The organism is Halobacillus sp. KGW1, from assembly GCF_001592845.1.
Taxonomy (GTDB): Bacteria; Bacillota; Bacilli; order Bacillales; family Halobacillaceae; genus Halobacillus.
This window is the reverse complement of sequence record NZ_LSOC01000003.1, coordinates 399,956-509,202: the sequence shown is the minus strand read 5'-3', so window position 1 is coordinate 509,202 and position 109,247 is coordinate 399,956. Positions and strand designations below refer to the sequence as shown.

Sequence of the window (109,247 nt, the reverse complement as noted above, 5' to 3'; positions counted from 1 at the left end):
CGGCGATCCGGGCCAGGTCCTCCAGATTCACCGGCTCTGCGTAGTGAGTCTCCAAGTAGCTGCAGACCTGTTGGATCTCCTGCTTCGTCGCTTTATTGTCCGTATGCTCCCGGGTGGTCGTATAATCTTCGATCAGCTGCTGAAGGAGGAAATAAAACGTTTCTTCTTTTTCAAAATCCGCGATTTCATCCATGATCATCTGATGAAGGGTATGAAGCAGCTTGGCATGGCGGCTGCCATAAGATACAGGCGACGTGAAGGAAGGGAGGTAGTCCCTGCCTGTTATCTCTTCTGCCACCTTGCGCATGACGTCAGGCTCGATGTTCAGACAACGGTAATCGAGCGTTTCGTTGTCTACCGACTCACAGGCGTGATTATCCAGCGGATTGAAAAAGATCAGGTCGCCCGTACCGATGACATACTCTTTGTTCTTACAGGACAATCGCCTCTGCCCGCTTTCGATGAACCCGATCACGTAATAGTCGTGGAAGTGATTCGGGAATTTCTGCATGATTCCTTCGAAGCGGTATGCTTCTATCTGAAGGTCCGCATCATAGTGGACCGTTCGCTCTTCTTTCATGACACCCACCGTCCTTGCTTGTTCTGTTGGTCAGTTTATCACACCCAACCTCCAGGCTCTTGCAATATATTGACTGGAAAAACATACTAATATAAAAATGTATGCAGTCGAGACAATCAGAAAACGAAGGCTCACTATCCAACTTCTATACAGCTCCCAGCCTGTTCTGAATCTTTTCTTGAGCACGAGCACATTACCTGAGTCGTTTGTTTAGATTATTTACTAAATATTGGGTAGAATCATCCTACAGAACAAGTACGTCAACCAATGGTTTTAGGAGGAGTTACCTATGGATGCACCAATCGATGAACTCATAAAAAAGATGACCCTCGAAGAAAAGGCGGGCTTCTTGAGCGGCCTTGACTTCTGGAATTTAAAAGGACTTGAACGACTCAATATCCCGTCCGTGATGGTGACGGACGGTCCGCACGGTCTCCGGAAACAGGCGCAGGGAGCGGACCATCTGGGCCTGAACGCCAGCGTGCCGGCCACCTGTTTCCCGTCGGCAGCAGGACTTGCTAGTACGTGGGACCAGGATTTGATACGCCGCGTCGGCGAAGCGCTCGGGGAAGAGGCGAAGACGGAGGAGGTCGCCGTGCTGCTCGGGCCGGGGACGAATATCAAGCGGTCTCCGTTGTGCGGGCGAAATTTCGAATACTTTTCGGAAGACCCTTATTTGTCGTCGATGATGGCAGCGAGTCATATCGAAGGGGTGCAGAGCAAAGGAATCGGTACCTCCCTGAAGCACTTCGCTGCGAACAACCAGGAGCACCGGCGGATGTCGGTGGATGCGAGAGTCGATGAGCGGACGCTCCGTGAAATCTATCTGGCGAGCTTCGAGCATGCCGTGAAACAGGCGGCGCCTTGGACGGTGATGTGCTCTTATAACCAAGTAAACGGGGAGTACGCATCGGAAAGCTACCGGCTGCTGACAGAAATTCTCCGCAACGAGTGGGGCTGGGACGGCGTCGTCGTCTCCGACTGGGGCGCTGTCAACGAGCGCGTCGACGGACTTAATGCCGGTATGGATCTCGAGATGCCGGGGACGAACGGCATTCATGACAGGGAGATTGTCGAAGCGGTCAAGAAGGGCGATTTGACGGAAGCGACGATCGACACCGCGGTCGGCCGGGTCCTCGGGTTGATCCAGAAGGCGGTGAAGAATCAGCAGCAAACCTCTTATGATAAAGAAGCCCACCACCGGCTTGCCCGTGAAGCAGCAGCGGAAGGGATGGTCCTTTTGAAAAATGAAGGACGTATCCTTCCTCTAGATAAAAAAGCCTCGGTCGCGCTGATCGGCTCGTTCGTGAAGCAGCCGCGCATCCAGGGCGGTGGCAGCTCGCACATTAACCCGACGAGAGTCGATGATGTGGTGGAAGAAGTGAAGAAGACGACCGGCACCGACAGGGTCACCTATGCGGAAGGCTATCCGCTTGAGAACGATGCCATCGATGAAGCACGTATTGAAGAAGCGTGCACGACGGCAGCGGCCGCCGATGTCGCTGTCCTTTTCGCCGGGCTGCCGGACCGGTATGAATCGGAAGGGTATGACCGGAAGCACCTCGAGCTGCCGGAAAATCACCGTGCGTTGATCGAGCGGGTGGCGGCAGTGCAGCCGAACGTCATCGTCGTGCTCAGCAACGGGGCACCGGTGGAAATGCCGTGGCTTGACGAAGTTCCGGCGGTCCTTGAGGGCTATCTCGGCGGGCAGGCGTTCGGCGGCGCGGTCGCCGATCTGTTGTTCGGAGACAAGACTCCGAGTGGAAAGCTTGCCGAGACGTTCCCGGTCCGACTCGTCGATAATCCTTCTTATTTGAACTTCCCGGGGGAAGGGGATGTCGTCGAATATAAAGAAGGCCTCTTCGTCGGTTACCGGCACTATGATGCGAAACAAATCGAGCCGCTGTTTCCATTTGGTCATGGTCTCAGCTACAGCACGTTCGAATACAGCAGCCTCATGATCGATTCCCACGACATCGACGATACGGAAGAAGTGGAAGTGAGCGTCGATGTGATGAACACGGGATCAGTCGAAGCGAAAGAGACGGTCCAGCTGTACGTCCGCGATACAGAAAGCAGTGTGATCCGTCCGGAGAAAGAGCTGAAAGGCTTCGCCAAAGTAAGCCTCGAGCCGCAGGAAGTGAAGACGATCTCCTTCACCCTCGACCGGCGCTCGTTCGCTTACTACAACGTCGAGCTCGGCGACTGGCAGGTGGAGACGGGGGACTTCGATATCTTGATCGGCAAGTCGTCGAAGGACATCGTGCTCAAGGATACGATCCACGTCCGATCGACGACCGTGATTCCGATGGCGATCCACCGCAACACGCTCGTCGGTGATCTTTTGAAGAACCCGAAGACGGCCTCCGTCATGCAGGAATTCCTTGCTGAAAACAACCTGTTCGGCGGGATGGAAACAGAAGAAGGCGAGATGGATGCCATGATGGACGCGATGATGGCAAACCTGCCGCTGCGCGCACTGGTCAATTTCAGCATGGGCGCCTTTACAGAGAAACATCTGCAAGAGCTGATCGGCAGCCTTTCCCGGCGTATATAAGAAACGAGACCTGGACGAATGGCGTCCAGGTTCTTTTTTTTCTGCCAAGCGGACTATTTGCTTTATAATGGAAAAGTGGTACCATTAGTACCAGGTACTAAAAACTATGTGTGAGGTGGATGTAATGGGAAAGGCAAGAGTGACGGCGATTGGGACGTATGTGCCGGAGAAGAGGCTGACGAACCCAGATTTGGAGCAGATGGTCGATACGAGTGACGAGTGGATCGTCAAGAGGACCGGAATCAAGGAACGCCGGATCGGCCGTCAGGATGAGCAGACGAGTGATTTGTGCATCGCTGCGGTCGAGGATCTGATGCACCGGTATGACAAACAGGTGGAAGATGTGGATATGATTCTCGTCGCGACAAGTACGCCTGATTTTCCGTTTCCATCCGTCGCAAGCATCATTCAAAATAAATTAGGAATCAAAGCGTCTGGAGCGATGGACTTGAGCGCGGCATGTGCCGGATTCGTGTCCGCCCTGCATACGGCGCACGGCTTCGTCGCCTCCGGGCTTCATAAGAAAGTGTTGGTCATCGGAGCGGACAGCCTGTCGAAGATCACGGACTATACTGACCGCAATACGTGTGTACTGTTCGGTGACGGCGCAGGCGCTGTGCTGGTGGAAGCGGATGCGGCATCCGACAGCTTCCTCGGCGCGTATGTGGGCAGTGACGGAAGTGCGGCCCAGCACGTCTATCGTCTCGGGTTATCATCGAATGTGAACGACATCGAGCTTCAGGATACGCCGTATCTTGTTCAGAACGGCCGGGAAGTGTTCCGCTGGGTCGTCCGCAACATTCCGAAGACGATCACGACGCTGTTGGAGCGTGCGGAAATGCAGATGAAACAGGTCGACTGGTTCGTGCCGCACAGTGCGAATTTGCGTTTGATCGAGCCGATCAGCGAGAAGCTGGACTACTCGATGGATCAGACGCTGTACAGCCTGGAGAACTTCGGAAACACGTCGGCGGCATCCATTCCTTTGGCGTTCGATCTCGGTATTCGGGAAGGCAGAGTCCAGAACGGGGACCGCGTGCTTCTATACGGTTTCGGATCCGGCCTTGTCCATGCGGGCCAGCTTTTAGAGTGGAATCCGGACGAGCAGGTCAACGAACCGAAGCCGCTGTAAGTGTTCGTGTTTCCCTTTTCCTCATTCCGGATATATACCTTTAAGCAATGCAAAAAGGAGGATCTGGAAAGATGAAAACATTCGAACATGCGTTAAAGCATAAAGTCGGACTCGGAACGGCTCCGCTCGGGAACATGTTCCGCGAAGTGTCCGAGGAAGAAGCGAGAGAAACGATCCAAACCGCCTGGGATGAGGGTGTCCGTTATTTCGATACGGCACCGTTTTACGGCGCAGGCCTTGCGGAGATGCGTCTCGGCGAGGTGCTGTCCAAGTATGACCGCGACGATTATTTGATCAGTACGAAGGTCGGCCGGTACGTGCTGGAGGAAGAAGAAGAGGACAAGGAAGGCTTGTTCCAGTACGCCCGTAACAATAAAGTCGTGACCGATTACTCGGCTGATGCGACACGGCGCTCGATCGAACAGAGCCTCGATCGTCTGAAGACCGACCGCCTCGACTTCGTGTTCGTCCATGACGTCTCTCCGGATTTCCACGGCGACGACTGGATTGCGAAGTTCGAAGAGGCGCGGACCGGTGCGTTCCGTGTCTTGTCTGAGCTCCAGGAACAGGGCGTCATCCGCTCGTGGGGTCTCGGCGTGAACACGACCGAACCGATCGAGATTGCGATGGAGCTGAAGGAAAACAAGCCGGACTTATGTCTGTCTGCGACCCAGTACACGCTGCTGCAGCACGACCGCGCCCTCGAGCGCATGATGAAGACCGCGGAGGAAAACGGCGTCGGCATCGTCGTCGGTGGACCGTACAACTCCGGTGTGCTGCTCGGCGGCGATCACTTCAACTACGAGAAGGCGGGAGCCGACATCATCGGCCGCGTTAATCAGCTGAAGGAGATCGGCGACAAGCACGGCGTCCCGCTGAAAGCAGCTGCGCTCCAGTTCTCAACGGCGCACCCTGCTGTGAAGTCCGTCATTCCGGGCTCGACGCGTCCGGACCGGATCAAAGAGGATATCGCCATGATCCAGAAGGAGATCCCTCAAGCGTTCTGGGAAGAGCTCGTGGAGAAAGGCTTCGTTTCAGAAAAAGCACCGTTACCGAAATAAACAAAAAAGCCTGCCGAAGAATGTCCTTCGGCAGGCTTTTTTTGTATGGGGAGCCCGGCTCTCTGTTACTTCCTTCCCTTGGCAAGTCCGGCTGCTTGGAATGGGCCGAGCAGCGACAGCCGGGCGATGTAGACCGAGATCTCCTCCGGTGATTCCTTCGTTCCCGTTTCCAGCCACTCCTGGATCACCCCGAGGTGGGCGGATACGAGATAGGAGAGCAGGTAATCGTACGGTACCAGACGATCTTCCTCCTTCGCGGTCTGCAGCACCTCCCTGCCGACGTTCGTCTTCAAGTAGTCTTTGAACGCGAGCTGGAAGGAAACGTCGCCGTTCGGACCGAGGACCGCATGCATGAACGCTGCATTTTCCTTTATATAATCCAAGAGGGATACGATGAAGGGGAGTGGTTTATTCGTTGCGAGGAAATGCTTCATCTCCTGGACGTCCACTTTCTCCGCCACCGCTTCGATCTCCTCGAACACCTCTTTCTCACACTGCTCCAGGAGATCGAACTTATCCTGATAATGCAGGTAGAAGGTACCCCGGTTGATCGCCGCTCTCGTCGTAATGTCCCGTACGGAGACGGCATGGAACCCTTTTTCCCCGATAAGCTCAGCAAGTGCTTCCCGGATCAGCTTCTTCGTCCGGATGACGCGTCGGTCATGGGTCATTATCTTTGTCCCCCTTTTTTTCATATAATCGACACTACATTGGAAAACTGTTGATTATACGGCAGTTGTGCCTCGGATTGTTCATTGTAATCTACTTCCAGCTTATTATAATGGAGATAGAAGCTGTTTATCAACACAGTGTTCATTAATTCGCTTATCAAAAAGAGGAGGATGTCACGATGAAAGCTCAGGTACTAATTGTAGGTGCGGGTCCGACGGGCCTCGCGCTCGCTCATAGTCTCGTAAAGCTCGGAGTGCCCTTCCGGATCATTGATCAAAACAAAGGACCGGGGGAGGCTTCGCGGGCGCTCGTCATCCACGCCCGGGTCCTTGAACATTACGCGCAGCTCGGTCTTGCCGAGCAGATCGTCGAGCAGGGGCTCCCGATGTCATCCCTTCGATTCTGGGAAGGGAAAGAAGAGAAGGCAAAGCTGGAATTCCCGGATTTAGGAAAGGGAGTGAGCCCGTTCCCTTACGTTCTCAACCTTCCTCAGGATGAGCATGAAGAAATTCTGGTGAAGGAACTGCAGCGAGCCGGAGTGGAAGTGGAATGGGAGACATCGTTATCGGCCTTCACGGATCACGGGGACCGGATCGACGCCCGCCTTGAGAAAAAGGGGGAAGAGGAGAGGACGTCTGTTTCCTACCTGGTCGGATGTGACGGCGCTCACAGCACCGTCCGGAAGGGGCTCGGGTTGGGCTTTCCCGGCGGCACGTATGAACAGCTCTTCTTCGTTGCGGATGTGGAAGCGGATATCGATGTCGTCCCCGGCAGTATGAATATCTTCGTGGAAGACAATAAGCTGCTTCTGTTCATGCCTGTCCGGGAGGAAGGGGCGTACCGTGTAATCGGAATGGCGCCGCCCGAGTTGACCGGTGTGGAAGACCTTTCTTATGCCGATGTGAGCGGTTATGTGGAAGAGAAAGTCGGCATCACAGCGACTAACGTCAACTGGTTCTCCACCTACCGCGTCCACCACCGGGTCAGTGAGCAATTCCGGAAAGGGCGTGCCTTCATCGCCGGTGACGCCGGGCATATCCACAGCCCGGCAGGAGGCCAGGGGATGAATACAGGAATCGGCGATGCCGTCAATTTATCGTGGAAGCTTGCTGCTGTCCTGAAAGGCGAAGGAGACGACGCACTTCTCGATACGTACGAAACGGAGCGGATAGCCTTTGCGAGAAGACTGATCGCCTCAACGGATAAGGTGTTCCAGAACGTCGTCGGGGACAACAGGCGCGGCAGCTTCTTGCGGAACGTGTTCTTTCCGCATATGCTTCCCCTTCTGTTCGGCTTCTCCGGCATAAAGAAAAAAGCGTTCCGCATCGTTTCCCAGACAGAGATCAACTATAAACAAAGCAGCATCAGTCAAGGCACAGCCGGAAAGATCGAGGCAGGGGACAGGCTTCCCTGGATAGAGACAGCTGCCGGGGACAATTTCGCCCCGCTCGCATCCTTCGACTGGCAGATCCACATCTACGGCGAGGCGGAGCCGGCACTCTCCGCCTTTGCAGAGAAGCATGCCCTGCCGATTCATGCCTTCCCTTGGCAGGCGGGGATGGAGAAGAAGGGATGGAAGCAGGATGCGCTCTATCTGATCCGGCCGGACGGGTATGTCGCCCTCGCCCTTCCAGAACAGGAAGTCGCCGCTGTGGATTCCTATTTCAAGAAGCACAACATTTTTTCCGATAAACGAAACAGAACCACATAAAACAAGGTCCGTTTCTTGATGGCCTCTCAACTTATTAGCTCTTTTTTTAGATGAATCATAGCAGTAAATGTAAAAAGAATTTGACATTCTTACATTTACTGCTATGATAAGAAATGTAAAAAGAATTTTACATTTTAATGAGAGAGGGAGCTGGGAAATGGATTATGTTAAAATCGTGTATTCCGTCCTATTGTTAATCAGCGGAATTTTGATTTTCGTTGCACCAATGTTTCAAAGAGGTGATGAAAGAAGGAAGTTTATCCACACGAAAGCTCAATCCTATGCGTTCATCGTAGTTATAGGTGTGCTTATTTTAGAAGTGGCCCAGTCCCTTTACCTGACTATCGATGGGAATGCTTCTTATAATGGTAATGGGATTTCCCCCATAATGTTTCTAACCGTCATTTCCGTTATTTATTTAGTGACATTACTAATTTACAGAAAAAAATATGGTGATTAAATGCAAAATCACATTAGAGAATTAAGAAAATCGGTTAAGTTATCCCAGGAAGAACTGGCTAAACTCTGTAAAGTATCCAGACAAACGATCAATGCCATCGAAAATGATAAATACGACCCCACCTTGCAATTAGCGTTTGACATAGCCTCTGTATTGAACACCACAGTAGATAAGCTTTTCATCAGCAGTTCGAGCAGAAAGTGATAAATTTGACCTCCCATCGAGGTCTTTTTTTATGCACTCGTAGACAATTGAATTTCCTCGATCAGACGGAAAAAAAGTCCGGGATATGCTCCCGGACTTTTTCTTATTCCTGTTCCTTGATATATTCCTGAACGACCTCATACACATACTCCTGGTTCGATGCTGCCGTGTCCGGGTTGTACGCTCCGCCGTTCGTCTTATTGTTGGAAAGGATGCGGATGCCGAGGAACGGTACGTCATAGGCGCCGGCGATCTGTGCCGCTGCCGCCCCTTCCATCTCCTCGACAGAAGAGCCGAAGTTCTCGTGGAACCACTGGATGCGGTCGACTTCATTGTTCCAGACGTCGGCTGATCCGATCGTTCCTTCGACGACTTTGCCGTCTTCATACGTATCCTTCACGGCGTTCGCCGCTTTCAGAAGACCCTCGTCCCCTTCGAAATAGCGGACTTTCTCCGCGTCTTCATCCTCGCCCGCGCTTCCTTCGGAGGCAAGCAGGTCCATCGGAATCCACTCGGTCGGCTCGATGCCTTCTTCGTCTTCCAAATGGCCCGTTTTCAGAGAACCGAGGTTGACCGTTCGTTTCCCGAGGACGATATCAAAGACGTTCAACTCCGGATCGTGCCCGCCGGATGTCCCCTGGTTGATGATCGCGGCTGGATCGAACTTTTCAATGGCGATCGCCGTCGCTGCTGCGGTGTTTTCCATTCCTTTGCCTGTCTTCATGACGATGACGGGATAATCATCGACCGTTCCTTTATAAAATACGAAGCTGCCGGATGTTTCCTCTTCGACGTCCTTCAGACGAGCGGCGAATTCCTCCGCCTCGATCGGCATCGGTCCCTGGATGAGAATCGGCTGCTGCGGATCGGCTTCCTCCGCCTCTGCTTTCGTCGTGTCGGTTTGGGTGTTACAGCCGGCAAGCATGGATAATACGATAAGTAAAAGTGCGATTGTTCGGATTGTGGCTGTCTTCTTCATCTGTCTCTCTCCTTCGATGTTTGGTTTTCCATAAGGGCCGCGGCATAAAAAAAAGCGCCCGGGACCAGCAGATCAGCTGCTGTCTCAGACGCCAAGTCAAAAATGTACAATTGGATGGAAAAGCCGTTCCAATCAGGAAACCCGTGACATTCTCAACTCGTAGTCCGGTTCTTTCGATGGGAACCGGGTAGAGACGCTCAGACCATATCACTGAGAATATACGAGTACCTTATGGAATTGATTACGGTGTTCACTATACCAGATAGCTTTCCGTTCCACAACCGTAAAAAGCGAACATTTTCATTTATTAAAAAAATAAAGTTCGCTTTTCAGGTCAATATTTGCCGTATTCTGTCGCCGTCAGCGTCGTCGATCCGAAAATGGCGAGTGAAGGGTCCTGGTCGAGCTTACGGATCGTCAAATAATACGTGACGTTTCGCTCCCGGGGCTGCAGCGTATCGACATACAGGAGCGGGACCGGCTGGGCGAACCCTTCCCGGCCGCCGGCGATTTCGACCGCGTTGCTGTAGACGATGCTTGCGGGATCGAAATAGTTTTTGTAAAGGCTGACGACGATGCCGCACGCTTCTTCTGATGTATTGGTGACGGGGATGAGCCCGTTCAAGGAAACGGGGTTCCCGGTCGTCCCGGCATGGAGCGACACTTTCGAGATCGCCCGGTCTTCTTCGAACAGGATCGGCAGGCCGGAGAACGCCTGATTGTCGAAGTTGAACTGGACGAACCGTTTATGATGGACACTGTTCTTCTGGTTGAAGACAGGGTTGAAGTTCGGCAGGTAACTGCTCGAGACGGTTTTCTTATGGGAATGGTCTTTCATGGCTGTAGGCAGCTCCTTTCTTCATGGATTCCAAGAGTCCGCGAGAAGCCTCTTTATGCATGATATGTAAAAAGGCGGAATGTGGAATATGCGTGATGGAAAACGTGGGTGTTGGGTTGGAGAGGTCGGGCTCCGGGGAATGGGACGCTTTCCGCGGGGCGGCCGGTGAGCCTCCTCATCGCGTCGCTCTTCCAGGGTCTCACCTGTTCCGCTAATCCCGCCGGAGTCTGCCCATTCCCCTCCGCCCTATGCGGTAATTATATCCCCTCTGTTTTATGCTCCATCAACCGGCTGCAGCGGATGGAGAGAGAAATAAACATACCGAAAGGAGGACATGCTTCCCGTCTTCCCTACAGAGGCGCGTGTCATAACCCTGTTTCCTTGTGAATATAGTCCTTGAATAAGGGGAGAGCTTGGATACATAACGGCCGATCAGCAGAGGAGGGGGGCACATCGATGGCAACATGCACGCATTGCGGAAAGGCGCTCAAGGACGGGGAGAACTTTTGTACAGGATGTGGGAATAAGCGGGCCACGCGCGTTTCCGGGAAACGGAAGACGGCACCGCTTTCGAAGAAGCAGAAGCTGACGTTCCTGATCGGAGGAGCAGCGATCGTGCTGCTTGTCGCCGGGCATTTCATCGTGACACAGATGCTTGACCCGGTCACGAAGATCAAGGCGATGGACCGGGCGGTGACGGAGGAGGATGCGGAAGGTTTTCTTGATGAGCTTGAGGTGAAGAAGGACGCCTGGCTGAAGGAAGAGGAGTACCTGCGCTACATCAAGACGAGCGATTGGGAGACGATTCGTGAGCGGCTGACCGGAGCTGTCCACGCGGAGCAGGAATTCGATCGGATCGTGCGCGATGATTACGGCAATCCGTTTTTTATCGTGAAGAAGAAACCGTTCCTTTTCTATGACAGGTTCGAGTTCGAAGCGGTGCCGACGACGGTTCATGTGACGACAGAGCTCTCCGATACGTCCTTTGAGGTCGAGAACGAGACGTACGATTTCAAAGATCCGGTCGAGAGGGAGACGCTCGCGTCCGCCTATCCGGGGACGTATGAGATAAAAGGAAAAGCGGACGGTGATTACGGGGGTTGGAAGGAGACGTGGGTGCTCGATATTTTTTCCGGGGAGAACGGCTACGATTTCTATGCGGACTTCCTCTATTCCAACTACGGCATCGATACGAACAAGCCGGAAGCCGTCCTTTTCGTGAACGGAAAGAGTACGAAGAAGACGCTCGCCGAAGTCGGGGAGATCGGGCCGGTTCCTGAGGATGCGAAGCTTGAGCTGCACGCCGAATGGAAGAACGCAGACGGCAGGGTAGAGAAGTCCGAGGTCGTCCGTCCGGGAGACGTCTCGTTCGGTGCGCTCCCGTTCCTGTTCGGCATGGAGGAGGAAGATGCCTTCCTTGAGGAGGAACAAGCGCCGGTGGAAGCCGCGGCTCCCGGGGGCGGGGAAGAACAGGCGGCTGAATTCGTGGAAGCATTCCGGACGGCGTATGAAGAAGCGTTGAACACACGCGACTACAGCAGGATTGAACCTTTTTTGAAAGAGGGAAGCGTTGCAGCCTCTGATTTGAAAAGCTTCATGGCCGGGCTTGAAGAGGACGGCTCATCCTATGAGTTCCTCACGAATGAAGTGTCGGCGATCGATGCCCGGGATGAGAACACCTTTTTCCTGACGACAAGGGAGACGTTCGTCTTCCACGGAGCGGACGGTGCAAGCGTCGACTATGACCGGAAGAAGGAGTACCGGATCGTTCTTGTCGACGGCACGTTCGCGATCGAGGAAATCACCATCCGGGACACCGATAGAAACTGATTCTTTTCATGCGGCACCAGAGAACAACCAAATAGATGGAAAGGGATGATTCTATGTACTGTCAACAATGCGGCACGACAATCGAGGCCGATGCGAATTTCTGTGGAGGCTGCGGTCTGCCCGCTTCCAGCGTGGAAGGGGAGGCGGTCGTGCGCAGAGCCGCGCTTCCGGTTCCAGTCGGCGGTCCCTATACGAACCGGGCGGCCCGGACAGGGAGCTCGTTCGTCACCTTCGCCCGCGATGCGCTGAAAGGCCCGTGGCAGGCGAGCAGGGCGACAGGGGAAAACCAGCTCCTTGAAGGCGTCCTCACGCTCGTTGCGATCGCCCTTCTGATGCCTTTGTATTCCTACTTCGTCGCACGGGAAGCGGCCGGTGGGTTCGGAGGATTCGTCGAGGTCCCGTTCGGCGCCACCGTCCTGGAGCCGTTCCTCTACATGCTCTTGTTCCTCGCCGTCTACGCCGGTATCAATGTCGGCGTCGCCAAAATGATGCATAACGACGTCAGCTTCAAGAACGTCCTGGCCCGCTACGGTGCACTCGCCATCATCCCGGGCTGCGGTCTCGTTCTTGCCAACTTCCTGCAGCTGATCTCGCTGAACTTCGTCGGCGCTCTCGTCTATCTCGTCACACTCGTCGCGTTCCTGCTCGCAAGCGTCACTCTTGTTTTCTCCATCGATGCGGACAGGGAAACCGAAGGCGGCCTCGACAGTTTCTACGGACTGCTGATCACGAGCGTCGTCATGATGCTGTTCTTCTTCCTCGTCGGCATGAGCCTCGTCGACCGGATGGTGAACCAGATGCCGTTTTTGTGGTAAAAGCGCTACAGAAAAACCCAGGATATAAAAAGTCCAGGTGCAGAAATGGGAATTACTGCACCTGGACTTTTGCTGCTGACTGGATTTCCTCCTCCTGTTGAGTCAATGCCTGATTTTATGAGACCATTTCACTGGAACCGGCTTGGAGGTGACAGGAAATGGGCAATGGACGGAGACTTACTCTATCCATCCTCTTATCGATCGTATTAACGACTATTTTAGTAAATGCAGTAGAAAACACTACGATTCTATCCGCGGGAACAGCTGTCATTATCTTCTTCTCCCTGTGGGTATTCAACAGGAAAAGATGGAAGGGAAACAGCAGGAAATAAGAACGAAAACGCGCCATACCTTAAGTGGGGATTGGTGCGTTTCTTCCTTTATTACCATTTTTATGAAACTGATGGCCGTAGGTATTCGTACATATAAGAAGACACACAAACGGAGGTTTTTTCGATGTGGAAAAAAATGACCACCCTTGCTGTGGTACTGCTGCTGGCTGTCGGCTGTGCATCCGATCCGTCTGCAGGAGAAGATACAGAAGAGAAGCCGACGACGAAAGAAAAGGTGACAGAGATGCTGGAGAAAATGTTCTCCGGACCGGATGAAGCATTAACGAAGCTTTTTGATCAGAGTGATCACGAAGGCCTCGTGAACTATTACGAGGAGCAGTTTGGCGGATACATGACCGATGAGCGGATGGAAGATGCGATGAATACCAACTTGTTTACAAGCTTTCACCAAAAAGCTTATAGCAATGATGTAAAGATGGATATAAAGAAACTGGACGTGGAAGAGAGTGGGGATGCGGAAGGTGCGTATGATTTTGATATCCAGATCAACATCAGTAATGGGGAGACGGCAGGTATTAAGGGAAGAGTGAATACGGACGAAGAGGGGAATGTCACCCGGGTGCATTTCAGCGACGGCCAACCCCTGCTCCATGCCTTCGATAAACCGGAAGAAATAGAAGAAGGCCTTTACCAATACGATTCATCTATGGCGGAGGCCGTCGCAGGTGACGAAGCTTACCAGCCGATGTATCCGACGATCATGCCTTATGAAGTGGACGGCGTACAAGTCGATTCGGAGAGCAAACAGCAGGAAGAGAACCTGACCTTCACCTTTTATGGTGAAAAGGGAGAAAAGCTGGAACTGACAACCGTCAAGGACGGCGAAATTGCTTATGAAGAAACAGAGACGGAAGAAGCGATGGTCGGTGATCAGACGGCGCGTTATGCAGGTAAGGAAGGCGGAGAGCAGCGGCTGATCTGGACGAATGGATCGATTACGTATGAGTGGAAAGGCAAGGTTGAGGGGATGTCGAAGGAAGACATGATTAAGATGGCAGAGTCTTTCGAGTAATGAAGGAGCATCATCAGTAAAGGAGTCTTTTTAATGCGTGCAAAACTTGTTAAGTCTTCCATAGCTGCCGGCTTTCTTACCTTTGTGCTCTGCCTCGTCATTTTCTTCGCAGCAGACTCTCCCTCTCCCTATATAGGTGCCCTCGTTACAGGCTTTCTCATTTTTGAAATAGTCTTCTATCATTTCTTTGGCAGAGACAGGGAGAAGCAACGGTTGAGGTAAGGACAACTATATGTTTTTGGGGCTGGTATTTTATACGCTGGAGTGCATCGTCAATCAGTGTCGTACTTACCTGCTATTTATCCATGAAAAGTAAAAAAGTAACGCAGATCTTTGAAGGTTGAATGTGATGGAAAAAAAAGAAACAGGGAGGGGATCCGCCATCGAAAAAGAGAAGAATGGTCAAGCAATCTTATTAACGATCGGTTGGTTATCGGCTGTATTAGCTCTTGGTTTCTTACCGGTATTTCTCGGCCCCGTGGCGATCAGTATGGGGGTTGTCTTAAGAAGGGATTATGATGTCGGTAAACAAGGGAATGTCTTAATAGGAGCAGGAATTATTGGGATTAGTGCAGGCATGGTCATAGGCTTCTTAACCGCCTGATGAATGGTGGTAAAATCCTATCCCGAGCTTAATCTTCGCTTGATATGGGAATTAAATCCAATGGAGAGGGTATATGCCAAAGAAGATCCTTTGTCTACATCAGTCTAGCTTCTCTCTTGTTCGGGCCTGCGTTATTGGACTTCATGAACGGCTGAGGAGAACAGGGTAATCTATAAACGACCCCGAGGTGATTGGATGAGTTTTAAAAAGAACTTCGTTATCCAAACCATCTTATTACTGGTTTCGTACCTGATCCTGTTCCTGGTGGATACATTCGTTCATCCTGTCAAAGATAGTTTTTGGACAATCCTTACCTTCGTGTATATAGGTGAATTGATTTTTTATAAATTGGATTCCGGCTATCGGGATAATAAATAAAAGGATTAAACCACTCTCTATGCTTTCTGAAAAAGCGATAAATGAGGTGCGATTAATAAAGATTACCAGTCACATCGAGGTCGAACAAAATAAGAGAAGGATCTTTTTTCTGGAACAAAACAAAAAGCAGTACATGCTTCAAACGGCTTTTTCTAGCTGTTGGTTTTTAGGGGGAATTCGTATCAAAGGGAATAAAAATAGCAAAGACCAAGAAAGCATTTCATTCAAAGTGACAGCCTGGTGGTTTTCTATCCCGAGAATCATACGTATCAGTATTTTTCTGATAGCATTTCTTATCATGGCTGTCCTGTTGTGGTGAAAGGACAAGCGTTGAACGAAGAGAGCCGATCTGCACCAAAGCGGGCTCTCTTTTTATTCTTAAAAAAAGGAGCCGGCATATGGAAGCTATCTCTGTCGTACTCATGTCCATCGGTCTCATTCTGGCTCCTGTGGTCGGATTCTTCTATCCTGCGTGGAGACAAAGTCAGGGAAGGGATTTATCCGAACGGCAGGTGTACGGCATTCGGGCTTTAGGGATCGGGATTCTGCTGTTGATGTATATCCTGATTCAAATCATCCGACTGGTATCCAATTGAAGGCTCCAGCTTAGAGAGGTTCGTGACGAAGGGAATTGACGAAACGGCGGTATGTGGTAGAATGAAATCTATTACCAATCGAATAGTTTGAATTTTCTTATCGAGAGAGGCAGAGGGACTGACCCTGTGAAGCCTCGGCAACCGGCAGATGCATGCACGGTGCCAATTTCAGTGGAAGGCGAAAGTCATTCCGAAGATGAGAGGACAAGCAGCAGCCCGATACGGTTGTGCGAAACCCTTTTCTCTTAGTGAGTGAAGGGTTTTTTATTTTTTTCAAAAAAGGGGCTGGTGATCGCTTCAAGTGGTTCCATAAAAGGATGAAGAGGAGGATGGCGATGTTCATAGCGATGATGGTGTGGGTGGGAACGATGATTTTCTCCTTCCTGTTAGGCACCTTTCTCTGTTACAAAGTGGAGAAGTCAGGAGTGAAACGGTGGGGAGCTACAGGGAAACTGTTCAAGTATAAATGAAGTGGGGAAGGAAGTTGCTGACAAATGATATGGTATGTAGTCGTATTTAGTTTTTATGTGCTTTTTCTAGTATGGGCGAATATAAAAAGTTTGAAAAAAGCAGAGTCGATCGATGATTATACAACCGGAGGCCACAGGATGGGGCTGCTTCTTGGTATCGGTACCACGGCAGCGACATGGGTCAGTGTGGCGTCTGTCATCGGGGTCCCTGGTTATTTGTACAGCTCCGGTGTCGCAGCTGTCATCGGCTGGGTCGCGGGCTGGTGCTTCGGCGGTGCCTTGATCCCGATCGTCGCGTACAAAATTAGACGACCGGAAAAGCCGGCCAGGACGTTTCCGGAATTCATCCGGCATCGGTTCGAGCCGTTTGAGAACAAGAGTGCTCTGCAGGCGATTGTCGGCATTCTTATGTTTATCGGTTATTTGCTTCTCGTCAATATTCAGGTGACTGGTTTCGGTATTGTGTTTTCCAGTATTACAGGCATTGATTACAAACTCGCAATCTTCGGATTCTTATTATTTATTATCATTACCAGTGTAGGTGGATTTTGGTCGGTGGCAGCGACAGATACAGTGAACACGATCCTCATTACGATCGGCGTCCTGCTTGCGGGCGGTGTCGTATGGTCGTTAACGGGTGGAATCGGCAGTATCCTGGACACGCTTGCGACGACAACCGCTCCGACAAACGTCGGCGGACCGGACCTTGAAGAGGGTATCCTGCTTTCCCCGTTCGGGACCTTCGGTATCGGGGCCCTGCTGTCCATTTTCATTTCGAACTCTTTAGGGACGCCTTCTTCCCCGCACTGGGTCACAAGGATGCTGGCTCCTCAAAACGTGAAAGTGGCGATTTTGCAGGTCGTAGGTACGATCGTCGTGTTGATCTTCATCATGGGGCCGCTGATCGTCATCGGTCTAGGGGCGAAAGTGCTCGTACCCAGCATACCGGTCGGAAAGACGACCGATTATATCATTCCTTTGGTCATTCAGGAGTACACGCCGCCGATTATCGGTGCCATTACCCTGGTAGCTATTTGTGCAGCGGCTATATCAACGGCCAACTCTATGCTCCTGCACTGCGCTACGTCACTTTATTATGACGTGTACTTGAACATAGCTCCGAAGAAGATCAGTGAGAAGAAGTTCAAGAACTGGCTGCGCCTGAGTATATTCGGGATCGCCGCCGTGGCTGTTCTGTTAGCGATCAATCCACCGTGGTTTTTGGCGATGGGCTTTGTCTACGTGTACGGAGGATTCGGCGCCGCCTTCTTCCTCGTCGTATTCTTAGGTCTGTACTGGAAGCGGATGAACCGGGCTGGTGCTTATGCCGGTATCATTATCGGGTCTCTCGTTTATATCGCGGCGAAGGCCTTAGGATACGAGCTGCCTTTTGTCATCGCCGTTGCTGCATCCCTCATTGGTGTGATGATCGCGGTTTACTCGACGAAAAGGGCTCCTTTGGAAGCTTACGAGCCGTACTTTGAAGCGGAAATCAGTGATTCCACTCGTGAGGTGCTGTCGAATATCAGAGCGTCCTCGCAGGGGGAGTCCGAGGAGAAATCGCATAAGATAGGGTAGGTGGGGGATTTAACTGCCTGATCCGTGATTAGAGCTGCACCTTCCTTGTGGAGGTGCAGCTTTTTTAGTTTATTGAAGAAGCAGGTTTGCTGGGAGAGCGGGCTCCGGGAAATGGGACGCTTTCCACGGGGCGGCCGGTGAGCCTCCTCATCGCGTTGCTCTTCCGGGGTCTCCCCTGTTCCGCTAATCCCGCCGGAGTCTGCCCATTTCCCTCCGCCCTGTACTGAGATTGTCTTCCATAAAATAGATACAAGAGAAGCGAGAGCGTGTTCATAGAAAAAATTCCATACATATGTGCAATTCATTCCTTGTTCTTTTTTAACCTCTTAATTTTGTCGACAGCTTTTTTAGTTCATTGAAGAAGCAGTTTTGCTGGGAGAGCGGGCTCCGGGAAATGGGACGCTTTCCGTGGGGCGGTCGGTGAGCCTCCTCTTTTTATATCTAACTCTTTCTTGGAAGACTTCTTTTGAAAATAGTAGCAGCTTGTAAACAGTGATCTTTTCCTTTATAAGGAAAAACGGGTCCGTACATGGTATTGTAAATATAGAAAAGAGCAGGACACAATAGCATGGAGAAAGATACAGTAAGAGAGGGAGGGGGATTACATGGACGTTTTCGGAATGATGGGGTTCATTTTTGGGATCATGGGATTCATTTTCGGTCTGATTGCGTTTACGACAGGCGCGATCAGTACCAACAAAGTGAAAGAGCTGGAAGACAGAATCAGTGATTTAGAAAGAAAATCGTGAATAGAACGTGATGCAGGAATGATCACCGTCTCTAAGTATCGTGACATGCACTCCCTCTCTTTTGTGAAATAGAAGATTAGAAACCATGAGCTGCTTAAAACACTGGGATGGCGATGGGGAAGCAGCAGCACAAAACAGGAGCTGTACTCAAAAATATCCACTGTTTTTACAGTTTTTTTATACTTCACAAACCATTGAAAAAAGGTTATCGTATAAACCAGGTTTTATTCTATTACACATGAACTCGTTAAAATTCAGCAACAGGAGGAAGGAAGAGGGAGATGAAAAAAATACCATTGTTGTTAAGGATTGTTCTTGCGATCGCTCTAGGTATCGTGATAGGGCAATTTGCACCAGAAATCCTTATTGAAATTGCTGCAACATTTACAGGTTTATTCGGTAACTTTCTGAGCTTTGTCATCCCGTTAATCATTCTCGGTTTTATTGCTCCCGGCATCGCGTCCATGGGAAGAGGCGCAGGAAAGATGCTTGGTCTGACGACTGGATTAGCCTATGCCTCTACGGTCCTGGCAGGTACGGTGGCTTTTTTGACTGCTAAGAATCTGTACCCATCCTTTTTGCAAGGGCAAAGTGGAGAATCCTTTGCTAATCCGGAAGAATCGCTGGTGGAAGCACCTTTTTCCGTTGAAATGACTCCCATTATGGGCGTAATGGCCGCACTTATATTATCTTTCCTGTTAGGAGTAGGAATGACGGCTGTTAAAGGGGATTATTTATTACAAGTCATGAATGAATTCCGCTCCATTATCCAGAAAGTAATAAAGAACATCATCATCCCTCTATTGCCGTTTCATATATTCGGAATCTTCGCGAATATGACGTATGCAGGGCAAGTGGGTACAATCTTGAGTGTATTCGCGAAAGTGTTCTTGATGATCATATCGCTGCACTTGCTTTATCTTGTAGTCATGTATTGTATTGCAGGCAGTATGCATGGCAGGAATCCATTCCGCTTATTGAAAGTAATGACGCCTGCCTACTTTACAGCGCTTGGAACGCAGTCTTCTGCGGCTACGATTCCCGTCACATTAAAGCACGTGAAGAAAATCGGGGTACGGGAACGTGTAGCAGACTTTGCTGTGCCGTTACTTGCTAATGTCCATTTGGCAGGAAGTGCGATCACGATTACCAGCTGTGCCATGGCGGTTATGTATATGCAAGGACAAGCAACCACATTCGCAGACGTATTCCCGTTCATACTGATGGTAGGAATTACGATGATTGCCGCCCCGGGTGTACCTGGCGGAGCGGTCATGGCAGCCATCGGCCTTCTCGAATCGATGTTAGGATTTAATTCCACCATGGTCTCTTTAATTATTGCTCTCTACCTGGCTCAAGACAGCTTCGGTACCGCAACGAACGTTACGGGCGATGGAGCAATTACTGCCATTGCTGATAAGCTTATGAAAAAAGATAAACAAGAGGATGTTCCAGTACCCGGTCAGAACGTGGGATAAGAACATTCGCTTATAGTAAAAACCCGCTGCTTAGGCAGCGGGTTTTTTTGTTTGCTACATATTAGGAGAGCGTGCAGGTGCTTAACTTACTGCACATGTAATACATGATAAGACCCCCTGGGTTCAAGTTTTCACCTGAAAGGGGCGTTAGAAAAATGTTGCAGGGGAACTTCGTCTGCTTAAGGAACGAACCCAACGCTTTGGAGTAACATCTTTCCATTCCATTTTGTTTAGTAACTATTTTTTCTTTTTCTTTGCATAGAATTCAGCAGCCTTCTTACGGTTGCCGCACATTTCCATGCTGCACCAGCGTCGCTTCCCTGGTTTAGAGGTATCCACGAAGTAGAGACGGCATTCTTCATGCTCACAATTTCGTATCCGGCTGACAGAAGTTGTTTCCAGTGTGTGAAAAATAGATCGAATGATATGGTACAGGACATGATCTTTCACCGACATTCCTTCACACACCAATTTAAATGCTTCCTCAGCAGATGCAACGGTCAGACGGACGTTCAGCTCTTCCGACATCTTTTGTAACTGCTTGATTGTATCGAGGGATACTTCCTTATTTTGTTCCAGATCAGACAGGACGATTTGGCAAAGGCTTCGAAGCGAACGAAGCTCATGGATCAGCGCATGCAGGGTTTCTTTGTTTTCCAATGCGTCAAGATCAGACTGCCGCACGGCGTTGTTTTCCTTCAGCCATTGAAACGTAGCAGATCTATCGTCTAAGGTATCAATCTCTTGTTTATTGGCGTTGTAAGTAGTATTGACGAGGTTGATCCATGCAGGACCACCTAAAACAAATAGTGATTTATCCATCTCTTTCTCCTCCCCCCTTAAATATAACCGTTAAAAGATATGTTGACAAGTTATAAAAGGTGCCTTAATGTAAGTTTATAACCTTTAAAATTATTTTTAATAGGTTATAAAATGTTAGGAATGTAAAGTGTTGTCGTATTACAAGGATTGGATGGAGCATGGCTACTAAAAAACTTATGAGGTGATTACATGGAAGTGGCGTACAAAACAGTGAAAGTGAATGGCATATCGATTTTTTACCGGGAAGCGGGAAATAAAGAAAATCCAACGATTCTCTTGCTTCATGGTTTTCCTTCCTCTTCTCATATGTTCCGAAATTTAATTACAGAGCTGATGGAGGATTATCATATTGTGGCCCCTGACTATCCAGGGTTCGGAAACAGTGACCAGCCTGAATTGGAAGAGTTTGATTATACATTCGATACCATCGCTCTTTTGATCCATGAATTTGTAGAAGAATTAAACTTAGAGAAGTTCAGTATTTACGTTCATGATTATGGAGCTCCGGTAGGCTTCCGGTTGGCAGCCGACCATCCGGAACGAATTCAATCCATCATTACTCAAAATGGGAACGCTTATGAAGAAGGGCTCCTGCCTGCCTGGGACCCTGTCCGCACCTATTGGGGAAATCCGAGTGAGGAAAATAAGAATAACATCCGATTTCTTTTATCTGCGGAGTTTACGAAGTATCAATATACGAACGGAACGCGAAACCCCGAACGCATCAGTCCCGATGCTTGGAATATGGATCAATGGGCATTGGATCGTCCCGGCAATGACGACATCCAGCTTGCTTTGCAATACGACTACAGGAACAACCTTAAACAATATCCACGTTGGCAGGAATTCTTCAGGACGTATCAGCCTCCTACACTGGCTGTATGGGGGAAAAACGATATATTCTTTGGGCCGGAAGGGGCACTTGCTTTTCAAAGAGATCTCGAAGACTGTGAAGTACACCTTCTAAATACCGGGCACTTTCCATTAGAAGAAGATTTGCATACAAGTGCTTCTTTAATCAAACAGTTCCTGCACGACCGTTTAAAATAAGTGCTCCCAGCACGAGGAAAGCGGATCTCCGTATCATGCCGGAGATCCGCTTTCCTCTTTCCTTATCCTTTAATGAATGCCTGACTCATGTACTCTTTCAAATCTGTCGATGTTTTATTCAACTTCTCGATTTCGGTCATGAATGCCGTCACGAGCTTCGCTTCCTCTTGGGAAGATTCGGCGATATCGTGGAAATCCTCCTCCATCCGGCTGATCGCTCCTTTGATGTCATTCAGCGTTTCTTCTATTTTTTCTGTCGCCGTCTTCGAGTCGGCGGAAAGCTTGCGGACTTCATCGGCAACGACGCCGAATCCGGCGCCGACGCTTCCAACGCGGGCGGCTTCAATGGCGGCGTTCAGGCCGAGCAGGTTCGTCTGGTCACTGATGCTGCGGATTGTTGAGACGACGTCTGTCACGTTCCGCGAATACTGGGCTGTCTGTTTCGTGTTCTGTGAAATCTGCTCGGTCGTCGCGGACAGCTCCTCGGAGTGGGCGGCGATGTGCTGCACTTTGCCAAGCAGCGATTCAGAAATATCTTCCATCGAGGTGATGATGGAGGTGAACATATCCCGCTTCCGTGTACTGACAGCTGCATTGACGGCAGCGATCACCTGCCCGTTTTCTTTAATAGGAAAAGAAATGCTGTTGAAGGGAACCCCGAACTCTTCTTCTCCGACCTTCACGACGGTCGTGCCGTTCGGATCGACCATCTGAAAGTTCAAGTATCCGTCAGGCAGCGGATCACCCGGCTGGTGCTGGAAGTTCAGCTCTTCACTCGGGGAGTAGTAGAGGTACTTTTCGTGGTCGAATACGGTAAGCATCGTATCCTCCCGCAGGATTTCTTTTATGTATGGAATGGATGTGATGAATGCGTCAACTTTGTTCATGTGTAACTCCTTTATAGCTTCTTTTCCTTTAATATCGGCTGCGTCCGGTCAAAATGAAAGGGTTATGGCAGAAGGTTTTTATCCCTTTCGTCTATTCCGACAGCATGAAAAAGCAGCCCGGTACCGGGCTGCTTTGGTTGAGTTTATTTTGTATTCGTGAATCCACCGTCGATGCTGATGACTTCACCGTTGATGTACTGCGCTTTGGACGTCAGCAGGAAGGTCACTAATTCTGCGACTTCCTCCGGTGTACCAAGACGCTTCTGCGGAATACCGCCGGTGGCGTTTTCCTTCATTTTCGGATTGGCTTCGTAGAATTCTTTCACCATTTTCGTTTCTGTCGGACCTGGTGCAATGGCGTTGACCCGCAGCCCGTCCTTCGCATATTCCGCTACCATGCTCTTCGTCAACCCGACGATGCCGTGTTTCGTTGCGGAATACGTGACGACCGAATCCTGGCCGATGACACCGGCACTGGAGGATGTATTCACAATCGATCCGCCGCCGTTCTTCACCATGACTTCTGCTACGTAGCGGACACCATACAGCGCGCCAAGCAGGTTGATGCCGACGATTTTCTCGATCTCATCGACCGACGTATCCAAATAGTATTTCCCGCTTCCGGAAATACCGGCGTTATTGAAGAAATAATCGATCCCGCCGAAGTGCTCGACTGTCTGATCGACGTAATTTTTGACGTCTTCTTTTTTCGAAACGTCCGCCTTCACGAAGAGGGCGTCGACGCCTTTCGCTTTCAGCTCCTGAACCGTTTCCTCCCCAGCAGTGGCATCGACATCGACGATTGCTGCGTTTACGCCTTCTTCTGCAAGCAGCATAGCCGTTGCCTTACCGATTCCGCTGGCTCCACCTGTAATGATAGCTGTTTTACTCATGTTCATTCCTCCCTACCTCTTTATAATATTCCTCCTCAGCATGAAAATAAAAGAATCTGCCTGAGTCTTTCGGTTTGCGACGTAAGTAATGGTAATGGTGGATATATTTTCTTTTTCATCGTAGAAGGAATGATCATCCAAGAAATAGAAGAGGAAAGAGGGGGGATGGAAATGCACTACACATCTTTATTGGAAGAAGACTTACTGGACGCTGCCGAGTTATACTGCCGCGCCTTTACAGGGGAAGGTTTCTCGAACGAGGAGAAGGAATCCGCACTCCGGAACATACAAAAGCACACCACTTATGAAGGATATACAGGGATGAAAGCCACCGATCAGGACGGTCGTCTGGCAGGTTTCGCGTATGGTTATAAAAGTCTGCCGGGTCAATTTTATCGGGGGAAATTAGAAGAACAGATGACACAGGACCAAGCAGACTTCTGGTTGAACGACTGCTTTGAGTTCGTAGAGTTAGCCGTCGACCTCTCCTATAAGAGGAGGGGAGTCGGGAGTTCTTTACACGATAAATTGTTTGAGGTCGTACGGAATTCTACAGCCGTCCTGACTACATCCATCAGTAACATTTCGGCGGTAAGCCTGTATGAAAAGAAGAGGTGGAAAATCATTAAAGACCATGCACCGGTCATTTCATCTCGAAATCTTCAAGTCATTATGGGGAGGGAATCCCCCTCAAAAGCTATACACCAAGATAAACAGACGGCCGCTGTGCCGTCCGTTCACAAAGGAGGAGTCGCCGGACGATGGTAAAAAGAAAATCCTTAGCAGCTTTCCTTCTGCTGATGATCACGGTTCCCGTCTACAGCTTAATTTCTGAAGGTCCACTATCTACGTATGTTCGCTTTTTTGTCTACGCTTTATCCTTTGCCGTCTTATGCGGAACGCTTCTATCCATTGGTTTGGAGGCGTTGATTAAGAAACTGGGTTCCAACAGCTTCCCCCTGCGATTGATCCTGCATATCGGGACAGCGCTCCTATTAACCGCTGCATTCGTTACCAACAATTACATAACGATCGCCATGTATTTTGCCTTGCCTGTCGCTCTCGGTTATTTCGTCATCGATGAAGGATTGAGAGTCCGATCAAAGCGCCTTGGCTGATCGGGCAATGGGGAGGAGTAATGATGAAAGAGAACGATCGCTTCAAAGAAACGATTCAAACGGAAGAAGAATTGCGGGCCATCATCGGTATTCCCAGTGACTTAGTTAAAAACAAAGTATTGACCTATCTGGATCATCATTGTGCTGCGTTTATCTCCAAATCTCCATTCCTTGTTATATCCACTGCCGATGAATTCGGCTTCTGCGATGTTTCCCCGAGGGGAGATGAGGCCGGATTTGTACGGGTTCTGAATGAAAAGCAGCTTGTCATACCGGAGAGGCCCGGCAATAAACGTGTCGATTCGATGCGGAACATTCTGTCCAATCCAAGCGCAGGTCTTCTCTTTTTCATTCCCGGAATGGAAGAAACGTTAAGGGTGAATGGGAAAGCGACGTTAGTGACAGATGACGAGCTTCTGGAGAGCATGTCCCATAAAGGGAAAAAGCCGCTCCTCGGTATCGGGGTGGAGGTAGAAGAGTGCTTTGTTCATTGTGCGAAAGCTTTCCTGCGTTCGGGCTTGTGGAAGCCTGACTCCTGGCTGGACAAATCCCATCTGCCATCAGCTGCGGAAATGTTGTTTGACCATGCGAAGCTACCACGATCCAATGTGGATTCCATTCAAAAGAGATTAGAAGAAAGCTATACAAAGCGACTTTATTAGCCGCAACTTTTATTTCCAGGAGGCTTCTATGACGACCAACCTGTACCTCGTACGACATGCCCATTCAACCTACACACCAGACGAAAGGAATCGACCGTTATCAGAAAGAGGATACAAGGATGCAGAGAAAGTGACCGAGCTGTTAAGAAAAGAGAAAATCGATGCCGTCCTTTCCAGCCCCTATGCAAGAGCGGTTCAAACCGTGGAAGGAACGGCTGTTTCTCATGGGAAAGAGGTGCATCTCCTCGAGGATTTCAAAGAAAGGACGTTGACGGAAGGGAAAGCCCCTGACTTTGAAGCGGCAATCGAAAAAGTATGGGCGGACTCGGACTTCAGCTGGGAAGGCGGAGAGTCGAACAGGGACGCACAGCAACGAGGGATCAGAGGCATGAAAACCGTCTTAGCAGACTATGAAAACAAGAATGTCGTCATCGGGACGCACGGGAATATTATGGTGCTGATCATGAATTATTTTGACGAAGCGTATGGGTATTCGTTCTGGAAACAGCTTGCGATGCCTGATGTGTATAGACTCTCTTTTGAAGGGGAGTCGTTCATGGGGTGCCAAAGAATCTGAGTGGACCATATACAAAAGCAATCCTGCTTGCCTTTGGGCAGGTAATGGGATCGACGCTTGCCGGAAGGTTGGTCGATATGGAAGGATATCCGTTTTTGTTTATCTTATTCTCGCTTGTCGGTATGATCGCCCTCTTCGTTGTTCCTAAAAGCAAGTATTGAGTCGTCAAAGTAAAATGTTGGAACCTGGATGGATTTAAAACGTAAATATGGTATAGATCTAGAAAGGCGGGAGAAAACGTGGACTATGGATTGCTGTTGCTCGGAATCGTTCTTCTAGGGATTTCCTTTTTGGTCGGAGTAAAGAAACAGACGTGGCTGCTGGCGGGTTTTAACGAGAAGATGATACGGAATAAGTCGTTGTTAGGCACCGTTACGGGCCTTGGCTTTTTTCTGCCTTTAGGTTTGCTTGCGGTCTTCAACAGTGTGGTTCACTACGCCGGGGAAGGTACGGTCCTTATAGTCGCCATGCTCGTGCTGCTTACCATCGTATATGTGATCATCAATAGGAGAATGCTCGATTGACGCTTGAAAGGAGATGCCGGAACTCTATGGAGAGGTCCGGCATTTTTTATACCATCGTATTGGTGAGCTCCAAATATTCTTCAATTGCGTCTGCAACCGGTTTTATCGAAGCTTCCCAGAAGTGCTTGTCTGTAAGGTCCTGATGCAGGTGTGCAGCAGCCAGCTGTTCTACCGTCATCCTTCCGGTATCCCGCAGCAGAGCATCGTATCGTCGGGCAAATCCTTCCCCCTGTTGTTTGGAAAGGGTGTAGATGCCGTTACTGAATAAGTATCCGATCGTGTAGGGGATATTGTAAAATGGTTTTTCCGTACTATAGAACTGCGGAATGGTCATCCAGCGATATCGATCATGTTCGCCGACCGTGTCTCCATATAAGGCGGTTTCGGTTTTTTCCATGAGGGTGGATATTTCCTCGCTTCCGACGTAACCATTCTGTCTTTTCTTATAAAATTCCTTTTCGAATTCATACATGGAAGGAATCATCCCTAAATAGGTGGAACCGGCTACAATTTTCATTTCAAGGAGAGCCAGTTTTTCCTGGTCTGTGGTGGCTCTGGTTACAGCTGCATCCAATACTAGATTCTCCGAGAACGTAGATGCCGTCTCCGCGACGCTTGTCCCTTTTTGCCGGGCGAAGTAGGGAAGCTCATGGAGAATGGCGTTATGATAGGCGTGGCCGAGTTCGTGCGCAATGGTGACGACATCCTGATAGTGGCCTCGAAAGGAAAGAAAAATCCGGCTTTCCTTGGCCAGTGGCAGGGAGGTACAGAATCCACCATCCATTTTGTCGGCACGGTCTTCTGCTTCGATCCATCCTTCTTGGAAGGCCTTTTCCGCAAAAGCTCCCAGCTTTTCACTGAAAGCATGGAACTGCTGGACAATGATGTCTTTTGCTTCTGCATAAGAAATTTTCTGCTTGGATTGGAAACTGCTGGTCGGGATGTCGTACCATGTGAGTGTCTCTTTTCGGGCGAGTTGTGCTTTTCTTTCGAGGAAATCGCGAAGGAGGTGCTGGTTTTCTTTCACGACAGCAGTCATGGTGTCGACCGTTTCCTCGTTGATCCGGTTTTGCTCCAGCGCTTCTTTTAACACATTGTCCCACCCCCGTTCACGATAAACATCTAATCGGAAGCCGCTGATGTTGTTCAGGATAGAGGCGAACGTATCTGCATGCGAGGCACAGACGTGGTTATAGGACTGGATGATCGTTTTTCTTCGTTCTTCCTCGTCTGAAAACAGCACCTCACTAAACGCCTGCCCGATGGAAAAAGGCTCTGTCTTTCCGGCTGTTTCCACAGGGACCCTTAGTTTCGATAGTTGCTGCTCGTAATGGTCTTCCCACGCAGAAAACCCACTCACAGAAAGGCTTTGAATCGTTTTCTCTATTTCGTGGGGACGTTTGGCTTCTATCCTTTGTCTTCTTTCTTTTAAGTGAAAAAGATAGGTTCTCACCTCGGTGTTCTCCAATAATTCGTTCCACGCATGTTCAGACAGCGAAGCCAGTAATGAATCGAATTCCACCTCCATTTTCTCAAGATCAGCTTTCGTCTTCGCACTCTCGGCGATCATTTTCGTTACATGGTCATCCTGTGTATTTTCGGCGCGCAGGCATATAAGGAACTCCTCCACCTGGAACGATCCGCTCATCACGTACTGGATTTCATCAAATACCTGCACCAATGGCTCAGTGCTTACCTCTTCATATGGTTGTAGTTTATGTATATCATTGGTGATGTTTTCTATGGATTGTTGAAGCTCTGTCAGGAAGTTCATTAACTTTGGAGAGCGACTCCCACCTGGATAAAGAGAGTCTAAGTCCCATCTCATCGGTACGGTTTGCTTCATATGTTTGCTCCTTCTCTTGGATTTAAATCCTCTATTTCCAACTATACATCACCTAATAAATGGGTACAAAGGAAATGTTGACTTCCTCCTTGATGGCGTAAAATATGTTTGAAAATAGGAGGGATCGTATTAAAAAAGCCAATCGTATTCCTTTCTGTAAGCATGCTCCTGTGCATAGGATTATTCGTAATCAATCATTTCCCGGGAAACAAGGAACCGTGGTGGACGATTATGCTGCTAGGTGCCGCCCTCACTGAATTCCTCTCTGCTTACTTCCGTGAAAAGGAAAGAAAACAAGAGGAAAATGTAACCTGAATAATGTACGTATTCAGGGGATTTCTATATCAAGAAACTGATTTGGTAAAAAATTGATGTTTGATGATATGATGGAAAGAAGAAAAGCCAAGGAGTATGCACTGCTTTTTCCATCCGCGTCTGGTGAAGCATTCTATAAGAAAAAAGGAGGGGAAAGGATGAGTCGCTCGTTTATTGAACAGGTGCACTACGTCAGGATTCCAGTGAAGGATTTAAAGGCTTCCGCCCGGTGGTACACGGACGTGTTGGGGCTCGAGCTGGTGACTATAACGGAAGAACCGATGGCGATCATCAAAGTGGAGGATGGTCCGTTTCTACTTATCTTGGTGCCGACCAATGATGAAACGTTTGCTCATTTCACGATTAATAAGGAAGCGGCGTTCAGCATCGGGTTTACAAGTCGGAGGCTGGCTGAGCTTCATCAACACTTGACCGCTCACAACGTGAAGGTGGAGGAGATAAGGGAAGACAACGGCCATGCCTACTTCCACTTCTATGACCCGGACGGCAATAAACTGCAGGTACACTGGTAACTAAAGGAGGCAGGAAGATGACTGAAAATAAAGAACAAAGAACCTGTGAGAAGGGCCATCGGTACTATAAAAGCAGCGATTGTCCCACTTGCCCGATTTGTGAAAGCGAACGAAAACCGGAAACCGGATTTCTCTCCATCCTGGCAGCTCCCGCCAGAAGGGCTCTTGAAAACAATGGAATCACGTCTTTGGAGACGTTATCTGCTTACAGGGAAGAGGAAATCTTGAAATTTCACGGCCTGGGGCCGTCGTCGATACCGAAGCTGAAGGACGCTTTGAAAGAGAAAGGGTTAGCTTTTAAAGAGGAATGATTTCGGAAAGGAAAAGGTGATCGGTATGTCTGATTATGTCATGCACATGAGGAAGCTGATTGGAACAAGACCGTTAATCGTACCTGGGTCGACCGTGCTTGTATTCAACGATTCCGGAGAGCTTTTGCTGCAGCATCGTTCTGATACAGAGGAGTGGGGATTACCAGGCGGAGCCATGGAGCCGGGCGAAAGTTTGGAAGAGACCGCTGCGAGGGAGCTTTTTGAGGAAACGGGTCTGCGGGCGGAGGGATTCACGTTCATCGACCAACTGTCCGGGAAGGAATTTTATTTCAAATACCCGAACGGCGATGAAGTGTACAACGTGATCGGCATTTATGAAGCGCAGCATACATATGGGAAATTAACGATGGCCGATGGAGAGAGCATCGACCTGAGGTATTTTTCGATTGGGAATTTGCCTTCTGATGTCGATGAGAGGGCGAAGTTGGTGATCGATAACTATAGGCAGAGTAAGGATAAGCGATAAGGGATTCTGACATGTGTGAGGGGAGGATTCCATGAGAAAGTTAGGAAAATGGACGCTCATTGCGATGGCAGGTGCAGGAGTTATCGTCGGTTTCCTCATCGTTATTTTTATCGTCGATATGACTCCTGATGCAGGAAAAGAAGAGGAAGTGAAGGAGAAGGCAAGTGCGTATCTGGACGCTCATTTTTCCGGGCAGATGGAGATGTACGATACGTTGTACGACAACATGGGGAATTTCAACGGATTCGATTATGCTGCCAAGGTAAGGAATACAACGAACGGCGTCGACTTCACCGTCTATGAGGATGCTGCCAGTGGGGAAATGGTGGATACGTATGCCGTCAATTTTTTTGAAGATGAGCTCTCTGATTTGATTATGGAGGATGTGGAAAAACGGTTTACCGAGATCGAAATGGTAATAGTAAGCTATGCGGACCCGGCGGTGACGGATAAGTATATAGGGGAAACGGATCTGCCTGCTATTCAAGAGCTGGACGCAGCTCCTTCCGTGTCCATATGGGTCAATCGAGAGCGGAAACCTGTGGATGAGCGAAGCGTCGATGAGCTTTTGGATATTTTGAAGAATGATCTTAAGCTTCCTCATGCCCAAGTGATGGTCCAGTACCAGGCAGAGGAGGAAGAGGGAATACTTACAAAGGAATACTAGAGCTTCCCGGAAGTGGGCTCTGGATAACGTCCCATTTCCCCTGCCATCCTGTAAAAGAAATGGTCGTCTCTTTAAATACAGGAAGTCAATTATTCCACTTCACCCCAGTCAGGGTTCCAGACGACTTCCCATAAGTGCCCGTCCGGGTCCTGGAAGTGTCCGGAGTATCCACCCCAGAACGTATCGTGCGCCGGGTCGGTGATTGATGCACCAGCTTTTTCCGCCTTAGCCATCACTTCATCGACCTCGGCTTTACTGTTGACATTGTGACCGAGCGTGAACTCGGTCGGGCTCGGGCTGCCTGTTTTCACTTTCGTTTCATGAGCGATGCTTTCCCGGTTCCATAAAGCAAGCTTCAGACCAGGCTGCAAATCAAAGAACGCAACTGCTCCATACTCGAACTCTTCCCCGACAATTCCCTCCGTCGGAAAGCCGAGGCCGTCCCGGTAGAACTGCAGCGATTCCTCCAGGTTATCGACGCCGATCGTAATGACAGATACTCTTGGTTTCATGAAAGCCACCTCCTGCTTGATATGGAATCATTTTACCATTGAAATCGTTGGAAGGCAGATAAAAAAGCCAGAGCATACGCTCTGACTAAAGATTGGAGGGGGACTCGCCATGAAGGTTTGAATGCAGTCAAAGCACTTCATTTGGAGCCACCATCTGCATCCTTTCCATTCCGTTCCTTCCATAAACCCTCACTTACCCTTCAGTCCCAAAAAAAGCAGTACAAGCATACCAATAAAATTCAGAACCATCGCACCGAGCATGATCCATCCGGCCGTATCATAGGGGAAAAAGTTAAACATGCTGTTCTCCGATCTGCTTTTTATTATGTAGTATGCGCGGCGCCTGTGGTTCTATTCGTCCTTACTGGCAATGTTTCCGGTAAAGGTTCAGAAGGTGGTCCAATTCCTGCGAGATCTTGACGATGCTTGGATAGTCGGCGTGGCTGAGGTAGGCGTTGTACATGTTCCGTCTTTTCTTCTCGATGCGCTCTTTAAGTAAGATGCACGCGCTCATGGCTGTCCTCCTTTCATAGGTATACATAAAAAAGCCGGGAGAATTGCTCCCGACCAGAATGTGGTAATTAAATTTTAGCACATATCAATAGGTATATACATTGGCAAGCCTTGAATCTATGTCAGATAGCTATTCAATGAAAGGAAATGATTTACTCTCTGATTAGGATTAGACATTTCTTAGTTAAAGTAGATGAGAAATACTTACCATGAGAATAGCTTTGTGGATCGTTCCAAATATCTTCAAATAATTCTTTTATAATCTTTTCTACCCTGGAAGAGTCATCGATTCTGCTGGTAAGTAATCTGTATATGTATTGGATGTAGCAATCATAAATTTCGGTTAAAGAATCTTTGTCTTTGTTTTCAATTCTCTGGAGAAGGTCTTGTTCCAATCTCATTCAAGGGCTCCTTAGGTATATTGTATTAGTTCTGTAATACCCCTGAAATATATAAATAAACATCTTCAAATCGAAATATATGAAAACGTTTACTGTGACCGGTTAATCTACTGGAAAAATATAAGGGTGTGTAAGAGCTGTTTTAAGGGATGATATGTATTCCTGCTTTACAACTCCAATTTTATCCAATACAATAATGATTAATCAATCAATCATTAATAACTATGGAAAAAGGAGTGGACACTTATGGCGATGCAGAAGTCTGCAGAAAAGAGAGAACGGATCCTTCAAGCTGCGATCCAGATGTTCTCTATGAATGGGTACTCCAATGCGACGATCAAAGAGGTGGCAAAGGCTGCCGGGGTAAGCTTCGGTACGGTGTTTACTTATTTTGAAAACAAGGAGGAGCTTTTCCACGCTTCTGTTCTGGAGCCGTTGGAGGAAGTGAAGTCGGTGATGCTCGCTTCACCGGAACCGTCGGAAGAGCCGACCGTGCAGATCCGCGAACTGATCGAGCAGCACGTTAGTTTCTTCGCTCAGCAAACGGTCTATGTACGTCTGCTTCAGTATGTGATTGCCCAGCGGGAACGATTTCCTGATTTATTCATGGAGCTCGACCAATTTGCCGTTCAGCTGCGGAATGCGCTTCGTCCGTTGATCGTCAAAGGGCAGGAGCTTGGGGAGTTGATGGAGCTGGAGCCGGATGACGTCAGTGATACATACCTTGCCTACGTCAACGGTGTGCGCCTGACTTTCACGGAGACAGCGGACGACCGTAAGGCGTGGGATATGTTCACCCGTCATGCCTACCTGCTGTTCGGGCCGAGATCCTTATGAAAAGGGGAGAGGGCATGTCCTTTAATCAGCTGCACCCGAATGTGAAGATCAGGGTATTCACGCAATTCATCACCCAGTTCTCCAACATGATGGTGCTTCCTTTCTTAACGGTATATTTCGCTCAGAAGGTCGGCGAGACGGTGACGGGGCTGATGGTCGCAAGTCTTGTATTCTTCGGAATCGCCGGCGGCATCATCGGCGGCTTCTACTCAGACCGGGTCGGGCGCAAGCGCTTGATGGTTTGGGCAGAAATCGGCTCCGCTTTCACTTTTTTTATCATCGCCTGGCTGAATTCCCCGTGGTTGGACGCGCCGTATCTCACCTACAGCTTCTTTATTTTCGGGATGTTCTTCGGCGGGCTGATCGGTCCGGTCTCCCAAGCGATGGTGCTCGATGTGACCTCCAGTGAACACCGGCGCTATGTATTCACACTGTTGTACTGGGTCGGGAACATTTCCTCCGCGGTCACCGGCGTGATCGGGGCCGTCCTTTTTCAACAGTACTTGTTCCAGCTGTTTCTCGGCATAGCCGGTGTCTCGCTGCTCTCTGCCGTCATCACACAACTCTTCATCACAGAATCCTACATCAAACCTCACCAAGAGCTGCAACCTTCTGTACAAAAAGTCCAACCAACGATATGGAACAATTATAAAGTCGTCTTTCAGGACCGGGTATTCCTGATGCTCCTCTTTGCAGGGATCTGTATATACTCACTCGAGGAACAACTGACGAACTTCCTGGCGATCCACTTCGTCCAAACGATCGAAGCGCAGCCGCTGCTTTCCTTTTCTTCCATAAATGTTGAGGTCGACGGGTTCCTGATACTTGGAATCCTGCGTTCGGAAAACACGTTTCTCGTCGTCTTCGCTGCCGGTTTCCTTACGTGGCTCGTGAAAAAGTGGAGGAACAAAGCGGTACTGTTGGTAGGATTGATATCCTATACGATCGGCTACACCCTGTTTACCGTGGTGGATTCTCCGTGGCTCCTGATCGTACTGATGGCTGTCGTAACGTTCGGGGAGCTGTTATATATCCCCGTCAAACAGAGCATGCTTGCAGATCTGGCTCCGGATAATAAACGAAGCTCGTACTTAGCGGTTTTCCAGTTCACCGGCTACATCGCCATGCTCGTCGCCGCTCTCGGCGTCCTGTTAAGCGGCTTCGTGCCTGCCTGGTTAATGGGGATGAAATATCTGGTGCTCGGTGCCGTTGGGCTTGTCCTGTTTCTGCGTGTCGATACGCATCTCACTCGGACGGAGGAGAAGGAAGAAGCGAAGGCAGGTAATTTATAGCTTATATTGATTGATGAATCAATCAATAGTATCGGTGCGTACCGTCCGAATCGTGCACCGAATGTCGGGTACTCCGCATCCCGACCTGTTATTCTAAGTCTATAGGAGGTCATGCCAGTGGATAGGCTCAACGCTATGAACAACGCAATCCAATATATCGAGGAACACCTGACCGGGGAGATCGACATGAAGGAAGTGGCGGCAATAGCACAGTGTTCGGAATACCATTTCCGAAGAATGTTCCCCTTCCTTGCAGGCATCCCACTCTCGGAATATATCCGGCGCAGGCGGCTGACGCTTGCAGCCTTTGAGTTGAGGGAGGGCGGTGCCAAGGTCATCGACGTAGCTCTCCGCTACGGGTACGGCTCCCCCGACGCTTTTGCCAAGGCGTTTCAACACATGCACGGCATCCCACCGTCTGAAGGGAAGCGGGACGGAAAAGCCTTGAAAGCCTATCCGCCGATGTCCTTCCAGTTATCCATCAAAGGAGGAGTGGAAATGAACTACCGTATCGAAGAAAAAGAAGCATTCCGTATCATCGGTTTGAAAAAAAGGGTCCCCATTATTTTCAAAGGGGTCAACCCGGAAATCGCAGCCATGTGGGAAGCGTTGGACGAAGCATCGATCCGGGAGCTGAAGCAGCTGTCGAACATCGAACCATCCGGCATGCTCAGTGCATCGGCGAACTTTTCCGAAGGGAGGATGCAGGAGGAGGGAGAACTCGACCACTATATAGGGGTCGCGACCACCGAAGCGTGTCCCGATGCCTTCGCAAAGCTTGAGGTCGATGCCTCGACATGGGCGGTGTTCGAAGCCGCCGGTCCTTTTCCGGAAACGCTGCAGGATGTCTGGGGACGGATTTACTCGGAATGGTTCCCGGCATCGAACTATGAACAAAAGGAGGGGCCGGAAATTCTTTGGAATGAGTCGAAGGACGTGAGCGCTCCGACGTTCCGGAGCGAGATCTGGATCCCGGTTTTGAAGAAGTAAAAGAGCTGTTTCGGCAGCTCTTTTTTTCGTGCTTGGATTTAACCGGGGAGAAGGTCTCCATTTAATTTGCTATGAGAGAGGAAAAGAAACTTTATTTATAGAAATTGGCTTGTTAAGGAGTTAACTAATAATAAGAGAGGGAGTGATTAATTGGGAAGCTTAATTCTGTCCGGCGGCGGAAGCTATGAACAAAACCTCGACGTATATCAGTTTCTCGTAGATAAGGTGGATGCAGATAAACCCATCCTCTATATCCCTTTGGCTGGTGATGCAGAGTATCGATCCTATCAAAGGAGCTTCGATTATATTAAGAGTATCCTTATGCCATTAGGCGTAAAAGAATTCGTGATGTGGACAGACCTTGCCGATAAGAAACGGGAGGACTTAACCCGTTTTTCTGCGGTTTATTTCAGTGGAGGGAGAAGTGTAACCTTGCTGGAAGTATTAAAGAAGAGTGGATTCGATGAGGTTATAAGACAGTACTATGACGATGGAGGAATTATCTTTGGTCAAAGTGCCGGGGCCATCCTGTTCGGAAGTGATATTTCCCACACGACTAAACAGAGACAAACCAACCAATACAGGCCACTTCAGCTCCTGCATGGAACTAGGTTATGGTGTCATTATGTCAAAGAAGATGATGAATTCATTTACCATCATTTAAACAAAGAAAATATTCCTTTTATCGCACTTGCCGACGGAGGAGCCATACATGTTACGAAAAGAAGGATAGAAGTGATTGCGGAAGACGTTTATGAAATGAGAAACAACAGGGATGGAAGGTGTAAGAATCAGCTGCGACGCGGACAACCTCTGAAAAATTAAATTCGAAAGGGTGCCCCTCATTACTACTATGGAGATGCACGTCTGGAATCCGACGGCCTATAGACATGGGAGATATTTGGAGAAGGTGGAATGGGGGGAGACAAAAGATGGTCTTATCCTTACCTTTGAAAACGAAAAGGGTATGATGCACTTTCATTAGGATACGTATGACGAGGGAAATTTCGTTCTGTCCTTCCGAATTGCGGGGGAAGTGAAGATGGGTTCTTTTGTTGAACATGCTTCCAAAGCGCGGGCGGGTGATGTTGGAAAAGACGACAGGCCGTGGTACTTGTATAAATGCACGGATTCGGAATATCTTGAATGGTATGATGAACAGCCGGGGCCGGGGAGGGAAATCTATTCTATTCAACACCACGTCATAACGACTTCAGAAACGACGTTTGACATACGTTGCACGTATGAACCGCGTATCACCTACATAGAGAAAAAGGATAATCAGGAGAGCCGGCCATCATAAAGAGGAAACAGGCCGAGAGCAGTTGAAAGTTTCTATAGATCGGTTGATAAAAATAGCTGGTTTAAAGGAGGACGAATATTTGCCTAAGTGACCTGTTACTCCTCTTTTTTTCCTCTCAGTTTCCGAATCCGTGGAATAATGAAGGCCCAGGAAATAAACCCGCCTATCGCTAGACCTGTAACGTTCTCCCACCGTATCTCTCCGCCGACAAAGTACCCAAAGAGAACAGCAAATACAGCAAACGTGATGGCGGAAATCATCCCGTTTTTCATTCGCTCTTTCATGAAGCATCTCCCTTTCCGCTTGATATACCAATAGCGTGATGATGAAAGGTGTTTACATGTAAAGTTACTTCAGTATAACGAAATACAAGCACTTATTAAATAAATGGTTAGTGGAGCATGCAATTGGTCACAGGTCATGGCTGCGTTTTTTACAGCGGATGACCTGTGAACATCAATGAATGCCCAAATAAACAAGGGCGTCTTTAACGGAGGCCAGAGTAGGAACATCAGACAAATTTATCCCTAATTTTGTTGCCTCGATCGCCATCTCAGGCCGTAAGCCGGTAAGCACCGCCTGTACGCCGAGCAGAGATAAGACGTGGATGATTTTAAACAGGGAATCAATCACCACATCATCTAACCTGTACACCCCGGAGAAATCTATAATGAGGTATTTAAGAGCTTGATCCTTTACTTTTTCAGGGATGATTTCTAAGATCATTCCTGCTTTGTCCTCACATATGTTCCCTGTTAATGGAAGGATAGCAATATTACTCATGATAGGCACGATGGTTGCTGACAGCTCGTTTATTTCCTGAAGCATATCCTCCTGCTTTTTTTCGCTTTCTTTCCGGATGGTGATATCACGGATATAGGATTGAATGGCTTTATTATTTTCCCCAAGCATAACGGGATGGCAATATAATTCAACGGTCACCGTTGTTTTGTCCATTCGATAGATGGTCTCTTCAATGACAGCTGCTGGAGAATCGTAAGCCGATTGAATCCTCCGCTTGATTGCACCCTTGGACGACTCTTTAAATATATCTAACGGGCTTATCCCGATCACACTTTCTTTATCCGTCCGGAAGAATTCCTCCGCCGCCTTGTTTATATACAGGATTTTGTAGTCTGTATGAAGAATGATCGGGTCCAGAGAATACTCCATTACTTCCTGGTAATTTATGTCTTCTATACCTTTCAACATTTTCCCACCTCTATATCAGTAAAATATATGAATATATTTTCTAGCATAGCACACTGCAGGATACTAGATTTAGTGAAAGGTCCAGCAAGTGCAGTATATATCCAATCTATGGAAAAACAACTGTATTTCCTATATATTGGAGGAGATACCTTTTGCTCCTTTCATCAATGGAAAGAGTATAGGGAAATAGTAAGTATGACACCTGCATATGGTGCTTGTTTTCACCGCATCAGCATCAATAGTTTGCACTTAAGTAAAGGAGGAATGCCGTTAATGGATGGTAATTTTAGAAAAGTCCGAGGTACCCATCTTTATGTGGAGAGGTATGGTTCTGATGATAAGGTTCCGGTTCTTTATTTGCACGGCGGTCCTGGAGAAAGCTGTTTCGATTTTACGTACCATCAGAAGGCAAGGCTGTCCGATGATCTGCACATAATTGCCCTTGATCAGCGTGGGGTCTGTCGATCTGAAAAAATCAGGGAGGATGACCTCTTTGGTTTAACCGATATCATCGAGGATTGTGAAGCGTTGCGGTCTTCCTTTTACATAGAAAAATGGTCAGTCATTGGTCACTCGTTTGGAGGCTATTTGGCGCTTATGTATGCCCATCTATATCCGGATTCTATTGATAAACTGATATTTGAATGCCCGACCTTTGATTTTGCGCGTACATCACGATCTCTGCTTTGGAAAACAGCAGCAATTGCCCGGACTATCGGCGAGGAAAGCTTGGCACAAAGGTGTGTTTCTTTTTCTAAGAATGAGAGTTTGTCTCCAAGAGAACTGACAGAAGGGTATATGAAACTAAGCGATGAACTCGGAGAAGACAGGGTGAAAATCTATCAATTTTCGTTCGATCATCCGACGGATTATGGTTCAGCTTATTCAGAGGAAGATTGGGAAGAATTCTATGATAAGTCAGAAATTCACTATGATCGTCTTCTATCTGAAGGGGGAATCTTTCAAAGTCAGTTGCAGCATCTAAAATATGTGGAAAAGCCGATGCTGTTGATGACAGCCGAGCATGACGCGGCTGTCTGTGAGGAGCAGGTGGAGGCATTCAAAGAGACGGACGGAGATATTTATCATTTTGAAGAATGCGGACACACTCCACATCAGGAAAAGCCGGATTTATTCAGTGAGGTGGTGAAGGGATTTCTTATCCGTTAAAGAAATATAGCATAGTTTATTTGCTTAGGAAGGTGGGACGTCTTATTTGATTTAATACCTATCTTCCATGTGTTTACATTGTTTTTCCTGTCCGAAAAGCTTTGGGGAAAGGAAGATATTGGAGAGGGTCTTTTCAAAAGTGATAGAAGAACCATAAAGGAGGAATGGACGTGTATAAACATATCATTTGGGACTTTGACGGCACACTGTTCGATACGTATCCGTGGATGGCGCGGGCGTTCAAGGAAACGCTGGAAAGCCGGGGAATCGATGAGCCGGCAGAAACCATTGAAAGGCATATGCGGGTGTCGGCATCCACAGCCTACAAGCATTATGAACAGAAATATGGAATAGATGAAGATTTTCTGGCCGCCTACAACAAGAAGAGAAGCGAAGCCGAGATGGAACACTCTAAGCCGTATGAAGAGATCGAATCCGTCTGTACCTACATAGCTGCATCAGGCAGAAAGAATTACCTGTTTACCCATAAGGGCATCACGGCCGTCGAATTACTACAAAAGGCCGGGATAGCCGACTGCTTTACGGAATGCATCACTGCGGAACGAGGATTTGCCAGAAAGCCGAGCCCTGATGCGATCCATCATTTGATAGAGAAACATGGGATGAAGCCGGAACAGACGATCATGATCGGTGACAGGGACCTGGATCTTCTCTCGGGTAAACATGCGGGAATCAGCGCCTGCTACTTTTCGGAGAAGAAGGAAGAAAGCGACCATGCGGACTACACGCTCCATGACTATAAAGAGCTGTATTCCATTCTTTAAATTTCTTTTGTGAACCGATAAAGAGACCACCATACAAAAAGGACACAAATGCTCCTTTGTGTCCTTTTCCAGATTATTCAAGATTGGCATGCTTTCCATACATCTTATCGGAATCCAGTCCTTTTTTCTCCATAAAGCGAAGGATCAAGGCGTCATAGAACAGCAGCATCGTCTGCTCGAACAGCGTTCCCATCGGTTGGATAGAGCTGTGACTGCCGGCAGATTGGTCTTTCGTCATGCCTGGCAAGGGAATGACAATGTCGGCCATTTGTCCAATCGTCGATTCCGGAGAGATCGTGACCGCAGCCACTTTTCCTCCAGAATGTTTAGCTTTTTCTGCAATAGCGACAAGGGTTTTCGTTTCTCCAGATCCGGATCCGACGATCAACAAATCACCAGGTTCGAGATTGGCTGTTACCGTTTCTCCCACGACATAGGCATCGATTCCCATATGCATCATCCGCATGGCGAAGGATTTTCCCATGAAGCCGGATCGGCCTGCGCCTGTGACGAATACTTTCTTGGAAGCTGTAATTTGGTTCACAAGCTCCTCTGCTTTTGACTCAGGGATCTGATGGACCGTCTGAGACAGTTCTTCCATGATCTCCGCTAAGTAACCAGCCGTTTTCATTTCCTTCACCCTTGTTTCAGTAATGTCTGCATCTCGCGTGCGGTCGCCTGCTTGTCCTCTTTGCTTGTGATGCCGCCGCCGACGATGACGAGATCAGGGTTCTGCTTCACGACTTCCGGAAGTGTTTCCAGTTTTATTCCACCAGCAATGGCCGTTTTGGCATTTTTTACTACGCTTTTGATCGTGTGCAGGTCTTGGAAGGAGTCTTTTCCTTCTGCTTGCAGATCGTAGCCTGTGTGTACGCAGATATAATCGGCTCCAAGCTGATCCAACTCTTCCGCGCGGGCAGCGATATCTTTTACGGCAATCATATCGACAAGGATTTCTTTTCCTTGGTTTTTCGCTTCGGCCACCGCGCCTTTGATAGACTCGTCTTCCGCTGTTCCTAGAATGGTAATGATGTCTGCGCCCGCAGCCGATGCCTGGCTTACTTCATAGCCGGCAGCGTCCATGATTTTCAAGTCGGCCAGAACCGTCAAGTTCGGGAAGGCGGCTTTCATTTCTTTTACTGCTTTCAGTCCTTCGTTGATCACGACAGGGGTGCCGATTTCGACAACGTCGATGTATGCTTCCACCTCTTTGACTACTTCAATCGCTTCTGGAATATTGACGAGATCTAATGCTAATTGTAATTTCATGTATATTCTCTCCTTCTCTATGGTTCGAGTATCGTGTGCCGGATAAAGTGGAATGCTTTTATCGCGGGCATGTTCCATAGTATACTAAGGCCGTTCCAGAATAAAAAGTACGCACATTAATCGCATATAGTGATAAAAAGTATACTATTGGATGATAGAAGGGGTGGCGAGAGGGATGCCGAACTTAGGAGAGAAATCGTTTAACTGTGAAAAGGAATTGACCCTGTCTGTAATCGGGGGGAAATGGAAAATGCTGATCTTATGGCATTTAGGTAAGGAAGGCACGAAACGATTCGGAGAATTGAAGGCGCTCATGCCTGGAATCACGCAGCGGATGCTCGTCACACAACTGAGGGAGCTCGAAGCCCATTTGATCGTGCACCGGGAAGTCTACCCGGTCGTTCCCCCGAAAGTCGAGTACTCGCTGACGGAACATGGGGAAAGTCTCATGCCTATTTTGGATGCCATGTATGAATGGGGGAAGGATTACGTCGAGAACGTGTTGGAAAAGGAAGACTCATCCGCCATCTGACAGGACGCGTTTACGAGCGGATGCTAATCCTGTTTCCTGCCTTTTCTCCTAAAGAAAAAAACATCCAAATAAGTCACAAGTGTTGCCGGAATAAGAAGCGCCGGCTTTTCTGCAGCTTCGAAATCAAAAATCTGATCGAGCAGCAGCATCACCAGGTAAAGGTAGACAGGAATGCCGATGATCTTCAGCAGGACGACCGCAACTTTCATATATATCCCTCCATAAAGGTGTGTTCCTTTACGAGGGATGCTGTAAACGAAAAACGTGCCGGAGCAAGCAAGACTCCGGCACGTTTTTTGTATATCATTCTTGATTTAAGCGGGTATGGTTTTGACCACACTTCGTACATTGCGTCCACAGCGTCGTGACGATTTTCTCGGAAAATTCGTTAGGTACGACCTTGATGACTTTTTGTTCGTCATGGTGGCAATGGGTGCAGTGGTTCTTGATCAAGCTACCGACTTCGTATGTTTGCATAGGTTTGCCTCCTCTCTAAGATTCGTGAGGCAACAGCAGGAGCAACCAGTTTAATATATTTGTAGAAAAGTTTCAAGCAATGTATATAGTTACCATGAGGGTATATAAAAATATATTCATATAGCATAAAATGTAAGAAAAAGGGGAGGCGTTTAGATGGGGTTGGAAAGCAGGGAATTAAACAGAATCATCACGAACATAAGCAGCGATATCGATTTTTCCGGTGTCGTCCATGTGAAACAGGGAGAGGAAGTATTGGTGCACCGGGCCTTCGGCTGTGCGGACAGGTCGGAGGAACGGCGGAATGATATTCACACCCGCTTCGGGATCGCATCGGGGTGCAAGTTGTTCACCGCCATCGGCATCTGCATGTTGGTCGAGCAGGGAAAGATAGACTTCCACACGCCGCTGGCTGACTGTCTGGATATAGCTTTTCCTCACGTGGACCCGCAGATTACGATCTATCAGCTGTTGACCCACACGTCAGGCATGCCGGACTACTTCGACGAAGAGAAGATGAGCGATTACGAAGAACTGTGGAAGGACTATCCGGTGTACCGGATCGAATCGCTTCATGATTTCCTGCCGCTTTTTCAGGAGGAACAGATGAAATTCCCGCCCGGCGAACGGTTCCGTTACAATAATGCGGGCTATATCGTCCTTGGTCTTATCCTGGAGCAGCAAACAGGGCGCACCTTCACGGAATACATCGAAACAGAAATTTTCAAGCCTTGCGGTATGATGAATTCGGGCTACTTCTCGATGGACAGACTCCCCCGGAATACGGCGATCGGGTACATCGATGAGGAGGAAGCAGGGACGTGGCGGACCAATATTTACGCCCTTCCGAAACAGGGTGGATCGGACGGAGGTGCCTACACGACGGCCGCTGATATGATCAAGCTGTGGGAGGCACTGTTCCGTTATGAGCTGCTGGAGGGAGAGACGACGAACAAACTTCTTCATCCTCATCGAGCGGTGAACGAAGAGATTCATTACGGCTACGGAATCTGGATGAATAAGAAAGACGGAGATATCTACAAGTATCACGTGATGGGGTACGACCCGGGCGTCAGCTTCCGAGCGTCTGTCTATCCGGGGCTTGATGTCAAAGTGGTGGTGCCGTCCAATAAGGAGTCCGGCCCTTTGGAGATGACGAAGGGGTTGGAGGAAATACTATTCGCTGAGGAGATACGAAAATGACTACAGGAAACGTAACGATTGTGGAATGCAACGAAGAAAACTGGTATGCGTGCTGTACCTTGGAAGTGGCGGAGGAGCAGCGTGAGTTCATGGAGCCGAACGCCGTATCGATTGCCCAATCCAAGTTCGAACCTACGCTGAAACCTTATGCTGTTTATTTGGAAGAGGAGGTCGTCGGTTTCCTCATGTATAATTCGGTGCCGGAGGAATTGGACGGTTACTGGGTGTACCGTATCATGGTCGATAAAAAGTTCCAGGGGCGGGGAATCGGCAGGGCGGCAACGAGCTTGATGATTACCGAAATGGAGAAGTTACCGGGGGCCGGGAAGATCGTTGTCGGCTACCATCCGAAGAATACCGGAGCTCACAAGCTTTACGAGAGTCTGGGTTTTGTCGACAACGGAGATCGGTTCGGGAAAGAAATGGCCGTCATCCGGAAGATGCATTCGTAGGGAAAAGGGCGAACCGTCGCCCTTTTTTATTTTTTCTATTTCTATGAGGTATGATAAACTGATTTTCGAAAAAATGTACATAGTTTTAGGAAATAGAAAGGAGTGTTTCTTTTGAACGTTCCTATCAAGATCATGTTAGCTGGAATCGCGATTCTGTTAGTCGGCGTCTTGTTCCAAAACGAGCCCGGGCTTCGCTACGGTTTGTGGATCGGTGGGTTTGGTTTGGTTGTAACCATTATAGGTTTACTTACGCCGGAAGATCGGAAGTAGGACAACACCTTAATAAAGACGACTTTTACTGAATTCTCACATGGGACTTAAGAAAAACTTCGCAAAAAGACACCCAAATGAAAAGGGATAGTTACCTTGAAGGGCGGAGGTAAATGGGCAGACTCCTACGGGCTCACCGGCCGCCCTGTGGAAAGCGTCCCATTTACCGGAGTCCGCTCTCCACATAAGCATTTTTTTATTTTTAGCCTCTATTCTCAGAGGCTATTTTTTATAGGAGATAGAGAAGGAATCCCTGCTCTCTTCCAGAATAGATAAAGAGAAAAGAACTTCATCTGCAGAGGGGTTATGGGAATGAAATCTGAAAAAGAAAAGATGATCGCCGGTGAGTTTTATGATCCGACCGATAGAGAATTACTCGAAGGCAGGCGCCGGTCGAGACGGCTGGTCCGCAGGCTGAATGATATAGAAGAAGAGGACGAAGCGGCACGTGCCGAAGTGTTGAAGGAGCTTTTCGGTTCGACAGGAGAGCAGCTTTACGTGGAATCGACCTTCCGCTGTGATTACGGCTATAACATTCATGTCGGGGAAGACTTTTATGCCAACTTCGACTGTACGATACTGGACGGCGGGAAAGTGACGATCGGCGACCAGTGCATGTTTGCGCCCGGCGTTCACATTTATACTAATACCCATCCGACCGATGCCGGGGAGCGGACGTCCGGAATTGAATTCACGAAGCCGGTGACGATCGGGAACCGCGTCTGGATCGGAGGGCGGGCAGTCATCAATCCGGGCGTGACCATCGGTGATGATGCCGTGATCGCCTCTGGTGCGGTCGTTGTAAAAGATGTACCGGACAATGTCGTGGTCGGAGGAAATCCGGCCCGTATCATCAAAAAATTGGATTAGAAGGAAGGCGGCGAACGTGTCGCCTTTTTTGTATTATGGAAATGATTTGAAACGAAGAGGAAGAGAGAACGTACACAAGTAAGAGAGGTGGAAATGATGAAAGGATTGGAAGTATTGTTATTAATTCTGGCAGCCGCTGGAGTGTGTATCTACCTTTTTTATGAGGCGGACTTTCTTATTTACACAGCCTTAGTCTGCGGAATCGTCTATTCTATCCTTCGTTGGAAACGGACGCACAAGCAGAGGAAGGGGGAGGTTTTAGCGAGCCCGGATGTCAGGAACCATAGCTCTTTTCATTCTTATGATAGAGAGTTTTTCGATGACGACATTTCGAGTGAAGATGGGGACGACACTTAAGGTGCAGGGAGCCTAAAAGGGGGAGTGGGATGGAACAGAGGTCGATGGTTCATCTGAAAAAATTAGCCGAAGAGATTGGGTGCCGCCCGGTCGGAAGTGAAGCCAACCACGAAGCGGCGCAGTATATAGAGGAATGCTTCGCCGGCTGTGGTATGGAGGTAGAGGTTCAGACGTTTGAAGTGCCGGACTGGCAGCTCACGGATGCTTACATAGAGGTAGACGGGAGGAGATTGGAAGCAACGGGGAATAACTTTTCCGAGTCGTGTGCCGTTGCCGGGGAGGTCGTTCCTTTCTGCACGATGGATGAACTGGACGCATCTCCGGAACTCCACGGGAAAATCGCTTTTCTCTACGGGGAGCTTTCCAAGGAAAGCTACGTTCCAAAGGGCTTCTCCATCTATAACCCGGAACATCACCGCCGGACGATTCAATTACTTGAGGATAAAGAGCCTTCTGCCATCCTCTTCGTAAGTATGGAGAAAGGGCAGCGTGTTCCGATCGTCAACGATTGGGACTTCCGGATTCCGTCTCTCACGGTAACGCCGGAGACGGCTCTTTCCGTCAAGGGTACCGCAACGGTTGTGATCCAGTCGGAGAGAAGACAGGGGAAAACGTGCAATGTGATAGGTCGCAGGCAAGGAGCAGGTCCGGAAAAAATCATTCTTGCCGCCCACTATGACACCGTATTCGATACAGCCGGTGCCTTCGATAATGGATCGGGTGTCGCCGTCCTCCTCACGCTTGCAGAGGAAATCGTCAGGCGGACGGACTGGCGTACAGGATTTGAATGCATCGCCTTCAGCTCAGAAGAATACCTCGGCCTCGGAGACGATCACTACGTGAAGGAGCACGAAGCAGGTTTGAAGGATGCAATTGTCGCCATGAATTTTGACGGTATCGGTCAGTCGCTCGGCACGAATACGATGACGCTTATGGCCGGGTCAGAGGCATTGGAGAAAGCGTTGAAGCGTCGGAAGCACGCCCACCCTGCGGTGCAATGGCGGACCCCGTGGTATGAAAGCAATCATTACACCTTTTTCGCCCGCGCCGTCCCGAGTATCCCGTTCAGCTGCACCGGGGTTTCCGACCTGCTCCACTCGAAGGAGGACATAATCAGTTGGATCAGTCAGGAGAAGCTGCAGGAAGTCCAGTCGCTTGCTTTAGAGATCATCGAAGACCTGCAGGACAGGCAGGTGGAATGGGCGAAGAAGCAAGATTCATGAAGGAAGGGAGAGGAATGTATGGTTTATATCGTGGCAGTTTTCTCGCTTGCCTTTGTGTCGCTGCTTATTTTTGTTGCCTATAAATTATTTATAAAGAAAGAAACCATCCACAATTATTATACGCCGTTCGATCATATTACCGGCTTTGTCGTCCATGAATTCCAGGAAGAAAATTTGGAAGACGAAGAGGTGGAAGAAAGCGAGCAGGGGGATGGGAAGAGACCGGAGGAAAACGATTGATAGAAACGCCGGCTGCCGCATTCACACTTTACAAATGAGATATACAATGGACTGAACCCCTATATAAGCATGAGAAAAAGAGGCTGATCCCTGGATCAACCTCTTTTCTTTAAGACTTTTTCAAAAGAGCCTCGATATTCGTATTCAGCTTCACCAATTCCGTCTTAATTTCCGCCAATTCCTTCTTTACCCCTTCAAACGTGTCCGATGCAGCTCCGGTGATGTCACCGAAAATGCCGGACAGGTCCAAGTCGTCTGCAGCATCGTTTTTCAGCAGGTTGTTGAATAAAGCATCCTCTTTCGTCAGTTTGGATGCGAGATTCATCAAAGAATCCAGATTCAATTCTTGGGACGAATCTTTCTTCGCTTCTTTTGAATTGTTCTTATCGATTTGATCGAATTTACTCATAGGTATTTCCCCTTTCTCTAATAATGAAGGGGCTGTGGTTTTATCCATAGCCCCTTATGATTAGTTGATGGTTCGCAGGATCTCATTAATGCAGTTAATGACGATCTGGCGTTGCTCACTGGATCCTAGTAGAACGGCAACCAGAAGACCCAGCAAAAACAGGACAGCGATCAGTACCGCAACTAAGTTTCGTAAGAAGTTCATGATTTTCCCTCCTCCATTACTGGAATGTAGGAGACGTCTCTTACTTTAATAATCTATGAAAAAACCTCCTACCCGCTTGTACCATCGCCTTTGTTGATAGAAATGAGCCGTTTAGCTCAAGCCCGGGCAGCATAGTAGATTTCTGGCGGACACGTTTCTACTGAAACCGCTTCCGTTGTGGTATGATTTTAGCTGAGGTGATCGAATGCCAACGATAAAAGACGTTGCTAAGTTAGCGGGAGTAGGAATCGGAACTGCTTCGCGGGTAATCAATAAATCAGGATATGTAAGTGAAGAGACGACGAACAAAGTGCAGAAGGCGATTGAGAAATTAGGGTATGTGCCAAATGAAACCGCGCGAGCATTCGTAAAGCAGAACAATAAGCTGGTGGCCTTATTCCTGCCGTCTATTCACCATGCCTTCTTCTCGGAGCTTGCGTTCTATATCGAGGACGAGCTGGATAAGAGAGGGTATAAGCTGATGCTCTGTAATTCCGGCAGCCAGATGAAGAAGGAACTGGAATATATCCGTATGCTTAAACAAAACAAGGTGTCCGGAATCATCGGTATTTCTTATAATTCCATTGAGAACGATATCCACTCCTCGATGCCGATTGTTCTGGTGGACAGACATATCAAGGATATCCCTTATGTTTCCAGCGATAATTATGAGGGAGGAAAACTGGCCTGTCGGGAGTTGAAGGAAACAGGGTGCAGCAATCTTGCTTATATCGGGACGTTCTCTAAAGAATTATTGACGGAAGTGGAGCATCGAAAGAAGGGTTTTAAAGAAGCGGCGGAGGCTTATGGAATCCAGCATACGCTGTTCATTGAAGAAGACCCGATCAAGGATCAGACGGCTTTTCTGAACCGATTCCTGGATGAGTATGAAGAAGTAGACGGGGTGTTGGCAGAGAATGATCTGATGGCGCTTGAACTTGTCCAGCTGGCTTTGGATAGAAAGATAAACATTCCTGAGGACCTTTCCATTATCGGGTATGACGGGATTGAGATTTATTCCGCTTTACGGCCAAGGCTTTCGACAATCAGGCAGCCCGTGGAGAACATGGGGAGAAGTCTCGTTGATACCTTGATTAAAAGAATAAACGGAGGGACCGTAACACCAGTCAAGCATCCGGTCACGTTCATTAAAGGAGACACAACTCGATAAAAAAACAGGTTGACAAAAAAACATACTCCTATATAATTTGAACCAAAGGTGGAAACATTTCCACAACAAACGCTAAAGGGCCCGGCCCTTTTATTTTTATCGCTTGTGGAAGCGTTTTCTTTATAAGGAGGAGAAGAGATGAAGAAACAGTTGGCTTTATTGATGTTCCTTATGATTGGTTCCATTCTGGTGGCCTGTTCAGACGCAGAATCCAGTACAGGCGGGGATGGAGTGAAAGAGCTGGAAGTATGGGTGCATGTTCCGGAGGATGAACCGGAAGGGAAGAATTACGCAGAGAGAGCGAAGGAATTCGAAGAGTCGCATGAAGGCGTTAAAGTCAACGTGGAACACATCGTCAAGACAGGGGAAGGCAGTGGGTACAACGACCGGGTGAACGCGGCGATCACTGCCGGGGAACTGCCGGATGTCATCACTTTAGAGAGCGTGTACACAGCATCTTATGTAGATTCGGATCTTCTCTTACCTTTGAATGACTATTTAGACCAGTCCACCCTTGATTCGTACTTGGATACCGTCATTTCCGCCGGCAGCGTGGATGATAAGGTATATGCACTGCAATCCTTCGATCTGTCCGCACCGGTCTTTTACAACGTGGATCTATTCGAAGATGCTGGCATTGAAGTTCCGGCTGACGAGAACGGAAATTGGACGCTCGATGAGGCCTGGACCTATGATGAGTTTCTCGAGAACTCGAAAAAGTTGAAGGAGACAATGGACGAAGAGCCTGTCAACATGATCCCGGATAATTCCGGATGGCAGATGTATGCCCACTCTCCGATTATCTTTGCTAATGATGGACAGATCGTCGGGGAGAACGGCTTGGATACAGACGGATACTTGAACAGCGAGAACACGATGGAAGCCTTGACGTTCATGGATACACTCTTTAAAGAAGGCATTGTTTCACCGACCTTACGTGAGAATGCGTTTGCTCTGGAGAAGGCGGCCATCAGCTTTGAAGGGCCTTGGATGGTCGATGTGCTGAATAGTGAATACCCCGACTTGAATTGGTCGCTGATGCCTTATCCATACGGAAAAGAAGGCCATCAATCGGCTCCGCATGGCAGCTGGTACGTCGCTGGAACGAACAGTACGGAATATCCGGAACTGACAGCGGAGTTGGTTGCGCATATGACGAACAAAGACAGCGCGAAGACGATGGAAGCGGAAGCCGGATTGATCCCTGGGCACAAAGATCTGCTGGAAGCATCCGAAACGTACAGCGAGTATCCACGGAAACTGATGCTTGACCAACTGGTCCAAACGGAGCACCTCAAGCCTAAGTCACCTATCTTCCCGGTACTGGAAGATGCACTTGGTGATATCGTCGAAGGGATGGCTCTGGACAGTGGCTCTGTGGAAGATCTCGTAGCCGATGCAATGGAAAAAATCGATCGTGAAGCAGGCAGGTTCCAATAAATGTTGAAAAACGATGCAGAGAAGGCAGCGGGTGTACGGAATGGTCGTACACCCCCCGGCCTTACAAGGGGAATCCATATGAACAGCGTTCGAAGTCTTGTAAAAAGCAACAAATTTCTTTCTTTTTTATTCAGCAGCAGGTTTTTATTTCTGTTTCCTGCTTTACTGCTGATTAGTGTTTTTGTCATCTATCCGCTCATTCTTGCCATTGTTTATTCATTCACGGACTATTACCTTCTAAAACCCAATGATATCAATTTTGTCGGAATCGATAACTATATAGAAATGATGAAGGACAAATACGCGATTAAATCGTTTGTGAACACCGCAAAATATGTAGCCTTCATCGTGCCGATCCAGGTGGCCTTATCGTTGTTCCTCGCTATTCTTATTGCTAAGAAATCGAAGGCGAATACTCTGTTCCGGACGGCCTTCTTCTCGCCGTATATCTTATCCATCATCGTAGTTGCACTCCTGTGGAAAAACATCCTCGACCCGGAAGTGGGTATCATCAACGAATTTTTGACGCAGTTAGGATTCGGGAAACTGGGATTCTTCGCCGATCCGAATCTGGCGCTTCCTACCATATCCTTCATCATCGTTTGGCAGGGAATCAGTTTCCAGATGTTAATCATCATGGCTGCTTTGCAGGATGTGCCGTCCACCCTTTATGAGGCAGCGGATATAGAAGGAGCGAATGCATGGCAGAAGTTCTTATATGTGACCGTCCCGAGCATAAAGGGACAGCTTGTGTTCGTTCTGATTGTTGTCACGACGAATATTTTCAAAATTATTGTCGAGCCGCTCGTACTTACTAACGGCGGACCTCAAGGGAGCACGTCGAGCATTCTGTTGTACATGTTCGAGCAGGGAACGCGATATCGACAGATCGGGTATGCCAGTGCGATCACGGTCATATTCGCCATCCTGTTGATTATCATCGCTTTTGTTCAGAAGCGTTTAGTGAAGGAGGATTAAGGTTGAAGAAGTCCCGGGTATTGAGTTTGATCAAATGGTTAGTCCTGATCGCGTTCGCTGTTTTGTTCCTGTTTCCTACGATCTGGATGTTTGTAAGCAGTACGAAGACGGTTGCTGAAATATCGCGGGAAATGGGGACGATCAGCAGCTTCATTCCCAATTTCTCGAATTTCCAACATTGGTTTGACCCATACAAGGAATTATTTTCAAGGTTCCAATTCTCCCGTCATTTTATGAACAGCGTTTATTACACGTCCGTCATCGTATTCAGCAGCCTGCTCGTCAACTCTTTGGCCGGGTATGCGCTGGCGAAGCTCGATGTTCCTTACAAAAAAGTGATTAAAGGTACCTTGTTGATTTTGATCATCTTTCCTTTTCAGTCCGTGTTTATTCAGATATTCCTTATCATCAATGAGCTTAATTTGACGAATACGGTATGGGGATTGGCGCTTCCACATATAGGCGGAGCGTTTTATATCTATCTGTTTATGATATTCTTCCAGAAAATCCCGAAGGAATTGATAGAGTCCGCTTATATAGACGGTGCTTCCAACTGGAAGATATTCTGGAAGATTATCATTCCTATTTCCAAACCTGTGTATTTGACGGTCGGCATACTAATTTTCGTGGGATCATGGAATGACTACGTATGGCCGCTCATGATTTTCACCGAAGCGGATAAATATCCGTTAGCTGTTGCTGTGAACATCCTTAATGAAACGCAGCCGGTTTACCTGAATCAGGTCATGGCCGGGCTGACAATCACGACGATTCCTATTCTACTTATCTACATTTTCGGTCAGAAATATATCATGCCGCAGAATACATCGTCTGGAATCAAATGATGAGAGGTGGCTTATGGGGTTAATATATCATCTGCCCTTCGTGGAAGGGGAAGGGCACCAAACGAAAGAGAGTGTCCGTGGACATGTGCTGGATATCGACTATGTCTTCAAGGAAGCGAAGTACAAAAAAAGCCGTTCGCCCCGTTGGGTGAACGTTGGAGGATCGGCGTACGCGCTGGATTTTGACGGTTATTCGACGTTTATGAAGGATGAGCCCCTGGAAATAGAGGGGTCATTCACCATTTTTGTACAGATTGCCGCGAGATGTTTCGAGGCTTGTCATGGGAACGTGTCGACGACCATCATCGATCAGCTGGACCGGGCCGAATGCAGGGGGATGGCTCTTGGGTTGTTCCGTCATGGGGAGGTTCTGGTAGAGGTAGGAGATGGGGAACAAATCGTAAAGTTTCAGACTGAATCATCCATCAGGCTCTATCAACAAACATTCCTAGCAGCGGTTTACAACGAGACTGACCGAACGATCCGGCTTTACATCGACGGGGAAACAGCCGGCCTCAAGTCATGCGGCAGACCGGTTCGAACATCGGCTGTGCCTTTATCCATCGGTCGGAATAATACCCCTTTTCAAATCAGTGATACGTTCACCGGCGGAATGTTCGCCGGTTTAATCCGGGAACTCCAAATCTTTGATGAGGCATTATCCATGAAGGAAGTGGAGAAGGAATACCGGCGGACAGTAGATGAAGAGAGAATCACTCCTGATGATGTCGATCTGGATGAGCGACTGCTGCTTGATGATGTCCACCGGCCGCACTATCATGCCATTCCCCCGCAGCACTGGATGAATGAGCCGCATGCCCCGTTCTATTACAAAGGAATCTACCATTTGTTCTATCAGAAGAATGCGGGGGGACCTTACTTTTCCAATCTTCACTGGGGGCATTGGACGAGCGAGGATATGGTTTATTGGAAGAATGAACCGACGGCTTTGTTCCCTAAGAAGGAAGTGTCCCCGTCCGGGGTTTGGTCCGGATCGGCAGCCATTGGCCCTGACGGGGTGCCGCTTCTTTTCTACACCTTTGCTGACTTCAACGAGAAGTTTAATCAAGGAGTAGCGGTTGCGAGACCGAAAGACGTGACGGATACCTCCCTCGTTCAGTGGGAGATGGATGAAGAACGGGCCATCGTGCAGACGGAGAAACAGGGGATCGCCTCTGAATTCAGGGATCCCTTCGTCTGGAAGGATGATCGGGAGGAGCTGTGGTATCTGATTATCGGCGGAGGCATCGAGCATAAAGGGCCGACGACCTGGATTTATACATCCGCTGATTGTGAAAGTTGGAAATTCAAAGGCGAATTCTATACGGCTGACACAAGGGAACACCCATACCTTGGATCGAACGTGGAGCTTCCCGTACTTCTGCCACTGCATGACAGAGAAGGGAACAAGAAATATCTCTATCTATTCATGAGTTATTTCCGGGAAGCTTCCCCGTATCAAGCGGATACTTATTATTTCCTTGGTGATTTCGATAAAGAGAACCTCCGATTCATCCCGGACACGAAAGAACCGCAGCTGTTGGACTACGGCCGCTTCAAATTCAGTGGCCCGAGCGGTTTCGTCGATCCGGTGCACCAGCGGTCCATCGTATTCTCGATCCTGCAGGGAGACCGCACGGAAGAAGAAGAATATTCTGCCGGTTGGGCGCATAATGCCGGACTCCCTGTTGAAGTGTTTATGGAGAATGGCGCACTGAGGGTTAAACCGCTCGAGGAGCTTTCAAGATTAAGAGAAAAAATCTTGATCGAGGAAACGAATCAGCCGGTTGGGACTTTAAATGAAAAGCTGGCTTTTGTGAACCATAAGCAGTTGGAAATCATCGTAGAGTTTGAACCTGTCGACTCCCCTGTCGGTTTGGAAATAAAGAAAGACGAAAACAGGCAGGAATACACGACGCTTTGGTATGACAGGGAAAAAGCGTGGGTTTCGCTCGATCGAACGAAGAGCCGGCTCGGTGCAGTGGGGGATGTCCAAGGGGGACCGCTTCATTTGAACGAAGGTCTCCGTGTCCATCTTTATATCGATCATTCGACGATCGAATGCTATTTAAATAACAAAAGGATGCTTACAAGCAGAGCCTACCCTGTGGGAAGGGACAGTGACTACCTTTCCTTGATCGGCGGGGATGATCTCCGGGTGAAATCAATGAAAGTGTACCAGCTGAAATCTATATGGAATGACGAGGAGAATGGAGGGCTTTGCACATGACGATAGAGACGAATGCTGTAAACGGTACGTACAGACATCGGTATCATCTGATGCCGGAACGCGGTTGGATGAATGACCCCAATGGTTTCTCTTATTATAACGGGGAATACCACCTCTTCTATCAGCACTATCCTTTTGATACTGTATGGGGACCGATGCACTGGGGGCATGCCGTGAGTACGGATTTAATCAAGTGGCACCCTCGTGGGATCACGCTTGAGCCGGGAGAACCCTACGATAAGAACGGTGTCTTCTCGGGGTCCGGCCTTCAAGTCGGGGAGGAGCATTGGCTGTACTACACCGGGCATGTGGATACTCATATGGACCTGCTCTATGATTCTCGTTTAAGGAAGAACCCTGGATTGGAAGAGGTTGACATGGGGGCGCCTGTGATCCGGCAGGTCCAATGCCTGGCAAAGTCGAAGGACGGGTTCACGTATGAAAAATACGAACAGAATCCTGTCGTCGGAAGCAACCAGGTTCCCCGGGGAATGAGAGTGGAAGACTTCCGTGATCCGAAGGTCTGGATACGCAACGAGACTTTCTTTATGGTAGTTGGGGCTAGAAGTGAAGAGAATGTCGGTCATGTCCTTTTCTATACGTCTACGAATGGTATGGAATGGGAGTATTTGAATCATTACACGCTCGGCGAGTCCTATGGGACGGTATGGGAATGCCCGGATGTCTTTGAGCTGGACGGGAAGGATGTTTTGTTGTTTTCCCCGCAGGAAGTGGCCCGTGTCGGCAACCGTCACGAAAACAGGCATTCTACGATGGCACTTATCGGCTCTTTTGACGAGAATACGGGGGAATTTACGGTGGAACACGAGCAGGAGCTGGATCAGGGTTTTGACTTCTACGCCCCTCAATCCCTTTTAACGAAAGATGGAAGGCGGGTTATGGTGGCGTGGATGAATATGTGGGATATCGATTATCCCCTGCATGACCTCGGCCACGGATGGAATGGTTCCATGACTATACCAAGGGAACTATCCTTGCGTGACGGAAAAGTGATTCAGAAGCCATGCCGGTCGATTGCGACTTACCAAAAAAATAAGGTGGAATTCCGTGACATATCCATTGACGGTGTGTTGGATGATTCCAGACTCTATGGGAACTGTCAGCGGCTCGATCTGCGATTCTACATGAAAAACACCGGGAAAATGACGTGTGAGCTGTTCAAAGGAAAGCGGGAGAAGCTGATCGTGACCTTCGATAGACAGCGTAATGAAGTCATCCTCGACCGCAGGCATTCCGAGTACGTCATAGAAAGCTTCACGGCTGTTAATGATTATACGAGAAGTCAGTTCGTAGATTTATCCAAACCTGTAAAGGTGAGCTTCCTTTTGGATGTATCGTCTGTAGAAATCTTTATTAACGACGGGGAGCAGGTATTCACATCCTTGTTCTTCTCAAAAGAATTAGGAGAACAATTCGTCCTCGAATCAGACGGTGAAACGATCATCGAGCTTTTGGAAAAATGGGAGATCATATAGGGTTGTTGCTTAGGAGGAAGGTTGCGTTAAAGTGATCTCCTCCTTTCTTTTTCTCATCAATGTAAGCGTTATCAAAAGGAATTCCAGTGAAAATGACTTTGAAAAGGAGAGGACAAACGAATGCCCAAATGGAGAAGTTCCTGTGTCCTTGTGGCGGCTGTTATTCTCGTGGTCAGTCAAGTGGTTGCAGGTGTACCTGCGGAAGTGAAGGCGAATCCAAGTTCGATAACCAATCCTGGTTTTGAAACAGGGGACTTGGAAGGGTGGGAAGTTGTTAGCGGAACCGCATTCCATGATGCAGATGTTACGTCTGATTCGGATTACTGGGATAAACGTGCTTTCGAACAACGCAATTTCTGGCATATTTGGGGAGGGAGAGGTGACGATTCCAAGGTAGGGGTTATGCAGAGTGAAACATTCACTCTCGGTGGGGATGGTTCTGTCGATTTTCTGACCGGAGGGGATGAAGATATAGAGAATCTTTATGTTGCCTTGGTGAGGGAATCGGACGGTGAAGAGTTGATGAAAGCGACAGGGACGGGGGCGGATACATACACTCGTATGGAGTGGGATGCGTCGGAATATACCGGAACGGTCGTACGGATCAAAATCGTAGATAAAACAACAGATGGACATATCAATCTCGATGATGTGAATGTTCCGCCGACACCATCGTTACACGGGCATGTAGAACCTTCGATTTATAACCATGACTTTGAATATACCGCTCTTGTACCTTATCAAATAAGAGGGTGGGAAGTCGTGAGCGGAGACGCCTTTGGACCGGAGAGTCTTGTCCATGAAGAATATTGGCAGCAGGGCGATACGTTTCATCATAACGGAGATTATCATTTATGGAGCTTCAAGGATGGGGGCGATGACCTCGTCGGGGAGCTCCACTCTGAGACGTTTGTTGTGGATGCTTCCGGCGGAATGGATTTCTTAATCAGCGGGGGCGAAGATCGTGAGAAGTTGTATGTAGCTTTGGTAAGAGAGTCGGACGGCGAAGAGTTACTTAGGGAGACGGGGCGGGACACCGAAACGTATCAGCGGGTGTTTTGGGATACCTCTGCCTATGTCGGGGAGTCCGTTTATATTAAAGTCGTCGATGACGCAACGGGTTCATGGGGGCATATCAACGTCGACGATTTCCGTTTATCGGAATCAATATTCACAGAAGGCTTAATCGGCCATTGGGATTTTGACGAAGGAACAGGGAAGGTGACGACAGAACGCGTGACAGGAGAACAAAATTCTATTGATTACCATCTGAATGAAGGTGCTTTCCAGCCATCTCAAGATCCATTATGGAAAGAGGACGGCATATCGAACAGCGCCTTGTTGTTTGATGGATACTCGACATGGGTCACTCATCCACCTGATAACATACCAGCACCGACAGAAGCGCTCACGATTGAAGCGTGGGTGGCGCCCCGAAATTTTGAACACGGGGATGAAGGGAGATTGTCTGCGGTCGTCAATCAGCACAACCGGGAAAAGAAAGAGGGGTTTCTATTAGGTCACGGCCGTCACGGTACGTGGGGACTCCAGTTCGGTACAGGGTCTGATTGGCGTGAAGTCATGTCAGATACGCTTCTTCCTTTAAACGAATGGTCGCATGTCGCGGCTACTTACGACAGTTCCACCGGGGAGGCCGTTTTATATCTGAACGGAGACAAAGCAGCTTCCCGCAACTTTCCTGCTGGAGAAAAGATCAAGCCAAGCGTAAGAGACTTGATGATAGGAAAGAACAATGACGGGATGTGGCTGTACGGCTATCACATGAACATGTTCAGTGGTCTGATTGATGAAGTCAACCTTTACCATAAACCTTTGAGTGCAGAAGCTGTGAAGCAGTCCCACGACTCGTATGTAGAGGGGACAGGCGGCAATCTGCCTACTCCTGATACCATTATCGATAGAAGCGTATTAGCGGATGACCGCCATCGTCCCCAGTTTCACATGTCTCCCCCAAACCACTGGGGAAATGAGCCCGGGGGACCGATTTACTTCAACGGTCAATATCATGTCTTCTATCAAAGTAACCCACGAGGGCCGTTCTGGAACCACATTCGCTGGGGGCATTTGGTAAGCGATGATATGGTCCATTGGCGGGATGTCGATGATGCGGTTGTACCGGGAAGGCATGATGTGGACCCTGATGGTGCATGGGCCGGGGGGGCGGTTGTGGACGATACCGGCGTCCCTGTCCTGTTCTATACAGCAGGAGATGACAGGGATTCACCCAACCAAAGGATAAACATCGCAAGAAGCACGTTTCCGGAAGATGGGGATCTTGATTTGAACCGGTGGGAGAAGCATGGAGAGGTGATCTTGGATCAACAGGACGGAGAGGGAATTAAAGGGGAATTCCGGGACCCGTTCGTGTTCAAGGACGGAGACACATGGTATATGCTTGTTACCTCAGGGAAAGAAGACGCAGATGGAAACCAGATCGGAGGGACAGCACTCGTTTATTCAACAAAGGATTCAAGCTTTGAAAACTGGACGTATGAAGGAGATTTATTTGTAGGGGATTATGAGCAATATCCGAAGACAGGGAGAGTGTGGGAGCTTCCGATATTACTGCCTCTTGGCGATAGTGGGAAGCATATATTCCTGATAAATCCTGCCAAGACGTCGAGAGAGGAGTATCAGTCCAGGTACACCTATTACTGGATAGGGACATGGGATAAGGAAGCAGCCCGTTTTATTCCGGATAACGAAGAACCGGAACTGATGGATGTCGGAGATCACTTTACCGGTCCTGCCGGAATGGTCACTCCCGATGGAAGGACGGTCATTCACACCATTACTCAAGGACGCAGACCCGCAGATGATGATTATGCAGCAGGATATGCACACAATTACGGACTGCCGGTGGAAGTGTCTTATCGTTCAGATGGGAAATTAGGCATTGAACCGATTGAGGAATTGGATCAACTGAGAGGAGAGCAGCTGCTCGATATCAGCACCGACACTTCTTTCGAGGATGCCAACCAGCAGTTGGGCGAAGTGAGCGGTGATATGCTGGAAATCGAATTAGAACTGGACCCAGGATCGGCGAATGAAGCAGGGATCCATTTGCGACGATCGCCGGATGGGAAGGAAGAAACGACTGTCTATTATAAAGAAAGCAGTACAGAGCTGTGGGTCAACCGCACGAAGTCCAGTTTGGATCCGGATGTGGAAAAGTGGTACCAGGGCGGCAACGTCGATATCGGAACAGAACCAATCAAATTTCATATCTATGTCGACCGATCAGAAATCAATGCCTATTTAAACGGTCTGAAGAGCATAACGACAAGAGCTTATCCTACCCGGGAAGATGCCGTCGGTTTGAAGTTATGGGCGAACGATGCGCAGGAAACAGTCACCGTTAAATCGATGAAGGTATGGAAGATGACCTCTGCTTATACTAAAGTAGATGCTTCCGGTGTAAGCCTGAATCCTGAAGAGATGGAAATAGTGGAAGGGGACAGCGAACGTCTTACATCGATTGTTGCGCCCTTAGACGCAACGAATAAAGAGGTGACATGGTCTTCGAGCGACCCGTCTGTTGCGACGGTCGTCCAGGGAAGAGTGACGGCGCATGCCGCAGGAACAGCCGTCGTAACAGCGACAACAAGAGACGGGGGATTCGAGGCGGAAAGCACGGTCACTGTCACACCGGAACCGGCCCATGAGGAGCTAGTAAATCATGACTTCGAACAGCAGGACTTAACGGGATGGACGGTAACGGATGGAGATGCGTTTACAGAAATGGATGTAACTGCAGACAATGATTGGGGGTGGGGAGGTCCGTTTAATCAGAGTGGCGCCTATCATTTATATGGAGTACACACAGGGAATGACGGCCAAACAGGTACGATTCGTTCCCATACATTCACCCTTGGCGGGAATGGGAATATCGATTTTCTCGTATCCGGAGGGAACAACATTTACGATCTCTATGTTGCCTTAGTCAGAGAAGCGGACGGTGAAGAACTGATGAAGGTAAGCGGCGGGAATCAGGAAGGGTATTCTCGGATAAAATGGGATGCTTCAGACTATGTAGGAGAACAGGTGTATATAAAGGTAGTAGATCAGGCAACTGGAGGCTGGGGGCACATAAGTATTGATGATGTGAACGCTCCTGTTCAACCACAGTAACGGACTGCCTTCCGGTGCGTGCCATCAGGGCACCGCTGGAAGGTTTTTTAGGCCATGGCAGGGAAGGTTTGGTACGGCATAAAAGGGGGGTATCCCCTTTACATAGAAGCTTTGAGAATCCAAACCATAATGGAGGGTTTCGATGGGGGGAGATGGGAAGGAACATCGTCATCATTCTATTAGTGATCGGAGGCTGGGCCGCGGTCATTCTCCGTGATTTTCCCGGTGCAAAGGCGAAGGCAGGCGGGTCCAAAAGTCTTGTCATCTTGGCTGTCGTCTGTTCGGCATTACTTATATGGATCGGGATGAGCATATAACCATGAAAAAAACGGCCGGGGAAGCTCCCCGGCCGTTCGTTCTTTCCTTTATTAGAGAATATTATTCTTCTGTCATGATTTCCTGCAGTTCATCGAGCATCTGGTTGGCTGCAATGACGCCTCCGGCAGTGTTCCAGACGGCATCGCTCACTTTATGAGCGTTTCCTTCCTGGACTACATTGAGGTTCTTCCATAATGGATCGCTTGTCCATTCTTCTTCTGTGCTCAATGCTTCCGGGTCGTCCTGAGGTGCGTAAGTGAAGTAGAAGAGGATATCTCCATCCATTTTCGGAATGGCTTCTTTTCCTACTTCGATGGCAAGTTCACCCATTTTGTTACTTTCGTCGAACATCTCTGTCTGTGCTTCGGTACGTTTGAAGCCAAGCTCGTCAAGGATGACTCCGGAGAAGGAATCCTTGTAGTAGATCCGGGATGTTCCGGCCATGAAGCGTACGACGGAAACTTCCTGATCTGTCTTATCTCCAAGGGCTGTCTTCACTTCTTCGACGTGCGCGTCATAGTCAGCAAGTACTTCTTCGCCTTTGTCTTCAAGGCCGAGTGCCTCTGCGTAAAGCTTAAAGTTCTCCTTCCAGTCTCCGCGCAGCTGCTCGGAGAATACGGTCGGTGCAATAGCGCTCAGTTTGTCATAGACGGCTTCCTGACGCTGTTTGTTACCGATGATCAGATCCGGCTGCAGTTCCGCGATCTTTTCTACGTTCACTTCCTGCTCCAGACCGACGACCTCGACACCATCCATGTCTTCTTCGATATGCTTATACCAAGGATCACCAAGCCACGATTGGACGGCTCCGGTCGGTTGGACGCCGAGTGCCAGGACGGCTTCTGTTCCTTCGTTAGTCAGTACGACGACTTTCTTCGGCTTCTCCGGGATTTCCGTTTCTCCCATCGCGTGCTTCACCGTGTACGATTCCCCGCCGTCGCCACTGTTGGTGTCTTCTGCCTCTTTATCCGAGTCGCTTCCGCATGCGGTAATGAACAACAGCGCAAGAACGGATAAGAATACCCATAAACTCTTCTTATATGTACGCATAAGTCTCCTCCTAAGAATGATATTCATTATCATTTACCTAAGCTATATAGTAAAAAAAGATGATACGTTTGTCAATGGCGATATTGAAAATCATTTTCAATAATAAGAATGTTTGATACAATTTCAATGGTTGTATGGAAGTGGCGAACGCTTGCGGCTTCCGCTTTTTCTAACTTTGGTGTAGGGGAGATTCTCTTGATCCATTCCAATAGAGCAAAAACACTTGTATTTATCGGCAGTGTCCTGCTTATGCTTGTGTCGATGGGGGCAAGCATTGTGTACGGTTATGCCGACACGGGCTGGAACACGGCCTATCAGGCGTTCCTGGATTTCGATAATTCCAATGAACATATCATCATTCAGGATGTCCGACTTCCTCGGGCGCTGATTGCGACGGTCGTCGGGGCGGGGCTTGCCGTTTCCGGTGTCCTGCTTCAGGCGCTGACGAACAATCCGCTCGCATCTCCAAGCGTATTCGGGATCAATGCTGGAGCAGGGTTCTTTATCGTCGTCGCTTTTTCTTTCTTTTCCATCAATAATATCCAAGCCTTTACCTGGATCGCTTTCCTCGGGGCAGGCGTGACGGCGGCGATCGTCTACATACTCGGCTCTGCCGGGAGGGAAGGACTGACGCCGGTCAAACTGACGCTGGCCGGAGCGGCGATGGCGGCGTTCTTTTCTTCGATGACGCAGGGACTGCTGGTCGTGAATGAGGCAGCCTTTGATGAAGTGCTTTTCTGGTTGTCCGGATCGGTGCAGGGAAGGAAGCTGGAATCCTTGATCACGGTGCTTCCTTATATGACGGTTGGTTTCGTCCTGTGCATTTTCCTTGCCGGGAAGATCAATATCCTTGTCATGGGAGATGACGTAGCGAACGGGCTCGGGCTGAAAACGCCGCTTGTCCGGTTCTTCGGCATTGCTACGGTCGTGCTGTTATCCGGGGGTTCAGTCGCCATCGCAGGTCCGATCATTTTCGTAGGCGTCGTCGTGCCGCATATTACGAAGTACCTGGTCGGCAACGATTACCGCTGGATTCTTCCGTACAGTGCCGTTCTCGGCGCAATTCTTTTGCTGAACGCGGATATCGCAGCAAGGTACATCGTCATGCCGAGTGAGGTGCCTGTCGGTGTCATGACCGCGATGCTCGGCATTCCTTTCTTCATTTACATTGCGAGAAAAGGGAGGGAGGACGCATGAATAGATACAAAACGATCCGCTCGAAGAACGGGCGTATTTCCTTTCTTATTGATAAAAAAGCCTTGCGTATCAGCCTGATCCTGTTACTGACGGCAGCGATCGTATTCCTGATCAGTACCGGGGTCGGCGAGACGATGATCAATCCGATTGACGTTTTTCAAACATTGATCGGAAACGGTACCGCCTACCATGAATTGATCATCCAGTCGTTCCGCTTACCGAGGATCATCGTTTCCTTCCTCGTCGGTGCCTGTCTGGCTGTAGCGGGAGGCATCCTTCAGAGTCTCGTACGTAATCCGCTCGCATCACCGGACATCATCGGGATAACGGGGGGAGCGTCAGTGGCTGTCGTTGTCTTCCTGATGCTGTTCTCGGATCAGAACAATTCTTTGATGGTAAGTATTCACTGGATGCCGCTTGCGGCCTTCATCGGCGCGGTCATCACAGGCTTCAGCGTGTACTTCCTCGCAAGGAAAAAGACGACTTCGGCTTTAAGGCTGGTGTTGATCGGTATCGGAGTGTCGATGTTCATGAAGTCCTTGACGACGCTGTTCATGATCAAAGGACCGATCTATCAGGCGACTCAGGCGAACGTATGGATCACGGGTTCTGTGAGCGCCGCCAACTGGGACCAGGTGACGATCCTGCTTCCTGCTGCGGTCGTCCTGCTGCTGGTGACGGGAATGGTCACGAAGCAGCTCGACATCCTGGACTTAGGAGACGGCATTGCGACGGGAGTCGGAAGCAACGTCAAGTTGAGCCGTCTCTTGCTGCTGTTGTTGAGTATCGGGCTCACGGCTGTCGGGGTAGCCTTCGCCGGCGGCATCGGGTTCGTCGGTTTAATGGCCCCTCATATGGCACGGAGGCTTGTCGGTACGGGCTTTGCTCCGCTGCTTCCGGTTGCGGCACTGCTCGGGGGGATTCTCGTCATGCTCGCAGATTTCGCTGGAAAGACGCTGTTCCTTCCGTTGGAAGTGCCGGCCGGTGTATTTACAGCAGCCATCGGTGCCCCTTATTTCATTTTTCTTTTGTATAAAAGCAGGAATGCATAAAGGATGGCGCAGGAGCGGTTCTTCTCATAGGGAAGGACCGCTTTTTTTTTGAGTATAGCGGTAGGTGTTTTATGTTACGCTGGATATACAGGAACTATAGACAGTGGAAGGAGGGAATCTTATGCCTGAGCACAAAATTTATTCGATGAGCTTTGCGAAGGTTTATCCGGCTTACGTTGCCAAGGCGGAGAGAAAAGGGCGGACGAAAGAGGAAGTGGATGAAATCATCCGCTGGATCACCGGTTACACCCAGGAACAATTGCAGGGTGTCCTGGAAAATCAGACAGACTTCCGGACCTTTTTCGCGGAGGCTCCAGCGCTGCACCCGAACCGGACGTTGATCAAAGGCGTCATCTGCGGAGTGCGGGTGGAAGAGATCGAAGAACCGACGATGCGGGAAATCCGGTATATGGATAATCTGATCGACGAGCTGGCAAAGGGAAAAGCGATGGAGAAGATACTTCGGAAATAAGAGAAATCAAGCCCTGCATGTCGGCGTGTGCAGGGCTTGATTTTTAGGATATTTATAGTTGTTGGGCTGTCACGGGCTATATACTTGTTTTACAGCCTTTCGTTCTGTCCGTTCCTTTTCCGGCAGGGATCTTGTTTCCTGATGACTTTCCCTGAGAAGTTTGTGTAGGATATGAGCGCAATCGGTTGAAAGCTGGTGATGGTGAAGTTTACTGGAATCAGCGGAGTTGTGGTATCTGTCGTTCGCAGAGAGTTGACCATCGGCACAGGTGAATACCTGCCCAGCTGCGCGGTGATCGTATAGACGTGTTTTACGGCGGTGGTATCTGTGTCGATATATTGGAAGGTGGTCGTCGCAGCAGGCGGCAGTCCGTTGCTTGTAGACACGGGAGTGAGGTCGATCTGAGAGAGACTTATACTTTCCGTCGTGGAGGTGACGGCGCCGGGAACCCTTGCCCGGAACATAAGCGTCCGGAAATCCGTAGTCGTGAAGATCAGTTCTTCATCGCGGTACACGTTAAACGTGACAGGGGCTTCGACCATTACGTTTACCGTCGATTCCAGAGTCGTTAACGGCTCCGCTGTGATGGGGAGGTAGGCAGTGAGGACAGCCGCTCCACCCAATGTGATCAGCCAATTCGCGGTTGCGATCAGTTCTATCTGATCGCTCAAGCATAGACGCTCCAAGCTTACTGGAACCTGCAGGCCCGTTTCTACCCCTGTCGTCTGGAGCGGGATAAGCAGGGATGGTGGTGTTTCTTTGTGGTTGTAGGACTTGAGGAGCCCGTCGGATGCATACATAAGCATTCCTCCTTTCCGATAGAATGAAAGAGACAAAGGACGTCTCTTTTAACTAACATATGATGAAAGAGGAAAGTTGGCTGGGAGAAGGACATTAAAACGATAGATTCATAGTATGATCCTATACATAGAAAAAAAGAATAACGAGTGAGAAGGTGCCTGGATGGGAATGGAGAAAGTAGAAACAGCTTCTGAACACGTGTCGCAGGAACAGCGGAAAACGTTGTACCGCAAAGTATTGGTGGTCGTCAGTATATCGCAGATTCTCGGCGGCGCTGGCCTTGCAGCCGGAATTACCGTCGGTGCTCTGCTTGCTCAGCAGATGCTCGGCACCGATGCATACGCAGGGTTGCCGGCGGCGCTCTTTACATTGGGTTCGGCGGTCGCCGCGTGGGCGGTCGGAAGGTTATCCCAGCGGTACGGGCGAAGGACAGGGCTTGCGGCAGGTTTCGCTGTAGGAGGCCTCGGTTCAGCCGGGGTGGTGCTCGCTGCCATTTTCAACAGCGTCTTCCTTTTATTTGCGGCTTTATTCATCTACGGAGCAGGAACAGCAACGAACCTCCAAGCACGCTACGCAGGTACGGATTTAGCGGATCGGAAGCAGCGGGCGACCGCGGTCAGCATCACGATGGTGATGACGACATTCGGAGCGGTGGCTGGGCCGAATCTTGTCGGTGTCATGGGAAATGCGGCTCTGTCTATCGGTATCCCGGCACTCGCCGGGCCGTTTCTCTTATCGGGGGCGGCTTTCCTTTTGGCTGGTCTGTTTCTGTTCGTTATGCTGCGGCCGGATCCGCTGACGATGGCGAAGAAGCTGGCGGTTCAGGAGGAAGTTTGCAAAAGGGATGGAGCAGTAGCTGCAGCGGTTAACAAGCGCGGACTTGCGGTCGGAGCAGTGGTTATGGTGCTCACCCAGATGGTGATGGTTGCCATCATGACGATGACTCCTGTTCACATGGGGCATCACGGTCATGGACTCCGGGAGATCGGCATGGTCATTGGTTTCCATATTGGAGCGATGTATCTCCCGTCGCTTGTGACCGGTGTCCTCGTCGACAAATTCGGCCGTACCGCGATGAGCATTGCTTCGGGTGTGACACTGCTGCTCGCAGGACTGGTGGCAGCGCTCGCTCCGGATGATTCGGTTGTGCTCTTAATCGTTGCTTTATCGCTCCTTGGATTAGGCTGGAACTTCGGACTGATCAGCGGTACCGCCCAGATCATCGACTCGACGACGCCGTTCACACGTGCGAAAACACAGGGGACGCTTGATGTGTTCGTTGCGCTCGCAGGTGCTTCCGGCGGGGCCCTATCAGGAATGGTGGTCGCACACGCCGGATATGCTGCACTGTCCATCGGTGGTGGACTATTATCACTCGTTCTCCTGCCAGTGGTAATCTGGTCACGAAGGTAGTCCGGAAAGGAGGAGAAGATGTCAAGAGCGAAAAAGGTTAAGGATATCGTCCGTTTTCTCTATATTCTGGTCGTCATTGCGGTCAGTCCGTTCTTACATAAACATGTGCCGGTCGTGTTGTCGCTGGCACTAGTGTTCGCAGCTTATCCGATCTTGATGTACTTGACGGAAGCTGGAATGAAAGATAGAGGAAGGAGGGATGATGGATGAAGTACGTCATCGGCATGTTTGTGGTGATGGCCGCGATGGTTATCATCACGTTGACGAACGAGTACATTTTTCACGGGGATTATGGGGCAATTGCCAGCTGGGCAGTCGTCCTACTGTTTCTCTTAGGTGGAATATGCTTCGCCAATGCCAGGTATTATTTATCAGGAAAGTAAGCTGTCTTCTACAGAGAAATCCTTTTTTTTGCATAGGAAGAATGATAGGATAAGGAAATAGTTTATGGGATAAAAAGGAAGAAAAAAGAGGAGGAGATGTAGACATGGATAGGGAAAACATGTCAGAAGAAGAAAAGTGGGCAGAGATCGAGCGCCTGCAGGAAGAGGAAGACCGTCAGTCCGAAATTCTGAAGGAGCTGACGGGGAAGGGGCTTTACGAGGTTATGGTGGAGCCGGATGAGGATGGAGTCGTTTATATAGACAGCGAGGATCATGATCATCCCCTCGTTCACGATCTGTACGAGGAAGAACCTGATCGCGAGGCCATTGGCTTGTTTCATCCTTTAAACAATGGAAAGTCCATCTACCTTCCGGGAAAATAACGCCATTATTGAAACCGAAACCCACCCCGCACGTATAGATACCATAAGGTGGAAAGAGGGGATTCCGATGATAAAGACCGACTCCTGTCCGAAATGCGGCGGGCAGAAAGTGAAAGAGGGCGTCGTCCATTCCGCAGCCGGCGCTGTACATATGTTCCCGAAAGGAAATCCGCGGAGCACATCTTCGCCGGTCCTTTCACATTACTGTTCGAGCTGTGGTTACATATTGGAGTGGTATGTGGAGCATCCGGAACGGTTGGATTAAAGAAAAGCCTCTTTTAAAAGGAGGTTTTTTTGTTTGTTGAGGAAGTAGTTTTTGGGGGCTCCGGGAAATGGAACGCTTTCCACGGGGCGGCCGGAGCCTGTCCATTTCCCTCCGCCCTTTACGGAAAACTCCTTTCTATTATTAGGTATAAGCGGCTTTTAACCATCCGTTTCTAATGTGGAAATTTCTCTTTCGATGAGGGATAGGGACAATTCAAATGCATGGATACGCCTTTTGGCTAAGGTGATCTGTGCCTTGTAGCGGGCCGGATTTTCTTTCGCTTGCAACGTTTTTACTGTCTCTTTCAGCTTGTGGACCGTGGAATCGATCTGCCGTTTCGCTTCCACTAAATCAGAATGGTCGTACATAGGTAATCGTCTCCTTTTCTACAGGTGGATATCGAAGTATAGACGACAGTTGGAAGACTGTCAAAAAAGAAGGAGGACAGGTATGGAATCCTTTATGGTTTTTGGATTTTTAAATGTAATCTTCTATCTGGGTATCCTCGGATTCGCTATCTATTTCGTTGCGGCTATGCTGCATCGATCCAGAGAGAGAAACGAGTATTTGAAGGAGATTCTTGCGGAGTTGAGGAAGCAGAACGCCGATGAGGGTCGCTGAAGGAAAAGGAGGGTCATTCTGATGACCCTCCTTTTTTGTCTGTATGCTTGGCTTACAGCATTTAGGATTGGAGAAACTGGATCAGATCCCGCAGCATGTCCGGGTGCATTTCGTCCTTCCTGATACTTTCTTTATATTCTTTCTTTATGTTCAGAAGTGTATGATTGTCGGATCGTTTCCGGAGCAGATGGTTCATGTCTGGATAAACCTTCACTTCCGCGCCGGTATGAGAAGCGAATGCACGGGCGGATCCTTGCTTCACCTGGACGTCTTTTCCCCCTTCTATGGCGAGGGAACGGGCAGGCACGTAGGAAAGGTAGTCAGCTGTGTCGAAGGCTCTCATTTCCCTCACCCATTTGGCGTTGATTTTCGTTCCTTTGTATTGGATGACATCAGAAGGATCCGCCTCGATTTTCTCATAGAACTTACGGGTCTGCTTTTCAATTTTTTTGTTCACTTTAAGCATCCGGAAAAAGAACCCCTTCACGCCGGAAGCCTCGGCGATTTCCTGTCTAATCATCCGATTCTGATAATCAAGGAGCTCCTCTCCTTTATTAAAGGACCCGCACAGGAAGATGAACCGGTCTGCGCTTCTGTCTCTCATGACGGCCGGTCCGATAATCGCCCCTTCGCTGTGGCCGATCACCGTGACTTCCTCCACCTCGGAACGGCCTTTCAAAAATTCCAGCCAATCCCCGGCATCTTTGATAAAGTCCCATAAGCCTGCTGCCACATAACTGCCTTCGCTTTTTCCTACTCCCCGTTTGTCGTAGCGCAGCGTGATCAGCCCTGCTTCGTGTAAGCGGCCGGCTAATTCTTTATAGATATCCGCCTGCATCCAGCCGCCATTGCCGTCCCTGTCGACTTTCCCGGACCCGGGAATGAGGAGGACCGCTTTCTTGCTGTGCGGATCGGGCAGGGTAAGGGTCCCGTAAAGCTTTGTTCCTTCTCGCTCTATGACTGCTTCCTGTACTTTTGTCATCTGCCTTGCCTCCAATTAGAAAAATATAGGTATAAAGATAAGCTGCATGCTGATATGGGCCGTCATATGTGACCATACACTGAACCAGAAGCCGTACTTCCAGTAAAGATATCCGAAAAACAGACCGCCAATGCTGTTCAGGAGAAGCGCTCGAAAAACGACTGGAAGGCTGAGTTCCCCGAATAAGGCCGCGTTGGCCGGCAGGTGCGCGACAGCGAAGAGGATGCTGGTCAGGATGATCGCTGCCCAGTAATAGCTGTCGGGGACGGAACGCTGCTTGCGGACCTTCCCGACCAGATAGATAAACAGTGTCATACCGAAAAGTCGGAGCATCACTTCTTCCACGATCCCTCCATACAACACGCCGCCGGCAAGCCCGGCAAAAGAAGGGGTCGGGGAGTGGTCGGCAAGCCCAGGAATGATCTGCGGGAAAACCCATGCATCCCCTGCTTGAATGAGGAAGCCGGTCAACACACCGAACCACAGCGAAAGAAGAAGTCCCTTCTGTTTTTTCTCCTTCTTGATTAACGTTAAATCGGTACGCTTCTGTAAAATAAGGCCGATCCAGCTGAATAAAAGTGTCAGGACGGCAGCCTGTACGGTCAATACAACCGTGAACACGTCCCGGTCTGGAATAGGAAGCGCGGAGGTGGTGAAGGTTTCTATCGCGATGAAGTACCCCCCTGCTGCACCAAGGATGCTCAAAAGAAAGCTGATTATCCAGATTCTTTTCATTCCGTATCCTCCTGTTCCGGGAGAAAGATTTGATAGAGCTGGATTTTTCTCCCGTTGTTCTCCTTGCTCTTTTGATGGTACTTCTCGTAAATCTGTGCCAGTTCGCTTCGCATGTCGGAGAATTCTTCGTCGGTCAATTGCACGTCCAGCCGATTGAAGCCGAACGGGTCTTTTTCTATCGTGGGGTTGCTCTTGATATAGGCTTCGGTTTGATCCAGCAGCTGAAAGTAGAGAGTGGTGAACAATTGTATCTGCTCCTCTTCGCTCATCTGTGCGAAGTCGCCGGCATGGATCCGGGCTCCGTCCTTTTTTAAGGAATAGGTCTTTTCAACGGCACCGCGGATTTTCTTCTCTTCGATGACGTGGACCACGTTTTCTTTATCTAATACATGAAGGTGCCGGTACAGCGTTGCCTGCGGAATGTCCGGCAGAGCCTGGACGATGGCATAGCCTGTGGCGGGACCTCTCGACAGGTATTGGATGATCTTCATCCGCACCGGGTGCAGAATGGCATCGGCTTTTGATTTACTCATGAAATGTTCCTCCTCCATTATTATCATTTTTGATAACAATGAAAATATACGATAGATCCGGCGTGGAGTCAATAGATATATTCTGCAGATCGTTTCGGATTTACTCTTTTCGGCAGCCGCTTACGAAATGTTCTATGTTTGCCTTGTCTTAAATGTGGCAATGAACAGAAGGGAGAGATACAGTAGGATTTAATTAGAAGAGTCGGAGGTATGTAAACATGATTAAAGCACTTGTATTTGATGCATATGGAACGTTATTCGATGTCTATTCCGTTCGGAAAGCGTGCAACGACCTGTTTCCGGATAAAGGGGATGCGATCAGTCAAACGTGGCGGAGCAAGCAGCTGGAGTATTTTTTCCTGCGTCAGTTGTTCGAACGCTATAAGCCCTTTGATGAAATTACGCGCGATTCGTTGAGGTATGCCTGTAAGGAGAACGGCGTCACGCTGTCTAAAGAGGATGAGAGCCGTCTGATGGAAGCTTATCTTGAGCTTGCATTGTTCGAGGAAGTGGAAGAAGTCTTGAAGGATCTATCCGAAAAACAGCTCGTCGTCTTCTCGAATGGCTCCGAGAATATGATCGCTCCACTCGTCGATCAGTCCCGGATTCAGCCGTATATCGATTCGGTCATCAGTGCCGATGAGATCAAGCAGTACAAGCCGACTCCGGCTGCCTACAACCATGCGCTGGAAAGACTCGGCGTGTCGAGGGAGGAAGTGTTGTTCATGTCCTCGAACCCATGGGACATCCTCGGGGCGAAGAGCTTCGGTTTCCGGACGGCCTGGATCAACCGGAACGAGCTTCCGGAAGAAGAACTCGACATCCAGCCGGATTCCATTTACAGCGATTTATCCGGGATTAAGGAATGGACGGAATAACGGTGGACCGAAGCCTTTTGTTTCTACAAAAAAGGAAAAGCCTGAAGTAGCTTCTACAAGGGCGGCTCGACTATACAAACATGGGATAAGCTCCATAAGATGATAGAAGCATGAGGTAAAGGTGGGGAACAATATGCCGTGCATCATTTATGGCAACATCGAAATTGGAAGTTTGTGTGGCGGAGTGGTTAATTTCGGAGATTCTTTGTATATCTCTCCGATCTCGGTATCAGACAGTGAAAGTGACGAAGCGCCGGTCGCACCTGCCAATATTGGCCAGGCTGTGACGGACCCGAATATTACGTAATTTCTTCTATATGAAAAAAGGGAAGCCTGCCACGGCTTCCCTTTTTTAAAAGTCGTGCTTTTCTCCGTCTTTCGGTATAAGGAGGTGGGAATGAAATCCGCGTTCCTCTGCGAAATGCGCCAGCTCCTCCCTCGACAACATCCAATGGTTGACCGCTTCCATATGAACAGACAGGATCGTGGCATGAGGTGCAGCACGGTGCACCTCAAGAATATCTTCTTTTGACATGACGAGAGAGCCGCCTTGGTTGAACTGGTTGTCGCCGCCGTTGACGACGATGATGCCTGGTGCGTGCCGGTCGATTTCCTCCTGCACACCTTCATACCAGACCGTGTCTCCTGCGACATACAGGGTTTCTTCTGACGGGTGGCGGAAAACGACACCGCAGACTTCCCCGGTGAGCGTCAGGATGTCCCCTCTCCCGTGTTCTCCTTTTGTTTTGGCGAGTTCGATTCCCTGCCATTCGGTATGGGCTGTCAGGACTTCCACATGACGGAATCCGGATTCTTTCACAGTTTCTGCATCAGCATCGTTCTGGACAAACAGTTTCATGTCTTTCGGCAAAGCATCCTTCGCTGCGTCATCGAAATGGTCTAGGTGCAGATGGGTGAGGAGGACTGCGTCGACATCTTGAAGGATCGTCTCCACGGGTAACGGCAGGTCCACCAATGGATTCTGTTCCTCTTGTCTCGGCGAATCTGGAAACGGGGGATAAGCTCCTTTTTCTGCGAGCATCGGATCGATGAGGAACTTCTTCCCTGCATAGGTGACAAGAAGGGTGGCGTTGCGGATCAGTTGTATATTCATGAGAACATCTCCTTTATTTTAGGCTCAGGTCTATTCTATACTTAAGAAAAAAGGGGATACATAGACAGAATCAAGTCTTTCTCTGTTTTCACTTGATTTATGAAAGGATGGAAGCTGGATGCTCGACCAAACAGACTGGCAGATCATCAAAGAATTGACGAAGAACAGCAGAATCAAGATGAAGGAGCTTGGAGATAAGGTCCATTTGACCGGTCAGGCCGCCGCTTCCCGGGTCGCCAAGCTGGAGGATCAGGGCATCATCGAAGGCTATACGATTACCCTCAACCAGCAGAAGGTGGGCTGGACGATTCATGCCTTCCTTACAATCATCACCGAAAGCATTCATCACCGGCCGTATTTAGAGTTCGTTGACGCAAACAAGGAGTATGTTTCGAATCATTATAAAATCAGCGGAGACGGATGCTACATTCTCGAATGCCGGTTTCCGTCCTATGAAGAACTGGATGCGTTTCTCGTGGATTTAAATAAACAGGCGAACTATAAGCTTTCAATCGTCATTAACAAGCAGCCTGTATAAACATGGAGGTATGGGAATTGGAACAAAAGACACAAGCAAATGCGGGCTTTCAGAAGATAGAGGTGGAGGATGACCACCTGGGCGTTTCTTACCCCCTTTACCTTTTCTATCCTACAGAAACAGAGGAAAAAGAAGAGCACCTCGGCCCATACCAGATGTCTATTGCAAAAGGGGCTGATCCGCGTAAGGGAAGTTCTCCTCTAGTCGTCCTCTCTCACGGGACAGGAGGCACGCCGCTCGTATATCGGACGCTTGGCCGTTATCTCGCACGTCACGGCTTTTTCGTGGCGATGCCGGTGCACCCCTTTAATAATAAAGACGACAATCGGCTGGAGAACACACGGGAAAATCTGATAAGCCGGCCTATGCATATCACACAGACGATCGATCGGCTGCTTACGGACGATCAGCTCCGGGAGTATGTGGATGCCGGAGACATATCCATCATTGGACATTCAATGGGTGGATACACCGCCGTCGCCGCAGCGGGAGGCGTCCCGGCCACGCTTCCATGGGAGACGGACGACGGGAATCCGGAAACGATCGCAGTGGAGGTCGAGCGGAGGATCAGGAGAATGATTCTCCTCGCACCTGCCTTAGGCTGGTTCCGGTCCGCCGGTGCTCTTGATCGTGTGGACGTTCCGATTCTCGTGATGGCAGGTGAAAAGGATGATATCACGCCTTCGTTCCATGCCGATATCCTGCTTCAGGGAGTGCCGCACCCAGAACGGGTCGAGCATCAAGTCATCGAACAAGCCGGGCATTTTTCTTTTTTGAGCCCGTTTCCGGATGTCATCAAGCACCCCGATTTCCCGCCTTCCCAAGACCCGGAAGGATTTGACCGCGGGCAGTTCCAGATGCGGCTTCAGGAAGAGGTGCTGGAATTTCTACAGAAAAAAGGATGATCGGGAGCGTACCCGGTCATCCTTTTTTCGTGCTGAAGTTTATAATAGGCTTCCTGATTGTTCTTTTCGCTTTCAACGACGGAGCATCCGGCCATCATTAGAAGGAAAATGGCTATATAACTGATCGTTAGTTTCTTTAACATAAAAAGTTTTCCCCTCAGCTATTGTTTCCCTTTATTTGAATAGCCGCTATATGTCCAACTGCCATTCACCCAGTTTTTCTCAACCATTCCGTTCCTATATCTAACTTCAAAACCGGACGTCTGAGGGGGTTGCTTCCTCCTTGGGAAGCTGTCTAAAGCCTTCTTTCCTCAGGAACTGCCGGCTGGACGACGCGTCATGCGCTCTACCCGGTTTATGAAGTAGTGAAGCACGACGCCTCCCAGAATGACCGTCAACAGCGTGCCGATTCCGATCGGACCGTTGAAAAGATAGGCGAGAATCAGGAACAAGAGATAGAGGAACGACCGGGCAAGTGTAATGCTGGAACGCAGCCATTCCTTCAAAATTAATGTGAGCCGGTCAATCGGTATCGCTGCAAAATTCGACTGCAGGTAAAGAGCTGTACCTAAGCCGATCCCCGTTAAACCGAACAGGAAGCAGGCACCCTGGCTGTACCAGGCAATGGGCAACAGGAAGTCATCCAGTAGAAACAGCCAAGTATCGATGCTTATGCCGGTAATCATTGCGGTAAGAAGCCCGAAGAGCTCCGGCCGCTGCTTGACGAGGAGCGCGTTGCATCCGATCAGAATGAAGGCGATGATGATTTCCCAGCTTCCGACGGTGAGTCCGATGCTTTCGGAAAGTCCGACGAGCAGCGCGTCGAACGGGGAGGCGCCTAGTCCGGAAAGGATGGTAAGCGAAATACCCAGTGCCAGGATGACGATCCCGGTGACATACAGCAGGTAGGTCATGTATATCCTCCTTTTTGTTGCAAATGCAACATTAAGTCGTTATACTGAGCATATCTTAAACAGGCTGTATTTGCAACGAAAGAAAAGGAGCAGATGATGAAAGCGATATTGAGAGAAATAGGTATGATCGCAAGGGCACTTGACTCGATCAGCAACATAGAATTCAAGGAGTATGACCTTACGAAGGGGCAGTATTTGTATCTGGTCCGCATCGTGGAGCACCCAGGGATCATCCAGGAAAAAGTGGCGGAGATGATCAAAGTCGACCGCACGACTGCGGCGCGTGCGATTAAGAAACTCGAAGGGAACGGCTTTATCGAGAAAAAGCCCGATGATGAAAACAAAAAAATCAAACGGCTGTATCCGACGAAGAAGGGGCAGGCTGTCTATCCCCATATCAAACGGGAAAACGACTACTCGGAGCACGTTGCCTTCCGCGGCTTCACCGAAGAGGAGAAGGCAGCTGCTTTCGACTTGGTCGAGCGGATGAGGCAGAACATCGAACAGGATTGGGAGTTCGTAAAGAAAGGGAACAAACGGAATTATTGAAGGGGGAGAAAGCGATGGACATTCATATCAAAGCTTGCGGACAAGAGCAGGCGCACACTCTGCTTTCTATCGGAAAGGAAACATTCTACGACACCTTCGCCGCACAGAATACGGAGAAGAACATGAACGATTATTTGGCTCAGGCGTACACGATCGAGCGGATGGAAGCGGAACTGGCAGAGGATGATTCCTTCTTTTATTGTATGTTTGTGGATGGCGTACTCGCTGGTTACTTGAAAGTGAACATCGGAGATTCCCAGAGTGAGCCGATGGGGGAGGATGCGCTTGAAGTCGAGCGGATATACATAAGGAAGGCGTTTCACAGACAGGGGCTTGGCCGACGCCTGCTTACTTATGCGCTTGATCTTGCAGGCAGATGGGACAAGTCCGAGGTGTGGCTCGGAGTCTGGGAAAAGAACGAACCGGCACTCGTCTTTTATGAGCGGCTGGGCTTTAGAAGAATCGGGGAGCATTCCTTTTACATGGGAGAGGATGAGCAGACGGATTATCTTATGGCTAAGACGCTGAAGGAGGAGACATGATGTACATACCGAAGCATTTCCAGATGGAACAGTCCGCTGCTCTTGAGGTCATCGAAAATAACGGGTTCGCCCTCCTCGTTTCGATGGGGGAAAGGGAAGTGTCTGCTACTCATCTTCCACTGCAGATTAATAGAGAAGAAGAAGCACTGTACGGCCATTTCGCCCTCCCGAACCACCAGTGGAAAGAAGCGGAGGGAAAGCAGGTGATGGCTGTATTCCAAGGGCCTCACTGTTATATATCTTCCGACTGGTACGAAACGAATCGAGCGGTTCCGACCTGGAATTACGTTGCCGTTCACGTCTACGGAAGGCTTGAAATAGTAGAAGATGAGAAGCAGATACTCGCCTCGCTTCATGATTTAGTCACTACCTACGAAGCACCGGGGAGCGGCTACGATTTAAATGAATTAGATCCGGCATTTGTCAAAGGTATGAGGAAAGGCATTGTCCCTTTTCGAATCCTGATAGATAGAATCGAAGGAAAAGCCAAACTGAGCCAGAATCATTCGAAAGATCGCCGGGAGCGGGTCGTACGAAAGCTTGAACAGTCCGGCCGGGAAAACGAGCTCGCCATTGCGGATTTGATGAAGAAGCGGTTGGATTAAAGAAAGGCAGGCACGCTTCTTTCCTATATGTATCTATCATTCATGTAATCTTGTGAAAAAAAGCGGAGAGAGTTGTAGAAATCTTCCGGATTTGAAATAATTGGTAGAGAGTAGATTCCAGTGTAGGAAGGTGACAAAGATGTCTGATAAAAAACGTGCGTACATAAAGGATGAAGTCCGGTGGGGGATCATCGGTTGCGGCGATGTGACGGAAGTGAAAAGCGGTCCCGCGTTTCAGCGGGTGGAGAACAGCTCTCTTGTCGCGGTGATGAGACGAAACGGTTCGAAGGCGAAGGACTATGCAGAGCGCCACGGCGTGCCGAAATGGTACGACAAAGCAGAGGATTTGATTCACGACCCGGAAGTGAATGCGGTCTATATCGCGACCCCGCCCTCCTCCCACAAAGCCTATACCATCATGGCAGCAGAAGCGGGTAAACCTGTGTATGTAGAGAAGCCGATGGCGATGGATACCAAGGAATGTGAAGAAATGGTAGCCGCTTGTGAGAAGCATGATGTCCCGCTTTTTGTCGCTTACTACCGGAGGTCGCTGCCGAGGTTCTTGAAAGTGAAGGAGTTGATCGAATCCGGGGCGATCGGAGACGTCCGCTTCGCATCGATCCAGCAGACGCAGCGCCTGATGAAGAAAGACGAAAACGGAGCATGGCCTTGGCGTGTTCTTCCGGAAGAAAGCGGGGCGGGCCTGTTCTATGATGTCGGCTCCCATACGCTCGATCTCTTCGACTATCTGCTTGGACCTTTGACAAAGGTGAAAGGAGCGGCGGATAATCTCGCTGATTCCTATCCGGCGGAGGACACGGTGAATGCAGCCTTCTCCTTTCCGTCCGGTGCGTTCGGTACGGGCATATGGAACTTCTCTTCTTATACAAATAAAGATGAGAACCGCATTGTCGGTACAGAGGGAGAAATCCGTTTCTCCACGTTCGATGAGGAACCGGTCGTCCTTTTGACCGAATCCGGAGAAGAGTCCTTTTCCATCGAGCATCCGAAGCATATTCAGGAACCCCACATCCGTTCGATCACAGCGGAACTGCTCGGGGAAGGGAGCTGTCCGAGTACAGGAAAGACGGCCCTTCGTACCAACGTCGTCATGGATGACTTGGTTCATGCGTATTACCAATAAGGGCTCTGTATCTACGTATCCTACTAACTGGACTGTTTGAATGGGGGGAGCAGGATGAAGGAAGAAACAGCAGGGAAAGTCAGGCGGATCCTGATGCGGGCTGTACTTCTGCTGGTTGCTCTTGGTATATCGTATATCTTCGCCTATACCTTCCACTATGCCCCGCAAGGGTATGAAGTCGTGGAGAAAAACGAGGCAGAGGTCCTTCTGCAGAAAAATAATTCGATCGGGGTAGAGGAAGAGCAGCTTACCTTTGCGCCGAACGACGAACAGGAGTGGAAAGTGGATTACCTCCTCGATCTGGTGAACCGGCAGCAGAGCCAGTACTGGATATTCTTTACCACCATTCTTACGACCCTTTTCTTCGTCGGAGCTGACGTACGAAAAGGAGAGCCGCTCAGGAAGGTGCTGTTCTTCAGCGGCTTTTATGTCCTTTTCTCCGCCCTGGCACTGGTGCAGAATTGGAATACGATTAAAGATATAGTGGGATGAAAGGGAAGCTCAATCCATCTGGGTCGAGCTTTTTTCCCGTTGTCTTTTTTCCTCATCTCTTCTATAATTTGATGTAAATGATAATGATAATTGTTATCAATTGATAGGGGGATAAGTATGAAGACAGAATTCAGGATAGTAGAAGAAGATAAGAGCCGCCGTTTTGCGTTCCGACCGCTTGAAATCGGGGACGCAGACCTTTTACATACATGGATGCATCAAAAGCATATTGCACCGTTCTGGAAGCTCGACGTTTCGAAAGAGAAATTGACGGAATGGGTAGAGAATTCCCTGAAAGCAGAACATAAGGATTGTTACATCGGCACCTGCAACGGGGAGCCGGTCACGTATGTCATTGCTTATGATATCAGGAAAGATCCGATCCGTGAGTATTATGATCATCAGGAAAAGGACTTGGGAATGCATCTGCTGATCGGGCCCCGGCCGCTGTTGAACAAAGCAGACGGTCTCGGACTGATCAGAGCGATGATTTACTTTCTTTTCGACACGTATGATGCGCATCGAATCATCGGGGAGCCGGACCGAAGAAACCGGATCATCCTGCCGATTCTGAAGCAGATCGGCGGCGAGGTGCTTGGACATATCGACCTTCCATGGAAGGAAGCGACGCTGATTCAAGGGGAGAAAGCGGCGTTTGAAAAGTCGTTGGCCGATCATCAAGTCCTCGTGGAACCGATGCAGAGGATGACATCCAAGGCAGGGGGGATTCTATCATGAAACCAGTCGATCCGCAGGTGTTGGACCTGTTGAATAGCATCGGGGCACGGATGAAAGAACTGGAACATCCGTCCCTTGATCGCCTGAGTCCGGGGGAGTCCAGAGAGTACTACCAAGTTGCTCGTGAGTTTTTTACCGCACTTCCGGTGGTCGGTGCATCGGTGGAAGAAACGTCGTTTGTAAACCGATCCGGGAACGAGATCCCTGTCCGAATTTATACACCCGAGCACGAAGGTCCCCACCCCGCCCTTGTATATTTCCATGGAGGAGGCTGGGTGTTCGGGGATATCGACAGCGCGGACAATGTGTGCCGTTATCTTTCCAGTCGGGCTCAGGTGGTGGTTGTTTCGGTCGGTTACCGTCTCGCTCCAGAGCATCCCTATCCTGCGGCCTTCCATGATGCCGTGGACGGCGTAGAATGGATGACGGCGGAGGCATCGCGATGGCATGTCGATCCGGAAAGAATTGCCGTAGGAGGTGAAAGCTCCGGTGGAAACCTCGCAGCCGCTGTTTCCCTTTACTTTAAAGACAGAGCGGATATAGAAATCACTTGCCAATTTCTGATCACCCCCGTCCTCGACTACCGGTTCGACACCTCTTCTTACCAAGCCGGTTATGCGTACAATTTGACGAAGGAAAAAATGGAATGGTTTTTCGGACATTATTTGAAAGAAGAGGAAGACGGCGGGGAGGTCTTCGTCTCCCCGCTTCGGGCGTTGGATGTGACCGGTCTTCCACCGCTTTTACTCGTAACGGCAGCTTACGATCCGCTCCGGGATGAAGGTTTTTCCTATGCGGAGCGTCTGAAAGAAGCGGGAGGTGTGGTGCGTCACCTTCATTATGATGACCTCGTACACAGTTTCGTAAATATGATCGGCAGGGTCGATCGAGCAAGAGAGGCGCTTGAGGAAATGACAGAGGTTCTGCAGACCGTCCTCCACATGGACCCGATCCGTATTTGATAGCGGGTCTTTTTTCTTAAAAACGGGAAACACGAGACGGATGGTTTGAGGCAGGGAATCGGGCAAGCTAGAATAAGAGAAAAGAAGGGAGTGGATTCATATGAACGAAAAACAGATTTTCACACAGATTAATATGGTCAGGCAGGCGACGCTGAAGGAAATGGACGGCGTTACGGAAGAGCAGGCAGACAAACAGCCGGGAGGATTCAGCAACACGATCCGCTGGAACCTCGGACACATCCTTGTCGTCCAAAATTCTCTCGTAGAACGATTCGGAGGCAAACCGGTGGAAACACCTTCCCGTTATTTGGAGCTGTTCGCACCGGGAACGAAACCGGCAGACTGGCAGGGCGACGTTCCGACGCTTACAGAATTGAAGCAGGCATTGGAGGAACAGCCGAAGAAACTGGAACAAGCCTTAGCCGGACAGTTGGAAGACGAAGCGGCGAAAGCCTTCCTGGGCCTTCCGACGGTCGGAGAGATCCTGAACTTCACGTTGTACCATGAAGGGGTACATACAGGTACGATCAAAGCACTGAAAGCAACGACTGCAGAATAAGGAAAAGCCGGGAGCTCCTATAGAGATCCCGGCTTTTTTTCTATTAAAAGATCCATCCGTTGAGGACCATCCCCATATTAATGAGAAAGTGAAAAAAGACGGCGGGGTAGATGCTGTCCGTTTTCAGAACGACCCAGGCATAAAAGAGGCCGCCGAAGGAAAACAGCAGGCTGAAGACGAGCGGGATGCCGATAGAGACGTGAAGCAGCCCAAAGCCGATACTTGTGATAATCACGGCATGAACCGTCGAGAGATTCTTTTGAAGATAATCAAGCAGAACGCCCCGCCAGAGAAACTCCTCCAGAGATGCGTTTAACAGGGAAAATACCAGCCCGTAAAGCAAAAGGGAACGGGGGTAAGCTCCGTCGGTAAACAGCAGGGGAAGGAATATAGACACCGATCCGATAAGGCCGAATGTCAAAAAGAGCGGCAATGGAACTGTGTGGTTTGGCATGACGATCCGCTTTCTCCAGTCGGGAGCTTTTGCAAAGAACGATGCCTTCTGTCCGGAGAGGCGGATGGCCAGGAGGGAACCGGCCAGGATGAACAGGAGGAAGCTCCGGTTTCCAATGACCTTCCACTCCTTTGTAACGTCCCAGAAAGCAAAAAGAAAGTCACTGGATGCTTGGTAAAGGGCCGTTCCTGTCAGGAATCCAATGAACAGGGACAGTACCGGACGATGCCGGCGTGAAAAAGTATAAAGAAGAATCAAAAGTACAAGGATTCCTGCACCGTAGAGATAGAGTCGGCAGGATAACAGCAGTATGGCCGTGAAGAATAGACCAATGGCTGCCGGGAGTAGTGCATCGTTTTCTGGAAGTGTTTTTGGCATGATTATCTCCTGTGATTTAATAATTCTATCTTTATTCCATTTTCTTATCCTTATTTCCTCCATAAGGCTTGCAGGAGGCAGACGGGGGTTAATCGGTTCCCCTTTTTGTTCCGGCTTCCTCCACCGGATGTGCAGAAGAGCTCTTTGATTTCAACAGCTTGATAAAGACAAAGATTCCGGTTACTACAGCAGCGAAGATCACCAGATAGATGAACCAAATGATCAGCGGCATCCATTCCTGGACATTCATAGTACCAACCTCCTTCTTCTCTGAGTTTACCAATATATGGACTATGTATCTATAAGAGAAGGAATTCTTCCAGGTTTGTGGAATGTTAAGGAGTAGAGTCGGAAGGGAGTTGGTTCATAGTGAATAAAGTCACCCCGTTTTTAATGTTTCAGAACGGAGATGCAGAAGAAGCGATGTCCTTTTATGCGTTGTTGTTCGAAGATGCCGAAATAGAAAGCATCGTCCATTTCGGATCGGATGAAGGGGCCCCGGAAGGAAGCGTCAAGGCCGGCGTCTTTTCTCTGAAAGGGCAGCAATTCCGCTGCTTCGACAGTCCGATTGAACATGCCTTTCACTTCTCCCCGTCATCTTCCATATTTGTGGAATGTGATTCAGAGGAGGAGATCGACCGGCTGTACCGGGCGCTCGTCGAGGGCGGCCAGGCGCTGATGGAGCTCGGCAACCACGGCTTCAGCAGGAAATACGGCTGGGTCAACGATCGTCACGGCGTTTCCTGGCAGTTGAATCTTTCTTAAGTCAAGGTGGTGTTATTGCCTGAAAGAAATGGGGCACTATTTTTCAATGGAAAGAGAGTTGGGAAAACCGTGAAGTATTTTTTTGATTTTACTTTAGCCATCGCATTAACCGGGTGCTCTTACTATATTGCCGGTTTCCTGCTCAGCCACGGGCTGCCGTTTTGGCAGGCTTTGATCATCGGATTTTCGGTCGTCACGCTGGGTGCGTTGACGGAAGCCGTGGGAAGTCCGATGTGGTTGATCGTATTGGTGCCGTTTCCTGCAGGCATGCTTTTGCTTTACGTCTTTCTTGGTGCAGCTGTGCCGCAGTGGCTTCTTGCTTACGGACTGACACTCGCTGTCTACACGGCCATCCACATCCCGATGAGTTATTTTTTCCGATTCCACTCGCTTATTCCAGCGTGGAAACTGTCCTGACGAGGGAAGCGGTCGGAGGAAGCAAACGGGAAGGTTCCCCTAACAGCCTTAACAAAGGAAGCCCTCTTTAGGGCTTCCTTTGTTAAGGCTGTGTAAATTTTCTCCCCTTGGCTTGCATCCCCTATGTCCATCCATTACAATAATATCGAAAATCGATATAGAGATTCGATAATAAGAAAAGGAGGCAGACAGTTTGGACGTATTAAGAAAGCTGTTTCTCGGATTCATTCACATACACATCCTGCATCACGCCAAGGAAGAGGCCATTTACGGGTCGTGGATGCTGGAGGAGCTGCGCGAACACGGGTATGAAATAAGTGCCGGTACACTCTATCCGATCCTGCACACGATGGAGAAGGATGGTCTGTTGAAACGGGAAGACGTTAATGTGAACGGCAAAATAAGAAAATACTACCGGAGTACCGAACAAGGGGACACGGTATTGGAAGAAGCCCGCGCAAAAGCGTACGAGCTGTTCAAAGAGATCAAATGATTGGGGGAGACACCTATGAATTCCATGCAGCAAAAGAGTAAGTTCCAGATCCTTTTGGAAATCCTGATTGTATCGACGAAACTCGGGCTCACGTCCTTCGGCGGACCTGTCGCCCATCTTGCCTACTTCAAGGACGAGTACATCGACCGCCGGAAGTGGCTGACCGATAAGACATACGCCGATCTGATCGCGCTCTGTCAGTTCCTGCCGGGACCTGCGAGCAGTCAGGTCGGGATGTCCATCGGAATCTTGCGCGGGGGGATATTGGGAGGGATCGTCTCCTTTCTCGGATTCACCCTGCCGTCCGTGTTCGTCCTCGTTATCTTCGCACTGCTTTATCAAAACTTCTCCCTCGGAGATGCCGGCTTCATTCACAGTTTGAAAATCGTCGCCGCAGCTGTCGTCCTCCACGCGCTGATCGGCCTCGGCAGGAAGCTGACTCCGGATAAAAGCCGGATCGCCATCGCCCTTGCCGGTGCATTGATCATGCTTCTGTTCCCGTCCGCCTGGGTGCAGATTGCTATTATCATCGGAGCAGGTGCCGTTGGTTATGTGTTGTTTCAAAAGAAAGCAGAATCGAATATCGAACCGTTTCATGTTGCTATTTCAAAGAAGTTCGGAATCGCCTCGCTTGCTGTGTTGGCAGCAGCTCTCATTTTCCTGCCGGTTCTGAACCAGGCGCTTCAACATCCGCTGCTACACATCTTTGACGTGTTCTTCCGTGTCGGATCGCTCGTCTTCGGCGGCGGGCATGTCGTCCTGCCGATGATTGAAAGAGAACTCGTTCCGACAGGCTTCCTGTCTCCGGATGAATTCCTGGCCGGGTATGGAATGGCTCAGGCTGTTCCGGGACCGCTCTTCACCTTCTCCAGCTATTTGGGGACGATGATGCAGGGCGTATCGGGAGCGGTCGTCGCAACGGTCGCGATCTTCCTGCCGTCGTTCCTGCTGCTGTTCGGTGCGCTGCCGTTTCTGAGTGAACTGCGCAGACGAGCTTCCTTCCAGGGCGTTTTGATGGGCGTGAACGCGAGCGTTGTCGGTATTCTGCTTGCGGCGTTCTATGATCCAGTCCTTACAAGCTCCATTATGGACGGATCGGACTTCGCGCTCGCAGCCATCTTATTCGCTTTATTGAACGTCTGGAAAGTCCCGGCCTGGCTGATTGTCATAATCGGTGTTGCCGGCGGATATGTGTTCCAACTATTAGGGTTTTAACGAAGAGAAGGTTCAGCATCTGCTGAGCCTTCTTTTTTTGTTCTAGGCAAGACCTCTTCCTTTTTGTATGATAGGAATAAAATGGAATGAGGGGGAGTTCTCTTGTTGAAACGATTGTTGCCCGTCTGTGTTCTTTTACTTCTTGCCGTATCGGCGGCATTACTTGCTGCGAGGAATCCGACAGGGCCGAATACGATCTCCTATGAAGAGCCGATGGGCTTGTGGTTGTCGATCGGAATGATCGTTGTTCTTTTTCTGCCACCGTTGATTCTGGCCCTGTTCCAGAGCACGATTGCTCGAGTCACATCCGCTGTTTATCAAGGGATCGTTGTCTTTTCTTTCCTCGTCATTATCCCGATCGGCTTCTTCGTTCCGGATCAGTTCTCCGTCGGCGTCGCCGGTGTGGCCGGTACGGCTGCGGGCGTATGGAGTATTATCCTCACTTTGAAAACGGGGGAGGCGCCTAAACCGGCAAAATGAGGGAAGACACCCGGCGCAAGCTATGATAAGATGCCGGCAGAGAGGGATGACAGGAACGAAGGAAGGTGAATAAGGTTGCATCGATTCATCGAATATACAGGGTGGATAGCTGCTCTCACGGCTGTTGGTTTCGGCGTATATTATTTCATGAGCGGGGATTTTAAAGCGGAATACTTTATCCCGGCTGCTGTACTGACGGTGGTGGTAAGAATGGTGGCGGTCGTTACTTCTGTAGAGAAAAAAAGTGAGTGCTGACAAAGCTTTAACAAACTGGAATAACCCAGGCTAATGTAAATGGTTAATGGAACAGGAAGGAGAGGGATATATGAAATTCACCAACTTTCAAGCAAGCCAGATACGAATAGCAAGACCAACCGATCAAATGGATGAGATGATCACGTTCTATGAGGCGGGTCTTGGTTTGGAACGAGTGGCGGAGTTTCATGGCCATCAGGGGTATGACGGCATCGTCTTCGGACTCCCGACGCTCGCTTATCAGCTGGAGTTCACGTCCCACGAAGAAGGAAGTCCGTGCCCTGCTCCGTCGAAGGACAACTTATTGGTTTTCTACATAGAAGATAAGCAGGAACAACTGCAGGCCGCGGATCGACTTACCCGGATGGGGTATGAAGAAGTCGCATCGGAAAATCCATATTGGGAGGAGAAAGGCGTGACAATCGAGGACCCGGATGGGTGGCGGGTCGTGCTGATGAATACGGGTGGATTGAAGGATTCAAAAACATAGAAAAAAGGCCGGGAAGTATGTTCCCGGCCTTTTGCTATAATTATTCCCCTAATCCAAGCATACCCTTGAAGCTGCGGGCGTACTGGTCGGTTGCGATGATGGCATCCGCCACTTCTTCTGCTGTGATGGTGAATGCCTGGTGGATCGTTTCGCCATCGATGGTCGCTGCTTCGGCTACTTTCAGGATGTCCTCTCTGGAGGCGTCTTTCAGCTTGATGTCTTCCAGCGTGATCGGAAGGCCAAGACTTGTGTACAACGCCATGTACTCCTCGATTTCTTCCTGCGGGTGTTCTTCCATCGTCAGTTGGACGAGTGTACCGAACGCCACTTTTTCTCCGTGCGTGAGATGGTGGATTTCTCCGTCCAGAGCGGTAAATCCGTTGTGGATGGCGTGGGCAGCACCCAAACCGCCGCTTTCAAATCCGAGTCCGCTGAGAAGTGTGTTCGCTTCGATGACATGTTCCAGTGCCGGTGTAACGACTTGACGCTCATTGGACTCATAAGCGAGCAGTGCATAGTCGAACAGCACCTCTTCACATTTTTCTGCAATCGCCTGGGCGGCAAGGGTCGGCTGCCCTCCTGCCATCGTATTCCCGCTGTTTCTTACGACGCTGCGTACTTCAACGAGCGTTGCGAGCGCATCGGCGATTCCGGAAGCAAGGAAACGCGGTGGTGCCGCTGCGATGATTTTTGAGTCGAGCAGGACGAGATCAGGGTTCTTTTTGTAGAAACGATACGTTTCGAACACCCCTTCGTCGGAATAAACAACAGACAAAGCACTTGTCGGTGCATCCGTGGAAGCCGTTGTCGGTACGATGACCGTAAAGCCTTGAACCTGGTCGGAAACGGCTTTAGCGGTATCGAGTGTTTTACCTCCCCCGACACCGACGACGATGGAAGCTTGGGCTTCCTTCGCAATATCCGTGATCCGGTCCATTTCCTGAGTCGATGCTTCCCCGTTGAAGACGACTTCGTTCGTTTCGAATCCTGCTTCTTTCAAGTGACCCACGACGTCATGCCCCGCAATCTTCCATACGGTTTCATCTGCCAGGACGACCGCTGTTCCGCTTAAACCTTCCAGGTGTTTCCCAATATTTTGAATGGCGTTACGCCCCTGCACATATTTGGCCGGGCTGATGTATATACGTTCCTTCATCTCTCATCATCCTTTCGTAGTTTGTTTCTACAGGTATCTTCCCAACATATCATCGATGTTAAACAAAGACTTTCATAAAAAAGGTCACATCGCTTCCTTGATTCCTTTTTTTACCAGCAGCCAGTTGGCCGGATAGCTCGTCAGGAAACCGAGGATCATAGCGATCTGCATCATGAACCAATAGGTGATTTGATCCGGGTGCGGCGGCTGTGTGAATAAGACAAAATGGACAATCGCCATCCAGCCGAACATGCCGATTTCAAAAGCGATCAAGGAGAGCGAATCCGCTTTAATAGCAGATTTGATTGCATGTCCGGCACCTTTTTTCTTGTGCATCGGGTAAATCGCATAAAACTGGAACAGAATTCCGAAAATATAAGCAAGGATGAACTCGGTCGTATAATGCGCAAACAGGGTCGTCCCTGCGATAGTCAATCCGGTCATCGCAACGATCGGTACGCCGACTGCATCGCCGAGCGTGCATCCGGCCGAACAGTGGCTCGTCGAAACGAACACTTTGGCCGATTTGCCCCTGTCATCCTCTTTTTCTATATTCTTTGCCTTCAAGCGGCCCCATTTGAAGTAGGTCCATAAGGCAAAAGGACCGAAGAACCAACCGTTGATCGGCCAGACGACATTCATCACTCCCATCATCTGCGGATGTTTGATGATGTCGATAACAATGATGAGGGAAGATAACAAACCAATACTGAGAGCAATCCATGATACCGTGACTAACATTTACTCACCTCTTTTTTATTTTTTATACCCGGTAGCGGTATTCATAAACATAGAGGAATCTTTTAAATAAACATAATCCTCTGCGTTGACTATTTATACCTTATAGGGGTATATTGAAATGGACAGGAGGAATCCATATGTGCGAAGAACATAGTTTACCGGAGAACAGCGGCAAAAAGCCGGCGAAACCAAGAACAGTACAAGAGAAAGATGCGGTCGTGAACCGCTTGAAACGTATAGAAGGTCAGGTGAGAGGGATTCAGAAAATGGTCGAAGAGGACCGTTACTGTGTCGACATCCTTATTCAGATTTCAGCGATAGATAAGGCGTTGAAGAAAGTCGGCCATTCCTTGTTGGAGCGCCATACCCATCATTGTGTGGCAGGTGCGATTAAAAATGGAAACGGCGACGAAGCCATCGATGAATTGATGAAAGTCATCCAACAGTTCTCCAAATAGGAGGGATTAAGATGAGTGGAAAAAAAGATATGAACGTCGGAATCACCGGGATGACCTGTTCGGCGTGCTCCACCCGTATCGAGAAAGTGCTGAACAGAATGGAAGGTGTCGAAGCGAATGTCAACCTTGCGATGGAGAAGGCGACGATCCACTACGACGACGAACACGTCCAGCCGTCCGATATAACCGCAAAGATTGAAAAGCTGGGGTACGGTGTCCAGAAAGAACAGGTGGAACTCGATATTCACGGCATGACGTGCTCGGCTTGCTCGACGAGGATCCAGAAAGTGTTGAGTAAGATGGACGGAGTGGAACAGGCGACCATCAACCTGGCAACGGAAGCCGGATTCGTCGAATACGAACCGGATCGTGTATCCATAGATGACATCATTGCCAAAGTGAAGAAGCTCGGGTATGAGGCGGTTATCAAACAGGAACGTGAAACCGAGAAGGAACAAAAAGAGGCGAGAATCAAGCAGCAGAAGATAAAGTTGTTCGTGTCTGCCTTGCTTTCCCTGCCTCTTTTATACACGATGATCGCTCATCTCCCGTGGGATATCGGCCTCCCGGTTCCGGGTATCCTGATGAATCCGTGGTTCCAGTTCGTCCTTGCGACGCCTGTGCAGTTCTATATCGGTGCCCGGTTCTACTCCGGAGCTTATCGGGCGCTCAGGAATAAGAGTGCGAACATGGATGTACTGGTCGCACTCGGTACTTCCGCCGCCTATTTCTACAGCGTCGTCGAAGCGTTCCGCTGGCAGGCAGCCCCGGATCGGATGCCGGAGCTTTATTTTGAGACGAGTGCCGTCCTCATCACGCTGATTCTTGTCGGGAAGCTGATGGAATCGCTGGCGAAGGGACGGACGACAGCCGCGCTCACGAACCTGCTGAATCTGCAGGCGAAGGAAGCGACCGTTATCCGAGAAGGAATGGAAGAAAAGGTGCCGGTCGACCAAGTAACGGTCGGGGACACGCTGCTTGTGAAACCCGGGGAGAAAATTCCCGTCGACGGCCGCGTGCTTACAGGCGCCTCCGCAGTCGATGAGTCCATGATAACCGGTGAGTCTCTTCCAGTGGAAAAGCAGGAAGGAGACGCAGTCATTGGATCGACCATCAACAAGAATGGAACCATTCGGATGGAAGCGGAACGGATAGGGAAAGATACCGCCCTTGCCGGCATTGTTCGGATCGTCGAAGAGGCGCAGGGATCGAAAGCTCCGATCCAAAGGACTGCGGACGCCATTTCCGGCATTTTCGTTCCGATTGTCGTCGGAATCGCTCTTCTTACGTTCCTGCTCTGGTTTTTCCTGAACGGTGACATCGCACCTGCGCTGGAAGCAGCCATCGCTGTTCTCGTCATTGCCTGTCCGTGTGCCTTGGGACTGGCGACACCGACATCGATCATGGTCGGAACCGGAAAGGGAGCAGAACAGGGGATTCTTTTCAAAGGCGGCGAGTATTTGGAAGGCACCCAGGGGCTTACAACGGTGCTTTTGGACAAAACAGGTACCGTGACGAAAGGGAAACCCGAGGTAACGGACGTCATCACTCTCCAAGGGGAAGAAGCCGATTGGCTGCCTGACTTGATCGCAGCCGAGAAGGCATCTGAGCACCCGCTCGCTGATGCCATCGTCACGTACGGTCAGAAGCGCGGCGTGATAGAAAGAGAAGCGGAATCCTTTGAGGCTGTCCCTGGCTATGGGATTAAGGCAGTCGTCGAAGGCAGGCAGATCCTTGTCGGTACGAGAAAATGGATGGAACGGAATCAACTGTCATATGAACCTTACGACGAGGCATTTTCTCGTTTGGAACAGGAAGGGAAAACAGTTATGTATCTGGCTGCCGATCAGCAAATCAAAGCCTATATTGCTGTTGCAGATACGATCAAGGAGACGTCCAAAGAAGCCGTTTCTGATTTGAAGGCGCTCGGAATTCATGTGTACATGGTGACAGGGGATAACAGACGGACGGCAGAAGCTATTGCTGCCGAAGCAGGCATCAGGAATGTGCTGGCAGAAGTGCTGCCGGAAGAGAAGGAAGCGAAGGTGAAGGAATTGCAGAAGCAGGGCGAGAAAGTCGCCATGGTCGGTGACGGCATCAATGATGCGCCTTCTCTTGCCACCGCCGATATCGGCATCGCCATTGGCACAGGCAGTGATGTGGCGATAGAAACAGCAGATGTTACGCTGGTCGGAGGCGACCTGGAACACTTGGTGAAAGCGATCCGCCTCAGCCGGAAAACTATGAAGAACATCCGGCAGAATCTATTCTGGGCACTGGCCTATAATACGGCAGGCATCCCGGTTGCCGCTCTCGGGCTTCTTGCTCCGTGGGTGGCAGGCGCGGCTATGGCCTTAAGCTCTGTCAGCGTCGTCAGTAACTCGCTGCGGCTAAAACGGATGAAACTATAATGGAAAGGATGAAGCGATATGGAAAAAACGCTTAAAGTAGAAGGAATGACGTGCGACCACTGTGAACAAGCAGTTAAAGGTGCGCTGAAAGGGATCGATGGAGTGGAGGAAGTAACCGTTCATCTCGACAGCGGTGATGTCGAGGTGAAAGCAGCCGATCATGTCAGCGAAGCGGCGATGGTCGAAGCCATTGAAGAACAGGGATACGACGTCGTATCCTGACAAACAAAGCCTGAAGGGTCTCCTCAGGCTTTTGTCAGTTTTTCAGCAAAGGGCGGAGGTGAATAGGCAGACTCCGAAGTGCTCATCGGCGCCCCGTCAAAAGTATTCCATTTTCTGGATCCCCCCTCTCTATGTTTGTAAAAGAACCGTTTCCTCAAAAGTAAATGAACAGCCTGTAAAGTCTGAGGAATCCCCTTCGGACTTTTGTATAAATAAAGGAAGATGGTCAAGGATGGTAACACAAGAGAAAAAGGAGATGAGAGAATGAAATGGATGAAGATGTTGGTATTATCCGCGGTGGTGCTTGTAGGCTTGGCTGCCTGCGGCAATGATGACAGTGGACAGGACGAGAAGAAGGATCAGGAAGCGACCGACACGGAGCAAATGAGCCATGAAGAAAAAAACGGGCATGAATCGATGGATCACTCCGGATCCGGAGAAGTTCCGGACGATTTGAAGGAGGCAGAAGATCCTACCTTTGCCGTTGGAAGTAAAGCGGTGATCACCGCTGACCATATGCCTGGCATGGACGGGGCGGAAGCGACGGTTGTCGGAGCCTATGATACGACTGCTTATATCGTTTCCTATGAACCGACAGACGGAGGCGAGCGGGTGACTGATCACAAATGGGTCATCCACGAAGAAATCGAAGGTCATAATGATCAGACGTTTGAGCCGGGCGAGGAAGTCACACTCCGGGCTGATCATATGCCTGGCATGGACGGAGCGAAAGCGACCATCGAATCCAAAGAAGCTACGACCGTGTATATGGTCGACTACGTGCCCGTCGACGGTGGAGAAGAAGTGACGAACCATAAATGGGTGACGGAAAGCGAATTAAAAGCACAATAGAGCATACAAAAAGAAGGCTGGATCCTCATCCAGCCTTCTTTTTATTATGTTCTCCTGTTCCTTATAAGCAGCAAAGCGATAAACGCAGCGAAGGAACCAGCCACCACGATGGCCATGATGGCGATCGAAAAGAATAGAGGATCCATGAAACCGGTCTCCTTTTTTAGAAAAATTCTGTTAGTACCTATTCTAACACTTGGAAAGGGGCTGTTGAAAGGGGATAAAAAAATCCCCTTCAGGAGGAGTATCTCCAGAAGGGGGGGTTTTAATGATCATGTTCATGGGTATGGTCGCTGCAGAGGACCGAGTTATCGTGCGCGTGTTCCTTCGATTCCAGTTGAATCGTCACATGGCCGATTCCCTTATCCTTAAGTCGTTCTTCCACTTTTTTAAGGATGCCCTGGCAATCGCCGATCGTCCGGTCATCCGTCACCACGGCATGACAGGAGAGGGCGTTCTGTCCGCTGGTGATGCTCCATACGTGCAGATCGTGGATGTCCTGAATGTCCGCTGTGTCTTTGATCGTTGCGACGATATCATCGACGTCGATGTTCTTCGGTGTTCCTTCCATCAGCACATGAACCGAGTCGCGGGCGACCCTTGCTCCGCTGATCAGTACAAGGACGGCGACAATCACACTTGCGAGCGGATCGGCCCATCCCCAGTCGAACAGCATGATGAGGATGGCGGCGATGATGGCACCGACGGATCCAAGCAGGTCACCAAGGACATGAAGGAACGCCGCCCGCAGGTTAAGGTTGTGCTCCGTATCGCCCCGCATGAGAATCCATGCGACCACAAGGTTGACGATAAGACCGATAATTGCAATCGTCAGCATTCCCGTCGAGGCTACCTCCGGCGGTTCCAGGAATCGTTTATAAGCCTCGTAGAAAATATAAAGGGAGATCAGTACGAGCGTCACACCATTGAATAGTGCCGCAAGGATTTCAAACCGTTTGTATCCGTAAGTCTTGCTGTAATCTGCCACTTTTTCCCCCATAACGAACGCAAAGACACCAACACCAAGCGACACGGAGTCACTCAGCATATGTCCGGCATCCGACAGCAGCGCCAGGCTGTTCGTAAGGAATCCTCCGATCGCCTCGACGATCATGTAGCCGGTTGTCAGGATGAAACTGATCCATAATGCCTTCTTGTTCGCGCCGTGCGTGTGGTCATGACCGTGGTCGTGTCCCATCTGCATCTCCTCCTACCTGTACTATTCCAATTCAACTTGTAAAAAATACGTTGGTTTATTTTATATATGTGCATATATTCATATATAAAGCTTAACGCGGAATAACAGGCACGTCAAACCTGAATGCATAAAAAAGGCCTCCACATTTAGGGGATGTGGAGGCCTTCGTAAAGGGTGGTCAAATTCTACATATTCACATATTGGTCAGATATGTGGGTTGTTTGCGTGTTCATTGTAGTACATCGACGATGTTATGTAAACACGCTTTAAATTGGTAAAGAAGTTATACCTGATATAAACCCTTCTGTGAGAGGGTACAGCCACTATAAAAAGAATATTCCGTTAATTGGAAAGGGAATAGGAACGGTAAGAATGGATTTTTGAGGACGATTTTTCAAATGAAAAGGGAAAAGCACGAACAAGGAGGGGAAGTCTCATGCAACGAATGATCGTATTTATGGTGTGGACCGCATTCATCCTCTATGCCGTATTTGCAGCACCTAATGGAAACGCAGGTTACCTTGAATCGCTTATAAAAATGGATGATCCTGATCCATCTCTGTTAATGGTCTTCAGCTTTCTGGGGATCTACCCGATGATCTTCGCCGCTTTGCTCCTGGAGGAAGATGACAGCAAGGTTCCGGCGTGGCCGTTCGTCATCGCTTCCTTCTTTCTCGGAGCCTTCGCACTGCTGCCTTATTTCCTTTTCGCAAGCGGCCGTGCAGAAGGGGGGATACGTATTCCTAACCGATTGATTCAGCTGCTTCACTCCAAAGCATTTCTGCTCCTGCTTGGGACAGGAACGACTGCCCTGTTTCTATACGGGGTATCGGCAGGTGACTTCGAATTATATGGGAAGGCATTCCTCACCTCCCAGTTCGTCCATATTATGACGGTGGACTTTCTCGTCCTGACGCTGCTTAGTGTTTATGTCATCTTTTGGAAAGAACGGCGGAATGGACGATCGAATATGCTACAATGGCTCGGACTCATTCCGATGCTTGGGGCGGTTGTATATCTGTTCAGAAAATAAGCAGAGCTTGTTGAGCTCTGCTTGTTTTTGTTTAGCAAAGGTCCCAAAGCGGATCCAGTCGACTCTATTTTTAATGAGTAAGTCATTTTTGACTTATGTCGAACCTTTATCGAATTATGTAAATTAAAGGATGTTATATATGATGAGGTAAAGGTGGGGTAGTATCTGACGGAATCCAACATTAAAACTTGTTTTTTTGAAAGGGTTTACTTATAAATAAATAGAGGAGAGATGCCGGTGAAGCTGGAACGATTGAAGCAGCGGCTCGGTGAGATGGCAGATATCGGCAAAGTGCGGCAGGATGGGACAAGCAGCCTTTCCTTAATGAATGAAGAGATCGAAGCAAGGGTCCTCTTCATGAAATGGGTAGGGGAAGTCGGTGGAAAGGTGCGGATTGACGACTCAGGAAATATCCATGCCCGGATAGAAGGAAGCAATCCGGACAAAGCACCAATCGTGCTCGGCTCTCATCTTGAAAGAAAGACGGGAACATTTTATTATGCGCTCAGCATGCTGGCAGGACTGGAAGTGCTGGAATCGTTGAAGGAAGAAGTGGAGCTCTCCCAACCATTTGAAGTTGTTCTATTCATGAATGAGACGGAAACGCCATACCCGGCAATGGTGCCACGCGAGACAGTCCCCGGCATCTTCAGCAAAGGATTGGATCAACCTGTGCGGATCGATTTTCATAGAAAAAAGGCTGTAGAAGAGATGGAGGCGTTTATCAGTTTACATATCGGACCAAAACCGGTGCCTGGTGAAGCCGCGCCTTTTGATATCGTCACGAGCGTACAGGGAACTTCTTGGCACTCCGTCGAATTCATCAGTCTTCCCGGCCGCAAAGGGATGGTGCCGGTCTCTTCTCGGAAGGATCCTTTGGTAACGGCAGTCAAAGCAGTCAAACGAATTAAGCAGTGGATCAGTGGTTTGGAAGATGAAACGATCGTCACGTTCGGCAAGATTCACAAGGTGCCGGGTGCAACGGATCGTTCTCCTTGTTCCATTACATTCTCTCTTGATGTGAAACACCCGGTCGAAGCAGTGCTGAGGCAGCGTATGGTGCACGTCGAAGAAATAATCCGCAACGTCGCTGAAGAGGATGCGGTTGAAAGTGTCTGGGAGGACGTTTCCTTTCTGCCGCCGGTAGCGTTCAGCGAGACGCTTATCTCCCTAGTGAAAGAAAGCTATAACGATAGAGGAATCGATTACAGAGAAAGCGTCGGCAGTTCGATTCATGACACTTATATATGGAATCAAATGGATAAAACCGTAGTGGTTTCCGCATCGATCCTCTCCGGTGAGTACAAAAAGAAAGAAGATTGGTGCGATATTGAAAAGACCGTCGTCGTCATAAAGGATACAGTGAAGAAAATCATGCGCTGTTTGTGACGTACTATTGTTAAACTGGTAAAAAGGATAAAGGTGATACCATGGATATTCTGAAATTACAGGATTATCAAATGTTTAAAGATATTGTTGAACATTCCTTTGATGAGATCTTTGTCACCGACCAAAATGGGATGGTTTTATATGTCAATGAGTCCTGTGAACAGAATTATGGCATTCCCTCTTCTGCATTAATTGGAAAACATATTTATGAACTTGCTGAAGAGTTGTTTACCCCTTCTGCGACTGTCGAAGTCATGAAGCAGGAGTGCCCGGTGGAAGTGATGCAGGAAACGAAGCAGGGAAGACGCCTGCTCGTGAAATCACAGCCGGTATTTGACCCTGTAACGGGGGAATTGACGAAAGTGATCAGCTATTCAAGGGATTTAACAGATTTCACAACATTAAAGAACCGTATGGAGCAGCTGGAGAAACAGCTGAATACACAGCAGAATGAAAAGACCGGTGAAGTGGCCGACCTTATTACGGAAAGTAAGTGGATGAAGCGTGTCACGCGTATGATGACAAAAGTCGCAGGCACAGAAGCTACTGTCCTCTTGAAGGGGGAAACGGGTGTCGGCAAGAATTTGCTGGCATCGAAAATTCACAAGCTGAGCAGCCGCCGGAATCAAAAGTTCTATGAAGTGAACTGTGCGGACCTTCCCGATCATCTGCTTGAGACAGAGTTATTCGGAAATCCTGAGTACGGCGTCGAAGGGTTAATCGAGCTGACGGATGGATGCACATTGTTTCTGGATGCCATCGGGGAGATGTCTATAGACATTCAGGGAAAGCTGCTCCGCGTATTGGAAACGAAGCAAATCGTCTCAAAACATCGCCGCATCGACGTGGACATCCGCTTCCTTTTCTCTACAAATCAAAATTTGGAGGAGCGGGTGAAAGCAGGTACTTTCCGGAAAGATCTTTTCTACCGTATTCACGTCGTACCGATCGATGTCCCTCCCCTCCGGGACCGGGAAGCGGATATTTACCCGCTCTCGATGTATTTCCTAAAGAAGTACAATGCCCTTTATGACAGGAATGTGAAACTGTCCCCGCTCGTTCTGCATGCGTTCTACGAATACGACTGGCCGGGCAACGTCCGTGAACTGGAGAACTTGATCGAACGCCTCCTGATTACGACAGACTCCGACGAAATCACGATGGATCAGCTTCCGTCGATGATCAAGACAGGGTCGATTGCTCAGGCGGTGACGCTTCCTGAGAAGCTTGAGCAGCTGGAAAGGTTCCTCGTCGCTGAAGCCTATGATCAGTATGGATCGAGTTATAAGGTGGCGGAGAGTCTCGGGATCAGCCAGTCGTCCGCCATGCGCAAAATTCAAAAGTACTTGCGGGATGGCAGGATGAAGGTGGATTGAAACGGTTTATAAAAAACCATCTCTCCCTATGAAAGGAGAGATGGTTTTTTCGTTTTCTATACGGTTGCGGAAGCTGTCCCTGGTGATTGAATGAACTTTGTGAAAAGGAAGCGTACAAGCGGTCCCATGACGACAAGCTGCAAAGGGAGCGCCAGGATGAAATTCGAACCGAAGATAGTCAGGTAATCAGTAACGACCGTTTCTACGTGGAAGCCGCTGTGAAGGCTCATTGTCACTAGTCCGAACATCGACATAAGTGCCGCCATGCCGATGACCATGCTTATGGAAATTGCCAGGATCTTGTAAAGCTTCTTCGATGTACGAGCCGTCAGCTTGAAGGCGACTTTCTTAGCGGTCGGTCCGACGATGAATAAATCAAGAATGAAGGCGACGATAAACGCAATCAGGAAGTTAAGCACTCCTTCCATGAAGGTCATCTCATGGATCGTTCCGTGAAGATAGAAGTTGTATATCGTCATGACTAAGACCATACCGAAACTCATCAGAAATCCGAATTGCAGGTTTTCTTTTTTATTTGTGGGCATAAAGATAACATCCTTTCTCTTGGTTATTTCTGCATTATAGCGAGAAGGAATGCTGCTTCGTAAGTGAACATTTTGTGAACGTTGTATTTCTTATTCATTACAGAATGCAGCTTTTGAAGGTAGTTAAACATGAATCTTTGACAGAAGAGGAAGGTGAGTTGTTTCAACAAAACGATGGGTATCGTTTTGGCGGTCCGTGGAAGTTATGAGATGCTGCTCTATTAAAAAAAGGTCGTATCTCTTATGATACGACCTTTTACTCTGGTTCTTTCCTTCCTATCGTTACCACAGGCGGGGTATAGCTGATGACTTCAATGAGATAATGCTGCTCTGTCAAACCGTAACAGACCACATCGGAGCCGTCCCCGATGGTTCCGTACTGTTTCTGCCAATCTGTGAAATGCGCATGTTCCACGATGAAGTACGGCCAGACGCGATCCCGCGCCACTCCTTCCTTGTCAACGAAGGGAGCATCGATCAAATCTGTTCTCATTCCTTCATCCGAATAACGGACAGCAACCGGTGAATCAAAGAGGAATGTGGCTGTTTTGTCATCAAATTCTGTGCCGTAATAGCTGTCTTTCTTACATAAATAAAACGTCAACTCCAGCCTGTCCAAGTCCTGTTTCCATTGATCGATAGCGATGTAATGGGTGAGCTCTTTATGAGGTACCCACGTATGAACGATTTGCTGCATGGAAATCCCTCGTTTCTTTAAAGTCATCGTTTTATTTTCGAGGATGCCCCTTGATATTGCTTCCGTTTGGTTGCTACACAATATCTCTACATAAAGGACGAATCCGACAGAACGGTACAACTGCATGTTCTTCTTCATGAGCGAACATGCTTCTTCCCCGTTCGCTAAAGCAGCGGCTGTAGAATCCAACGTTTCCTCCAATGTCCCCGTATGGTTGCGGGAATAATATCATCGTTTTTTTCATAAGTCGTCGGGAAGATGGTGTAAGTACATGTGGAGAGCATCCGTATGCGCCTGCAGCACCTGCATCGTCTTTTCGTTCGGTTGGGTATAAATAACCGGATAATCTTTTTCTCCCTTGTCCTCCTCCGTCTGAAAAGCAAGGTGTTCTTCTGTCGTGGAGAATACGGCGTGAACACCAGGCTTATTCCCGCGGGCGTCGACTCTTATCCAACGCTCCAACGTCTTGAGATAGACGCTGTTCAGTGCATGGATGCAGTAGCCTTTCTCCGGCTTGTCGAAAAGCATCAGCCGCTGATAGCAGAAGCCTGTGGGAATCCCTTCGCTTCTAAGCAGAGCCGCCAGTAGATTTGATTTCGCATAACAGATGCCCTCTTTCTCCTTCCATACTTCAGATGCCGTACGGGTAACTGCCGTACTCTGAATATCCCAGGAATGAGCGATTTCATCGCGCACGAAGGTGAATGCCGCTTCTGCTTTCTCTATATCTGTCTGCTTTTTGTCAAATAGCTGTTCCGATAGTTTTACGGTCGAGGGATGATTATAATCTACTACCTCTGACTCTTGTAAGTAGTCAGAGAGTTTGGCGGATTGCAGTGTTTGTTTCAAGATCTGTCCCCATCTTTCTTTTTCCAGTTATCATACACCTGTTTGAATATTTATACAATACACGAGCGGGGATGATTATTTCGTAATTTTCAAACAAATGATTGTAAGGAAGGATTAGATGCGGTACATTTATAAAAAAGAAGGAAATCCTTCATCGAGAATAAAGGAGGAAAAAGGATGGAAGAATCGTTGCTGGAAACGATCAAAGGTGTTTATTCCTCCTTATCACCAGGTCAAAAAAAGGTGGCGGCTTATATGATCGATCACCGGGAAGAAAGCGCGCTTGCAACCGCGTCCCGGCTTGGCAGGCTGGCGGGAGTGAGTGAAACGACGGTCATTCGACTTTCCAACGTCCTTGGGTTTCGCGGCTTTTCTCATCTTCAGGAGGCAATCAGAGAGGAGTTTCTCAAGCAGAAGCAGAGCGTACGGGAGCATTCCCCGGCATACGATGTTTTTTCTGACGTTGCGGAGAAAGAAAGGCATGTGTTCGGTCAATTACTGGAACAGCTGGATCGAGGGCAGTTGAAGCAGGCGGTCGATGCTTTAATCGCAGCCGAACAAGTCCATATCGCAGGTTTCGGCAGCTCCTATGCTGTGGGTTACTGGTTCTACGCGGCGCTTAGGAAGTTGAGAAGCAGGGTGTCCTTATCCGGTCCTGACGGCGTGGCAGCAGAAGATATAGGTGATATCCGGGAGAATTCCCTTCTTGTATTATTTTCTTTTCCAAGATACCGAAAAGAAGGGATGTTGTTGGCGGAAGAAGCCAAGAAGCAAGGGGCGGTGGTGCTCGTCCTTACGAACAAAGCGCTCGCCCCGCCTGCCCGATCAGCAGACATCACGGTTACGACAGAAGAGCGGATGGAATCGGATTATCACTCCATCGCGGGAGCCGTAAGCATATCGGAAATGCTGATCGAAGCGGTTATGGAAGAAGGCGGAAACGAAATGCGCGAGCGTCAGCAGCGAATGGAACAGCTCTATGCTGAACAGAATCTATTTTTAGAATGAAGAGGAGTGGAAGGGATGCAGGAACAGTGGAAGCATGTCGAACGTGAGAAAAAGAGGTTTTCTGCCAAGGATTACGCGGCATTCATTCTTCCGTCCCTGTTGGGGCTGTTGTTTTTTATGGTGCCGATTCAGACGGAGGATGGGATCACGATTCCCGTCGCTTTCCTTGCGAATGGGCTGAATGAAGGGTTTGCCGGCACAATACCTGTCCTGACGGTGTTGGCGATAACGATCTCTGTCATTGGATCGCTCGCCGCTTATTTGTGGAAGCCGAAATGGATCATGGAATCCACCTATTGGAAGGCCTTGTTTTATGTCCGTAAAAACTGGGTGATGACGAGGGTTATCGGGATGATCTTTGCCTGGATGGCTCTTCTTACGCTGGGGCCCGATTTTCTGACGTCCGACGTGACAGGCGGAATGCTGTTGTTCGACCTTTTGCCTGTTCTGTTCACTACCTTTCTATTGGCAGGTTTTCTGCTTCCATTGCTGCTGAATTTCGGTCTGCTTGAATTCGTCGGAGCGCTGCTTCGTAAAGTGATGCGTCCTCTGTTCACCCTTCCCGGGCGTTCCTCATTGGACTGTCTCGCTTCCTGGGTCGGGGACGGGACCATCGGTGTCCTGTTGACATCGAAGCAGTATGAAGAAGGGTATTACACAAAAAGAGAAGCAGGTGTCGTCGCGACGACGTTCTCCATTGTCTCGATCACATTCACGATTGTCGTCATCAGTTACCTGGAAATGGAGAGCTATTTCCTGCCTTATTACGCCACGATCATCATAGCAGGGCTTGCTGCTGCCTTGATTATGCCTCGTATTCCTCCGTTGTCCTGGAAGAAGGATGACGTCTATGAGGGAACGACAAGAAAGACCGAAGAAGCGATTCCGTCGGGGACTTCGCTGTTCCGATGGGGAACGACTCAGGCGCTCAGGAAGGCGAGAAGCGGCGGCGGTGTGAAAGCGACACTGAAAGAGGGAATGCAGAACGTGCTGGATATGTGGATCGGCGTCCTTCCTGTCGTCATGGCGATTGGAACGGTCGCCGTCGTCATAGCAGAATTCACTTCCTTTTTCACCATCATCGGCAAGCCGTTCGAATGGCTGCTTATGCTGATGCAGGTGCCGGAAGCAGAGGCAGCCGGTCAGACGATGGTCGTCGGTTTTGCGGATATGTTTCTGCCGGCTGTCATCGGAAGCGGGATAGAAAGTGAAATGACGCGCTTTATCATTGCAAGCGTATCTGTTACGCAACTTGTTTACCTGTCGGAAATGGGAGGCTTGCTGCTTGGATCGAAACTTCCGGTTTCCTTCAAGGACCTTGTATTTATTTTCCTGATACGAACGTTGATTACGCTGCCGATTGTCGTCGGCATCGCTCACTTGATTTTCTAACCATAGAGGGAGGACTCACCATTGCAACACGAAGATATTCTACGAACCTATGAAGATTTGCATAAGCTTGCAGAGCCTAGTGGAAAAGAGCAGAATACTTCCGCCTATCTGAGGGGAAGGCTTGAGGCGGCTGGTTTTGCCCTCCGTACATTTCCGGACCATCACGGTTTTTATGCTGAGTTAAGCGGGGAAACGAATGCCGTGATCGCCCTGCGTGCCGATATGGATGCACTGCTCCAGGAAGTGGACGGGGAAGTGAGGCCGAACCACGCTTGCGGCCATGACGCCCACAGTACGATGGTGCTGCACACCGCTTTAAGAGCTGTAGAGTCGGGGCATTCTTACCATCATACCCTCCGGTTTATTTTTCAACCCGCAGAGGAAATTGCGGCCGGTGCCCTGCAGATGCTCAAGGGAGGAGCTCTGGATGACGTCCGGTTTCTTGGAGGGATTCACCTCCGCCCGGCGAAGGAAGTACCGAACAAAAAGGCGGCGCCCGTTATTCTCCACGGATCGATCGTCACACTGAAAGCCGTCGTACGGGGGGTTCCTGCCCATGCCGCCCGTCCGGAATTTGCGAATAACCCGATCGAAGCTGGAACCAGACTATTGGAGGCGTTGAAACAGGTTCACATCGAGCGTCCGTATTCGTTCAAAGTGACGGAATTCCATGCTGGAGAAGCATCCAATGCCATTCCTGAAAAAGCCCGTCTCACGTTCGATGCACGGGCAGCGGAGACAGGGACTTTGGATGACATCATGAAACAGGCGGAGACGCTTATGAGACAGGTGGCTTTGGACACGAAGACAGACATCGAATGGGAGTGGGTGGAATTTTCCCCTGCTGCAGTCAAGCACGAACAAGCGGTGGCACTTGCTGAAAAGGCGATCGGAGTGGCTGTCTCGGATGATGCTGTCGTCCCGCCGTGTGTTTCTCCGGGGGCAGAGGACTTCCACTTTTACACGCATCACCAAAAAGGGCTGCCGGCGACGATGATCGGTCTTGGATGTGGACTTGAGCCGGGACTTCATCATCCGAAAATGACTTTCGATACATCCGCGCTCTTCACCGGAGTCGACATTTTGGAGGCGCTGCTTCTGGAAGCGGACCACGTCACCTGGGAGGGGAAATGACATGAAAATCAACGAAATCATACTAAGACACATAAAAATGGATCTCCTCCACCCGTTTACGACGAGTGTGGGAACGGAATACGATAAGGACGTCCTTATTATTGAAGCAAAGACGGACAGTGGGTATTCCGGATGGGCGGAATCGGTATCCATCAAGGAGCCGATCTATAATGAAGAAACAATCGGGACCAATCTGCCGATCATGAAGGATTTCCTTTTCCCGTTGGTGCTGGAGGAAGCGCTGGACCATCCGTCAGAGGTTGCAGAACGTTTCCGGTCGATCCGGGGGAACTTCAATGCAAAGGCAGCCGTCGAACAGGCTGTCTGGGACGCTTATGCGAAGGAAGAAGGGCGTACATTGAGTGAGGTACTTGGTGGCACCAAGAAGGAAATTGATGTCGGTGTCAGCATTGGAATCACAGAAACGAAGGAAGCCCTGCTTGAAAAGGTGCGGGACTTCATCGATGCAGGATATAAACGGATCAAGGTGAAAGTGAAACCGGGCTGGGATATTGACGTGTTGGAAGCGATACGGGAAACTTTCCCCAACATCGAGCTGATGGCGGATGCCAACTGTGCTTATACATTGGAGGACATCGATCACTTGAAGAAGTTTGATCGTTTTGGACTGATGATGATTGAACAGCCGCTCGACCATGACGATATCATCGATCACGCCAAGCTGCAGAAGCATTTGCAGACACCGATCTGCCTGGATGAAAGCCTGCATACGAAAGAGGACGTCAGGAAAGCGGTGGAGCTCGACAGCTGCCGAATTGTCAACTTGAAAGTAGGTCGTGTCGGAGGTCTGACGGAAACGCTCGCCATCCATGATCTGTGCATGGAGAAAAACATTCCAATGTGGTGCGGTGGTATGCTGGAAACGGGAATCGGCCGGGCGCACAACATAGCGATCACCTCGCTTGAGGGATTTACATATCCCGGAGATACGGCTCCATCCTCTCATTATTGGGAGAGGGACATCATTTCTCCAGCGGTTGAAATGAAGGATGGGATCATCCACGTTCCCGACAGACCAGGAATCGGCTATGAGCCGGACGGTGACTACATCGAAACGATCACCCTGTATAAAGAACGATTCACAAGCATCAGGAAATGAGGGATCATCATGAAAGCACATGGAGAAATCATCCACCACCCGACAGGCAGAGTATCCGTTTATCATGTGCGGCGTTTAGGAGCCGAAGATATTGAGGATCTGCTCCACATGCAGATGATCGTCGAAGCGCAGGTTCAGGAAAAAGACACGCTCCAACCGCTCTCGAAACAGGAATTTAACACCATTTTAGAAGGAGCCGGGCTGTTGATCGGTGTCTTTGTCGAGGAGGAACTGATCGCCTTTCGGGCACTATGGTACCCAGGTCCGGATCCGGAAAACCTCGGCATGGATATCGGCCTTCCGGAAGAAGAGTGGGACCTTGTCGTTCATCAGGAAATTTCCTGTGTCCGGCCGGATTATCGCGGGAACCGGCTCCAGAAACGGATGGGGGCATGGATCATGCAGGCCTTTCAGGAAGAGGATACCGACAAAGCGCATCTCTTGTGCACGGTTCATCCGCGGAACATAAGCAGCCTGAAGGACAAACTTGCCCAAGGCATGGCGATTGTCCGTCTGAAAGAGAAGTACGCCGGTATGCTCCGTTATATCCTGTACCGCCCGGTGTCAGGCGTATGGGAATGGGAGGACGAACGGGAGAAGGTCGTGCAAAGAGCGGATCTCACTGCGCAGAAGGAGCTGCTTGCAGCCGGCTACTACGGAGCAGAATTAATGGATGACTGTCTCATCTTCCGTCGTTCCAAATAGTTGGTGATGAAACAGGGAATCTTTTTCTTTTTTCTTCATTTTGTTTAAGATAAGAAGTAAGAAAGGAGGGGTGTGTCATGAGTAAAAACATTGAAGGATTTCTATATACCCGCATAGCGGAGATCCGTGAGCAACAAGGAATGACCCAGAAGGAGCTTGCTGATAAGTCAAATTTGACCGTCGATCAGCTCGATGCTATTGAAACGTCTGATTTTGATAGGTACGAGGGGAATAATATCGATCTTAAATTGATTGCCGAGGCTCTTAACGTTGAGTACCGGGACGTTATTAGATAACCAGAAATCCCCCATGCGATCTTTACATTCTATATTATGAATGTAAAGATTACATGGGGTTTGTTAAAATATAGAAATGGGGAACGTTTTGTTCTCTTTGTACATAATGGGGAAGGGGAAAATTTATGAAGGAATGGACGTGTTGGAGGTTAATGGGTGGACGGTAAACAGAAGAACTCCGTCTATGAAGAAGTACAATGGCCCGGCAGGTGGTTCTTTTTCGTGATAATCGGGACGGTTACCGGTATTTTTTGGTATGCATTCATCCAGCAGATTTTGTTGGGTGTTCCATTAGGAGATCAGCCGATGACAGATTCCGGGTTGATTCTTGCCTGGGTAGTTTTTGGAATCCTCCTTCCTTTGTTTTCTTTAAAGGTGAATATGACGACACAGGTCCGGGACGACGGCGTGTATGTCAAACTGTTTCCCTTCCACTTGAGATACCGGAAGTTTCTACATGCGGATATTGAAAAGGTCTCTTCCATCCGTGTCCGGTCCCTCGTCCGTTTCGGGGGATGGGGTATCCGGGTCAATTTTTCGGGAGAAAAGCTCTATAATACCGGCGGCAGGGAAGGCGTAGAGCTGACTCTGAAATCGGGAGAAGTCGTGGTGATCGGTTCCCGGAAAGCAGAAGCACTCGCCGCAGCAGTTCAAAAGAGAATAGATTAGGAGGAAGCGTTATGCCTATCATTGCGTTGCTTGCCGATGTCCATGGCAACGGAACCGCCCTTGAGGCGGTGCTGCAGGACGCGAAACGGCAAGGGGTAACAGACTATTGGTTTTTAGGAGATTTGATCATGCCCGGCCCGGGAGCGGATGACTTATTCGAGCAGTTGGATCAGGTACGCACTTCCGCCTATGTCCGCGGCAACTGGGAGGATGGCTTCCTCGACGTCTTGAAGAAAGATATAGACATCGGGAATGCTACGGATCTTTACGTTACACGACTCACGAAATACCTTTGTGAAAGATTGAATCCTTCCTACATCGATCGGATAAAAACGCTGCCGCTTGTCCAGACGAAACAGGTCAACAAGCTTCATATCCGCCTGAGCCACCACCTGCCGGATAAGAACTACGGAGGAGACCTGTGGCCCTCCCATCCTCAGGAAGGGTTTGACCGCTTATTTGACGATGGCCATGATGTCGCGATTTACGCGCACACCCATCACCCACTTCTGCGCTACAGTACAAACGGACAGTTGATTATCAATCCCGGCACCGTCGGCCAGCCTTTTTTTAAATGGGGAAAACTGAACGGGGACCTCAGGGCACAGTATGCCCTCCTTGAAATCGATGAAGATGGAATATCGGATGTAAGATTTCGTAAAGTTGCCTATGACGTGGAACGGGAACTGGCGATTGCCAGGGAGAAAAAACTGCCGTTTTTCTCCCTGTATGAAGAAGTCCGGGAAACGGGTGTCACCCATACCCACAATCACGATCTATTACATAAGCTTCACGCAGAAAACGGCGGGAAGGCAGAGCTCATCGCCTATTTTGAAAAGCATTACTGGACGTAAGGGGGCAGAAGATGTTTTGGATTTCATTCTTCCTTGTGCTGATCGGTCTTCTTCTCTGTGGAACCGGCTTATCTGTCGCAAAGAAAGGAAAGACTGCATTTATCGCCGGCTATCATACCACCTTCCATCCGAAAGACGAGCCTAAGCTCGCAAAAAGATTCGGCTTCCTGCTCTGTCTGTTCGGGGTGGAGACGATGGTCTTCCCCCTGTTCTATTCCCTCGGGTGGATGGAAGGGACGCATTACGCCGTCCTTGCGGTTTTAAATATTATGCTGGCCCTGTTTTTCCTGGCAATGGATCAATGGGGAAGCGGTTCAGGAGGGAAATAGTGAAAAAAGTAATCGGAGTTTTTCTTGTGGTACTAACGTTGACCGCCTGTCAATCGGAAGATAAGCAGATGGAACTGCTCGGTGACGTGTCATTGATTGAGGTGTCGGAGTCAAGAGGCTATGGCGGCTTGAACGAAAATCATTTCACGGTACTCGATCAGAAGGAGACAGTTTCCAGATTCGAGGAAATTACGGAAGAGACCGTCGCTGTCAAACAGGACATCGACGTGAACGGAACGAAACCGGACTATGACCTGCTTGTCCGCTATGAAAACGGGGAAACGAACGGCCTGCAATGGAAGATGGATGGAGAGAGCAGTCGGCTGACCTATGCAGGACACGAGTCGGAGGCGTACGAGCTGAACGCCGAAGAGACGAATCAGCTGCTTGATATGTTGGAATAAGTCCGCATTCAGCGGGCTTTTTTTTATGGATGAAGAAAAAATCACGTCATCCATTTTAAAAATTCAGAATATTTTCTAGATAGTATTGCATTTCCAAAACGAATCGCTTACACTGTTTGTAATCGATTACATTTTGACACAGGAACAGGAGCTTACTTATGGCGAAGATGAGTGATGTAGCGAAACTTGCCGGTGTTTCAACGGCAACGGTATCGCGCGTGCTGCGCAATCCCGAAGCGGTAAAGCCGGTGACGAAAGCGAAAGTGGACCAAGCGATTGAGCAGTTGAATTATGAGCCGAATATGCTCGCCAGGCATTTCCGACGCACGGAGACGAATACGATTCTCGTCCTTGTGCCGAACATCCGTAACACGGTGTTTGCAGAAATCGTCGGCGGTATTGAGGAAGAAGCGTCTGTCCACGGATATCGTGTCCTGCTCCGCAATACCAACAACCAGTTCGGCAGCGAGTATGGATCTGTCGAACACTTGAAGCAGCGGCAGGTAGACGGGATGATCATGCTGTCTCCTAAAATGGAGGAGCGTCTGATGCTGGAAATTTCAAACGAGTTTCCAATCGTGCTTGCGACCGCTCATTTGGCATCTTCGAACATACCGTTTGTGTCGATCGATAACAAAAAGAGTGGCTGGAAAGCAACCGAGCATCTCATCCGCCTCGGCCATAAACGAATCGCCTGTATTTCAGGGCCGCTTCGCATGCCACTGTCCGAGCTTCGTTACGAAGGCTATCGTCAGGCGATGATCGAGCACGGCCTCGGCGTCGATGAACGGTTGATCCGGGAAGGGGACTTCACCTATGAATCCGGGTATGAACATATGACGTCCTTACTTTCCCAAGCCGAACGTCCGACTGCTGTCTTTGCAGCAAGTGACGACATGGCGATTGGAGCGATCAATGCAGCGTCTGCTGTTGAGTGGAAGGTACCGGAAGACCTGGCAGTTGTCGGGTTTGACAATATCCAGTTTGCATCCATGTACAATCCGCCTCTGACAACCATTGCGCAGCCGTTTTTCGATATGGGGAAACGGGCGATGGAGCTTCTGTTGAAGAAGCTGAACGGGGAAGAAGTCACGAAGATGGAGCATCTATTGTCGGATGAATTGGTGATCCGTGAGTCGTGCGGGGCGAAGCAGCAAAAGAAGGTAGTCCCGCTGTAATATCATTGGTTAGTAAAATGTAATCGATTACAAACGGGGTGAGCTATCATCATCCTTTTTTAAAAAACCTTTTTGTAATCGTTTACATTAACAAAATAAAGGAGTGTATCAAATGACAAAGATTCCAGTAGCTGTACAAATGTTCACCTTGCGTAATGAAAGTGAAAAAGATTTCAAGGGGGTGCTGAAGCAAGTGGCGGACCTCGGTTATGACGGGGTGGAGCTTGCCGGGCTCGGCGGCCTGCAGGCAGAAGAAGTGCGGGAAACGCTCGACCTTCTCGGGTTGAAGGCGGCATCCAGTCATATTCCGCTCGACGTCCTGGAAGAGGGAATCGACGGCGTCATCGAAGAGCAGAAAATTCTTGGAAGCAAGCATATCGTCTGCCCATACCTGCTTCCGGAGCAGCGGACGAAGGAACATTACGAGCATCTGGTAAGCGTGTTGAATAAAGCAGGGGAGAAAGCTCATGCAGCAGGCATCACGCTTTCCTATCACAACCACGACTTCGAGCTTGAAGCATGGGAGGACGGTACGACACCGCTTGCCTATATTTTGAAAGAGACGAATCCGGAGTGGGTGAAGGCGGAGTTCGATATTTACTGGCTGACGAAAGCGGGAGAATCACCAGCCAAATGGCTCGAGAATTACCAGGGTCGGACGCCACTCGTCCACTTGAAGGATATGACGACAGATGGAGAGCAGTTCTTCGCAGAGCTTGGAACAGGCGGTGTCGATATCGAGCGCGTGCTTGAACTCGGTGGAAAGAACGGGGTGGAATGGTGGATCGTAGAACAGGATCAATCGAAGCAGTCCCCGCTTGATAGCATTGCGGAAAGTTTCCAGTACCTGCAGAAACAAAACGTGACATCCGTTTGATCAAATCATTATAAAGGAGCGGTTCTATTGAAGAAACTGGCGATGTTAATGATGTTGTTCTTGGTTTTGATTCTGACTGCGTGCAGCGGTTCTTCCAATTCTGCAGGAGGAAGCGAGAAGAAGGTGCTTGAGTTCTGGCACATCGATCCCGGCGAGAAGGAGAAGGTGTATGAAGAAGCAGTCGAGCGCTTTGAGGAGAAGCACCCGGATGTCGAGGTTAAAGTCCTTCGGATTCCAAACGATGCGTATAAGCAGAAGCTGTCTGTTGCCATGTCCGGCGGCAACCCGCCTGATGTATTCAACAGCTGGGGCGGCGGCTGGCTGAAACAGTTCGTTGATCAAGGAAAAGTGCTGGATGTAACCGAGGACGTCGACAAGTCCCACTTTAATGAATTGGCGCTTCAGAATTCGATGTACGATGACAAAGTGTACGGCCTGCCACTTGGGCTCTCCATCGACGTCGTTTTCTACAACAAAGAAATCTTTGATAAATATGGATTGGAAGAGCCTAAGACATACCAGGAATGGCTTGAAATCAACGATACGCTCAATGAGAACGACATCATTCCAATTGCCCTTGCCAACAAGACAAAATGGCCAGGCGCATACTACCTCATGAACTTCGCAAGCAGAGAAGCGGGTACGGATCTTTTTGACAGCGCTTTCCATAGAGAAGGGAAAGGGTTCGACGATGAGGGGTATGTACAAGCGGGAACGTACATACAGGAAATGGTGAAGAACGATGCCTTTAATGAAGGCTTTAACGGAGTACCTTACGACGAAGGTACAGGACGTCAGCTTTTGTATTCCGGTCAGGCGGCCATGATGGATATGACGATTTCCTTCCTGAACAATGTCCGTATGGAAGCACCTGAATTCGAAGAGAAGCTCGACTTCTTCGTCTTTCCGGAAGTGGAAGGCGGCAAAGGATCCGTCACGGATCTAGGAGCTTCCGCAAGTCCTGTATGGTCGGTATCAGAAAGCTCTGAACACCCGGATCTTGCTACAGAATTAATTCAGGAACTGACAAGTGAAGAAACGGCACAGGCATACGCGGACCGCACCGGTTCCCTTACTTCCATCAATGGAGTGGTTCCGAATGATGAATTCACGAAGAAATTCCATGAAGTAGTGGAAGGCGCGACCCACCTGCAGATGCCTTACGACCAAACTCTTCCTCCAGAGCTTGCCGAGCTTCATAAAGATACGACCCAGGCTGTCTTCGGACTGGAGATGACGCCGGAAGAGGCGGCAGAGAAGATGGAGGCGAAAGCGAAGGAAGTACTGGAATAAAAGGAGGAAGGGGGCTTCCCCCTTTCCTTCTATTAAAAAGGAGGGATCTTGTGGAAACACATGTGAACAAAGTGGCACGAGCCAAATCAAAAGCAGCTTCCCGAACGAAAGAAAAGACGAAAAACGTCAAGTCCAGGGATATGATGACCATCCTGTTGTTTATCGCACCAGCCTTCATCGTTTATGCCGTCTATGTCCTTTATCCGATTTTTTCTACTTTCCAATATAGTTTGTATGAATGGGACGGTATGAGTGAGATGGTGTTCGTCGGTTTGCAGAACTATGTCCAGTTGTTCCAGGACCCGGTGTTCTGGACGTCGTTGACGAATAATACGTGGGTCGTTCTCGTTTCCGTTTTCGTCCAAATTCCACTCGGTCTGTTAATGG

Annotated in this window: 134 protein-coding genes and 2 riboswitches (2 of these 136 running past the window's edge); of the genes, 100 read left to right on the top strand and 34 right to left on the bottom strand. The window is 49.3% G+C overall.

Features of this window, described 5'->3' with window-relative positions; genetic code table 11:
* A protein-coding gene (locus AXG56_RS11575) for an AraC family transcriptional regulator (RefSeq protein WP_062514681.1) crosses the window boundary here: on the bottom strand, positions 1 to 580 show its 5' portion. Its footprint begins 239 nt before the window's first position; the window shows 580 of its 819 coding nt (coding positions 1-580); the start codon lies at positions 578 to 580; its stop codon lies off the left edge, out of view.
* Positions 581 to 869: 289 nt separating this feature from the next.
* Here AXG56_RS11575 and AXG56_RS11570 point away from each other — a divergent pair, with 289 nt between their 5' ends.
* From AXG56_RS11570 to AXG56_RS11560, 3 genes are all read left to right on the top strand, one after another.
* Positions 870 to 3,137, top strand: a complete 2,268-nt coding sequence (locus tag AXG56_RS11570) for a glycoside hydrolase family 3 C-terminal domain-containing protein (RefSeq protein WP_062514678.1) — start codon at positions 870 to 872, stop codon at positions 3,135 to 3,137.
* 124 nt (positions 3,138 to 3,261) lie between these two features.
* Entirely contained in the window at positions 3,262 to 4,269 is a 1,008-nt protein-coding gene (locus AXG56_RS11565) for a ketoacyl-ACP synthase III (protein ID WP_153017421.1), read from the top strand.
* Between the two features lie 71 nt (positions 4,270 to 4,340).
* Positions 4,341 to 5,330 carry an aldo/keto reductase gene (locus AXG56_RS11560; protein WP_062514674.1) on the top strand — a complete coding sequence of 330 codons (990 nt, stop codon included), beginning with the start codon at positions 4,341 to 4,343 and terminating at the stop codon, positions 5,328 to 5,330.
* Positions 5,331 to 5,395: 65 nt separating this feature from the next.
* Here AXG56_RS11560 and AXG56_RS11555 read toward each other — a convergent pair whose 3' ends face one another.
* The gene (locus tag AXG56_RS11555; protein WP_062514672.1) at positions 5,396 to 6,001 is read right to left on the bottom strand and encodes a TetR/AcrR family transcriptional regulator; all 606 of its coding nucleotides are present in this window, start codon (positions 5,999 to 6,001) and stop codon (positions 5,396 to 5,398) included.
* Positions 6,002 to 6,180: 179 nt separating this feature from the next.
* Between AXG56_RS11555 and AXG56_RS11550 the strand changes: the two genes are divergently transcribed.
* The 3 genes from AXG56_RS11550 (at position 6,181) to AXG56_RS11540 (ending at position 8,377) form a co-directional block, all read left to right on the top strand.
* Positions 6,181 to 7,713, top strand: coding sequence for an FAD-dependent monooxygenase (locus AXG56_RS11550; protein WP_062514670.1), 1,533 nt, complete (start codon positions 6,181 to 6,183; stop codon positions 7,711 to 7,713).
* 157 nt (positions 7,714 to 7,870) lie between these two features.
* Positions 7,871 to 8,173: a hypothetical protein gene (locus tag AXG56_RS11545; RefSeq protein WP_026578016.1), complete on the top strand. Its 303-nt coding sequence runs from the start codon at positions 7,871 to 7,873 to the stop codon at positions 8,171 to 8,173.
* Positions 8,174 to 8,377, top strand: coding sequence for a helix-turn-helix transcriptional regulator (locus AXG56_RS11540; RefSeq protein WP_062514668.1), 204 nt, complete (start codon positions 8,174 to 8,176; stop codon positions 8,375 to 8,377). It abuts the gene before it with no gap.
* 103 nt (positions 8,378 to 8,480) lie between these two features.
* On the opposite strand, the gene AXG56_RS11535 is transcribed toward AXG56_RS11540, so the two are convergent.
* Together AXG56_RS11535 and AXG56_RS11530 are read right to left on the bottom strand one after the other, a co-directional pair.
* Complete coding sequence (locus AXG56_RS11535; RefSeq protein ID WP_008637788.1) at positions 8,481 to 9,356, bottom strand: 5'-methylthioadenosine/S-adenosylhomocysteine nucleosidase; 876 nt, start codon at positions 9,354 to 9,356, stop codon at positions 8,481 to 8,483.
* 140 nt (positions 9,357 to 9,496) lie between these two features.
* Positions 9,497 to 9,600, bottom strand: a riboswitch (purine riboswitch).
* Between the two features lie 90 nt (positions 9,601 to 9,690).
* A complete protein-coding gene (locus AXG56_RS11530) occupies positions 9,691 to 10,194 on the bottom strand; it encodes a hypothetical protein (protein ID WP_008637787.1) in 504 nt (167 codons plus the stop codon).
* Positions 10,195 to 10,650: 456 nt separating this feature from the next.
* On the opposite strand from AXG56_RS11530, the gene AXG56_RS11525 reads away from it, so the two are divergent.
* The 11 genes from AXG56_RS11525 to AXG56_RS11480 all read left to right on the top strand — a co-directional run bounded on the left by AXG56_RS11525 (position 10,651) and on the right by AXG56_RS11480 (position 20,057).
* A complete protein-coding gene (locus AXG56_RS11525) occupies positions 10,651 to 12,024 on the top strand; it encodes a zinc ribbon domain-containing protein (RefSeq protein WP_062514666.1) in 1,374 nt (457 codons plus the stop codon).
* Between the two features lie 53 nt (positions 12,025 to 12,077).
* Complete coding sequence (locus AXG56_RS11520) at positions 12,078 to 12,839, top strand: zinc ribbon domain-containing protein (protein ID WP_062514663.1); 762 nt, start codon at positions 12,078 to 12,080, stop codon at positions 12,837 to 12,839.
* A gap of 158 nt (positions 12,840 to 12,997) precedes the next feature.
* Positions 12,998 to 13,171, top strand: coding sequence for a hypothetical protein (locus AXG56_RS19490; RefSeq protein ID WP_161484918.1), 174 nt, complete (start codon positions 12,998 to 13,000; stop codon positions 13,169 to 13,171).
* A gap of 124 nt (positions 13,172 to 13,295) precedes the next feature.
* Entirely contained in the window at positions 13,296 to 14,204 is a 909-nt protein-coding gene (locus tag AXG56_RS11515) for a DUF4367 domain-containing protein (protein ID WP_062514660.1), read from the top strand.
* Between the two features lie 33 nt (positions 14,205 to 14,237).
* Positions 14,238 to 14,426, top strand: coding sequence for a hypothetical protein (locus tag AXG56_RS11510; RefSeq protein WP_062514657.1), 189 nt, complete (start codon positions 14,238 to 14,240; stop codon positions 14,424 to 14,426).
* A 127-nt stretch (positions 14,427 to 14,553) separates the two neighbouring features.
* Positions 14,554 to 14,808 carry a hypothetical protein gene (locus AXG56_RS11505; protein WP_062514653.1) on the top strand — a complete coding sequence of 85 codons (255 nt, stop codon included), beginning with the start codon at positions 14,554 to 14,556 and terminating at the stop codon, positions 14,806 to 14,808.
* Between the two features lie 776 nt (positions 14,809 to 15,584).
* A complete protein-coding gene (locus AXG56_RS11490) occupies positions 15,585 to 15,782 on the top strand; it encodes a hypothetical protein (RefSeq protein WP_008637779.1) in 198 nt (65 codons plus the stop codon).
* A gap of 94 nt (positions 15,783 to 15,876) precedes the next feature.
* Positions 15,877 to 15,985, top strand: a riboswitch (SAM riboswitch).
* A 132-nt stretch (positions 15,986 to 16,117) separates the two neighbouring features.
* The gene (locus AXG56_RS19835; protein WP_008637776.1) at positions 16,118 to 16,252 is read left to right on the top strand and encodes a hypothetical protein; all 135 of its coding nucleotides are present in this window, start codon (positions 16,118 to 16,120) and stop codon (positions 16,250 to 16,252) included.
* A gap of 24 nt (positions 16,253 to 16,276) precedes the next feature.
* Positions 16,277 to 17,830: a sodium:solute symporter family protein gene (locus AXG56_RS11485; protein ID WP_062514645.1), complete on the top strand. Its 1,554-nt coding sequence runs from the start codon at positions 16,277 to 16,279 to the stop codon at positions 17,828 to 17,830.
* A gap of 605 nt (positions 17,831 to 18,435) precedes the next feature.
* The gene (locus AXG56_RS19675) at positions 18,436 to 18,579 is read left to right on the top strand and encodes a hypothetical protein (RefSeq protein WP_201029312.1); all 144 of its coding nucleotides are present in this window, start codon (positions 18,436 to 18,438) and stop codon (positions 18,577 to 18,579) included.
* Positions 18,580 to 18,860: 281 nt separating this feature from the next.
* Positions 18,861 to 20,057, top strand: a complete 1,197-nt coding sequence (locus tag AXG56_RS11480; protein ID WP_062514642.1) for a dicarboxylate/amino acid:cation symporter — start codon at positions 18,861 to 18,863, stop codon at positions 20,055 to 20,057.
* Between the two features lie 237 nt (positions 20,058 to 20,294).
* Here the strand turns inward: AXG56_RS11480 and AXG56_RS11475 are convergent, their stop codons facing one another.
* Positions 20,295 to 20,879 (bottom strand): CGNR zinc finger domain-containing protein, encoded by a 585-nt coding sequence (locus tag AXG56_RS11475; RefSeq protein ID WP_062514639.1) that lies wholly within the window; start codon positions 20,877 to 20,879, stop codon positions 20,295 to 20,297.
* A 189-nt stretch (positions 20,880 to 21,068) separates the two neighbouring features.
* Between AXG56_RS11475 and AXG56_RS11470 the strand changes: the two genes are divergently transcribed.
* Complete coding sequence (locus AXG56_RS11470; protein ID WP_008637762.1) at positions 21,069 to 21,929, top strand: alpha/beta fold hydrolase; 861 nt, start codon at positions 21,069 to 21,071, stop codon at positions 21,927 to 21,929.
* 62 nt (positions 21,930 to 21,991) lie between these two features.
* On the opposite strand, the gene AXG56_RS11465 is transcribed toward AXG56_RS11470, so the two are convergent.
* Together AXG56_RS11465 and AXG56_RS11460 are read right to left on the bottom strand one after the other, a co-directional pair.
* Entirely contained in the window at positions 21,992 to 22,816 is an 825-nt protein-coding gene (locus tag AXG56_RS11465; protein ID WP_062514637.1) for a methyl-accepting chemotaxis protein, read from the bottom strand.
* Positions 22,817 to 22,959: 143 nt separating this feature from the next.
* Positions 22,960 to 23,709: an SDR family NAD(P)-dependent oxidoreductase gene (locus AXG56_RS11460; RefSeq protein ID WP_008637760.1), complete on the bottom strand. Its 750-nt coding sequence runs from the start codon at positions 23,707 to 23,709 to the stop codon at positions 22,960 to 22,962.
* A 171-nt stretch (positions 23,710 to 23,880) separates the two neighbouring features.
* Here AXG56_RS11460 and AXG56_RS11455 point away from each other — a divergent pair, with 171 nt between their 5' ends.
* The 6 genes from AXG56_RS11455 (at position 23,881) to AXG56_RS11435 (ending at position 26,590) form a co-directional block, all read left to right on the top strand.
* Positions 23,881 to 24,477, top strand: coding sequence for a GNAT family N-acetyltransferase (locus AXG56_RS11455; RefSeq protein ID WP_161484917.1), 597 nt, complete (start codon positions 23,881 to 23,883; stop codon positions 24,475 to 24,477).
* On the top strand, positions 24,471 to 24,827 hold the full coding sequence (locus AXG56_RS11450) for a hypothetical protein (protein ID WP_062514632.1): 357 nt from the start codon (positions 24,471 to 24,473) through the stop codon (positions 24,825 to 24,827). Before AXG56_RS11455 ends, AXG56_RS11450 begins: the two co-directional genes overlap by 7 nt.
* 20 nt (positions 24,828 to 24,847) lie before the next feature.
* Complete coding sequence (locus AXG56_RS11445) at positions 24,848 to 25,489, top strand: pyridoxamine 5'-phosphate oxidase family protein (RefSeq protein ID WP_062514629.1); 642 nt, start codon at positions 24,848 to 24,850, stop codon at positions 25,487 to 25,489.
* 28 nt (positions 25,490 to 25,517) lie between these two features.
* Positions 25,518 to 26,066, top strand: a complete 549-nt coding sequence (locus AXG56_RS11440) for a histidine phosphatase family protein (RefSeq protein ID WP_062514627.1) — start codon at positions 25,518 to 25,520, stop codon at positions 26,064 to 26,066.
* Entirely contained in the window at positions 26,051 to 26,227 is a 177-nt protein-coding gene (locus tag AXG56_RS19320; protein ID WP_235601497.1) for a hypothetical protein, read from the top strand. Before AXG56_RS11440 ends, AXG56_RS19320 begins: the two co-directional genes overlap by 16 nt.
* Before the next feature lie 78 nt (positions 26,228 to 26,305).
* On the top strand, positions 26,306 to 26,590 hold the full coding sequence (locus tag AXG56_RS11435; RefSeq protein ID WP_062514624.1) for a DUF3784 domain-containing protein: 285 nt from the start codon (positions 26,306 to 26,308) through the stop codon (positions 26,588 to 26,590).
* A 46-nt stretch (positions 26,591 to 26,636) separates the two neighbouring features.
* On the opposite strand, the gene AXG56_RS11430 is transcribed toward AXG56_RS11435, so the two are convergent.
* Positions 26,637 to 28,436: a M3 family oligoendopeptidase gene (locus tag AXG56_RS11430; protein ID WP_064503496.1), complete on the bottom strand. Its 1,800-nt coding sequence runs from the start codon at positions 28,434 to 28,436 to the stop codon at positions 26,637 to 26,639.
* Positions 28,437 to 28,909: 473 nt separating this feature from the next.
* Between AXG56_RS11430 and AXG56_RS11420 the strand changes: the two genes are divergently transcribed.
* The 4 genes from AXG56_RS11420 to AXG56_RS11405 are packed head-to-tail and all read left to right on the top strand — an operon-like array spanning position 28,910 to position 30,749.
* Positions 28,910 to 29,284 carry a VOC family protein gene (locus AXG56_RS11420; RefSeq protein WP_062515249.1) on the top strand — a complete coding sequence of 125 codons (375 nt, stop codon included), beginning with the start codon at positions 28,910 to 28,912 and terminating at the stop codon, positions 29,282 to 29,284.
* Between the two features lie 17 nt (positions 29,285 to 29,301).
* Positions 29,302 to 29,595, top strand: a complete 294-nt coding sequence (locus AXG56_RS11415) for an RNA polymerase alpha subunit C-terminal domain-containing protein (protein WP_062514616.1) — start codon at positions 29,302 to 29,304, stop codon at positions 29,593 to 29,595.
* A gap of 25 nt (positions 29,596 to 29,620) precedes the next feature.
* The gene (locus AXG56_RS11410) at positions 29,621 to 30,082 is read left to right on the top strand and encodes an NUDIX hydrolase (protein ID WP_062514613.1); all 462 of its coding nucleotides are present in this window, start codon (positions 29,621 to 29,623) and stop codon (positions 30,080 to 30,082) included.
* Positions 30,083 to 30,113: 31 nt separating this feature from the next.
* A complete protein-coding gene (locus tag AXG56_RS11405) occupies positions 30,114 to 30,749 on the top strand; it encodes a hypothetical protein (protein WP_062514611.1) in 636 nt (211 codons plus the stop codon).
* Between the two features lie 89 nt (positions 30,750 to 30,838).
* Here the strand turns inward: AXG56_RS11405 and AXG56_RS11400 are convergent, their stop codons facing one another.
* Both AXG56_RS11400 and AXG56_RS19160 read right to left on the bottom strand, forming a co-directional pair.
* On the bottom strand, positions 30,839 to 31,261 hold the full coding sequence (locus AXG56_RS11400) for a VOC family protein (protein ID WP_026578038.1): 423 nt from the start codon (positions 31,259 to 31,261) through the stop codon (positions 30,839 to 30,841).
* Between the two features lie 361 nt (positions 31,262 to 31,622).
* Positions 31,623 to 31,775 (bottom strand): aspartyl-phosphate phosphatase Spo0E family protein, encoded by a 153-nt coding sequence (locus AXG56_RS19160; RefSeq protein ID WP_008637723.1) that lies wholly within the window; start codon positions 31,773 to 31,775, stop codon positions 31,623 to 31,625.
* A gap of 646 nt (positions 31,776 to 32,421) precedes the next feature.
* On the opposite strand from AXG56_RS19160, the gene AXG56_RS11390 reads away from it, so the two are divergent.
* The 5 genes from AXG56_RS11390 (at position 32,422) to AXG56_RS11370 (ending at position 36,597) form a co-directional block, all read left to right on the top strand.
* A complete protein-coding gene (locus AXG56_RS11390; protein ID WP_062514608.1) occupies positions 32,422 to 33,012 on the top strand; it encodes a TetR/AcrR family transcriptional regulator in 591 nt (196 codons plus the stop codon).
* A 14-nt stretch (positions 33,013 to 33,026) separates the two neighbouring features.
* A complete protein-coding gene (locus tag AXG56_RS11385) occupies positions 33,027 to 34,304 on the top strand; it encodes an MFS transporter (RefSeq protein WP_062514605.1) in 1,278 nt (425 codons plus the stop codon).
* 117 nt (positions 34,305 to 34,421) lie between these two features.
* On the top strand, positions 34,422 to 35,294 hold the full coding sequence (locus AXG56_RS11380; RefSeq protein ID WP_062514601.1) for an AraC family transcriptional regulator: 873 nt from the start codon (positions 34,422 to 34,424) through the stop codon (positions 35,292 to 35,294).
* A gap of 150 nt (positions 35,295 to 35,444) precedes the next feature.
* Positions 35,445 to 36,119 (top strand): Type 1 glutamine amidotransferase-like domain-containing protein, encoded by a 675-nt coding sequence (locus tag AXG56_RS11375; RefSeq protein WP_062514598.1) that lies wholly within the window; start codon positions 35,445 to 35,447, stop codon positions 36,117 to 36,119.
* 217 nt (positions 36,120 to 36,336) lie between these two features.
* Positions 36,337 to 36,597 carry a hypothetical protein gene (locus AXG56_RS11370; RefSeq protein WP_026578041.1) on the top strand — a complete coding sequence of 87 codons (261 nt, stop codon included), beginning with the start codon at positions 36,337 to 36,339 and terminating at the stop codon, positions 36,595 to 36,597.
* A 95-nt stretch (positions 36,598 to 36,692) separates the two neighbouring features.
* Here AXG56_RS11370 and AXG56_RS11365 read toward each other — a convergent pair whose 3' ends face one another.
* Positions 36,693 to 36,881, bottom strand: coding sequence for a hypothetical protein (locus tag AXG56_RS11365; RefSeq protein WP_008633411.1), 189 nt, complete (start codon positions 36,879 to 36,881; stop codon positions 36,693 to 36,695).
* 172 nt (positions 36,882 to 37,053) lie between these two features.
* A complete protein-coding gene (locus tag AXG56_RS11360; RefSeq protein ID WP_026578043.1) occupies positions 37,054 to 37,809 on the bottom strand; it encodes a PAS domain S-box protein in 756 nt (251 codons plus the stop codon).
* 273 nt (positions 37,810 to 38,082) lie between these two features.
* Between AXG56_RS11360 and AXG56_RS11355 the strand changes: the two genes are divergently transcribed.
* Entirely contained in the window at positions 38,083 to 38,979 is an 897-nt protein-coding gene (locus AXG56_RS11355; RefSeq protein ID WP_082794474.1) for an alpha/beta fold hydrolase, read from the top strand.
* A gap of 170 nt (positions 38,980 to 39,149) precedes the next feature.
* Complete coding sequence (locus tag AXG56_RS11350) at positions 39,150 to 39,764, top strand: HAD-IA family hydrolase (protein ID WP_062514588.1); 615 nt, start codon at positions 39,150 to 39,152, stop codon at positions 39,762 to 39,764.
* 73 nt (positions 39,765 to 39,837) lie between these two features.
* On the opposite strand, the gene hxlB is transcribed toward AXG56_RS11350, so the two are convergent.
* Both hxlB and hxlA read right to left on the bottom strand, forming a co-directional pair.
* On the bottom strand, positions 39,838 to 40,395 hold the full coding sequence (hxlB, locus tag AXG56_RS11345; RefSeq protein WP_062514585.1) for a 6-phospho-3-hexuloisomerase: 558 nt from the start codon (positions 40,393 to 40,395) through the stop codon (positions 39,838 to 39,840).
* 5 nt (positions 40,396 to 40,400) lie between these two features.
* A complete protein-coding gene (gene hxlA / locus AXG56_RS11340; protein ID WP_008633406.1) occupies positions 40,401 to 41,033 on the bottom strand; it encodes a 3-hexulose-6-phosphate synthase in 633 nt (210 codons plus the stop codon).
* Positions 41,034 to 41,208: 175 nt separating this feature from the next.
* On the opposite strand from hxlA, the gene AXG56_RS11335 reads away from it, so the two are divergent.
* Entirely contained in the window at positions 41,209 to 41,565 is a 357-nt protein-coding gene (locus AXG56_RS11335) for a helix-turn-helix domain-containing protein (RefSeq protein ID WP_008633405.1), read from the top strand.
* A 23-nt stretch (positions 41,566 to 41,588) separates the two neighbouring features.
* On the opposite strand, the gene AXG56_RS11330 is transcribed toward AXG56_RS11335, so the two are convergent.
* Both AXG56_RS11330 and AXG56_RS19485 read right to left on the bottom strand, forming a co-directional pair.
* The gene (locus AXG56_RS11330; RefSeq protein WP_026578046.1) at positions 41,589 to 41,774 is read right to left on the bottom strand and encodes a hypothetical protein; all 186 of its coding nucleotides are present in this window, start codon (positions 41,772 to 41,774) and stop codon (positions 41,589 to 41,591) included.
* A 94-nt stretch (positions 41,775 to 41,868) separates the two neighbouring features.
* Positions 41,869 to 42,042, bottom strand: coding sequence for a hypothetical protein (locus AXG56_RS19485; RefSeq protein ID WP_161484916.1), 174 nt, complete (start codon positions 42,040 to 42,042; stop codon positions 41,869 to 41,871).
* Between the two features lie 156 nt (positions 42,043 to 42,198).
* On the opposite strand from AXG56_RS19485, the gene AXG56_RS11325 reads away from it, so the two are divergent.
* The 7 genes from AXG56_RS11325 (at position 42,199) to AXG56_RS11300 (ending at position 46,657) form a co-directional block, all read left to right on the top strand.
* Positions 42,199 to 43,245, top strand: a complete 1,047-nt coding sequence (locus tag AXG56_RS11325; protein WP_062514583.1) for a serine hydrolase — start codon at positions 42,199 to 42,201, stop codon at positions 43,243 to 43,245.
* Positions 43,242 to 43,697, top strand: a complete 456-nt coding sequence (locus AXG56_RS11320) for a GNAT family N-acetyltransferase (RefSeq protein ID WP_062514579.1) — start codon at positions 43,242 to 43,244, stop codon at positions 43,695 to 43,697. Before AXG56_RS11325 ends, AXG56_RS11320 begins: the two co-directional genes overlap by 4 nt.
* A gap of 111 nt (positions 43,698 to 43,808) precedes the next feature.
* On the top strand, positions 43,809 to 43,967 hold the full coding sequence (locus AXG56_RS19480) for a DUF2964 family protein (RefSeq protein WP_161484915.1): 159 nt from the start codon (positions 43,809 to 43,811) through the stop codon (positions 43,965 to 43,967).
* Between the two features lie 312 nt (positions 43,968 to 44,279).
* On the top strand, positions 44,280 to 44,837 hold the full coding sequence (locus tag AXG56_RS11315; protein WP_062514577.1) for a maltose acetyltransferase domain-containing protein: 558 nt from the start codon (positions 44,280 to 44,282) through the stop codon (positions 44,835 to 44,837).
* 93 nt (positions 44,838 to 44,930) lie between these two features.
* A complete protein-coding gene (locus AXG56_RS11310; RefSeq protein WP_062514575.1) occupies positions 44,931 to 45,194 on the top strand; it encodes a hypothetical protein in 264 nt (87 codons plus the stop codon).
* 29 nt (positions 45,195 to 45,223) lie between these two features.
* Complete coding sequence (locus AXG56_RS11305; protein ID WP_062514572.1) at positions 45,224 to 46,417, top strand: M28 family peptidase; 1,194 nt, start codon at positions 45,224 to 45,226, stop codon at positions 46,415 to 46,417.
* 18 nt (positions 46,418 to 46,435) lie between these two features.
* Positions 46,436 to 46,657: a DUF3951 domain-containing protein gene (locus tag AXG56_RS11300; protein WP_062514570.1), complete on the top strand. Its 222-nt coding sequence runs from the start codon at positions 46,436 to 46,438 to the stop codon at positions 46,655 to 46,657.
* A gap of 109 nt (positions 46,658 to 46,766) precedes the next feature.
* Here the strand turns inward: AXG56_RS11300 and AXG56_RS11295 are convergent, their stop codons facing one another.
* Complete coding sequence (locus AXG56_RS11295) at positions 46,767 to 47,066, bottom strand: hypothetical protein (RefSeq protein ID WP_062514568.1); 300 nt, start codon at positions 47,064 to 47,066, stop codon at positions 46,767 to 46,769.
* A 60-nt stretch (positions 47,067 to 47,126) separates the two neighbouring features.
* Positions 47,127 to 47,270 (bottom strand): hypothetical protein, encoded by a 144-nt coding sequence (locus AXG56_RS19670; protein ID WP_008633385.1) that lies wholly within the window; start codon positions 47,268 to 47,270, stop codon positions 47,127 to 47,129.
* A gap of 205 nt (positions 47,271 to 47,475) precedes the next feature.
* Between AXG56_RS19670 and AXG56_RS11290 the strand changes: the two genes are divergently transcribed.
* From AXG56_RS11290 to AXG56_RS19475, 8 genes are all read left to right on the top strand, one after another.
* Positions 47,476 to 48,441, top strand: a complete 966-nt coding sequence (locus tag AXG56_RS11290) for a LacI family DNA-binding transcriptional regulator (protein WP_062514566.1) — start codon at positions 47,476 to 47,478, stop codon at positions 48,439 to 48,441.
* A gap of 138 nt (positions 48,442 to 48,579) precedes the next feature.
* Positions 48,580 to 49,881, top strand: a complete 1,302-nt coding sequence (locus AXG56_RS11285) for an ABC transporter substrate-binding protein (RefSeq protein ID WP_062514563.1) — start codon at positions 48,580 to 48,582, stop codon at positions 49,879 to 49,881.
* 78 nt (positions 49,882 to 49,959) lie between these two features.
* Positions 49,960 to 50,859: a carbohydrate ABC transporter permease gene (locus AXG56_RS11280; RefSeq protein WP_062514561.1), complete on the top strand. Its 900-nt coding sequence runs from the start codon at positions 49,960 to 49,962 to the stop codon at positions 50,857 to 50,859.
* A 2-nt stretch (positions 50,860 to 50,861) separates the two neighbouring features.
* Positions 50,862 to 51,704 carry a carbohydrate ABC transporter permease gene (locus AXG56_RS11275; RefSeq protein ID WP_062514559.1) on the top strand — a complete coding sequence of 281 codons (843 nt, stop codon included), beginning with the start codon at positions 50,862 to 50,864 and terminating at the stop codon, positions 51,702 to 51,704.
* A 13-nt stretch (positions 51,705 to 51,717) separates the two neighbouring features.
* Positions 51,718 to 53,934: a GH32 C-terminal domain-containing protein gene (locus tag AXG56_RS11270; protein ID WP_062514558.1), complete on the top strand. Its 2,217-nt coding sequence runs from the start codon at positions 51,718 to 51,720 to the stop codon at positions 53,932 to 53,934.
* Entirely contained in the window at positions 53,931 to 55,430 is a 1,500-nt protein-coding gene (locus tag AXG56_RS11265; RefSeq protein WP_062514556.1) for a glycoside hydrolase family 32 protein, read from the top strand. The genes AXG56_RS11270 and AXG56_RS11265 overlap by 4 nt, the downstream gene beginning before the upstream one ends.
* Before the next feature lie 120 nt (positions 55,431 to 55,550).
* Positions 55,551 to 59,582, top strand: coding sequence for a GH32 C-terminal domain-containing protein (locus AXG56_RS11260; RefSeq protein ID WP_062514554.1), 4,032 nt, complete (start codon positions 55,551 to 55,553; stop codon positions 59,580 to 59,582).
* A gap of 152 nt (positions 59,583 to 59,734) precedes the next feature.
* On the top strand, positions 59,735 to 59,899 hold the full coding sequence (locus AXG56_RS19475) for a hypothetical protein (RefSeq protein ID WP_161484914.1): 165 nt from the start codon (positions 59,735 to 59,737) through the stop codon (positions 59,897 to 59,899).
* A 61-nt stretch (positions 59,900 to 59,960) separates the two neighbouring features.
* Here AXG56_RS19475 and AXG56_RS11255 read toward each other — a convergent pair whose 3' ends face one another.
* Positions 59,961 to 60,950: an ABC transporter substrate-binding protein gene (locus AXG56_RS11255; protein WP_062514551.1), complete on the bottom strand. Its 990-nt coding sequence runs from the start codon at positions 60,948 to 60,950 to the stop codon at positions 59,961 to 59,963.
* 249 nt (positions 60,951 to 61,199) lie between these two features.
* On the opposite strand from AXG56_RS11255, the gene AXG56_RS11250 reads away from it, so the two are divergent.
* From AXG56_RS11250 to AXG56_RS11240, 3 genes are all read left to right on the top strand, one after another.
* On the top strand, positions 61,200 to 62,147 hold the full coding sequence (locus tag AXG56_RS11250; protein ID WP_062515247.1) for an iron ABC transporter permease: 948 nt from the start codon (positions 61,200 to 61,202) through the stop codon (positions 62,145 to 62,147).
* Positions 62,144 to 63,199, top strand: coding sequence for an iron chelate uptake ABC transporter family permease subunit (locus AXG56_RS11245; RefSeq protein WP_062514548.1), 1,056 nt, complete (start codon positions 62,144 to 62,146; stop codon positions 63,197 to 63,199). Before AXG56_RS11250 ends, AXG56_RS11245 begins: the two co-directional genes overlap by 4 nt.
* Before the next feature lie 121 nt (positions 63,200 to 63,320).
* The gene (locus tag AXG56_RS11240) at positions 63,321 to 63,671 is read left to right on the top strand and encodes a DUF2200 domain-containing protein (protein ID WP_062514546.1); all 351 of its coding nucleotides are present in this window, start codon (positions 63,321 to 63,323) and stop codon (positions 63,669 to 63,671) included.
* Positions 63,672 to 63,760: 89 nt separating this feature from the next.
* On the opposite strand, the gene AXG56_RS11235 is transcribed toward AXG56_RS11240, so the two are convergent.
* Positions 63,761 to 64,471, bottom strand: a complete 711-nt coding sequence (locus AXG56_RS11235) for a hypothetical protein (RefSeq protein ID WP_062514544.1) — start codon at positions 64,469 to 64,471, stop codon at positions 63,761 to 63,763.
* 163 nt (positions 64,472 to 64,634) lie between these two features.
* Here AXG56_RS11235 and AXG56_RS11230 point away from each other — a divergent pair, with 163 nt between their 5' ends.
* The 5 genes from AXG56_RS11230 to AXG56_RS11215 all read left to right on the top strand — a co-directional run bounded on the left by AXG56_RS11230 (position 64,635) and on the right by AXG56_RS11215 (position 66,916).
* On the top strand, positions 64,635 to 65,885 hold the full coding sequence (locus tag AXG56_RS11230; RefSeq protein ID WP_062514542.1) for an MFS transporter: 1,251 nt from the start codon (positions 64,635 to 64,637) through the stop codon (positions 65,883 to 65,885).
* Positions 65,886 to 65,903: 18 nt separating this feature from the next.
* Complete coding sequence (locus AXG56_RS11225) at positions 65,904 to 66,095, top strand: hypothetical protein (RefSeq protein WP_008633374.1); 192 nt, start codon at positions 65,904 to 65,906, stop codon at positions 66,093 to 66,095.
* On the top strand, positions 66,092 to 66,268 hold the full coding sequence (locus tag AXG56_RS19665; protein WP_193743860.1) for a hypothetical protein: 177 nt from the start codon (positions 66,092 to 66,094) through the stop codon (positions 66,266 to 66,268). The genes AXG56_RS11225 and AXG56_RS19665 overlap by 4 nt, the downstream gene beginning before the upstream one ends.
* A 104-nt stretch (positions 66,269 to 66,372) precedes the next feature.
* On the top strand, positions 66,373 to 66,651 hold the full coding sequence (locus AXG56_RS11220; RefSeq protein ID WP_062514540.1) for a hypothetical protein: 279 nt from the start codon (positions 66,373 to 66,375) through the stop codon (positions 66,649 to 66,651).
* A 67-nt stretch (positions 66,652 to 66,718) separates the two neighbouring features.
* Positions 66,719 to 66,916 (top strand): hypothetical protein, encoded by a 198-nt coding sequence (locus AXG56_RS11215; RefSeq protein ID WP_062514538.1) that lies wholly within the window; start codon positions 66,719 to 66,721, stop codon positions 66,914 to 66,916.
* 158 nt (positions 66,917 to 67,074) lie between these two features.
* On the opposite strand, the gene AXG56_RS11210 is transcribed toward AXG56_RS11215, so the two are convergent.
* The gene (locus AXG56_RS11210) at positions 67,075 to 67,284 is read right to left on the bottom strand and encodes a hypothetical protein (RefSeq protein ID WP_062514536.1); all 210 of its coding nucleotides are present in this window, start codon (positions 67,282 to 67,284) and stop codon (positions 67,075 to 67,077) included.
* A gap of 82 nt (positions 67,285 to 67,366) precedes the next feature.
* Here AXG56_RS11210 and AXG56_RS19470 point away from each other — a divergent pair, with 82 nt between their 5' ends.
* On the top strand, positions 67,367 to 67,537 hold the full coding sequence (locus AXG56_RS19470; protein ID WP_008633367.1) for a hypothetical protein: 171 nt from the start codon (positions 67,367 to 67,369) through the stop codon (positions 67,535 to 67,537).
* Positions 67,538 to 67,598: 61 nt separating this feature from the next.
* Here the strand turns inward: AXG56_RS19470 and AXG56_RS11205 are convergent, their stop codons facing one another.
* The 3 genes from AXG56_RS11205 to AXG56_RS11195 are packed head-to-tail and all read right to left on the bottom strand — an operon-like array spanning position 67,599 to position 69,787.
* Complete coding sequence (locus tag AXG56_RS11205) at positions 67,599 to 68,519, bottom strand: alpha/beta hydrolase (RefSeq protein WP_062514533.1); 921 nt, start codon at positions 68,517 to 68,519, stop codon at positions 67,599 to 67,601.
* Positions 68,520 to 68,534: 15 nt separating this feature from the next.
* Positions 68,535 to 69,254 (bottom strand): CPBP family intramembrane glutamic endopeptidase, encoded by a 720-nt coding sequence (locus tag AXG56_RS11200; RefSeq protein ID WP_062514531.1) that lies wholly within the window; start codon positions 69,252 to 69,254, stop codon positions 68,535 to 68,537.
* Entirely contained in the window at positions 69,251 to 69,787 is a 537-nt protein-coding gene (locus AXG56_RS11195; RefSeq protein ID WP_026578060.1) for a helix-turn-helix domain-containing protein, read from the bottom strand. Before AXG56_RS11195 ends, AXG56_RS11200 begins: the two co-directional genes overlap by 4 nt.
* A 218-nt stretch (positions 69,788 to 70,005) precedes the next feature.
* Between AXG56_RS11195 and AXG56_RS11190 the strand changes: the two genes are divergently transcribed.
* Both AXG56_RS11190 and AXG56_RS19155 read left to right on the top strand, forming a co-directional pair.
* Positions 70,006 to 70,665, top strand: a complete 660-nt coding sequence (locus tag AXG56_RS11190) for a haloacid dehalogenase type II (RefSeq protein ID WP_062514529.1) — start codon at positions 70,006 to 70,008, stop codon at positions 70,663 to 70,665.
* A 133-nt stretch (positions 70,666 to 70,798) separates the two neighbouring features.
* Positions 70,799 to 70,972, top strand: coding sequence for a spore germination protein (locus AXG56_RS19155; protein ID WP_008633359.1), 174 nt, complete (start codon positions 70,799 to 70,801; stop codon positions 70,970 to 70,972).
* A 45-nt stretch (positions 70,973 to 71,017) separates the two neighbouring features.
* On the opposite strand, the gene AXG56_RS11185 is transcribed toward AXG56_RS19155, so the two are convergent.
* On the bottom strand, positions 71,018 to 71,779 hold the full coding sequence (locus tag AXG56_RS11185; RefSeq protein WP_062514527.1) for an MBL fold metallo-hydrolase: 762 nt from the start codon (positions 71,777 to 71,779) through the stop codon (positions 71,018 to 71,020).
* 118 nt (positions 71,780 to 71,897) lie between these two features.
* Between AXG56_RS11185 and AXG56_RS11180 the strand changes: the two genes are divergently transcribed.
* Positions 71,898 to 72,317 (top strand): Lrp/AsnC family transcriptional regulator, encoded by a 420-nt coding sequence (locus tag AXG56_RS11180; protein ID WP_026578063.1) that lies wholly within the window; start codon positions 71,898 to 71,900, stop codon positions 72,315 to 72,317.
* A gap of 17 nt (positions 72,318 to 72,334) precedes the next feature.
* Positions 72,335 to 73,222 (top strand): alpha/beta fold hydrolase, encoded by an 888-nt coding sequence (locus AXG56_RS11175; protein WP_062514525.1) that lies wholly within the window; start codon positions 72,335 to 72,337, stop codon positions 73,220 to 73,222.
* Between the two features lie 311 nt (positions 73,223 to 73,533).
* On the opposite strand, the gene AXG56_RS11170 is transcribed toward AXG56_RS11175, so the two are convergent.
* A complete protein-coding gene (locus tag AXG56_RS11170; protein WP_062514523.1) occupies positions 73,534 to 74,136 on the bottom strand; it encodes a YitT family protein in 603 nt (200 codons plus the stop codon).
* A gap of 96 nt (positions 74,137 to 74,232) precedes the next feature.
* On the opposite strand from AXG56_RS11170, the gene AXG56_RS11165 reads away from it, so the two are divergent.
* The 8 genes from AXG56_RS11165 (at position 74,233) to AXG56_RS11130 (ending at position 79,727) form a co-directional block, all read left to right on the top strand.
* Positions 74,233 to 74,685: a MarR family transcriptional regulator gene (locus tag AXG56_RS11165; protein WP_026578066.1), complete on the top strand. Its 453-nt coding sequence runs from the start codon at positions 74,233 to 74,235 to the stop codon at positions 74,683 to 74,685.
* Between the two features lie 14 nt (positions 74,686 to 74,699).
* On the top strand, positions 74,700 to 75,227 hold the full coding sequence (locus AXG56_RS11160; protein ID WP_062514521.1) for a GNAT family N-acetyltransferase: 528 nt from the start codon (positions 74,700 to 74,702) through the stop codon (positions 75,225 to 75,227).
* Positions 75,227 to 75,832, top strand: coding sequence for an FMN-binding negative transcriptional regulator (locus tag AXG56_RS11155; protein ID WP_062514519.1), 606 nt, complete (start codon positions 75,227 to 75,229; stop codon positions 75,830 to 75,832). Before AXG56_RS11160 ends, AXG56_RS11155 begins: the two co-directional genes overlap by 1 nt.
* A 139-nt stretch (positions 75,833 to 75,971) precedes the next feature.
* Positions 75,972 to 76,976, top strand: coding sequence for a Gfo/Idh/MocA family protein (locus AXG56_RS11150; protein WP_062514517.1), 1,005 nt, complete (start codon positions 75,972 to 75,974; stop codon positions 76,974 to 76,976).
* Between the two features lie 54 nt (positions 76,977 to 77,030).
* Positions 77,031 to 77,468, top strand: coding sequence for a hypothetical protein (locus AXG56_RS11145; RefSeq protein WP_062514515.1), 438 nt, complete (start codon positions 77,031 to 77,033; stop codon positions 77,466 to 77,468).
* Between the two features lie 117 nt (positions 77,469 to 77,585).
* Complete coding sequence (locus AXG56_RS11140; protein ID WP_062514514.1) at positions 77,586 to 78,206, top strand: GNAT family N-acetyltransferase; 621 nt, start codon at positions 77,586 to 77,588, stop codon at positions 78,204 to 78,206.
* Positions 78,203 to 79,168, top strand: coding sequence for an alpha/beta hydrolase (locus AXG56_RS11135; protein ID WP_062514511.1), 966 nt, complete (start codon positions 78,203 to 78,205; stop codon positions 79,166 to 79,168). Before AXG56_RS11140 ends, AXG56_RS11135 begins: the two co-directional genes overlap by 4 nt.
* A gap of 100 nt (positions 79,169 to 79,268) precedes the next feature.
* A complete protein-coding gene (locus tag AXG56_RS11130; RefSeq protein WP_008633335.1) occupies positions 79,269 to 79,727 on the top strand; it encodes a DinB family protein in 459 nt (152 codons plus the stop codon).
* A 43-nt stretch (positions 79,728 to 79,770) separates the two neighbouring features.
* Here AXG56_RS11130 and AXG56_RS11125 read toward each other — a convergent pair whose 3' ends face one another.
* Both AXG56_RS11125 and AXG56_RS19465 read right to left on the bottom strand, forming a co-directional pair.
* Positions 79,771 to 80,559, bottom strand: coding sequence for a CPBP family intramembrane glutamic endopeptidase (locus AXG56_RS11125; RefSeq protein ID WP_062514508.1), 789 nt, complete (start codon positions 80,557 to 80,559; stop codon positions 79,771 to 79,773).
* A gap of 88 nt (positions 80,560 to 80,647) precedes the next feature.
* Positions 80,648 to 80,809 (bottom strand): hypothetical protein, encoded by a 162-nt coding sequence (locus AXG56_RS19465; protein WP_161484913.1) that lies wholly within the window; start codon positions 80,807 to 80,809, stop codon positions 80,648 to 80,650.
* Positions 80,810 to 80,928: 119 nt separating this feature from the next.
* Here AXG56_RS19465 and AXG56_RS11120 point away from each other — a divergent pair, with 119 nt between their 5' ends.
* From AXG56_RS11120 to AXG56_RS11090, 7 genes are all read left to right on the top strand, one after another.
* Entirely contained in the window at positions 80,929 to 81,324 is a 396-nt protein-coding gene (locus AXG56_RS11120) for a VOC family protein (RefSeq protein WP_062514506.1), read from the top strand.
* Positions 81,325 to 81,393: 69 nt separating this feature from the next.
* Positions 81,394 to 81,741, top strand: a complete 348-nt coding sequence (locus tag AXG56_RS11115) for a hypothetical protein (protein WP_062515243.1) — start codon at positions 81,394 to 81,396, stop codon at positions 81,739 to 81,741.
* A gap of 193 nt (positions 81,742 to 81,934) precedes the next feature.
* On the top strand, positions 81,935 to 82,234 hold the full coding sequence (locus tag AXG56_RS11110) for a PadR family transcriptional regulator (RefSeq protein ID WP_008633330.1): 300 nt from the start codon (positions 81,935 to 81,937) through the stop codon (positions 82,232 to 82,234).
* A 15-nt stretch (positions 82,235 to 82,249) separates the two neighbouring features.
* Positions 82,250 to 83,449: a chromate efflux transporter gene (chrA, locus tag AXG56_RS11105; protein WP_062514504.1), complete on the top strand. Its 1,200-nt coding sequence runs from the start codon at positions 82,250 to 82,252 to the stop codon at positions 83,447 to 83,449.
* A gap of 105 nt (positions 83,450 to 83,554) precedes the next feature.
* A complete protein-coding gene (locus tag AXG56_RS11100; protein ID WP_235601496.1) occupies positions 83,555 to 83,929 on the top strand; it encodes a hypothetical protein in 375 nt (124 codons plus the stop codon).
* A gap of 75 nt (positions 83,930 to 84,004) precedes the next feature.
* Positions 84,005 to 84,184: a hypothetical protein gene (locus tag AXG56_RS11095; RefSeq protein ID WP_062514500.1), complete on the top strand. Its 180-nt coding sequence runs from the start codon at positions 84,005 to 84,007 to the stop codon at positions 84,182 to 84,184.
* Between the two features lie 70 nt (positions 84,185 to 84,254).
* The gene (locus AXG56_RS11090; protein ID WP_062514498.1) at positions 84,255 to 84,674 is read left to right on the top strand and encodes a VOC family protein; all 420 of its coding nucleotides are present in this window, start codon (positions 84,255 to 84,257) and stop codon (positions 84,672 to 84,674) included.
* 40 nt (positions 84,675 to 84,714) lie between these two features.
* Here the strand turns inward: AXG56_RS11090 and AXG56_RS11085 are convergent, their stop codons facing one another.
* Together AXG56_RS11085 and AXG56_RS11080 are read right to left on the bottom strand one after the other, a co-directional pair.
* A complete protein-coding gene (locus tag AXG56_RS11085) occupies positions 84,715 to 85,830 on the bottom strand; it encodes a glycerol dehydrogenase (RefSeq protein ID WP_062514496.1) in 1,116 nt (371 codons plus the stop codon).
* Between the two features lie 84 nt (positions 85,831 to 85,914).
* A complete protein-coding gene (locus AXG56_RS11080) occupies positions 85,915 to 86,571 on the bottom strand; it encodes a DUF4396 domain-containing protein (protein ID WP_062514494.1) in 657 nt (218 codons plus the stop codon).
* 137 nt (positions 86,572 to 86,708) lie between these two features.
* On the opposite strand from AXG56_RS11080, the gene AXG56_RS11075 reads away from it, so the two are divergent.
* The 4 genes from AXG56_RS11075 (at position 86,709) to AXG56_RS11060 (ending at position 90,514) form a co-directional block, all read left to right on the top strand.
* Complete coding sequence (locus tag AXG56_RS11075) at positions 86,709 to 87,029, top strand: metal-sensing transcriptional repressor (protein WP_062514492.1); 321 nt, start codon at positions 86,709 to 86,711, stop codon at positions 87,027 to 87,029.
* Between the two features lie 11 nt (positions 87,030 to 87,040).
* The gene (locus AXG56_RS11070) at positions 87,041 to 89,440 is read left to right on the top strand and encodes a heavy metal translocating P-type ATPase (protein ID WP_062514489.1); all 2,400 of its coding nucleotides are present in this window, start codon (positions 87,041 to 87,043) and stop codon (positions 89,438 to 89,440) included.
* Positions 89,441 to 89,458: 18 nt separating this feature from the next.
* Positions 89,459 to 89,662, top strand: coding sequence for a cation transporter (locus AXG56_RS11065; protein ID WP_062514486.1), 204 nt, complete (start codon positions 89,459 to 89,461; stop codon positions 89,660 to 89,662).
* A 264-nt stretch (positions 89,663 to 89,926) separates the two neighbouring features.
* On the top strand, positions 89,927 to 90,514 hold the full coding sequence (locus tag AXG56_RS11060; RefSeq protein ID WP_062514484.1) for a YdhK family protein: 588 nt from the start codon (positions 89,927 to 89,929) through the stop codon (positions 90,512 to 90,514).
* A 265-nt stretch (positions 90,515 to 90,779) separates the two neighbouring features.
* Here AXG56_RS11060 and AXG56_RS11055 read toward each other — a convergent pair whose 3' ends face one another.
* Complete coding sequence (locus tag AXG56_RS11055) at positions 90,780 to 91,712, bottom strand: cation diffusion facilitator family transporter (protein WP_153017418.1); 933 nt, start codon at positions 91,710 to 91,712, stop codon at positions 90,780 to 90,782.
* A 436-nt stretch (positions 91,713 to 92,148) separates the two neighbouring features.
* Here AXG56_RS11055 and AXG56_RS11050 point away from each other — a divergent pair, with 436 nt between their 5' ends.
* From AXG56_RS11050 to AXG56_RS11040, 3 genes are all read left to right on the top strand, one after another.
* Positions 92,149 to 92,745, top strand: a complete 597-nt coding sequence (locus AXG56_RS11050) for a hypothetical protein (RefSeq protein WP_062514480.1) — start codon at positions 92,149 to 92,151, stop codon at positions 92,743 to 92,745.
* A 237-nt stretch (positions 92,746 to 92,982) separates the two neighbouring features.
* Entirely contained in the window at positions 92,983 to 94,134 is a 1,152-nt protein-coding gene (locus AXG56_RS11045; protein WP_062514479.1) for a hypothetical protein, read from the top strand.
* A gap of 41 nt (positions 94,135 to 94,175) precedes the next feature.
* Positions 94,176 to 95,510 carry a sigma-54-dependent Fis family transcriptional regulator gene (locus AXG56_RS11040; protein ID WP_051348916.1) on the top strand — a complete coding sequence of 445 codons (1,335 nt, stop codon included), beginning with the start codon at positions 94,176 to 94,178 and terminating at the stop codon, positions 95,508 to 95,510.
* A 56-nt stretch (positions 95,511 to 95,566) separates the two neighbouring features.
* On the opposite strand, the gene AXG56_RS11035 is transcribed toward AXG56_RS11040, so the two are convergent.
* From AXG56_RS11035 to AXG56_RS11025, 3 genes are all read right to left on the bottom strand, one after another.
* Positions 95,567 to 96,055: a DUF2798 domain-containing protein gene (locus AXG56_RS11035; protein WP_062514477.1), complete on the bottom strand. Its 489-nt coding sequence runs from the start codon at positions 96,053 to 96,055 to the stop codon at positions 95,567 to 95,569.
* 256 nt (positions 96,056 to 96,311) lie between these two features.
* Positions 96,312 to 96,941 carry a hypothetical protein gene (locus AXG56_RS11030; RefSeq protein ID WP_062514475.1) on the bottom strand — a complete coding sequence of 210 codons (630 nt, stop codon included), beginning with the start codon at positions 96,939 to 96,941 and terminating at the stop codon, positions 96,312 to 96,314.
* 51 nt (positions 96,942 to 96,992) lie between these two features.
* The gene (locus AXG56_RS11025; RefSeq protein ID WP_062514474.1) at positions 96,993 to 97,601 is read right to left on the bottom strand and encodes a transglutaminase family protein; all 609 of its coding nucleotides are present in this window, start codon (positions 97,599 to 97,601) and stop codon (positions 96,993 to 96,995) included.
* A 177-nt stretch (positions 97,602 to 97,778) separates the two neighbouring features.
* Between AXG56_RS11025 and AXG56_RS11020 the strand changes: the two genes are divergently transcribed.
* The 14 genes from AXG56_RS11020 to AXG56_RS10955 all read left to right on the top strand — a co-directional run.
* Positions 97,779 to 98,609 (top strand): MurR/RpiR family transcriptional regulator, encoded by an 831-nt coding sequence (locus AXG56_RS11020; RefSeq protein WP_062514472.1) that lies wholly within the window; start codon positions 97,779 to 97,781, stop codon positions 98,607 to 98,609.
* Positions 98,610 to 98,624: 15 nt separating this feature from the next.
* Positions 98,625 to 100,001 carry a YjiH family protein gene (locus AXG56_RS11015; protein ID WP_062514470.1) on the top strand — a complete coding sequence of 459 codons (1,377 nt, stop codon included), beginning with the start codon at positions 98,625 to 98,627 and terminating at the stop codon, positions 99,999 to 100,001.
* 21 nt (positions 100,002 to 100,022) lie between these two features.
* A complete protein-coding gene (locus AXG56_RS11010) occupies positions 100,023 to 101,135 on the top strand; it encodes an amidohydrolase (RefSeq protein WP_062514468.1) in 1,113 nt (370 codons plus the stop codon).
* Position 101,136: 1 nt separating this feature from the next.
* Positions 101,137 to 102,255, top strand: coding sequence for an o-succinylbenzoate synthase (gene menC / locus AXG56_RS11005; RefSeq protein WP_062514466.1), 1,119 nt, complete (start codon positions 101,137 to 101,139; stop codon positions 102,253 to 102,255).
* Between the two features lie 9 nt (positions 102,256 to 102,264).
* Positions 102,265 to 102,960: a hypothetical protein gene (locus tag AXG56_RS11000; RefSeq protein WP_008633282.1), complete on the top strand. Its 696-nt coding sequence runs from the start codon at positions 102,265 to 102,267 to the stop codon at positions 102,958 to 102,960.
* A gap of 77 nt (positions 102,961 to 103,037) precedes the next feature.
* The gene (locus AXG56_RS10995) at positions 103,038 to 103,256 is read left to right on the top strand and encodes a helix-turn-helix transcriptional regulator (RefSeq protein ID WP_008633280.1); all 219 of its coding nucleotides are present in this window, start codon (positions 103,038 to 103,040) and stop codon (positions 103,254 to 103,256) included.
* 156 nt (positions 103,257 to 103,412) lie between these two features.
* Positions 103,413 to 103,925 (top strand): DUF6141 family protein, encoded by a 513-nt coding sequence (locus tag AXG56_RS10990; protein WP_008633278.1) that lies wholly within the window; start codon positions 103,413 to 103,415, stop codon positions 103,923 to 103,925.
* 11 nt (positions 103,926 to 103,936) lie between these two features.
* Positions 103,937 to 104,779 carry a metallophosphoesterase gene (locus AXG56_RS10985; RefSeq protein WP_062514465.1) on the top strand — a complete coding sequence of 281 codons (843 nt, stop codon included), beginning with the start codon at positions 103,937 to 103,939 and terminating at the stop codon, positions 104,777 to 104,779.
* Positions 104,780 to 104,790: 11 nt separating this feature from the next.
* A complete protein-coding gene (locus AXG56_RS10980) occupies positions 104,791 to 105,108 on the top strand; it encodes a hypothetical protein (RefSeq protein WP_062514462.1) in 318 nt (105 codons plus the stop codon).
* Complete coding sequence (locus AXG56_RS10975; RefSeq protein WP_062514459.1) at positions 105,108 to 105,512, top strand: hypothetical protein; 405 nt, start codon at positions 105,108 to 105,110, stop codon at positions 105,510 to 105,512. Before AXG56_RS10980 ends, AXG56_RS10975 begins: the two co-directional genes overlap by 1 nt.
* A gap of 158 nt (positions 105,513 to 105,670) precedes the next feature.
* Entirely contained in the window at positions 105,671 to 106,690 is a 1,020-nt protein-coding gene (locus tag AXG56_RS10970; protein ID WP_062514457.1) for a LacI family DNA-binding transcriptional regulator, read from the top strand.
* 112 nt (positions 106,691 to 106,802) lie between these two features.
* The gene (locus AXG56_RS10965; RefSeq protein WP_008633268.1) at positions 106,803 to 107,567 is read left to right on the top strand and encodes a sugar phosphate isomerase/epimerase; all 765 of its coding nucleotides are present in this window, start codon (positions 106,803 to 106,805) and stop codon (positions 107,565 to 107,567) included.
* 27 nt (positions 107,568 to 107,594) lie between these two features.
* Positions 107,595 to 108,860 carry an ABC transporter substrate-binding protein gene (locus AXG56_RS10960; RefSeq protein ID WP_062514455.1) on the top strand — a complete coding sequence of 422 codons (1,266 nt, stop codon included), beginning with the start codon at positions 107,595 to 107,597 and terminating at the stop codon, positions 108,858 to 108,860.
* 50 nt (positions 108,861 to 108,910) lie between these two features.
* Positions 108,911 to 109,247, top strand: partial view of a carbohydrate ABC transporter permease gene (locus AXG56_RS10955; protein WP_008633264.1) — the 5' end (the start) only. The gene runs 617 nt beyond the window's last position; only the first 337 of its 954 coding nucleotides appear in the window; it begins with the start codon at positions 108,911 to 108,913; its stop codon lies beyond the right edge, outside the window.

Bases quoted from the DNA above. Each gene is read 5' to 3' on its own strand.
- AXG56_RS11570 (WP_062514678.1), top strand. From the start codon at position 870: ATGGATGCACCAATCGATGAACTCATAAAAAAGATGACCCTCGAAGAA.
- AXG56_RS11565 (WP_153017421.1), top strand. From the start codon at position 3,262: ATGGGAAAGGCAAGAGTGACGGCGATTGGGACGTATGTGCCGGAGAAG.
- AXG56_RS11560 (WP_062514674.1), top strand. From the start codon at position 4,341: ATGAAAACATTCGAACATGCGTTAAAGCATAAAGTCGGACTCGGAACG.
- AXG56_RS11555 (WP_062514672.1), bottom strand. From the start codon at position 6,001: ATGACCCATGACCGACGCGTCATCCGGACGAAGAAGCTGATCCGGGAA.
- AXG56_RS11550 (WP_062514670.1), top strand. From the start codon at position 6,181: ATGAAAGCTCAGGTACTAATTGTAGGTGCGGGTCCGACGGGCCTCGCG.
- AXG56_RS11545 (WP_026578016.1), top strand. From the start codon at position 7,871: ATGGATTATGTTAAAATCGTGTATTCCGTCCTATTGTTAATCAGCGGA.
- AXG56_RS11540 (WP_062514668.1), top strand. From the start codon at position 8,174: ATGCAAAATCACATTAGAGAATTAAGAAAATCGGTTAAGTTATCCCAG.
- AXG56_RS11535 (WP_008637788.1), bottom strand. From the start codon at position 9,356: ATGAAGAAGACAGCCACAATCCGAACAATCGCACTTTTACTTATCGTA.
- AXG56_RS11530 (WP_008637787.1), bottom strand. From the start codon at position 10,194: ATGAAAGACCATTCCCATAAGAAAACCGTCTCGAGCAGTTACCTGCCG.
- AXG56_RS11525 (WP_062514666.1), top strand. From the start codon at position 10,651: ATGGCAACATGCACGCATTGCGGAAAGGCGCTCAAGGACGGGGAGAAC.
- AXG56_RS11520 (WP_062514663.1), top strand. From the start codon at position 12,078: ATGTACTGTCAACAATGCGGCACGACAATCGAGGCCGATGCGAATTTC.
- AXG56_RS19490 (WP_161484918.1), top strand. From the start codon at position 12,998: ATGGGCAATGGACGGAGACTTACTCTATCCATCCTCTTATCGATCGTA.
- AXG56_RS11515 (WP_062514660.1), top strand. From the start codon at position 13,296: ATGTGGAAAAAAATGACCACCCTTGCTGTGGTACTGCTGCTGGCTGTC.
- AXG56_RS11510 (WP_062514657.1), top strand. From the start codon at position 14,238: ATGCGTGCAAAACTTGTTAAGTCTTCCATAGCTGCCGGCTTTCTTACC.
- AXG56_RS11505 (WP_062514653.1), top strand. From the start codon at position 14,554: ATGGAAAAAAAAGAAACAGGGAGGGGATCCGCCATCGAAAAAGAGAAG.
- AXG56_RS11490 (WP_008637779.1), top strand. From the start codon at position 15,585: ATGGAAGCTATCTCTGTCGTACTCATGTCCATCGGTCTCATTCTGGCT.
- AXG56_RS19835 (WP_008637776.1), top strand. From the start codon at position 16,118: ATGTTCATAGCGATGATGGTGTGGGTGGGAACGATGATTTTCTCCTTC.
- AXG56_RS11485 (WP_062514645.1), top strand. From the start codon at position 16,277: ATGATATGGTATGTAGTCGTATTTAGTTTTTATGTGCTTTTTCTAGTA.
- AXG56_RS19675 (WP_201029312.1), top strand. From the start codon at position 18,436: ATGGACGTTTTCGGAATGATGGGGTTCATTTTTGGGATCATGGGATTC.
- AXG56_RS11480 (WP_062514642.1), top strand. From the start codon at position 18,861: ATGAAAAAAATACCATTGTTGTTAAGGATTGTTCTTGCGATCGCTCTA.
- AXG56_RS11475 (WP_062514639.1), bottom strand. From the start codon at position 20,879: ATGGATAAATCACTATTTGTTTTAGGTGGTCCTGCATGGATCAACCTC.
- AXG56_RS11470 (WP_008637762.1), top strand. From the start codon at position 21,069: ATGGAAGTGGCGTACAAAACAGTGAAAGTGAATGGCATATCGATTTTT.
- AXG56_RS11465 (WP_062514637.1), bottom strand. From the start codon at position 22,816: ATGAACAAAGTTGACGCATTCATCACATCCATTCCATACATAAAAGAA.
- AXG56_RS11460 (WP_008637760.1), bottom strand. From the start codon at position 23,709: ATGAGTAAAACAGCTATCATTACAGGTGGAGCCAGCGGAATCGGTAAG.
- AXG56_RS11455 (WP_161484917.1), top strand. From the start codon at position 23,881: ATGCACTACACATCTTTATTGGAAGAAGACTTACTGGACGCTGCCGAG.
- AXG56_RS11450 (WP_062514632.1), top strand. From the start codon at position 24,471: ATGGTAAAAAGAAAATCCTTAGCAGCTTTCCTTCTGCTGATGATCACG.
- AXG56_RS11445 (WP_062514629.1), top strand. From the start codon at position 24,848: ATGATGAAAGAGAACGATCGCTTCAAAGAAACGATTCAAACGGAAGAA.
- AXG56_RS11440 (WP_062514627.1), top strand. From the start codon at position 25,518: ATGACGACCAACCTGTACCTCGTACGACATGCCCATTCAACCTACACA.
- AXG56_RS11430 (WP_064503496.1), bottom strand. From the start codon at position 28,436: ATGAAGCAAACCGTACCGATGAGATGGGACTTAGACTCTCTTTATCCA.
- AXG56_RS11420 (WP_062515249.1), top strand. From the start codon at position 28,910: ATGAGTCGCTCGTTTATTGAACAGGTGCACTACGTCAGGATTCCAGTG.
- AXG56_RS11415 (WP_062514616.1), top strand. From the start codon at position 29,302: ATGACTGAAAATAAAGAACAAAGAACCTGTGAGAAGGGCCATCGGTAC.
- AXG56_RS11410 (WP_062514613.1), top strand. From the start codon at position 29,621: ATGTCTGATTATGTCATGCACATGAGGAAGCTGATTGGAACAAGACCG.
- AXG56_RS11405 (WP_062514611.1), top strand. From the start codon at position 30,114: ATGAGAAAGTTAGGAAAATGGACGCTCATTGCGATGGCAGGTGCAGGA.
- AXG56_RS11400 (WP_026578038.1), bottom strand. From the start codon at position 31,261: ATGAAACCAAGAGTATCTGTCATTACGATCGGCGTCGATAACCTGGAG.
- AXG56_RS19160 (WP_008637723.1), bottom strand. From the start codon at position 31,775: ATGAGCGCGTGCATCTTACTTAAAGAGCGCATCGAGAAGAAAAGACGG.
- AXG56_RS11390 (WP_062514608.1), top strand. From the start codon at position 32,422: ATGGCGATGCAGAAGTCTGCAGAAAAGAGAGAACGGATCCTTCAAGCT.
- AXG56_RS11385 (WP_062514605.1), top strand. From the start codon at position 33,027: ATGTCCTTTAATCAGCTGCACCCGAATGTGAAGATCAGGGTATTCACG.
- AXG56_RS11370 (WP_026578041.1), top strand. From the start codon at position 36,337: ATGGGTTCTTTTGTTGAACATGCTTCCAAAGCGCGGGCGGGTGATGTT.
- AXG56_RS11365 (WP_008633411.1), bottom strand. From the start codon at position 36,881: ATGAAAGAGCGAATGAAAAACGGGATGATTTCCGCCATCACGTTTGCT.
- AXG56_RS11360 (WP_026578043.1), bottom strand. From the start codon at position 37,809: ATGTTGAAAGGTATAGAAGACATAAATTACCAGGAAGTAATGGAGTAT.
- AXG56_RS11355 (WP_082794474.1), top strand. From the start codon at position 38,083: ATGGATGGTAATTTTAGAAAAGTCCGAGGTACCCATCTTTATGTGGAG.
- hxlB (WP_062514585.1), bottom strand. From the start codon at position 40,395: ATGAAAACGGCTGGTTACTTAGCGGAGATCATGGAAGAACTGTCTCAG.
- hxlA (WP_008633406.1), bottom strand. From the start codon at position 41,033: ATGAAATTACAATTAGCATTAGATCTCGTCAATATTCCAGAAGCGATT.
- AXG56_RS11335 (WP_008633405.1), top strand. From the start codon at position 41,209: ATGCCGAACTTAGGAGAGAAATCGTTTAACTGTGAAAAGGAATTGACC.
- AXG56_RS11330 (WP_026578046.1), bottom strand. From the start codon at position 41,774: ATGAAAGTTGCGGTCGTCCTGCTGAAGATCATCGGCATTCCTGTCTAC.
- AXG56_RS19485 (WP_161484916.1), bottom strand. From the start codon at position 42,042: ATGCAAACATACGAAGTCGGTAGCTTGATCAAGAACCACTGCACCCAT.
- AXG56_RS11325 (WP_062514583.1), top strand. From the start codon at position 42,199: ATGGGGTTGGAAAGCAGGGAATTAAACAGAATCATCACGAACATAAGC.
- AXG56_RS11320 (WP_062514579.1), top strand. From the start codon at position 43,242: ATGACTACAGGAAACGTAACGATTGTGGAATGCAACGAAGAAAACTGG.
- AXG56_RS11315 (WP_062514577.1), top strand. From the start codon at position 44,280: ATGAAATCTGAAAAAGAAAAGATGATCGCCGGTGAGTTTTATGATCCG.
- AXG56_RS11310 (WP_062514575.1), top strand. From the start codon at position 44,931: ATGATGAAAGGATTGGAAGTATTGTTATTAATTCTGGCAGCCGCTGGA.
- AXG56_RS11305 (WP_062514572.1), top strand. From the start codon at position 45,224: ATGGAACAGAGGTCGATGGTTCATCTGAAAAAATTAGCCGAAGAGATT.
- AXG56_RS11300 (WP_062514570.1), top strand. From the start codon at position 46,436: ATGGTTTATATCGTGGCAGTTTTCTCGCTTGCCTTTGTGTCGCTGCTT.
- AXG56_RS11295 (WP_062514568.1), bottom strand. From the start codon at position 47,066: ATGAGTAAATTCGATCAAATCGATAAGAACAATTCAAAAGAAGCGAAG.
- AXG56_RS19670 (WP_008633385.1), bottom strand. From the start codon at position 47,270: ATGAACTTCTTACGAAACTTAGTTGCGGTACTGATCGCTGTCCTGTTT.
- AXG56_RS11290 (WP_062514566.1), top strand. From the start codon at position 47,476: ATGCCAACGATAAAAGACGTTGCTAAGTTAGCGGGAGTAGGAATCGGA.
- AXG56_RS11285 (WP_062514563.1), top strand. From the start codon at position 48,580: ATGAAGAAACAGTTGGCTTTATTGATGTTCCTTATGATTGGTTCCATT.
- AXG56_RS11280 (WP_062514561.1), top strand. From the start codon at position 49,960: ATGAACAGCGTTCGAAGTCTTGTAAAAAGCAACAAATTTCTTTCTTTT.
- AXG56_RS11270 (WP_062514558.1), top strand. From the start codon at position 51,718: ATGGGGTTAATATATCATCTGCCCTTCGTGGAAGGGGAAGGGCACCAA.
- AXG56_RS11265 (WP_062514556.1), top strand. From the start codon at position 53,931: ATGACGATAGAGACGAATGCTGTAAACGGTACGTACAGACATCGGTAT.
- AXG56_RS11260 (WP_062514554.1), top strand. From the start codon at position 55,551: ATGCCCAAATGGAGAAGTTCCTGTGTCCTTGTGGCGGCTGTTATTCTC.
- AXG56_RS19475 (WP_161484914.1), top strand. From the start codon at position 59,735: ATGGGAAGGAACATCGTCATCATTCTATTAGTGATCGGAGGCTGGGCC.
- AXG56_RS11255 (WP_062514551.1), bottom strand. From the start codon at position 60,950: ATGCGTACATATAAGAAGAGTTTATGGGTATTCTTATCCGTTCTTGCG.
- AXG56_RS11250 (WP_062515247.1), top strand. From the start codon at position 61,200: ATGCTTGTGTCGATGGGGGCAAGCATTGTGTACGGTTATGCCGACACG.
- AXG56_RS11245 (WP_062514548.1), top strand. From the start codon at position 62,144: ATGAATAGATACAAAACGATCCGCTCGAAGAACGGGCGTATTTCCTTT.
- AXG56_RS11240 (WP_062514546.1), top strand. From the start codon at position 63,321: ATGCCTGAGCACAAAATTTATTCGATGAGCTTTGCGAAGGTTTATCCG.
- AXG56_RS11235 (WP_062514544.1), bottom strand. From the start codon at position 64,471: ATGTATGCATCCGACGGGCTCCTCAAGTCCTACAACCACAAAGAAACA.
- AXG56_RS11230 (WP_062514542.1), top strand. From the start codon at position 64,635: ATGGGAATGGAGAAAGTAGAAACAGCTTCTGAACACGTGTCGCAGGAA.
- AXG56_RS11225 (WP_008633374.1), top strand. From the start codon at position 65,904: ATGTCAAGAGCGAAAAAGGTTAAGGATATCGTCCGTTTTCTCTATATT.
- AXG56_RS19665 (WP_193743860.1), top strand. From the start codon at position 66,092: ATGAAGTACGTCATCGGCATGTTTGTGGTGATGGCCGCGATGGTTATC.
- AXG56_RS11220 (WP_062514540.1), top strand. From the start codon at position 66,373: ATGGATAGGGAAAACATGTCAGAAGAAGAAAAGTGGGCAGAGATCGAG.
- AXG56_RS11215 (WP_062514538.1), top strand. From the start codon at position 66,719: ATGATAAAGACCGACTCCTGTCCGAAATGCGGCGGGCAGAAAGTGAAA.
- AXG56_RS11210 (WP_062514536.1), bottom strand. From the start codon at position 67,284: ATGTACGACCATTCTGATTTAGTGGAAGCGAAACGGCAGATCGATTCC.
- AXG56_RS19470 (WP_008633367.1), top strand. From the start codon at position 67,367: ATGGAATCCTTTATGGTTTTTGGATTTTTAAATGTAATCTTCTATCTG.
- AXG56_RS11205 (WP_062514533.1), bottom strand. From the start codon at position 68,519: ATGACAAAAGTACAGGAAGCAGTCATAGAGCGAGAAGGAACAAAGCTT.
- AXG56_RS11200 (WP_062514531.1), bottom strand. From the start codon at position 69,254: ATGAAAAGAATCTGGATAATCAGCTTTCTTTTGAGCATCCTTGGTGCA.
- AXG56_RS11195 (WP_026578060.1), bottom strand. From the start codon at position 69,787: ATGAGTAAATCAAAAGCCGATGCCATTCTGCACCCGGTGCGGATGAAG.
- AXG56_RS11190 (WP_062514529.1), top strand. From the start codon at position 70,006: ATGATTAAAGCACTTGTATTTGATGCATATGGAACGTTATTCGATGTC.
- AXG56_RS19155 (WP_008633359.1), top strand. From the start codon at position 70,799: ATGCCGTGCATCATTTATGGCAACATCGAAATTGGAAGTTTGTGTGGC.
- AXG56_RS11185 (WP_062514527.1), bottom strand. From the start codon at position 71,779: ATGAATATACAACTGATCCGCAACGCCACCCTTCTTGTCACCTATGCA.
- AXG56_RS11180 (WP_026578063.1), top strand. From the start codon at position 71,898: ATGCTCGACCAAACAGACTGGCAGATCATCAAAGAATTGACGAAGAAC.
- AXG56_RS11170 (WP_062514523.1), bottom strand. From the start codon at position 74,136: ATGACCTACCTGCTGTATGTCACCGGGATCGTCATCCTGGCACTGGGT.
- AXG56_RS11165 (WP_026578066.1), top strand. From the start codon at position 74,233: ATGAAAGCGATATTGAGAGAAATAGGTATGATCGCAAGGGCACTTGAC.
- AXG56_RS11160 (WP_062514521.1), top strand. From the start codon at position 74,700: ATGGACATTCATATCAAAGCTTGCGGACAAGAGCAGGCGCACACTCTG.
- AXG56_RS11155 (WP_062514519.1), top strand. From the start codon at position 75,227: ATGTACATACCGAAGCATTTCCAGATGGAACAGTCCGCTGCTCTTGAG.
- AXG56_RS11150 (WP_062514517.1), top strand. From the start codon at position 75,972: ATGTCTGATAAAAAACGTGCGTACATAAAGGATGAAGTCCGGTGGGGG.
- AXG56_RS11145 (WP_062514515.1), top strand. From the start codon at position 77,031: ATGAAGGAAGAAACAGCAGGGAAAGTCAGGCGGATCCTGATGCGGGCT.
- AXG56_RS11140 (WP_062514514.1), top strand. From the start codon at position 77,586: ATGAAGACAGAATTCAGGATAGTAGAAGAAGATAAGAGCCGCCGTTTT.
- AXG56_RS11135 (WP_062514511.1), top strand. From the start codon at position 78,203: ATGAAACCAGTCGATCCGCAGGTGTTGGACCTGTTGAATAGCATCGGG.
- AXG56_RS11130 (WP_008633335.1), top strand. From the start codon at position 79,269: ATGAACGAAAAACAGATTTTCACACAGATTAATATGGTCAGGCAGGCG.
- AXG56_RS11125 (WP_062514508.1), bottom strand. From the start codon at position 80,559: ATGCCAAAAACACTTCCAGAAAACGATGCACTACTCCCGGCAGCCATT.
- AXG56_RS19465 (WP_161484913.1), bottom strand. From the start codon at position 80,809: ATGAATGTCCAGGAATGGATGCCGCTGATCATTTGGTTCATCTATCTG.
- chrA (WP_062514504.1), top strand. From the start codon at position 82,250: ATGAATTCCATGCAGCAAAAGAGTAAGTTCCAGATCCTTTTGGAAATC.
- AXG56_RS11090 (WP_062514498.1), top strand. From the start codon at position 84,255: ATGAAATTCACCAACTTTCAAGCAAGCCAGATACGAATAGCAAGACCA.
- AXG56_RS11085 (WP_062514496.1), bottom strand. From the start codon at position 85,830: ATGAAGGAACGTATATACATCAGCCCGGCCAAATATGTGCAGGGGCGT.
- AXG56_RS11080 (WP_062514494.1), bottom strand. From the start codon at position 86,571: ATGTTAGTCACGGTATCATGGATTGCTCTCAGTATTGGTTTGTTATCT.
- AXG56_RS11075 (WP_062514492.1), top strand. From the start codon at position 86,709: ATGTGCGAAGAACATAGTTTACCGGAGAACAGCGGCAAAAAGCCGGCG.
- AXG56_RS11070 (WP_062514489.1), top strand. From the start codon at position 87,041: ATGAGTGGAAAAAAAGATATGAACGTCGGAATCACCGGGATGACCTGT.
- AXG56_RS11065 (WP_062514486.1), top strand. From the start codon at position 89,459: ATGGAAAAAACGCTTAAAGTAGAAGGAATGACGTGCGACCACTGTGAA.
- AXG56_RS11060 (WP_062514484.1), top strand. From the start codon at position 89,927: ATGAAATGGATGAAGATGTTGGTATTATCCGCGGTGGTGCTTGTAGGC.
- AXG56_RS11055 (WP_153017418.1), bottom strand. From the start codon at position 91,712: ATGGGACACGACCACGGTCATGACCACACGCACGGCGCGAACAAGAAG.
- AXG56_RS11050 (WP_062514480.1), top strand. From the start codon at position 92,149: ATGCAACGAATGATCGTATTTATGGTGTGGACCGCATTCATCCTCTAT.
- AXG56_RS11040 (WP_051348916.1), top strand. From the start codon at position 94,176: ATGGATATTCTGAAATTACAGGATTATCAAATGTTTAAAGATATTGTT.
- AXG56_RS11035 (WP_062514477.1), bottom strand. From the start codon at position 96,055: ATGCCCACAAATAAAAAAGAAAACCTGCAATTCGGATTTCTGATGAGT.
- AXG56_RS11020 (WP_062514472.1), top strand. From the start codon at position 97,779: ATGGAAGAATCGTTGCTGGAAACGATCAAAGGTGTTTATTCCTCCTTA.
- AXG56_RS11015 (WP_062514470.1), top strand. From the start codon at position 98,625: ATGCAGGAACAGTGGAAGCATGTCGAACGTGAGAAAAAGAGGTTTTCT.
- menC (WP_062514466.1), top strand. From the start codon at position 101,137: ATGAAAATCAACGAAATCATACTAAGACACATAAAAATGGATCTCCTC.
- AXG56_RS11000 (WP_008633282.1), top strand. From the start codon at position 102,265: ATGAAAGCACATGGAGAAATCATCCACCACCCGACAGGCAGAGTATCC.
- AXG56_RS10995 (WP_008633280.1), top strand. From the start codon at position 103,038: ATGAGTAAAAACATTGAAGGATTTCTATATACCCGCATAGCGGAGATC.
- AXG56_RS10985 (WP_062514465.1), top strand. From the start codon at position 103,937: ATGCCTATCATTGCGTTGCTTGCCGATGTCCATGGCAACGGAACCGCC.
- AXG56_RS10980 (WP_062514462.1), top strand. From the start codon at position 104,791: ATGTTTTGGATTTCATTCTTCCTTGTGCTGATCGGTCTTCTTCTCTGT.
- AXG56_RS10970 (WP_062514457.1), top strand. From the start codon at position 105,671: ATGGCGAAGATGAGTGATGTAGCGAAACTTGCCGGTGTTTCAACGGCA.
- AXG56_RS10965 (WP_008633268.1), top strand. From the start codon at position 106,803: ATGACAAAGATTCCAGTAGCTGTACAAATGTTCACCTTGCGTAATGAA.